The sequence below is a fragment of the Alteromonas sp. K632G genome (assembly GCF_017653625.1).
GTDB lineage: Bacteria > Pseudomonadota > Gammaproteobacteria > Enterobacterales > Alteromonadaceae > Alteromonas > Alteromonas naphthalenivorans.
The window spans coordinates 1-115,343 of sequence record NZ_JAGGDM010000003.1 but is presented as its reverse complement, the minus strand read 5'-3'; the positions used below and the strand labels follow the sequence as shown (position 1 = coordinate 115,343).

Genomic DNA, 115,343 nt, shown 5'->3' with positions numbered 1-115,343 from the left:
GAGTGCGTGGGCTTCACTTAAATCGGCGGTATCGCGCAAGCATTCCATAGCTTTCGATTTAGCAAAGGCTTTGAGTTCTTTGATGTCAGAAGTTAGGTTTAGATCTGCTAAGTGAAGGTGTTTATTTAGGCTGGAAAGGAAGCGGTTGGCTTGTACATAGTCATGTTGTTTAGAAAGCTTGAGGTACTTATGCGCAGCGTCATAAGCAAGAGGGGATATGAAATCGAATATTTTTTTGCGAAAAAGGTGACATTCACGTGTACCAATACCACTTGTCAATTCATTAGGGCAGGTGACAGTCTCGCGACAGTCGAGTACAGATTCACGACACTTTTGAGCCCTATTTAGACCCTGAGAGACCGAATTAGTAGAAAGTGATGATTCGCTGGAAGCAGCGTTATTAGAGGGATAGAGCGGTCTAGAAGGTTCTAGACCGCATCTGGAATTGGTGGAGCTGGCGGGATTTGAACCCGCGTCCAGAAAATGTCTACCTTTGGTACTACATGCTTAGTTTGTCTTTTCTTTAACTACTTTAGACCCCGACAAACAGGGTTCTTGGTAGCTGTCCCGATACTATTTCGCGGTTCAACCTCAGGAGAGTTTCCCTCGCTAGTTTGCTTGGATGACCTTCCGAATCCACGCTAGCAAACAAAGCTGTGGTGGAAGGGCCTATACCGGTTATTAAGCGGCTAGTGCGTAGTTTTCGTCGTTTGCGACTATTTGTATGCGGCTTTTTTAAGAGGCCAGCCGCACCTCTGCATGCACCTCCGGCTTCCAAGATCCTGTCGAATCCTAATCAGCCCCGAGTGTGAAAGCGCAGTATAACATAACTTGCTTGCGGTTAAATGATTTCTTTATATTTTGCTTTCAAAAGATGCATTTATCGGCGATAACCATTAAAGTGTACCGGCTTAAAATTACAATTGATGTGCCAATGCCTTCAGACTCAATAATATATACCCCTTATACCTTACCTTGCGGGGTAGTGGTACGTAATCGTCTCGTAAAAGCGGCGATGGAAGAGAACATGTCGAGTGCGGGCAGTCTTCCTGGTAGTGCGCTGTATACCCTTTATCGGTACTGGGCGCATGGGAACTTGGGCATGGTTATTACGGGCAACGTGATGGTCGATCGCGAGTCGATGACAGGCCCAGGTGGTGTTGTACTAGATAAAAACTCTCCCTTAGAGCCGTTCGAGCGCTGGGCTAAAATTATCAAATCCAATGGCGCGTTAGCGGTGATGCAAATTAATCACCCTGGTCGTCAGGTATTTAAAGCCATGCAGGGTAAAGCCATTGCGCCCTCGGCTGTACCTCTTAAGATGGGTAAACACTCAAAACTGTTTGCCGTTCCAAAAGAAATGACTTGCCAAGACATTCACGATGTGTGCAAACGCTTTGTTGAAACGGCAGTGCAAGCGCAAAAAGCGGGTTTTGATGGCGTTGAAATTCACGCGGCCCATGGTTATCTACTCACCCAATTTTTATCGCCACTAACCAATCAGCGACAAGACGAGTGGGGCGGTTCTATTATTAATCGTGCACGTTTACTGATTAATATTGTTAGCCAAATTCGCGCGGTATGCCCAAGTGGCTTTATTGTTATGGTTAAACTTAATTCTGCTGATTTTCAGCGCAATGGGTTTAGTTTTGATGATGCCTGTGAAGTGGTACGCCGTTTAGAGGCGCTAGGTGTTGATGTGGTGGAATTGTCAGGCGGTAGTTATGAAGCGCCAGCCATGCAAGGGCAAACTCGAGACGATACTACCCTTGCTCGTGAAGCATATTTTCTTGAATTTGCGCACACCCTTGAAACCAAAACCGATATTCCGTTAATGACAACGGGCGGTATAAAGCGGGCTGAAGTTGCTGAAAAAGTGATTCAGCAAGGTTGTTCTTTGGTGGGGTTAGCCAGTGCGTTGGCCATTACGCCTGATTTAGCCAAGAAGTGGCAGCAAGAATGGCGTTATTCGGGTGTTATTCCGCACTGTACGTGGAAAGATAAGTCATTAGCAAGTTTAGCAAACATGGCTATGGTTCGCCGTCAGTTAAGGCGTTTAGGTAATAACTTAACAACTCTGCGTTCGCCTTCGCCATTGTGGAGCTTGGTACTTGATATGATGCATCGCAAGTCGATGACTAAGCGTGATGTTAATGCTAAAAATGGTAGTGTTCAGCTTACTAGTCAAGAAAGCAGTAATGACAAAAATGTTACCGCTAGTTCAGCTAGTGCAAGTAATGTTAGTGCAGACCAGTCCAGTAAATAGCCCAATAACTAATCCAATAGATAGAGGGGCAGCTAAAAGAAAAACACAGCGTTAAACGCTGTGTTTCATCATTCTTTCTTTCTGACGTTGCCAGTCTTGATCTTTCAATGAGTCTCGTTTGTCTCGCTCATGCTTACCTTTGGCAAGATTGATTTCTAACTTAACCCAGCATTTCTTCCAATACATGGCCGTGGCTACAATAGAGTAACCTTGTCTGTCTCTTGCACCCATTAGTCGGTCTAGTTCGCGCTTTTTCAATAACAATTTACGCGCACGTTCGGGTTCACACACAACGTGAGTAGATGCTTGGTTTAACGGGCTTATGCGACAACCTACCAAATAAGCTTCGGCATTTTGAATAATCACATAGCAATCGGAAATGTTAACTTTACCTGAGCGGATACTTTTTATTTCCCAGCCTTGAAGCTGAATACCTGCTTCAAATTTGTCCTCTAGGAAATAGTCGTGGCGCGCTTTTTTATTTTGCGCGATGGTACCGGTGGTGTTTTTGTTGGCTTTATTCTTTTTCATGCTCGCTATTATACTGATTGTCGTAAGAATGTCTGTATACCTATAGCAATATTTATTAGTTCATTTACTAATATTAATTAGTGCAAAAAGGTATTGTGACCTTACATAACGATGTGGGGGCGAAACGGGAAAAGCGAAGACGAGAGAAGGGTTTTTTCTGTGGTATTTTTTCTATGGTATAATGCGCCTTTCGGTATTTATATAGTGAAGTACATGGCGAGTATACAACGCAGTGCATTGGTAGCACACAGCGCCCAGGCTATGTTCGACTTGGTAAATGATGTTGCGGCTTACCCGCAGTTCTTACCAGGTTGTCGAGACAGCAAGGTTTTAGAAGCATCTGGTGAAAACATGAAAGCCTCATTGTTAGTGGCAAAAGCAGGCATTAAGCAGTGGTTCACTACCCATAACGAACTTGAACCAGGTAAGCGTATTGATATGCAGCTTGTCGATGGGCCGTTTCGCTATTTAACCGGCGGTTGGACGTTTTCAGCGTTATCTGACGAAGCCTGTAAAATAGAGTTAAACCTTGAATTTGAATTTACCAATAAGTTAGTAGAAATGGCGTTTGGCAAAATCTTCAATAACTTGGCAGCGAATATGGTTGTTGCGTTCACTGAACGTGCTAGGAGTGTTTACGCGTGAGTGAAGGCTTAATGCATATTGAAGTGGCTTATGCACTTCCTACTAAGCAGTCTTTGGTTGATGTGTCGATAGAAGAGGGGGCAACCGTAGAAGAGGTGATTCAAGCTTCAAATCTGTTAAATGAATACCCAGATATCGATTTATCGAGCACCAAAGTAGGCATTTGGAGCCGCGTGGTTAAATTGCGCGACACGGTCAAAGATGGCGACAGAATAGAAATTTACCGCCCACTTATTGCCGACCCGAAAGAAATTAGAAAACGCCGCGCTGAAAAAGCCAAAGAAGAAGGCCGCGCCGATAAAGTGACTGGCGGCAGGGTTAATCCTCTGAAAGCTGCGGATAAAAATACTGACTAAAGCGTTAGTCACAACCCTTGGTTGGAAACTGAGGGTATGGGCACTAAAGGTTTTAAATGTTTCCGTGAGTACAAATAAAAACAGCCGGCATATGCCGGCTGTTTTGTTTTTGTTTATCGCAAATGTGCTTAAGCGAAATAACCTATTAACGATTTTAGTTAGGTTTTTCCGAAATACTACCAAGCTCAAGAAATGGTGATGCGTCAATATCTTCTGCATCCATCATGCTCGCAATTCGCTGAACAGTAGCAACCATTTGGCTTTGCTCCCATTCTTTAAGCTGCGAAAAACGTTCCACAAAGTGTTCTTGAAGTGGGCGAGGAGCATTCACAACTGCTACCTTTCCTTTCTCAGTAAGGAATACGCCAACTTTGCGCTTATCCTGTGTACTTCGAATACGGGTTGCTAAATCTCTGCCTTCTAGGCGATCAAGAATATTGGTAATGGTCGCAGGGCTCAGGTTTATGTTTTCAGCGATTTCTCGCACCATAATACCCGGCTTCTCTTGAATATTTTGCATTACCAATAATTGTGGGCCTGTTAGCCCAACATGCTTGCTCAATTGCTTGCTGCGTAGGTCTACGGCGCGGATCACGCGCCGTAGAGCAACTAACAATTCTTCTTCTTTTCGCATTTTATTCCTAATAAATCTGCAACCCTCACCCAAACTAGTTAAGCAAATGGATAAAGTGTTGATGCTTTTGAAATTGATCAATAACGTCATTAATAACTGAGATCTTCGACCATCCCATAATGTCGTAGTTTTGACCACCTTCACTTAAATGAACTTCTGCGCGATAGTACGTGGGCTTTTCGCCTTCGTCTACCTCTGGCATGTCACTCGGGCCAAATTCTGGCTGATGAGTAACCGAAGGGTACACTGCGTATACAAAATCAGGATCGCTTCCCATAGTGACGGTTAACATTAACGCCTCTTCGGTTTCATCAATCACGATTTCAAATTGCTGTGTTTCGAACTCTTTCCCAACTTCAGTCATTGCGGGTTTCACAATTTTCTGTAAATAGCGCCTAACTGCCGCTTCATCGGGAAAGGTCACTATGTTTTCTAATCGGTCTTTCCAGTTTTTATCACCGTCATTATGCTGCGGCGTTCCGGCAAGCACTTGTAAACTTTCACGCTTATAGGCTTCAACCCGTAGCGCTTTCAATAGCCCCGCTATCGCTATGAGTAACACGATTGCAAAGGGCAACGCCGAGGCAATTGTCATGGTTTGAAGTGCCCCCAAACCACCCGCATAAAGTAAAACCGCACTTATCACACCTACACCAACAGCCCAGTAAATTCGCTGCCACAACGGTGTGTCGTTTCGACCATGCGAACATAGCATGTCTACTACCATTGCCCCAGAATCGCACGATGTTACAAAGAACACGATTACCATTATTACGGCAATAAAGCTTAATATCGATGAGAACGGGAACTGCTCTAAGAATACAAATAGCGCGACAGCACTATCCTCGTTGACCATGGTGGCTAATATGTCCTTACCATGCACTAGTACTTGGTCGATAGCACCATTACCAAATACAGTCATCCAGAAAAGCGTGAAGGCAGATGGGATGAGTAACACACCCAAGATAAATTCTCGAATAGTACGGCCGTATGATATACGCGCAATAAACAAGCCTACGAAAGGTGCCCAGGCTAACCACCAGCCCCAGTAGAAGATGGTCCAGCCACCAATCCAATCGGTTTTATCATAGGCAAATAAGTTGAACGTATTTCTAACTAAATCAGATAAGTACGCCCCCGTATTTTGCATATAGGCTTGCAGTAAAAATACGGTTGGGCCCAATACTAGAACAATAAGAAGCAGTAAAATGGCTAAAACCATATTGGTTTCAGACAGAATACGAATACCTTTATCTAGTCCTGTTGCTACAGAGATGACGGCTAAGCCGATAACCGCTGCCATAATTATTATTTGAACAGTGGTATTTGAAGGTAAGCCGAATAAGTAATTAAAGCCTGCATTAACTTGTGATGCGCCTAACCCTAGTGATGTTGAAACACCAAACACGGTAGAGGTAACGGCAAAAATATCGACAACATGGCCTGGCCATCCGTAAATTCTGTCACCAATTAACGGGTACAGGGCAGAACGTAAGGTTAGCGGTAAGTTCTGTCGATACGCAAAATAGGCCAATATTAAAGCCACCACAGCATAAATTGCCCAAGCATGCACACCCCAATGGAAAAAGGTCGTTTTCATTGCTTCGCGCACAGCATCAATACTCTCAGCTTGCGCCGTCGGTGGGGCTAAAAAGTGCATTAGGGGCTCGGCGACGCCAAAAAACATAAGTCCAATACCCATACCCGCAGCAAAAAGCATAGATAGCCAAGTAGTGAACTTAAATTCTGGTAAGGCGTGGTCGGGGCCTAGTTTTATATCGCCATAGCGAGACATGCCCAGATAAACCACAAATAACAATACAATGGCTACTGTAAGTACATAAAACCAGCTGCCATTAGTCACAATGACTGATTGTATAGTTTTGAAAAGTGAATCTGCAGTTTCAGGCAAAGCTGCTGCAAAAATGAGCAGGCAAGCTATGATTATAGAAGACGTGTAAAATACGGGTTTATTTAAAGGTGATGTGTTCTCAGTTTCGCTCACGCTAGTACTAGTCCTTTCTCTTATCTGTCGACTTAGAGTTAATACGCAGAAATATACAGCATGGAACAACTTTTATAAACTTTGATTGTAATTATTAGAGCTGATTCTTTAACTGATTGGCGCTTTTATAATTACACGTTATAGAACGGGGGATAACTAAAGTATAAGTGAATAAATAATAGTTAGAGTAGAAATTAATCTTGGATTGTGGGTTAATAGATAAGTTATTTTTGATAAGTGTTTTAAGTAAACACAGCTCAAAGAATAAAAAATCACCTAATAGGGAAAACACACATTATGCGTAAAACTCAGCTTAGCTGTGCAATTGTCGCTGCATTGGCATCTACACCGTTGCTCGCTCAAGAATCTGAAGCGCCAGCGAAACTCGAAACCATAGAAGTTACTGCCACTAAACGCGCCGAATCTATCCAAAATGTACCTGTCGCCGTTACTGCACTTAGTGGAAAAGCACTCGAAAATTTAGGCATTGATAATTTTCAAGACTACGTTGAATTCCTTCCGAACGTAGTGTTTCAGGGCACAGGCCCGGGCCAAAACGAAATTTATATTCGTGGCGCGGCAACTACCCAATCAAACATCATGTTATCTTCAGTTCAAGCATTACAGCCGTCTGTTGCTTTCTATGTAGATGAACAACCGGTATCCATGGCTGGCCGTAACCTAGACGTTTACGCCACTGATGTTGCGCGTGTTGAAGTGTTACCTGGGCCACAAGGTACTTTGTTCGGTGCAAGCTCTCAGGCAGGTACAATTCGTTTGATCACGAATAAACCCGATTTAAACAGTTTTGGTGCTGGTTTTGATACCAACATTGGTTTCACCAAAGGCGGTGAAATGAGTAACTCGGTAACGGCTTACTTCAATATGCCACTTACCGATAAGCTTGGTTTCCGCGTTGCGGCGTATAACGATAAGCAGGGCGGCTGGATTGATAACGTAATGAACGTGCCAGGTGAAGGTGGATACATTGGCAGTGCGGTAGTTATCGACCGTATTTCTGGTGGCCCACTTGCCGATCCTGTTGCTATGGACGCTAATCGTGTAACTAGCCCTGGCGTTAACTCGAATGAAGAAGCCTCTGTAGTATCGCCTCAGAATGATGCATTAGTAGAAGATGACTTCAACGATGCGTTGTACACAGGTGCTCGTTTTGGTTTGTTGTATGAATTTAACGATGATTGGGATTTGCTAGTTCAGCACACCCAACAAACGTTAGATACAGAAGGTGTATTTGCTTACGACCCAACTCTAGAAGGCGAAAGTTCAGCTATTCGTTTTGCTCAAGAAGAAAACAAAGATGAGTTCGGCTTAACGACGTGGACACTAGAAGGTCGTTTAGAAAAACTAGACCTTGTGTACACAGGTGGTTATTTAGATCGTGAAATCGATACATTAGCTGATTACACAGGCTACACCAATGGTGGTGCTTTCGCCGCGTATTACGTGTGTAACCACTATGAGTCGGGTGTTGAAGCTGAAGATCAGCGCTGTCTAGATCCTACTAAGTATTTTAGAGAAGACACAACGACAACGCGTTCAACTCACGAGCTTCGTTTTGTAACTACCATGGATACGCCTTGGCGTGTAACAGCTGGTTTGTTCTATGATGACCAAGAAGTAGCAACAGTAGGGCAGTTCAAAATTGCCAATACCGATGGTGAGCTAACACAATACGGCTTCAATAACCTACAAAAAACCCTAGTAGGTACTGATGGCATTAATAGCGATGGCGGACCGTTCCCATCTGAAATCAGCTTTGTTAACGATATTACTCATACCGTTGAACAAATTGCCGTATTTGGTCAGTTTGAATACGACATTACTGATTCACTAACCGCGAGTGTTGGTGCCCGTTGGTATCAAATTGATGATAAGTACACAGGTTCTACTACAACAGTAGATGTAACCCGTCGTGTACAAGCCTTTGGTTCACTTGACCCAGATGAGTTAGCCGCAGTTGGTTTAGATCCAGATGCAGTAAATGCTGCTATTGCCAGTGGCCAGCTAGAAACTGATTTGTTAGGTAGCGATGGTGTACTTACCGTTGACGATACTATCTTCAAGTTCTCATTAGATTGGAAGGTAAACGATGATGTTCTATTGTTTGCTAACTATTCAGAAGGTTTCCGTCCGCCAGTAACTAACCGTGTTGGTGGTGGTTTGGCGAAAAACCAAAGTGGCGCATTTGAAAACTTCCGTATTCCAGTGTATTCAACCACAGATACCCTCGATAACTACGAGCTAGGTGTGAAGGGTGACTTCTTAGACGGTATTCTGCGTGTAAACGCTACAGCGTATTACTCTGAAATTACTGATTTACAAACGTCACGTTTCGACCCAACTAACATCTCTTTCTTAGTCTTTACCGACAACGTTGGTGATGCAGAGATTCAAGGTATAGATGCTGATATTACGTGGTTAGCCACAGACGATTTAGTCATTAACGCTGCATTCAGTTTGCTAAGTACTGAATTAACTAGCGTAAATTCTGAGCTTGAAGGTATTGCCGCGGGTGTAGGTTCTGAACTGCCTTACTCTGCAGGCTTCTCGGGTAACATTAACGCGCGTTATTTCTTCGAGCTAGAAGGTGACAAGCGTGGTTATGTTAACGGCTCTGTAAGCTACACGGGTGACCGTTATGCTGGCATGGTAATGGACGCTTACGTAATGGAAGATGCAACGCAACTTATTTACGGCACAGGTTCTGGCCTTAAAATTGAAAAGCATGCTGATGTTTACGAAGGGGTAACCTATGCCGACTCTAACGGTGACGTATTTGAAGGTGGCCGTTACGTACAAGAGTCTTACATGCTAGCTAACCTAGCCGTTGGTGTGACTAACGATGTTTGGAAAGCCGAGCTTTATGTTGATAACGTGTTTGATGAAAGCGCGATATTAAATATTGATACTCAGCAGTTTACACCTAAGGTAGTAACGAATCGTCCACGCACTATTGGTGTTCGTTTCTCTTACGATTACTACTAAGCCCATTGGGTGTAATCTGACTTTGGTGTAATTTGAGTTTGATGTAACATGTTACACCTACCTAAAACGGCATTCCTTAGGGTATGCCGTTTTTTTATGTTTTTAGGCATGCTGTATTTATGAATTCACAAGAACAACAAACCCTTTCTGCGTTAAAACAAAGTTTGATGCAGTCTAATCATCAGCATGTTATTGCGCAGAGTAAGCAGTTTCTTGATGCTAAACCCAGCGAAGATGCAACCCGCGAAGCCATGTATGTCATGGCAGTGGCGTACCGACTATCCGGAAATATCAAAAATGCTATTACTACGCTTTCACAGTTAGTCGGTTTGTTCCCTGATTATGGTAGAGGCTTTCAAGAGTTGGGCTACTGCTATGCTCGTGACAATGCCCACAGCGAAGCCGCCAATGCTTTTTATCAAGCAACCCGTTTTAATCCAGCGTTATTAGCTGCATGGCAGCAACTTGAAGCGATATACAAGCGTGACAATCAACCCCAAGCCCTTCTATTAGCGCAGCAGCACATCAGTTTCCTGCAAAGCTTGCCCAAACCCTTGCTTGGCGCACACGACCTTATGCACGAAGGTCAATTGCATAAAGCAGAGCAGGTCTGTCGTCAGTTTTTAGCCAAAAACAAACATCACCCTGAAGCCATGATGCTACTGGCAGAGTTAGGCGTGCAGCTAAAGGTGTATCACGACGCTGAATTTTTACTAGAAAGCTGTGTTGCACTTTACCCTGAAAACGATAAAGCCCAAGCGGCTTATCAAGGGCTACTGGCAAAACTAGGTAAATTTCCGCAAGCCGCTAAAGTTGCACAAGCACGCTTAGCGCAACAGCCAGAAAGCTTTTCCATAAAAGTTAGCTTGGCCCACGCGTTAGTTGGGGTTGGTGAGTTGGAAGAAGCGATTGGTATTTACCATAGCTTACTGGCCGATAAACAAGATCGCCCCGCACTGTGGGTAGCCCTGGGTCATGCGTTAAAAGCGAAGGGAGACGTGAAAGAGGCCATTGCTTCTTATGAAAAAGCCGCCGCGTTCGCACCTGATTTCGGCGATGCGTATTGGAGCCTAGCCAACACAAAAACTTATCGATTTGATGATAACGCCTTGGCGGTTATGCAACTTCAAGAAGCGTTAGAAACGACAAAGCTAGACGACAGAATTCACCTTTGCTTTGCACTAGGGAAAGGCTTTGAAGATGCCAAGCAGGCCGACAAAGCGTTTGACTATTATGCCAAAGGTAACAGCCTTAAAAAGCGCACGCATCGATTCGACATTACCCGCACAGAAGCGGCACTTGAAGCGCAAGCATTGGCCTGCGATGCCGAATTAATGAGTGAATTTAGTGGTTGTGATGCACCAGATCCTATTTTTATTGTTGGCTTGCCAAGGGCGGGCTCTACGTTGCTAGAGCAAATTTTGGCGTCTCACTCTATGATAGATGGCACCATGGAGCTACATGATATTTTAGGCATTGCCTCTAGTTTAAGTAATCAAAAGAAAACGTACCCGTATAATCTTGCCGATTTATCTGATGAAGCGTGCATTGCCCTTGGCGAAAAATACATGGCGCAAACCCAGGCTTATCGTCAATCAGCTCCTTTCTTTATTGATAAAATGCCGAATAACTTTGTGCATATTGGGCTTATTAAACGCATTTTGCCCAACACAAAGATTATTGATGCTAGACGTGACCCCATGGATTGTTGTTTTAGTGGCTTTAAGCAGCTATTCGGGGAAGGGCAGGAGTTTAGCTATTCATTAGATGATATTGGCCGTTATTATTGCGCTTATGAGAAGCTAATGAACCACTGGCATACCGTATTGCCCGACCACATCCTTACCGTGCAGCACGAAGATGTGCTTGAAGATTTAGAAGGTCAGGTACATCGTATTCTTGATTATTGTGGCTTGCCATTTGAACCTGCTTGTTTGTCTTTCTATGAAACCAAAAGGGTAATTAAAACCCCCAGTTCAGAACAAGTACGCCAGCCTATATATAAAACGGGTATGCAGCAGTGGAAGCCTTTTGAAGGCTACTTAGATGAACTTAAAGTGGCATTAACAAAGCGACCGGACGTGTCTTAGGGAATTTTATGGCCGGGCTTTCACACTTGGCTTAAACGACAGGGCTTCAAATCCGCTTACTAAATCGGAAAGCTCTTCATCAATGCCTTGCTGCCGTTGGCGGTGAAATTGTCGGGAAAGTTCGGTTTGAAGTTCTTCTATGTTTTTTTCGGCTCGTTGCATGGCCGTTAATCTACTTGCGTTTTCACTGGCCAATGATTCAGTGCATGCTTTATACAAGGTAGTAAATAAATACTCGCCAATTAACGCACTAAACGTTCTCTTTGTATCAGTAAGCAACTGAGGTAAACAGCGGGAAGGCCAACGCGTTACTGTTAGCTTTTGTTGCCATTCGCTATCAAGCGGCAATACCTTCTGAGTACATGTCTCGTATTTTGCGTTGGGTAAACTACGATTAAATACAATGTGTAGTGCACATAGTTCATTTGTTTGCTGTAGTGCTTCTATTTCTTGCAGCAATGAAGTGACCAACCCTGTTACTGCATTAATTGAATTAGGGAGCGCAAATGGCTGCTCTAGAGGTATCTTCAAACTACTTAAGTGAGTTTGAATACGTTCACCAATAGCCCACACCCGCTTTTCGCCTGGCAGCGACTTCATAGTGTTTAGCAGATGAGAAACCAAGGCATCGTTGAATTTACCGACTAGTCCCTGATCAGAACCAATGGCGATGAACCCTACCTTGCCTAAAGACGTTGTTTTGTTCACTGTTGAATAGTTTACTGCTTTGCTATTTATCTGATTACTATGAAAATAAGCTACTAATCCGAGCTGTACAGTTTTGTAATAATCATCAAGTGCTGACACCGCCGTTTCATACTGGCTAATATTCGCTGCTGCCATGGCCTTCATGGTTCTCACCACCGATTTCAAGTCGGTGGCGCTATTAATTTTGCGTTGTAAACCGCTGCTTAGCTCTCCCATGTTAGCTCTTCCATGTTAGCTCGCCCATATTAACTCGCCCATTCTAGCGCTGTACTTTGGTTTACTCATTGGCTCTGCCATAGTAGCTCCCACGTCAGCGCTCCGTGCCAGTTGTCGTTTTAGTATCTGCTGTTGATGCCACACTTGCCAGTTTTGTCTTTATCATCGTCATTACAGTGTCGCTTTCTTCATCGGATAATGGCTGTGCTGACGCTAATTTTTCATACAATGCTGGGGCTAGCGTACCAAGCCCATCAATGATTGAATCTTGCGCGCTATCAATTACGTTAAGTGGAATGGTGTCAAGTAACCCCTTTGTTAGGGCGAGTAAAATGGCAATTTGTGCGGCTACTGAAAAGGGATGAGATTCCGCTTGTTTCATACAAGCTCGAATGCGTAGCCCGTGTTCAATAGCCAAAAGACTATCGGAGTCTAGTCGTGCACCAAAGCGTGCAAAGGTTTCTAGTTCTTCGAATTGGGCATACGCTAACTTTAGGGCACCTGAAACCTTTCTAAACGCTGGTTTCTGTGCTTTGCCGCCAACACGAGATACCGATTTCCCTACATCTATTGCGGGTAGCACACCAAGAGAAAACAACGTAGGCGATAAGTATATTTGCCCATCAGTAATAGAGATTAAATTAGTCGGTATGTAAGCCGACATATTTTGCTCTTCAGTTTCAATGATAGGCAGGGCGGTGAGTGAGCCGCCACCTAGTGCTTCGTTTAAGTGTGTGGATCGCTCTAGAAGCCGTGAATGCAGATAAAAAATATCTCCAGGAAAGGCTTCTCGTCCAGGTGGTCTGCGAAGTAGTAATGATAGTTCACGATAAGAGCGAGCATGCTGCGTTAAGTCATCGTAAACAATAAGAACATCTTTACCTTGTTGCGTGAAATACTCAGCAATACTGGTTGCCGCATAAGGTGCAATGTAATCGAGCCCGGGGGGATCATTTCCTTCTGTGACCATAACCACCGTGTATTCCATGGCACTGTTGCGTTGTAATGTAGTGATGGTTTTGGCTACAGACGCCGACTTTTGACCTATGGCGCAATAAACGCAAAGTACGTTTTTGTCTTTTTGATTTAAAATAGTGTCGATAGCTATTGCTGTTTTGCCCGTTTGACGGTCGCCCAAAATTAATTCACGTTGGCCACGACCAATGGGTAATAAAGCATCCAATGCTTTTACCCCGGTTTGTAAAGGCTCTGTAACAGGGGAACGTGACATAATGTCTGGCGCAGGTCGTTCAATAGGAAACCGCTCCCGAGTAACAATATTACCTTTAGCGTCTAGCGCATTGCCTAATGGATCGATAACTCTGCCTATCAGCCCGTTGCCCACGGCTATATCCATTACGCGGCCGGTGCGTTTAACTTCATCACCCGCATGCAGCGCAGTGTAGTCACCTAGCATAATGACGCCAATCTCATGCTCATCAATATTAAATGCTATACCGTAAATATCGTTTGGAAAAAGCAGTAATTCTTCAAAGCCAGCCCCGAATAAGCCTGACACAATAGCAATGCCAGCGGATACGCTTTCAACGGTGCCCATCTCTTGTAAGCTGACATCCGGAATATGCGATTCTCGAATATACTCAAGTTGATTGAACACATATTGATAGCGTTTTTTTAAGGCATTGTTGTTAGCGTCGTTCATGTTATGACCTTAACGGTTAGCGCTTAACGAATGGTGTTCGTTGTCGGCGGGCATATTTGCGCGATTTTCTTCATACTGAGCATCAATAGACAGCGCTACCTCGTACTGCAATGCACTCAACATTTCATTAGCGCTCCAACTGAGTTTCCAACCGCCAAAGCTAAGTGCTAAACCCGCAATTAACTGAGGGTCTACCTCTAAGTTGAGGGTTATAGTCAGGCTATCGCCGCCAGTCTGTTCCGTAGCCCGTTGGGAGGGTTGGTCAGTTAGTATGTCTTCTAAACATGCTTTTAGGTGCTCACATTGTGGTTGTGATAAAGGGGCGATACTACGTACTGTGGCTTGCCCTTGGTTTTTTTTGATAGCTAGGCATAACTCATGGTGTTGCGCTTCGTTAAGGGCCTTAAGGTGCGATAAAAGCTTGTCGAACATTTTATCTTGAAGTTGTAGGTCTGCGAGTTCACTTATTACCTTACGACTAAGGGCAAACACTTCTTTCACGCTTTTCTCAATCACTTCGTTTTGTAACATTTGAATTTCAGTATTCAGCGCATTGGTGCGTTTTATTGATAATGCATCTGCTTGTGCTTTTGCATCTTGTAAGGCGGCTAAGGTTGCTTTGTGTGCTTCTGCTTTGGCTAATTCAATAATGGTTGAACGTTCAGCATCTATATTGGTTAGTTTTTCTTTATATTGAGCTTCAAGGTTCTCTGCGTGTTTCTTTTGGGTCTCGGCATTAGATAGAACACTAGCAATTTTATGTTCACGGGCATCAATGCCATCAAGAATAGGCCGGTATAAAAAGCGCTTAAGCAGCCACACTAATATCAAAAAATTGATAATTTGTGCAATAACAGTAAACCAATCGATAGGCATGGTTTAGCCTCCATTTTGGGCAATAAAATAATTCCAAAACGGGTTACTGAATAACACAATCATTGAGACTACAAAGCAATAGATAGCAGTTGACTCAATCATGGCGAGCCCTACAAATAAAGTACGGGTAATGGTGGGGGACGCATCGGGCTGTTGGGCAAGCGCGTTTAGCGCACTGGCAACTGCTTTTCCTTCTGCAAGCGATGGCCCCAGCACACCAATACCTATGGTAAGACCTGCGGTGATAATTGAGCAAATTGCTATTAACGTAAGACTGTCCATTATTCTGCCTTTTGTTGTGGTGGCGTTAGGGTAAGGGAGGCTTTCGCACTAACCGTGCTGGCAGCGGCAATGTAAACCGATGCCAATACAAAAAAGATATAGGCTTGAACCATACCGGTTAGCAGGCCAAGCAGTGACATAACAACAGGAAAAATTAGCGGCGAAATAACCAGTAGAATGGCTAAGATCATGGCGCCACTCATCATGTTTCCAAACAAGCGTACGGCAAGGGCTAGGGTGCGTGACAACTCGCCTACAATATTGAAGGGCAACATGAAATACGTGGGTTCCGTGTAAGAAAGTAGATATTGTTTCACCCCTTTGTTTTTTATTCCGTAAAAAGGCACAGATACAAATACACAAAAAGCCAGCGCAAGGGTGGTGGATAAGGAGCTACTAGGCGGCTCAAATCCAGGGAAAATAGTCAGTAGATTTGCCATCGCAATGAACAAAAACAATGTGCCTAGAAACCCCATGTAGCGTCGCGGTTTATCTAAGCCTGCATCTGAAATTTGGTCATTAATGGTGATGACTATTATCTCTAAGGCGTTTTGCCAGCGTGAACGATGACTTTTTTTATTGAGGTTACGAGTGATTAAATAGGCACCAATTATCAGTAGCGCCATAATGACCCAAGTAAAAACAAGCGTAGCGCTGATTTTGATAACACCATACTGCCAATAAATAATTTCATCAGGGCTAAGGTGCATGATGCAGGGCTCCTTTCTCTGCGCCGTTAGGGTTAGCGTTATTAATGATTTTAGTCATTAATATTCTACCTATCACAAAACCTGCCAGGCAGGCTGATAGACGCCAAATATCATTATCACCCACCCAGTAAAAAACAGTGATTGCCGTCCCCATACGAAGCAATAAGCTACTTAAAAACCATAGCGCTGGGTGCGTGGCATTAATGCCTTTTTTTACGGTAAACCACAGGGCATAGAAAAAACAGCAACCTAGCATTGTGCCTATAACAAAAGGCAAAATAAGTGAGGTTAAACTTAAATTTTCGATGGGTATCATTGCTAGGTGGCTCCTTATTTTTTATTCGCTTTCTTTACTTGTTTTTGTTTTGGATTCAGTGTTTGCCTTCTTGGTGACGATAGGGTTATGCATCGCTGCATACTCTTTGCTTACCCAATTCCACGCAATAAAGCAGCCTAACGTTAACCCTGCCAGCAAAAATATAAGCGTATAAACGCGAGAATCACTAATTCTGGCGTCAAGCCAAATGCCTAAGGCAATACCCAACAGCGTGGGAAGTGCAACAGACCAACCCACAACCCCCATTAAACCTAACCCAAACCATACACCTGGATGTTTATGGCGCTTAGCATGTAACTTCAATGCCACCTTCTTATTTACATGATGAGACATGCTGTGTGAGCGCCGCGGTGTAGTGTTTTTAGCCTTAACAGTTGGTTTATCCATTAAGTTACTGCTTAGACAGTGACGAAAATTGTTTAAGAAACCCGGTTTCCAACTTAGCTAACACAGCCCGCAGGGCTTGTTGCTCTTCATCCAGATTAATAAATTCTTCGGTAACCGCCTGCTGCAAAGTTTCAAGGGATTGCCCACTTATTGCTCTTCTAACGGAAATAGAGACTTGCTTTCCCGTTTTCACTAACACCCCTTGATCAATAGCAACAAATTGAGGCGCTTGGTTATTACATTGATAAGTTAAAATTCCAGGTACCAAGGGGGTGATACAATCTAAACGGTGAGGCAGAATGCCAAAACTTCCTGAAGGGGTTTCAACAATAAGATTGCTGATGCCTGATAGCTGGGCAAATATTTGATTGGGTAAAAGAATATTAACCTGCATGATGTGCCTCATCTGATGCTGTTTTAGGTGCTTTCTGACCGCTAATCGCGTCATTAATATCACCAATCATGTACAACGCGCTTTCTGGATACTCGTCAAACTCGCCACTTAAAATGCGCTCGCAACCTTCCAATGCTTGCTCGATAGTCACGAACTTTCCTTGCATGCCAGTAAATTGCTCGGTAGTGAAAAATGGTTGAGTAAAAAAGCGCTCTAATCGACGGGCTCTTGCCACAACATTTCGGTCTTTTTTAGATAACTGTTCTAACCCCAACATGGCAATGATGTCTTTTAATTCGTTGTACTGGGCAAGAATATGGCGAACCTGTTGTGCTACTTGGTAATGTCTGTCGCCAACCACATTAGGGGTGGCCAGTTTTGAACTAGACTGCAACGGATCTACGGCTGGATAAAAGCCTTCACTAGCGCGTTTGCGTGATAACACTAAGGTTGCTGATAGGTGAGAAAAAGTATGCACCGCTGCTGGATCGGTAAAGTCATCAGCAGGCACATAAACTGCTTGAATAGACGTAATGGCACCGTTTTGTGTATTGGCGATACGTTCTTCTAAACTTGATAATTCAGTGCCGAGGGTGGGCTGATAACCCATTCGTGATGGCATTTGTCCCATTAGGCCAGACACTTCAGATCCTGCTTGAATGAAGCGAAATATGTTGTCGATGAGTAATAGCACATCTTTCTTTTCGTCATCACGAAAGTACTCAGCCATGGTTAGCGCACTATGACCTATTCTAAAGCGACTTCCAGGAGGTTCATTCATTTGCCCGAATAGCATAACCATGTTGTCTAACACACCAGCCTGTTTCATCTCGCGATAAAGTTCTTCACCTTCTCTGCAGCGTTCGCCTATACCGCAAAATATACTTACGCCTTGTTGGTGGCTTACCATGTTGTGGATCATTTCGGTAAGTAACACGGTTTTGCCCACGCCAGCGCCACCAAACAAGCCCGCTTTTCCACCTCGCTCAAGTGGGCATAACACATCAACGATTTTTATGCCGGTTTCAAATATCTGTAGCTGGCTGGAAATACTAACAAGGGGAGGAGGGGATTGATGAACGCTGCGCCGCTCTGTGTTATTAATAAAGGGCTTGCCATCAATTGCTTCGCCAAACACATTGAACATTCTGGTGAGTATTGAAGGACCAACGGGCACTTTCAACGGGCCTTGCGAACTTTTCACTAGCATACCGCGAGCTAAACCCTGGGTAGGCGTTAGCGCAATAGTGCGTACCTCTTCTGCCGAGAGTTGAGAAACCACTTCTAACGTTATTTTACCGTCATTAGCGTAAATGATGGTGTGGATGTCTGGCAGTTGATTAGTAAAACGGATATCAACAATACTCCCTCTTACCGCCACAATAACGCCATTATGCATCGCATCTATTTGTTCTTTGGTTGAATGTGTCACTTGGTGCTCGCTCAATAAAAGATGCTATCACACCAACAGAATACGCCGTTTATTTATTGAACAATTTGACCTTTATCAAACATTTTGAATGTTTGATTTAAATTCACACCCATTCAAATATAAATCTACATTGAATTTGAGTATGAACTTCAGGCGGTGGTAACATGAGAAGATAAGTATGGCTCATGCCTTCGTCGGGCATTTTAGCCGGGTATCTTAGGCGGGTATTTTAGTCGAGTATTGGGGGCGGGTAATGATACTCCTCATTACCGTTCGCTACTGAGATCGGTGATTAATGGTATCGGTGAACAATGGAACCGTTGATGGATGGAACCGTTGATGGATGAAACCGTTGTTCAATGAAACTCTTGATGAAATCAGCATTAGTTTGATAATGCTCACTTAATAAATGGAATTAGTAGTATATGAAAGTTTTGCCTCTCGCCCTCTTATCTTTAGCGTGTTGCTCTTGTGCCACTGTGAAAACTATTTCTCCTGACAACAACCATGTTCAAATTGAACATCAAGGTAAGAAAAGTTACTGCGAAGAAATACCTCGTGTATATAGTGGTTTTTCATACAATATATGTTTGTTAAACGGTGAACCAAGCCGACGTGAAAATATCGGTTCTACGTTTGGGAATGTCCCTTTCTTTGTTATTGATGCAGCGTTTTCTATTGTGGCTGACACTATTGTTATTCCATACACCGCAGTACAACAGATAGATAAAGGCAGCATTAACGTTAACTAAACTACACTTTCACTCGCTTCTTTATCGTTTAGCTCCTCGTGTAAAAATATTCAACTTTACGTAAAGGCGATGGTAAGACGTCCATCGCCTCCGCTAAGGTTGATTTTACCAAGATGATAAAATGGAACGCTTGTTATGAATATTAATGCGACATTGTTTGGGCAAGTTATTGTTGTATTTGCTTTACTCATGGCTGCGCTTGGCTATTACTTAGGGAAGCGAAAAACCCGATCGCCTAATCTTACCGCAGTCGTAGCGTTCTTTTCTGCACTCGTGCCGCCGTTAGCAATTATATTGCTAATCGTACTGGTACTAAAAAACGATGTGAAAACGTCAAAAACATAACCTTGGATTAACGAAGCATGCCCGCTAAAGCTTTCGTTTAGCGCAATTTAGTAGCACCAACTTATACGCCCATTTCTGAGCTTCTAGATTACGCCTAGAAAGACTACGCCTAGAAAGACTACACCTAGAAAGGCACGCAACATATCTCGTTACACCTCACTCTTTGTCAGCAAAGCAGTTATTGTCTATTCTGCTTTTAAGCTAATTGCACCGGGCGTGTCGCTTTCAATTCACCTAGAAGCATCTATAAGCGGCTCAAACTGCGTCACATACACGTGGGAATGATGATGGAAGAAGTTATTGTAGGGGAAGTAGCCAAAGGTCTCTTCAGGGCAGCTGGTTACCTAATTATTGAATTGTTTTTTTGGACAGTTTGCTATTGGGTAGGTTGGCCTATTTGCAAAGCGGTCACGTTTGGCGGATACCCAAAACAAAATAATCTACGGCGCTCAGAAAGTGAGAACGGACGGGAAAGTGAAGGCCGAAATTTTGGTGGCCGTAGTAGTAATCAGCACAGTAATGCATGGTGTGCATTGGTGGGTCTTGCCGTCGTTGTATCAGCTTTCTTGTTCATAATAACCCACTTTTAATAGCCAACAGTTATGCCAGTTACCGTGAATTAGGTATTTATAAGTAAATAACCTGCGACATTGAACAGGTTACATGTAATGCTTTGAACATTAGAACAATGACCTACCAGAGCTATTATGAATTTAGATAAATCGACAAAACGCATTGCTAAAAGGGTAAAGAAAGGATTTCAAGGCTACCCACAAATTACTTTAACGTATTATGGCGAAACGCCTGATTGCGCAAACGAAGTAGTGATGGGATTTATTGCCGAAGAAGGCGTTGCTCCACAAAAGCAGAAGTTTGCCAGCAAGACTGATGCAAGAACCGATGAAACTATTCAAACTACATTACTTAAAGTTATTGAACGGGCCGACGCAAAAACGGTAACAGAAGCCGAAGAGATTGTGGTCAGAAAATAGCGCCTGTTTAGCAACGCTGCAGTTTATTGAGAGCCTTACATAGACGTTAGTAAAACGATTTAAGTAGAAAGTCACCAATATAATTCACCATGATAATTCACAAATAGCAGCAAGCAGCGAGCCCACTTAATGGCATTCACTATTTTTTAATGGCGTGTTTTAAATTTTAGCGTAAAGAAAAACACCAATAAATAACAGCTGAACGAAAACCAGTAGGGCAGTGAGGCATCTATAGCATAAAGATATGAGCCTAAAAGCGGGCCTACTGCGAACCCCAAAGGCGGGCAGGCGCCAGCGATGCCTGCTACCGCACCTTGTTCATCTGATGATACCGCTACCGATACCCCAGCCATAAACCCTGGCCCCGCTATGCCTAACCCCAAACCCAATACGCACATGGCTGACATAAATTGAAGTTTAGTTTCACCAGAAGCTAAGATAGCAAACGCTATCATCATGATGGGCATTGAGAGCCGTAATAAGGTGAAAGGGCGAAGCTTTAATCGAGGAATAACCAGCATTTGAACCAACAACGCAGATGCGGCAGAAATCATTAAACTGAAGCCTACAATTTTGGCGGTATCGGTGCTGTTTAGTCCGAAGGTGTCTTGAAACCGAAAGGCTATAGTTTGCTGAACGATGGCAAAGCCCATAAACAACAATACGCCTGCTACTATTAATGGGAATATTCTAGGATCAGTGTATTTAAGCTTCTTGGGTGCTGAAGTATGTGTAGGCTTAGGCAATACGGGCAAAGAGTACATGGCTAATACCGCGACGGCAACGGTTACACCCACAGAAAAATAAAGCGGCGTAAGTAAACTTATACTGGCCAACAACCCACCAATGGCAGGCCCCAAAATTGAGCCAATATTGGTTGCAGCGCCTAGCGCGCCCATCCCCTTTACTCGCTCTTCTACCGTAGTGATATCTGCCATGTAGGCACTTGCTGAAGGCGATACAGCAGCCATTACCGTGGCATTGCCCACTCGCGTAATGATAAGTAAGACAAGCGCTGCTAAAGGAGCTAGCAGGCCTAATAGTGCAGCTTGGAATACACCCGCGAAAACCAAAGTACCCGCAGAATAACCAAACAATCCTATTAAGAGTACTATTCGTCTACCCCAGCGATCGCTAGCACGCCCCCACAAAGGGCTGATTAAAAATAATGTGAGAGACGAGCAAGAAATAATGGCGCCAATTTGCACTTCTATTAGGCCAATTTCTCTACCTAGCGGTGCTAAAATTGCGAACAGAACGGTTTGCGCAAATCCAATGGCAGCTGCGGCTAATAGCAGTGTATTTTTAGCTAACTTATTAGACGGCATGGGTTGTGTCATAGTGAAGATTACTGCTTGGTTGTACGGTCAATGATGAGCGTAGTGTTGTCAGCCATTCTGGATGTTGCCACTCAAATAATCCCATGTGCGTTTGCAAACATTTTAGTAAGCAAGTTAGCCAGATCATTAGCGAATTTATTGAGTGAACGTGCAAAGGTTCCACAAGCATTAATATAAATGCCTATGGAACTGCCTATGCACGAGCTTGTATAACTGCTTATGTAAGCGACGCGAGGGCTTTCCCTGAGAATTCCTCTAATTCATCAAGCTGGTTGTTTTTGATTTTATTTGCCCAATTGGCATCTTGGAGTAGGGCGCGGCCTACGGCTACCAAATCAAACTCGCCTTTTTCTAAACGTTCAATCAAATCATCGATAGCACGCGTGTTCGAACCTTTCCCGGTGAAGGCACCAAAGAAATCATCGTTAAGACCTACTGAGCCTACGGTAATTGTTGGCTTGCCAGTAAGCTTTTTCGTCCATCCTGCTAGGTTTAAATCGCTACCTTCGAATTCATTTTCCCAGTAACGGCGCTGTGAACAATGGAATATGTCTACACCTGCATCACTAAGCGGGGCTAAAAATTCTTCAAGTAATTGCGGTGTTTCCGCGAGGCGCGCTGTGTAATCTTGTTGTTTCCATTGTGAATAACGCAGCACAATGGGGAAGTCAGGCGACGTAGCGGCGCGGATCGCTTTAATAATTTCTACCGCAAAGCGACCACGGTTCGCCATGCTGCCACCCCAATCATCGGTGCGCTCGTTAGTGCCGCTCCAGAAAAACTGGTCAATCAAATAGCCGTGTGCCCCGTGAATTTCAATACCATCAAAACCAATGCGTTTAGCATCTGCCGCAGCGGTTGCGAAAGCACCGATTACAGACTCAATATGTTGTTGAGTCATTGGCTCTGCGCCTTGCTTACCAGGCTTAAATAAGCCTGAAGGCCCTGCACTAGGCAGTTCCGGGAAAGGGGCTTTTTCAGCAACACGAGCCATTCCTACGTGCCAAAGCTGAGGCATAATTTTACCACCAACACTGTGCACGGCCTTTACCGTTTCTTCCCAACCGGCAAGTGCCTTGTCACCGTGAAAAACAGGAATGCGATGGCTCATATTAGCTACCGGATCGTTTACCGTAGTGCCTTCTGTGATAATTAATCCTGTTCCACCTTCAGCGCGGCGGCGATAGTAATCAGCAACCTCTGTGGTAGGAATACCTTCAGGAGAAAATTCACGCGTCATCGGTGCCATTACAATTCTGTTGTCTACCGAAAGCCCTTTATGTTCGAAAGGGGTAAATAAGGCTTGAGTTTTAGTGGTCATGGGTAGTTATATTCCATATATAGTGCGCAAAATGTGCTTAAAAACGCGTTAGGCTTTTAAACGAACATTCAACGCAACAAAATTCATTTGGGAAACGTTAGTAGGCCGCTTTATCGTTTTCGTATCTTTTTATTCGAGCTTATCGATACTGGCTCATCGATACAGGCTCATTAATACGTGCTTATTTAAACGAGCTCTATGATAAGCGTACGCTGCTTAGGTTTCACCGGTCTACGAGACTGAATATAGTATTAGCAGATGACGAAGAGTCAATTTATCAATTTGAATGGTCATACCAGTGGTTGCCCGCATGCAGTTTTAATCCAGCCGTAAAAATAAATCACCCCTATTGCCATTTTGTTTCGTTATGTAAGAAAACAGGAGAGCAATATGAACGCATTTACAGAACATGATGTACTTCGCCCCTTCAGCGTTAAGCCACTTATTTACATAGCAATGAGTGTAGTTATCACCTTTGCTTTGTTTGCCGTTATGGCTAAATTGATAGAGAACGATCAGGTTGCGGGTAAAGTGACGGAGTATCAAACTGTTGGGCCGATTGTATTGACGTTGGACGATCCTAAAGTGATTGTACGTACGCCTATAAAACCCATGGAGAAGCCTGTAGCGCAGCCGCCTATGGAAATACCCAAAGCAGATCCTACGCCCAATGACACCGATACAACGTTTAAGTTTACCCCTCAATTTACCAACAATACGGTGAATATAAATCCTAATTTTCAAAGTGGACAAAAGGATATGCAAGCTTCTCCGCAATTTCGAGTAGATCCCTCTTTTCCCCAAGAGGCGTTGCGAGATGGTATAGAAGGGTGGGTGAAGTTAGGTTTTACGGTAGCGTCAAATGGTACGGTACAAGATATTTATATTATTAGCGCCGAGCCCAAGCGTGTGTTTGACCGTGCAGCCCGTAGAGCCTTGTCAAAATGGAAATATAAACCAAAAATAGAAAATGGTGTGCCAGTGGCTCAACATGATATGTTTGTTGTATTAGATTTTCGTTTTGAATCCGCTCGTCAATAGCATGTTTTGATTGGTTTTTACTTAGTTCTTCAAGGTGAATAAGGGAGCGCGTATGAGTTATGCCAGAGCAGGGCTGCTGATATCGGTAAAAGATTGGTTCAGTGCACCCTTAAGCGATGAAAGCTTAATGGAACGATATGCGCGTACGGGGGAACCTAAAGCGTTATCTCGTTTATACGATCGACATAGCAATGCATTGTATTACTATTTGCTGGTGTTGAGTAACGCAGATATGGCGGCAGATATAACTCAAAAAACGTGGCTAAAGGTAATAGAAAAAAAGCACTTGTATCGCCAGGAAGGAAAATTTCTGGGCTGGCTTTTCACCCTTGGCCGCAACACCCTGCTAGATGAACTTAGAAAGCAATATCAACAAAGCAACCATTGTAATCAGGTTGAAAGCTTGGTGTCTGATAGTAATCCGTTAGATGAGGTACCTGACTTTCACCAACTATTAAAGCGGTTACCCTTCGAGCAGAAAGAAGCATTTTCCTTACAGCAAGAAGGGTTCAGCGTACACGAGATAAGTACAATTTGTTGTGTCCCTCACGAGACAGTCAAAACACGTCTTCGTTATGCAAGGGAAAAGCTTAAAAAAGCATTGGAGTCACAATCATGAAAGACGAAAATGAACACTTCCGTCAGGCATATCAGCACAGCAAAAACCAACGCAAAGTGCCAAGTCGCATTAAACGTAAGGTGATAAATAATGCAAAGCACCATGAATACTCAGGTTTTGGGCAAGGTTCACGCTTTTGGCAACTTGTAGGGAGTTGGCATAAGGACTGGTTTGCATTTGGTGCGGCTGCTTTTGTATTGGTTATATTGGTAGGTATTTATGATTTTAAAAGCCAGGTAAGCAATACTGTAGATATTGCCACTATAGATGTTGAACTTGAAGTACACGGTTTTAGCGATGAAATAGCCGATGTAGATAGTAACGATTACAGCAAACAATATAAGGCTTATAGTAGAGCTTACGAACATCAGTTGGCCACGTTGAATGCAGTAAGAACAAGCGTAGCGACACTGACGAACATCAATAATCAATGGACGTTAGTAGATTGCTCGTCAAAGCAAATAACCCTATCTGATAATCTTGTCGCGAGTATGAGAGCGCATCAGCGTATTGCCACAGGCATTGAAATTGGTGACCAAGTAGCATTAGCGTTCAATCAAAATGGATTGATCTTAAATATTACTCCTTCTGCTGCGCCGAAGATGTGCTGACAAGATCTAGTCATTAAAAAAGCACTTGGGTTGAGCGTGAATTAAGCAATGCATAAAAATAAAAAGGGGGAAAGAAACATAGAATATCGCGGGTGAAAAGCGTAAGCCTTACGCGGGTTTATAAAATGTAAAATAACCGCGTAAGATCTTATACTTAAATATCAAGCCTAAACCTACCTACTTGCCTAAATCGTGCGCTCTAAACGCATTAGGCAGCAATTCACCAATGGTGGTTTCGTGGGTTTTACCCGATTTAGTGACCATCACCACAGGGGTATCGTCTGGCGCAAATTCTGCAATTTTTTGTCGACAGCCTCCGCAAGGAAAGCAAAATTCGTCATTTTGACTCGCCACCACAATAGAATGAATGCGTTTATGGCCGTGGCTAACCATATTTCCAATGGCGCTGGCTTCAGCACATTGGCTAAGGGGGTAAGCGGCACTTTCGACATTACAGCCTGCAAAAATATCACCTGACTCGGTAAGTACAGCTGCACCCACTTTAAAATCAGAATAAGGTGAGTGCGAGTGTTGTTGAACTTCTTGTGCTTGTTCTATTAGCTTTTTTATCTTTTTATTATCCATAACTACCTACATTCTCCCGACTTATAACTTTACTTTTTACACTAAATGCGAGAAGGTTGGCGGCATATAAAGCCGCTTACGCATCTGTAACGCGGGATGTTTTTCTTACTTAAGAATGCTTTTTTACCATGCGTCGAAACGTTAGTCTCATCTTTTTTTTCATATTTGTTGGTATTTTAGGCGGTTGTGCACAAACTCCAGAAGTTTCTCGCCAGCCACAAATGGGTAATTTACTGTTAGCAGAGCCAGCGCCAGTTAATCCTCGCTCTGAAATGGCTATTGCCCGTTACAATCAAATTTTGGGTAGCAGCGCCTTGTCTGATGAAGACAAAGCAGAACTTCACCTACAACGCGGAATGCTATACGACAGCGTTGGGTTAGGTGGGTTAGCACAGTTTGATTACAGTCAGGCTATCAACCTTAAGCCCGATTTTGCAGAAGCCTATAACTCTATGGGCATTCACTACATTCAGCAAAGTGACTTTATACAAGCCTACGATTCTTTCGATTCTACGCTAGAAATTAACCCTGAATATGATTTCGCTTTTTTGAACCGTGGCATTGCCTTGTATTACGGCGGTAGATCGGAATTGGCTATAGAAGACCTAGGCCGGTTTTTACAAAAGGATAATTCTGACCCGTTTCGTGCCTTGTGGGCGTATTTTGCCCATTACGATTTATCGCCAGAAGAAGGTCAGGCTTATCTAGCGGCTATTCGGCCAGAATTAAATAATGAACATTGGGCCACCACACTAACCGATTTGTTTTTAGGCGTGGTGGATGAAAACGCAGTGCTTAATTCGCTACTTGACGGTGTAAAGAGTCAAAAAGCATTAACTGATAGGCTGTGTGAAGCGTACTTTTATTTAGGTAAGTACCATAGCCAAGATGGCAACAATGGTATCGCTTCTAACTATTTTAAGTTGGCGCTGAGCACCAACGTCTTTGATTATGTTGAACATCGTTACGCTCGAATGGAGCTTAACCGTCTTCGTCAACGTTCGTCAGACGCTGAAGAGTAACAGCGTCTAGACAATGCGTGGATTAACATTAGCGATAATAGCGCTGTTGCTGATAGCGGGCGACAGTGGCCGTTACACGCAGCAGTTAGTGCGTAATGCTACCTCGGCAATACATGCTTACGATAAGCAATTCCTCTTAGCCGAGCCTCTTTCAACCGAGCCTGATTTATCTGATGCATTGGCACCCGAACAAGCCGGTTCTGATCCACTTAGCTCTAATTCAGCCAGCGCTGATTCAACTGCTAGCGCTCCCGCGAGTAACCCACTTTCGTCAAATAAAGCTCGGCCGTTAAAGCAAAGCGTTTACGCGCTGCTATGGCTTGCGGCGCAAAATCATGAACAATCTGGTACAAGTCAGGGCAACGACAATGCCAGCGAAGAAGCACAACACCTTCTTATCAATGTAGCAACTAAAAATAATGCCCAATATTGGCTTGAGCAGTTAGCCTCAATTAATAATGCTGACGCAGCATGGGCGTTATACCAATTACTAGGTGAGGAGGCCGCTTCAGATCGGCTGGTTCGTTTAGCTGCCCTTGGTAATGTCGCCGAAGCGCAACTCGCCTTTGCCATGGCGACTGAGAACCCAGAAAAACGAGAGAAATGGTTAATTAGAGCGGCTGAACAAGGCTATATGCCTGCTCAAGCTGCACTCGCTGATTGGTATCTGTTACACGCTCAACCAGAATTAGCAAAACCTTGGCTTCAGAAAACGGCCATGGATGATATGCAAAGTGCTTTTAAGTACGGCAGATTATTGTGGGATGAAAATAATCGTGACGACGCCAAGGTATTTATTCAGCGCGCCGCTAAGGAAGGTCATAAATTAGCGCAGCAGATAGCATCTGTTATTAAACGGTATAGGCCAACAACACCTACTGCTGTGTCTCAATATTCATGGCAATCAAATACAATGTGCCATCAGCGAATACAACTTGTCGCTACCTCATTGGCCACGATTGCTCGTGCTGATAAGTTATATAAAGACTATGTGAGCGATGAGCGGTTGAGTGAACTTCCACTATGTATTGCGCCGCCGTTATGGCTTGAAAATAATGTGCTCGATTGTAACGCTAATTTTCAAGGGCAAGGTAATCTTGCCTGCAACGTGAAGCCACTGGCGCCAATTGTTAAGGCTCGAGATGTTACCCATGCCATCGTGGTATCGGAGCAGGGCAAAGCTAATGTTCAAAATGGGGTGATGTACTTAGATATAAGCGATGCTTACTCGGTGATGGTACACGAACTGGCGCACTTCGCTGGTTTTATTGACGAATATGCGTTGTCACGCAACGCCGCAAGGCGATACTGCTCTAACGAAGGGTTAAATACATTTGCTCCGCCTAATCTTACTATGGACGGTGCTATTGCTTATCATCCTCAAAACACCGTAAATCACTGGGAAACCAAAGCCAAAGAAGCGTTTTTACCTTTACGGGTAGGGACTGCCAAAACCTGTGGTGCAATAAACGTCACCAGCTACAAACCTAGCCGTGTTATCACGTTTATGGAACACCATGATAGTGGAGTCATACCCGATTTATACTTGTCTTTGTGGCAAGACCAGTTAGCAAATCCCGCGGCGCAGCGACCTATTTCAATGAACCTGTTTCAGGCTTTTCATAAAAGCGGACAACCCCAAGAGGCCGGGCAATGGCTTGCGGCCTACGAAAGCCACAAGGCGAGTGGTGAAATAAATGCGGGGGAGGCAGCAGATGCTGCTACCACTACCGATACTAATACAGACGCTAAAACCAATACTGAAGAATAGAGTATTAAACCCGGTTCGTTAATGCTTCGTCACGTAGTTCACTAACCCACATTGATGTAGCGCCACAGATGGCGACTGGCATAACGATAAAGTTCACCACGGGAATAAGTGAAAAGATATTCACCATAATGCCAAAGGACATCGATTTGCCTTTATGCTGCGACAGGTGATTTTGCATGCGTTTGAAGTCAATTTTGTGGTTATCGTAAGGGTAATCGCAATATTGGATTGCCATCATCCAAGCTGAAAATAAGAACCACAGAATTTGCCCGAACACAGGCACAAATATAAACAGTATTAAAAAGCCTATGGCACGAGGGATATACCAGAAGAGTTTTGTGAATTCTCGACCTAAGGTACGAGGAATGTCTTTTACAAGGTCGAGTAATCCATCGTCACCCATCGCTTGCCCAGTTAAGTGCCGCTCAACTTTTTCTGATAATACACCATTAAAAGGCGCAGCAATCCAGTTTGCAAGTGTGCCAAATATCAGGGCAAATATAAGCAGTACACTTAACACCGCTAACGGCCATAAAAAGAAATTTACTGCCGTTTTAATCCAACCCAGCCATTCAGGTACTAGGTTTATCACATAGCTTATGCCGTATTCAATTTGGCCAAATAGAAAATAGAAAGCGGCGGAAAAAAGCAGAATGTTGATAGCCAAAGGAACAAAAACAAAGCGTTTTAAGCCTTTAGTTTTGATTAATGAAAACCCTTCAAAAAAATAATGTATACCACTTCGCGAACTCATCATTACTCCACTGCTCGGTTTTACTACGATGGTTTTACTAAAACTGCTACAAAAACTTTTACTAAAACAAAATTATTTACTCATTATACGTAACACCCTAACGCAAACGAAATGGTAATTGTTACAAGCTGTTAGATTTGGTAAAGTCCAAGCATAATAAAAACCAAAAAAATGTGCTTCCTAATGCACTTAGCCAATACGCTAAATATTTCTTTTATAACATTTAACCCATATCAACGGGGCGCATCTTGTTACGTAGCGTTAGTGCGTAAGGTATTGTTGTGCGTTTAAAAAAGATCAAACTAGCGGGCTTCAAGTCCTTTGTAGACCCAACCACAATTCCTTTTCCTAGTGAAATGACTGCTGTTGTCGGCCCAAATGGGTGCGGAAAGTCGAATGTAATCGATGCCGTACGATGGGTACTAGGGGAAAGTTCTGCTAAGAACTTACGAGGCGATGCCATGACCGACGTTATCTTCAACGGCTCTAGCGCACGTAAACCTGTGGGGCAGTGCAGTGTTGAGTTGTTTTTTGATAACAGTGCAGGGCGAATTGGTGGCGAATATGCCACCTACAGCGAATTATCAGTAAGACGATTAGTCACCCGCGATGCCCAATCTACCTATTTTTTAAACGGCACTAAGTGTCGTCGTCGTGATGTAACCGATCTGTTTTTGGGTACAGGGTTGGGGCCTCGCTCTTACGCCATTATTGAACAAGGTATGATTTCTCGGCTAATAGAATCTAAGCCGCAAGAGCTGCGAGTTTTCATCGAAGAAGCGGCCGGTATTTCCAAGTACAAAGAAAGAAGGCGGGAAACTGAAAATCGTATTCGCCACACGCAAGATAACCTAGCGCGGTTAAATGATGTGCGTGATGAACTTGGTCAACAACTTGAAAAGCTTCAGCGCCAAGCCGCGGCTGCAACCCGTTATAAAATGTTGCGTGAGAAAGTGCGTGAACTCAAGGGGCAATTAGCGGGTATTCGTTTTTTAAAAAATAGCGAACAAACTGAAAACTTAAAGCAGACGCTGCAAGGTCACCAGCAAGCACTTGATGCATTAGTGTTACGGCAACATGGCGATGAAGCGGGCATGCTCACCTACAAAGAGCAACTGGCGCAAAACAAACAAGCTGCAGACGATGTACAGCAGCAGCTATTTACCACCAGTAATGCGATTACTCGCATTGAACAAAACGAATTACATAGTCAGCAGCGCAAACAACAGATTGAGGCCGAACTCGTCACCTTGAACGAGCAAACGAACTTGTTGGTCGCTGGGTTAGAAGAAGCTAATCAAGCGTTAGCCACGTCTAAATCGGGTTTAGACACCTTGTTACCCCAGCAAGCATTGAATGATGAAGCTTTGGCACAAGCCAAAGACATGTTTAATGATGCCGAGCAAGAACGCCGTGACTTCAGTGCACAAAGCCGCGAGCACGAACAAATCTATCATCGCTTAAAGCAAGAAGTGCAAACCTGTCATAGTCAAATTCAGTCAACGATGAACATGCAGCTTCGTACTTCGCAGCGTATCAGTGAACTGAACGATGAGCTTAGCCAGCTCGACACCGATGATATTACCGATCGTATATCGATGTTGAACGCGCAAATTGATGAAGCCGAAGTCCAGGTAAGCGAGGCATTGGAACAATACAATGACACCAAAGAAGCCCTTAAAGGCAGTCAGCAAGCCCTAGCACAAGTAGAAACAATGCATAGAGAGCTAGATGGCGAACGACAATCTTTGCAATCTACCATTGCAGCACTATCAGCACTGCAAGATGATGCTGCTACTGGCTATGCCGAGGTGCATAGCGACTTACAATTGTTGTGGCAGCAGTTGAATGTGCCAGAAAATTTGAATGACTGTGTGGAAACCGTATTGCGCTATTGGCATCAACCTTATATTGCCAGTTCTCTTGAAATAAACGACTTAGTTAATCATATACCGCTTTTACCCATGGGGGAGCGGGTGTTTGCCCAATCAGCTTTCACCGATGTAAAACAACCCAACACCTTGGCTGCCGCTTTACCAAGCGAACGGGTACCAGAAGCGTTCAATCATATTCTATTGTGTGAAACCAACGCTGATGCAGTGAATATGGTCAGCACCATTGAAAACACAATGTCCGTACTTTCAGAAGAAGGTCTGTGGTGTGCTAAAGATTGGGTAGTGCGGGGCGGGGAAGTTGAAAACAGCGTGTTACATAGAGCATCAAAGCTGGCTGAATTAAGTGAAACGCTTAACCACATTGAAGACAATATAGCATTAGCCCAGGCAAAAGTAGAAGAAGCTAACGTGCTGGTTAGTCGTAATGCCGAGCAAAGTGACCATGCCAAACTCACTTATGAGAACCTTAAAAATACCCTAGTTCAGCATACCAATGCTATGTCTGTGTTGGTGATGCAAAACGAACAATTAGCGGCGCGAAGCGCAAAACTTAAAGACGAATTAAGCAAGCAAAACGTCATGTTAAGTAAAGAAGAAGCGCAGCTCGTTACTTTATCCGGACAGCTTGAAATTCATGAAGCGCAGTTATCGGAATACGAAGCGCGCGTTAGCGAAGCGCAAAATAACCGAGAACAATTTGATAATAAGGTGGCGCAACTTCGCAGCAAGGTAGAGTCGTTAACACATCAGGCTCATGAGATGGCATTAAAAGTACAGCAATTGGAAAGTCATCAAAATTTATATGCACAACAGGTAACGCGTAACCAACAGCAGCTCACCAATTATCAATCGAGACGGGATACGCTAAGCAAAGAGCTTACAGACTTGTCAGCGCCACAGGCGGTTCAAAAAGTTCAATTACAAGAACTGCTTACACAAAAAAGTGAACTTGAAAGCAAGCGTTCCGAGTACCAATCTAAGCATGATGAAATAGAGCAAATGCTGCGTGAGTCTGAAAAAGGTCAACAGGCGTTGGCGAAAGATATTCAAGAGCGCACGAGCAACATCGAAAAGCTAAATATCGAGATTGAAGGGTTTAAAGTGCGTGCTACTGCCATTTTGGAGCAATTAGAAGATAGCAAGTTGTCGCTAAAATCTATTCTCGAAACATTGCCAGACGAGGCAGATGAAACAAAATGGCAGAAAGAACTTGAAAGCACGCAAGGAAGTTTGTCTCGCTTGGGGGCGGTGAATTTGGCAGCGGTAGAAGAATTCGAAACCCAATCGGAACGAAAGTTACACCTTGATACTCAATACCATGATTTGACCGATGCATTGGAAACATTGCAAAGCGCGATACGTAAAATAGATAAAGAAACCCGTACCCGTTTTTCTACTACGTTTGAGCAAGTGAACCAAGATTTGAAAACCCTGTTTCCAAAAGTGTTTGGAGGAGGCTCTGCTTATTTAGCCTTAACCGACGATGACTTGCTAGAAACTGGGGTGACTATCATGGCGCGCCCTCCTGGTAAGAAAAATAGCACAATTCACCTTTTAAGCGGTGGAGAAAAAGCGTTAACCGCTTTATCATTGGTATTTGCGATATTTAGGCTTAATCCAGCACCATTTTGTTTGCTGGATGAAGTTGATGCACCATTGGATGATGCTAACGTTGGGCGTTTTTGTAACTTGGTTTCAGAAATGTCGCAAACGGTACAGTTTATTTATATCACCCACAATAAGATTGCGATGGAAATGGCAAGTCATTTAACTGGTGTTACCATGGCAGAACCTGGTGTGTCTAGGATGGTAGCGGTTGATGTTGAACAAGCAATGGCTTTCGCAGAAGCATAACAAAGGGCGACGAAGCTAAATGGAAGATGAATTACGTCTATCACTATTGTTTGCAGGTACCTGCTTTATAATTGCAGTACTTGCGCACGGTATTTGGAAAATTCGCAAAAACGGTAAGCCGAGCAGTAAACCTCGGGTTGAACCCCGTCAGTGGGCAGATACTGGCGAGGAAGAAGGGTCGCAATCAGAAGGATTTGATGAATTAGGTATTGGCCAGGTTCGCGTGGTGAGTTCTGGCAATGCTCAAGAAAATTCGCAAGACAGTTTCGATGCAAGCGATGAACAAGACCTAGGTGATGCATCTAGCCATGACAATCACACTGCGGCGAGTACCTCTAAAGCAAAAAGTTTTTATGGTAGCGATAGCACCGATGATAGCGATGTTAGCGATGTAGGTGTTAAGCATGATGTTAATAATACATCGGATAAAACATCGCCTTACAATGAAACGAGTGATCCTTTAGCCGATTCTACGCAGAAAGAAGCTAATGCCGCGAGTAGTGGAGCGAGCGCTGAAGATTCCGCTTCCGACACTAATACACCCAAAGAAAAGGTAGCCGATAAACCTAAGCTTTATGGTTCGGTGGTGTCTAATCCAAAGCCACACCTTCAAAGCAGTTCCGCCCCTGCCAGTGAAGATGATGGATTTAGTTCAGATGCATTCCCAGAACCGCCAGGGTTTCTATTACGAGAAGGCGATGATGAACCTGCTAGCGAAGTTGAAACTGCCGCTATCAACAAGCCTTCTGTAAGTTATAGTGCGGTAGACAGTACACCAGTGTCTCCTGATGCGGGCAATAGCCAACCAACGCCTGAACACAACTCACCAGAAATCGATGATTTCAGTTTGGACTCACCGGCAACACAATCTGTGTCGGGTAATACTGCGCAAACAGGCCACAAAGAGACCCAAAATCAGGCAAGCGAAGGTGCTGAAGTCGTTAGTGCCAGCGGCCTAGGTGAACAAGCTAAGCGCTTTATGAAAGGAAAGCGCAGCAAACCTATTTCTCGCAAGCGCCAAGAGCCTAAATTTGGCGATGATCAAATGCGTATCGATTTTGACGATAGTGCAGCCAATGCAGGAAGCGCAGAAAGTGCCAGTACAGACAGCCAAGATAACAGTATGCAAACTGCTTCTGGCAGCCGCACCCAAAATGGCGGCGCTTCTGAGCAAGTTGAGCAAGAAGTACTCGTACTCAACGTGAAAGCCCCCGAGGAAGACCCAATAGCTGGCGCGGCCTTGTTGCCAATGCTATTAACGCTTGGCTTTAAGTTTGGTGACCAAGATATTTTTCATCGTCATGTCAATTCAAATGGTAAAGGGCCGGTATTATTTAGCTTGGCTAATATGTTTAAGCCTGGAATTTTCGATATTGATAGTCTTGAAACGTTCAACACGCAGGGTGTTTCTTTGTTTATGATCCTGCCCATTGAGGGCGACCCTCATCAAGTGTTCAATATGATGCACAACGCCGCACGTAAGTTGGCGGATGAGTTCGGTGCTCAAGTGCTTGATGGACGTCGTAGTGTGCTAACTAAACAAGGTTTACAGCAATACATGGAAAAAATACGTGAGTTTGAACGCAAACGTATGATTACCCGCCAGTAGTCAATTCCTATAAATTAGCATAAAGGGCCTGTCTTTTTAGCGGCCCTTTTTTGTTTTCTCATGCTACCATTAGGGCAATTATTTGGCGTTAAGTACAGTCACTCAATTAGCATTGAGTGAGCGTGCTGCTTTTTGTTTTAGTTAGCAGAGTGAAACCGCCATTTCTTTTTAAAAAATTACACGCAAGTATCATCATGTCAGACACGTTAGAACAAGCAAAAGCCCGCGCCGAATCACTTCGTGGGCAGATAAATGAATACAACTATCAATACTATGTGCTCGATGCCCCTACAGTGCCCGATGCGCAATATGATAGAGATATGCAGGAACTCATTAGCATCGAAAAGCAATTCCCTGAATTGCAGAGTGTAAGTTCGCCAAGTCAAAAAGTGGGGGGCTCTGCGCTTTCTGCTTTCGAGCAAGTTACCCATGAAGTGCCTATGTTATCACTTGATAACGCGTTTGATGATGTGTCGCTATTGGCGTTTGAAAAACGTATTTACGATCGCCTGAAAGACAATAAAGAACTCGGTTTTAGTTGCGAACCAAAGCTTGATGGATTGGCGGTTAGTATTCTTTATGAAAATGGCGAAATGGTACGTGCAGCGACTCGGGGTGATGGCCAAGTTGGCGAGAACATTACTACCAATGTTCGCACCATTGCTAACGTTCCTCTTAAATTACGCGGCGAAAACTACCCATCTCGATTAGAAGTTCGCGGCGAAGTATTTATGCCTAAAAAGGGCTTTGAAGCGCTTAATGATTATCAGCGTGCTAACGACGGTAAAGTTTTCGCTAACCCTCGTAATGCTGCCGCTGGAAGCCTTAGACAGCTTGATTCAAAAGTTACAGCGAAACGCCCGTTAATGTTTTACGCCTATTCTTTGGGTGTGGTTACGCCTGAGGATTTTGAGCTGCCACATCATCATAGTGCGCGATTAGCGCAATTAGGTGAGTGGGGCATACCCTTATGCCCTGATATCGACACCGCAGAGGGAGGCAAAGGCTGCTTAGCGTATTATCAGCGAATATTGACCCTTCGTGACGACTTACCTTACGATATTGATGGCGTAGTGTTTAAAGTTGATGATATTAGCGTACAACAAACATTAGGCTTTGTGGCACGCGCGCCGCGCTGGGCCATTGCACAGAAGTTCCCTGCTCAAGAAGAAATAACCAAACTGTTAGATGTTGAGTTTCAAGTAGGACGTACCGGTGCAGTAACGCCAGTGGCAAGATTAGAGCCCGTATTTGTAGGCGGTGTTACTGTGTCAAACGCCACGCTACATAATCAAGATGAAATTGACCGACTAGGGGTGAAAGTAGGCGACTACGTTATTATTCGACGCGCGGGTGACGTTATTCCCCAAGTGGTTTCTGTGGTACAAGCCAAAAGAGATGACAACGTTAAAGACATCGTTTTTCCTACAGACTGCCCAGTTTGTGGTTCTAATGTAGAAAAACTGGAAGACGAAGCGGTTGCTCGTTGTACCGGTGGCCTTATTTGTGCGGCGCAGCGCAAGCAAGCGTTAAAGCATTTTGCCTCACGAAAAGCATTTGATATCGACGGTTTAGGCGATAAGTTGGTCGATCAACTCGTTGATGCCGATTTAGTGCATAGCCCTGCAGATTTCTTTAATCTTAAATTGGGCGATGTGGTTGGCCTTGAACGTATGGCCGAAAAGTCTGCAGCCAAATTGTTACTCTCACTTGAGGCGTCGAAAGCCACCACATTGGCGAAGTTTTTATATGCGTTAGGTATTCGAGAAGTCGGTGAGGCCACGGCAGCGAACCTCGCTTTGCACTTTGAAACCCTTGAGGCAATTCGTAACGCCAGCGAAGATGAACTCATTGAAGTGCAAGATGTAGGCGGTATTGTTGCGGCGCATTTGCATAACTTTTTCAACGAACCTCACAATACCGATGTTATCGACGCCTTACTAGAGGCGGGTATTAATTGGCCTGCAATTGAGAAAAAACCACAAAGTGCGTTACCGCTTGATGGAAAAACCTGTGTAGTCACAGGAACATTAAGTGAAATGGGCCGCTCCGATGTTAAAGCGAAACTGCAATTATTAGGGGCTAAAGTGGCAGGCTCGGTATCGAAAAATACCTCGTTCTTGGTCGCTGGTGAAAAAGCGGGATCTAAGCTTACCAAAGCACAAGAGCTAGATGTTGAAGTGTGGGATGAAGCTAAGTTACTCGCCTTTTTAGCAGAGCATGACTAGCCTTTATAATTAGCACAGTTTGAGCAGTCAGTATTAATAGAACGCAAACCATACAAATGAAAAAAGGCGCCTTAAGAGCGCCTTTTTCATGTCTGCGTGTGTATGATTTGATGTACTTAGGCACGTACTAAGAACTCGTAGCCTAAGCGTCCGCCTGCCTATGGTAGGGGGAGCTGGCTACTGTGCTTGTACTTTGGCTTTCGCACGAGCCAATCTTCTGCGTTCCCAAGCCTTTTTAACCTGAAAACGCCAAATCCAGTTTAGGGTGAAATACCCCACGGCACTGGCGATGATGGAACAAATTGCGCAGCCAACCAAAAATGCGGGGCCAATAGTGCTGATGCTTTCCACCACCCATTGCCAACTGAATTGGAATTCAAAGTGTTCAGGCTTGGTCCCAAGTACAGTAGAACCAATCTTATAAGCAGCATAAAATATGGGCGGTATGGTGAAAGGATTGGTAACCCATACCGTGGCTACCGATAGCGGTAAATTCGCACGAAAAGGAATGGCGACGCCCGCAGAAAGCCACATTTGGAAGGGCACAGGCCAAAACGCAAAAAACAGCCCGATACAAAATCCGCCTGCCGCTGAACGTCTGTTTAAATGCCATAAATTAGGTTCGTGCAAAACGCTGCCAAACACGCGCAGAATTTTGTTGTTCTTTACAGCCTGCGGTTCAGGCAGGAAACGTCTAATAAATTTCTTAGGCATAACACTCGTTCGTTAACTATCAACATATGGGCTACATTCAGCCATCTATATTTATTGCTACGTAAAACAATGGTAAATCGTATCACAATTTGGTGTGGCAGTTTTTGTGTTAGCGCAACAACCGCTGTTTTATGGCCCGAGTTGCCATCGCTAAACCTAGTGATGACGCTTGCCATAGGTGGTGGTGTACTGCTGTTCCTATCAAAGTGCAATTTTTACCTTTATTCAATAAGCGGCGGTAAACAAACGTCTTGGATGAAGTTTGTACTTATTGCAGTAAGTGGCGCATTAATAGGTGCTACATGGATGGCGAGTTTAGGGTATTGGCACCTATCTTGGCAACTACCACAGAGCAAAATTCAACAAGATGTCACAATTAATGCGACGGTTGACCGGGGAGGCTGTCTAAGTGGTCAAAAAAGCGTCGTGAGTAGTCAAGAAAATAGAGTAAATACACAAAATTTGGAAAATATCGACAGTGTAGCAAACGCAGGGTATGAAAAAGATGAACCGCGATTTATGTCGTATGTCGTCAACGTCAACGGCATAGACGATATAGCATTGAAGTTCACTCGAAAAATGACATTGAGCCATCGCCTGACGAGTACCTGTTTACACAACGGGGACAAATTCACTGCCACGGTGAAATTAAAACCGGCCTACGGCACGCTGAACCCAGTAGGCTTCAATCGACAACAATACCTTGCCAGCCAAGAAATTGTGGCTACGGGTTATATCAAACATTTACACAGTGAAGCCGTGGTTCACAACCATAGTGTTCGTCATAACATATCCGTTTTTATAACTACGCTGCCACTTGATCAAATGCGTTGGTTTCAGGCGTTATTGATTGGTGAACGTAGTCTGTTAACCAAAGACGACTGGCACACGATTGGGCAAACCGGTACCGCGCACATTTTCAGTATATCGGGAATGCATTTATCCATTATCGCCCTGACGGTATTTTATGCGTGTAGCGCGTTTATTTTTGTTGCCAGTAGCATGATAAAAAGGAAGAACGCTTTCATAAACCTAAGGCGCTACGTATTAATGACTTTGGTTTGTAGTACTGCGCTGTATGTGATGTTAAGCGGGATGGCATTGCCAGTAGTCAGAGCTTTCGTTTTATTGGTGGTGGGTATTGGCTTTGCGGTATTTAATAGTGTGTTACGGCCATTTCACATGGGCGTTTTCATGTTGTTTACTTGTATTGTGTTGTTTCCCTTGTCGTTGCTGCAGGCCAGTTTTTATTTAAGCATAGGCGCGGTGATAAGTATTTGGCTGCTTAATTGGCGATTTCGATTCCAAGCAATGCCGTGGTACAAAGCTTTATTTTGCATTCAATTAGGGGTAAGCGTTGTGATGGCGCCTATCACGCTATTGTGGTTTGGTACGGCTAGCACTATCGGCATTATCGCTAACCTTTTTGTATTGCCTGTTATTACGCTTGTTCTTCCTGTGGCACTGCTTGCGGTAATGGCGGGGTACTATATTCCTACAAGCTTAGACTTTGCTATTTGGGTGCTACTTAAAATAGATAAGGTATTAGGCTGGCTTTTAACCTGTTTAAGCGACGCGGCATCTTGGCCAATAAGTGCAATTCACTTCTATCCCACCACGGGTTCAATACTGTGCCTGCTTTTCGCCATGTTATTAGCCATTTTACCCAGGTGGCGATATAAATGGGCCTGTGTATCATTGCTAATACTGCCAGTTACCCTCACTTTTATTCATTCTTCTCCAACTCGATGGTTTGTTAATGTGTTTGATGCTGGCCAAGGAACTGCTATCGCGTTAACCAAAGGGGAACATGCCATCATTGTTGATACAGGGCCTATGTATAACGCTGAAGCGCCATTAGCGAGTCAGGTTATACCTGCATTCCTGAAGCAAAATAACAGCGAACACGTAGATATGGTCATTCACAGTCATGGTGATACTGATCATGCAGGAGGAAAAGCCGCGTTGAGTGCCTGGTTAGACACCAAAGGTATTAAACCCGCATGGATAAGCCCGATAGACGGATGTGAGCGAGGAAAGGTAATTAACTGGCAAGGGTTAACGCTTACCTTTCTATGGCCTGAAAAAGGGAATCTAGAAGACAGTAATGCTATGTCTTGCGTGATTAAAATTGATGATGGATTCCACAGTGTTCTGATTCCTGGTGATATTGAACGAGCCAGTGAGTACGCCATACTACATGCAGAAAAAAAGCGAATGGCAGCGGGAATTGAAGGGAGAACAAACGGTACTCAAGAAAATAAAAGCAACGTTGAACAAACAGCTGTGCGTGCTGATGTGTTAATTGCACCTCATCATGGCAGTAAAACTTCATCTACCGACATATGGATTCAACGCGTCTCTCCTGATGTGGTTCTTTATACCCAAGGATATGAAAATAGGTGGAAATTTCCAAGCCAATCCGTCTTTTCTCGCTATCAGAAATATGGCGTTCGCCAATTTACCACCAGCGAATTTGGTTTCATTCGACTTGAGTTCACAGAAGGTGGCTATATAGTTAGGTCAGAACGAAAAGACGCCCAAAACCGTTGGTATTTGCCAAGTTACACGCCTAGGCACCTTGTTTCTTCAGAATCTGAAGTGAAGAAAGAGGAAAATTTTTAATCAAAGCATGGGGTTGATTAGGGAAATGACTCAAGTACTAGTACAATAGCGAGGGTGAAAGTAATGAATAACGAACAGGTTAAAACACTTTGATGCAACAAACCGATCCGTCGGCCTTCCAGGTTAAACGCTTTTTACGCTATCTGCGTGAATTTAAACTCCCTTTCTTCGTTGCCGTTATTGGCATGGTGGGCTACTCCGCGGTAGATACTTTCGTATTTGCACAATTGCAGCCCATGATTGACGAGTCACTAGGGAAAAATGATCAGGCGTACTTACGATTAGCTGCGTATGCGATAGTCCCGTTGTTTTTATTAAGGGGTCTATTTAACTTTCTTGGTACCTACACACTAACGTGGATTGGGGCGCAGGTCGTCATGCGCATGCGACAACAGTTGTTCGATAAATATATCCATTTGCCGGTGTCTTTCCACGATACCCAAGCGGTGGGCGCGTTAATTAGTAAAGTGACCTATGACACAGAACAAGTTGCCAATGCTTCTGGTAAAGCCTTGTTAACCTTGGTACGGGAAGGGGCGCTTGTTATTGGATTACTCGCGGTCATGTTTTATTACTCATGGCAGTTATCTCTTATTTTCTTGTTAATTGGTCCCTTGGTTGCCGTTATTGTCTCATTCGTGAGTAAGCGCTTTAGAGTGGTCAGTCGAAACATTCAACAAGCGATGGGCAATTTAACCTCTGCGGTAGAGCAGGCGGTAAAAGGCCATAAAGTGGTCATTATGTTTGGTGGGCAAACCATCGAACAAAAACGCTTCGAGCAGAAAAATAATAATAACCGCCAACAAACCATGAAGCTTGCGGTTACCCAAATTTTAAGTGTGTCGTCTATTCAGGTTATTGCGTCTGTGGCGTTAGCTGTAGTGCTCTATATTGCCAGTACGCCTGGCATGGTTGAAAAGCTCTCTGCGGGAGTGTTTATTAACGTGGTGTTTTGTATGGTGATGCTACTAAAACCTTTAAAACAACTGACGACGATCAATAATGAATTTCAAAAAGGCATGACTGCCTGCGTAAGCGTGTTTGAAATTCTAGATAGAGAAAACGAAGCTGATTCAGGCGACATAAAACTAGAGCGTGCAGTCGGTAAAATTGAATTCGATGATGTGACCTTTACTTACCCTGGAAAGCATTCGCCTGCGTTAACGAACGTGTCGTTTACCGCAGAACCTGGCCACTCTGTTGCTTTGGTAGGGCGTTCTGGAAGCGGAAAGTCGACCATTTCGTCGCTGCTTACCCGATTCTATTCACCACAAAGAGGGCAAGTCAGGTTGGATGACAATCCTTTAGACAGTATCGATTTAAAATCACTACGGGCGCAGTTTGCGGTAGTGTCGCAAAACGTAACATTATTTAACGATTCTATTGCCAATAACATTGCTTATGGTGCAAAAGAAACCGTGTCGCAGGCCAAAATTGAGCAAGCCTGCAAAATGGCTCACGTCGATGAGTTTTTGGGTAATTTACCTGAAGGTATCGATACTGTTATTGGTGAAAATGGCCTTATGTTGTCTGGCGGACAGCGTCAGCGTATCGCTATTGCTCGCGCTATTTTAGCCGATGCGCCGATTCTGATTTTAGACGAAGCGACCTCGGCGCTAGATACGGAATCGGAAAGACTTATTCAAGATGCACTAGAAACATTACAAAAACGATGCACCAGTATTGTGGTAGCCCACAGGTTATCGACGATTGAAAATGCCGACACTATCATGGTGGTTGAGCAAGGTCGCATTATTGAAAGTGGTAAGCATCAGGAGTTACTAGAAAAAGGCGGGCATTATGCTCAGCTTCACGCGTTGCAGTTTGGTGATAACTAAGTGAGTCGTATGGTGAAGCGCTGGTACGCTGGTCACCCGCTAGTGTGGCTGTTATCGCCACTTGCGATACTTTTCTGGTTGATATCAGCTTTTCGAAGGTTTTTATTCTCTACCGGTCTGAAAAAGGTGTATCGAGGCCGTGCTAAAGTTATTGTCGTAGGCAATATTTCGGTTGGCGGTAACGGTAAAACACCTGTGGTACTTGCACTTGCGCAGTATTATCGCGAAAAAGGTGTTCGAGTTGGTATTTTAAGTAGAGGGTATGGGGGGAAGTCTAGCTATTATCCTCGTCAAGTCACCGCTAATGATGATGCCAGTGAAGTAGGGGATGAACCTCGACTACTGGCCATTCGAAGTCAAGTACCCGTGGTGATTGACCCTATACGTAGGCGGGGCGCAGATTATCTTTCAAGTGATCTTAATTGCGACCTTATTATCTGTGATGATGGCCTTCAACATTATGCGTTAGCAAGAGATGTTGAAGTGGTGGTAATGGACGAACGTTTAACCGGCAGTGGCTTTTTAATACCAATGGGGCCGCTTAGGGAAGGTCACTGGCGGCTGGCAACAGTAGATGCCATTGTGCATAACCGTGCTGACAATACGTTACCAGACCTTACAGCAGGCCAGACACCTCAGTATCTTATGAAGTTGGTAGCCGGTGAATTGTGCTCTGTTACAAACCCCACCGAGCAGGCTGAACTGACTAGCTTGCGCAGTAAAAATATTACTGCCATGGCAGGTATTGGTGCGCCTGAACGTTTTTTCTCGCAGTTAAAGAGTATGGGGTTAAACTTGTCCAGCACATTACCGTTTCCCGATCATCATCAATTTACTGCAGATGATATCCCATCGGGCGTTGTGCTAATGACCGAAAAAGATGCAGTGAAGTTAAGTGATATCGCTCACAGCGATTGTTGGTATCTGCCCGTTTCAGCAAGTATCGATAAGAAGTTTTTCACACAAATAGATAACAAGCTGGTTAATGCTGGCTTAACAATGACGCCTTAGCAAGCAAGGAAATACAATGGCATTTGATAACAAATTATTAGAAGTACTGGCATGCCCAGTGTGCAAAGGCAAGTTGGTGCTTAATGATGAAAAAGACAAGCTAATTTGCCGCTTTGACCGTTTAGCTTACGATATTAAAGACGGTATTCCGGTGCTTATCGAAAGTAAAGCAACGGTAATGACACTCGATGAAGTAGACGCAACGCGATAGGTGTGTGATGGCATTTACAGTAGTTATTCCCGCACGATATGGCTCTAGCCGCTTTCCAGGTAAACCTCTGGCTGATATTAACGGCAAGCCCATGATTCAGCATGTGGTAGAACGTGCCACTGAAGCGGGTGCTGAGCGAATCATTGTCGCCACTGACGACATGCGCATTGCCGATGTTGCTAATGAATTTTCTCATGTATGTATGACCGCCGATACACATCAGTCTGGCACCGAACGTATTGCCGAGGTAATTGAGAAAGAAAATATTGCCGCTGATAGCATTGTGGTTAATGTACAAGGTGATGAACCTTTCATTCCGGCGGCAAATATTAAGCAAGTGGCGAGTAATTTATCGAATGCACCTCAATGTGTGATGGCTACCTTGTCTACGCCTATTTTAGAAAGCGACGATGTATTTAACCCTAATATGGTTAAAGTACAGGTAAATGCACATAAAGAAGCGATGTATTTTTCTCGTTCCGCTATCCCGTTTGAACGTGATCGTATGATGGAAAACCGTCAAAGTGCTGATCCTAAATTGTATTTTCGACATATAGGCATTTATGCGTACCGTGCACAATACGTGCAGCAGTATGTTAGTTATCAGCCCAGTGCCCTTGAGCAAATTGAATCTCTCGAGCAGCTTAGGGCATTGTGGTATGGCGACAAAATCCATTGCGACGTAGCAGATGCTAAACCACCCGTTGGCATAGACACGCCTGAGGATCTTGCGCGTTTGCTGGCATCGTTAGGGTAAGCCGCGCTTTTTATTCGCTTTTTTAGCGGCTCAAAAAAACGAGTAATCATCAAAAAAAGCCAAAAGATATTCCGGTATTCAAATGCAAAAATGATTAGCCTGCTGAAAGGCTAATTAAGCGTTGCCAATAAATGGTTAACGCAGGGTTTTCATTGTGAATGCATGCCATCGACTTTTTTCGGCATAGCACTGGTATTTGTATTTGTATTTATATTTGTAGCGTGCAGCATATAAATAGGGAGCGTTAAAATGAACGTAGTCATTACAGGGGGTAACCGCGGTATTGGTCTAGCCCTGGTTAAGCAATATAAAGCGAAAGGCGCGACGGTGTACGCCACCTGTCGCAATAGTTGTGATGAGCTTAATTCATCTGGCGTTAAAGTGATCACGGGTGTTGATGTATCGCAGCCAGATACGCTGGCTGATAGTTTAGCGGAGCTAGCAGACGTTAAGATTGATTTGCTCATTAATAACGCAGGTGTGTTAGGCAAAGAAACCTTAGACGACTGGGAACCTCATACCATAGATTATCAGTTTAGAGTGAATGCGATGGGGCCTCTGCTTGTCACACAAACTCTTCTTCCATCAATGGCCGACAACAGTAAGATAGCCATGATCACCAGCAGAATGGGCTCTATGACCGATAACACCTCTGGCGGATATTATGGCTATAGAATGTCGAAAGCGGCGTTAAATGCTGCTGGTGTGTCACTAGCGAACGATCTCAAGCCACAAGGAATAGCGGTAGGTTTATTTCACCCAGGGTTTGTGCAAACTGAAATGGTGAATGGAAGCGGTGATATTGATGCAGATACCTCTGCTGAAAGATTGGTCGCTCGCATCGACGAAATGACCCTTGATAGCGCAGGGCGTTTTATACATTCAAATGCTGATGAACTGCCTTGGTAAGTGCGCTATAACTTCTGTCTGATGTGCATTCGGCATACTATTAACTAAAAAAAACCGGTAGCTCCTTAGGAACTACCGGTTTTTTGTTTATTATATTGTCATTATTTTGAACGACTTGTTGAAAACCTAATGGCCATTTCTATGATTAATCTTGGCTTTCGTCTTCGTCTTGATCTTCAGACAGCACAGCCCACACATCGTGTTCGTTAGCATGAATGACTTCGGCCCACACCCGTTGACCAGGTTTCACGTCATAAACGCCATTAAGGTGAACTAACCCATCAACTTCAGGTGCATCGGCATAAGTTCGCCCTACAGCGCCTTCGCTGTCTACGCTGTCGATAACTACTTGGTATTCATTACCAATGCGCGCTTGTAAACGCTGTGCACTAATTTCACCCTGAACTTCCATAAAGCGCGCCAAACGTTCTTGTTTAACGTCTTCAGGTACAGGATCAGGTAAGTCATTGGCACGAGCTCCTTCAACCGGTGAGTAAGCAAATGCGCCCACACGATCTAGCTGTGCTTCACGAATAAAGTCGAGTAACTCTTCAAACTCTTCTTCAGTTTCACCCGGAAAACCTACGATAAAGGTTGAGCGGATAACCAATGAAGGGCAGGCTTCACGCCATTTCTTTACGCGCTCAAGCGTACGATCTGCACTACCTGGGCGTTTCATTAAGCGTAAAATACGTTTGTTGGCATGCTGAAACGGGATATCAAGGTAAGGTAGAATTTTACCTTCATTCATCAGTGGAATAAGGTCGTCAACATGCGGGTAGGGGTACACGTAATGTAGACGCACCCAAATGCCCATCTCACCCAGTTTTTCACACAATTGCTGCATGTGTGTTTTAACGGGCATACCATCCCAGAAGCCTGTTCTGTGCTTCACATCAACACCGTATGCACTGGTGTCTTGTGAAATAACCAATAGCTCTTTAACACCCGCCGCTTTCAAGCGCTTCGCTTCATCAAGCACACTGCCCACCGGACGGCTTACAAGGTCGCCACGCATGGAAGGAATGATGCAGAAGGTACATCTATGGTTACAACCTTCTGATATTTTTAAATACGCGTAATGACGAGGCGTAAGTTTAACACCGTGATCGGGCACTAAATGTTCAAACGGATTATGTTGAGGCTTAGGTAAATGTTCGTGAACTTGCTCAACTACCGACTCATAAGCGTGAGGACCGGTAATAGCCAGTACATTAGGGTGAACTTCACGGATTTCATCTTCTTTAATGCCCAAACAGCCAGTTACAATGACTTTGCCGTTTTCTTTAAGCGCTTCACCAATGGTATCAAGTGACTCTTCTACCGCCGCATCAATAAAGCCGCAGGTATTAACAATAACCAAATCAGCATCGTTGTATGTAGGCACAACATCGTAGCCCTCGGTACGCAATTGCGTAAGAATGCGCTCGGAGTCTACCAAGTTTTTTGGGCAGCCTAAGCTGACAAACCCAATGCGGGCGCCGTTGCTTGCACCTGTACTACGATTTTCAGTCAGTGTTTTGACTGGTGTTTCTAAAGTAGTGGTTTTGTTTGCTGCTTTACTTGGATTGAAGGTTTCTACAGTCATCTAAAATATCACCCGGTAAACGACGCTACTTGTGCCTAAAATGGCCGCGGATTATACAGTAAGTATGGCGGGTTCGCAGCTCTTTGAGGTAAAACTTTTTCAACTAAGAACAATACTGCCTATTAGTGGAATACTGAACAAAAATTCATCATACTCTTTTGCTCTTCTCACATAAGTTTCACGGCAGGGCTTCATGGGCAGTTTTAAGTGCAGAAAAACGTTACCCATTCTATTTAGCTTGGTTATGTTTGGCTTAGCATCGTGTTCTTCAGACTATTATAAATCTGAGCCCCCATCACTCACATTGCGCTTGTCTAATGCGCCAGAATTCACCCTTGATTATATTGAGCACACCACCCGTGAGCTTTATTGGAGCTGCGTGACCATATGGCCGCGTTCGACAGAAGGCTTAATTAACAGCTTGTTGTGTACACAAGCGCTACTTGGGCGGGATGATGTCAGTGCTGACGAGCGCCAATTTGCGCTAAAACGTCATCGAGATGCGCTAATGAGTTTGCTGACATTGCGGATGTCGGGAAAAGAAGATGAAGCACATTTTCACACCCATTTAAATTTAGACCAGCCAATCATTTTTGCATCTAGAATGCTGACTTCAGAAGATGCTCTGCAACCCAACATTCTAGGAGAATACGGCGTTGCCGTGGTAGTAAGAGAACAAGCAGCCACAGAAACTGAACAGACCTATTACCCTCAAGAAGGGACTTACAGCAGTTACACATTGATGTTTCAGGGCATTAAGCTAGATGGTAACGAGGTGCACATAACGTTAGATGCTCAGAAAATTCATAGCCGAACCACGGTACGTGTGGGTAATAACGCCTATATGGCTAGGTACTCTCCAAGTGCCAGCTATTTAGCCTTACTAAATGATTCGATAGTCGGAGGGCTTCGCTGGAAAGGCTTTGTGGGTACTAAGCAAGCAAAAGCCCTTAGAGGAATTTACGTTATTGGGGAAATGTCTGACACCAAAATTCCCCTTATTATGATCCATGGACTTAATTCCGACCCCTTGATTTGGCGTTATTTGACTATGGCAGTAATGAATGACGAATGGTTGAACGAACGCTATCAAGTTTGGCATGTGCTTTACCCCTCAGGTCAGCCGCCACTGTATAGCGCCATGAAAATTCGAAGAGAGCTTGATGCGCTACTGGCCACTATTGATAACCCACTAATCACTCGCGAAGCGGTATTTATTGGGCACAGTTTAGGAGGGCTTATAACCAAGTTACTTACAGTATCGCCTGGCGACGCCTTTTGGAATACCACCTTCGCTGTACCTCCTGAGAAGCTTGAAGAGTCGATGTCCGAAGATATTCGGGACACCTTTTTCTTTGAACCTAGGTTTACAACGAACACCGTTTTTTATTTAGATACGCCTCACAAGGGGTCGGCGTTAGCAGCGTCGGCAATCGGGTATATTGGTTCATCGTTGGTGCAAATACCCTATGAACTCAAAAGTATGTTTGTTGAGTTACTCGATGAAAATGGGCTCGACATTGTTCAGTCAGACATGCAAAGCTATTTAACCGACACTAAATTTAAAAGTCTCGACTCATTAAAGCCAGGTCACCCATTAATGAACACCTTGTATTCTATGCCTATTCGAGGAAAAGCCTATTCCATTATTGGGTCGAAAAAAGAAACCGAATGTGAAAGAAGGGAAGTGTGTTTATTACTCACTGATGGCGTGGTGACCTACGAAAGTGCCGATATACCGGAAGCCTTAGAAAGACTCATTGTTGTGTCTAAGCATAATTCGTTTAAATCACCTGAAGCCGTTTCGTTTATATTAAAACATTTATAACTATGTCAAATTGCCTGATATTTTCTTTTAGCGCTTTAAGTTTGCATTATTAGCCCAATAATAACTGGGTTATTAATTATTCTTTGAAGCAAGGCTATTTGTTTTACATGCTTAAACTGCCATTAAAATATTACGATGAATCTGGCCGAATTTTACCGCCAAAATGGCTGTACGTCATACTGGCGCTATTTAGTTTGGACTGGATTGCGTTTATTTTTTCGCTGGCCTCGCGCTCGCAAACTGAAGCGTTACTTAAGCTGTTTTATCCTCAAAGTGAAAGTTTAGGCTTGGCATTACTAAGCAGTGTACCGATAGTGTTAGGGCTTGTGCTTATATCGCAACGTGAAAGGCTATGGAAAAAGGGGATCACAGGGTGGTCTCGCGCATTGTTGCCACTTATTTTAGTGGGCGTGATAGCGTCGTTGAGTGTGCAGTTTTATCATATTGTGTCGGTACATTGGGGGTTTGAGATGATAACTGCCATTAAGGTGGTGGTGTCTATTATCAGCTTATATTGTATTAGCCGAAGTCGGCATTTGCGCTGGATGATACAAGATTGGAAAAAGCCTCATTGCGAGTAAGTTGCAAGTAAATTGGCAACAAATTACGAGTAAAACCCGAATAAATCAGAAAATAGCATTTGTTTGAGGTGTTATTTTTCTGGGAATTAAGAATTAATTTTTAGGTGAAGAGACCCAAAAAAGCGTCTGGCGTGTGAGGCAAAAAGTTATAAGCCTCACACGAAAAAAGTGCAAAAAAGACCGATTACTGGCGGTGATTACTTACAGATTGATCAAAATAAGCTTTAACGCTGACCTGGCTGTCGTTTACTAGTCGCTCGTAGCAAATACCTGCAAAGGCATAAGAGTTCTCACCGACCACTAATAAAACGTAGGGTGCACTAGGGTTCGATTGGTCATAAAGCCATGTTCCACCCACAAAACGCTGGAACGTTTCTCCCAAATAGGCGCCAAAGATATTACATATGGTGAAAACTGCTTCATCTTCTAACGCGCTGTCATGATATTTGTCTAAAAAACTAAGTAAAATATCATCTACAAGCGAAACACTTTCAGCAGAGTAATCTAAGGTTAAACTGAACTCTTCTTGGGCTGTAGCAACCGCATCTTCTGCGCAGTCCTTCATTAATTGTTCGAGCTCTATAGGTGACATTTTATTATCCTTCTTACTTAACCTTTACGCGATAGAGTGATGTTCGCTATCGTCATTTTTAAACCTGCTAACAACATTGTGCGGTAGTTATTCCCGTTTGTCTATTTATGACCGGTTAAGCGATTGATTACACTGGCTGATGCGAACATACCAAAGGTGGCCGTTACCGTTACAACAGCGCCAAAACCGCCTGCACAATCAAGTCGCGTTCCGCCTTCCATTGCCGATTTGTTATAACACACGCTGCCATCAGGTTGGGGATAACGCAACTGCTCGGTTGAATAGATGCATTCAACCCCGAAGCGGCGTTTAGGGTTCTTACTGAAATTGTAATTGCGTCGCAGTTCACTGCGCAATTTGGCCGCAAGAGGATCTTGGGTGGTTTTTGATAAATCACCCCGGGTCACTTCGGTAGGGTCAATTTGTCCGCCGGCACCACCAACAGTCACAATAGGTATTTTTGCGCGTTTACAATGGGCTACCATGGCAGCTTTCGCTCTTATGCTGTCAGTTGCGTCAATAACGGCATCCATAGCTTGGGTTAACAGTTCTGTTGTGTTTTCTGGCGTGACGAAGTCTTCAATGCATACCACTTCGCAATTTGGGTTTATGCGTTTAATACGCTGTGCAATAGCGTCAACCTTTGCTTCGCCTATGGTATCGGCCATCGCATGAATTTGTCGATTGGTGTTGGTTACGCATACGTCATCTAAATCAATCAGGGTGATTTTACCAATACCAGAGCGCGCCAGCGCTTCTGCACTCCAACTTCCAACCCCACCAATACCCACAACGCACACATGGCTCATTGCAAGTTTTTCTGCGGCTTCTGCGCCATATAGGCGCACGATACCGCCAAATCGTTGATCTTCCAATATACTCACTTTGTATTCCAGTTCTTGCTAGGCCAATAGCCGCATTGTTTAAGCGCTGCGTTAAAATTGTTCAGCCATCACTCGTTAAACGGCGAAAAAACAGAACAGCTTAAACATAAAACAAAGGCTTTTACTCAAGGGGCGCATGATCGCAAAAAAGCGTAATATTGCAAGGGATCTTCTTTAAACAGTCAGTAAGACATGTCAAAAAGCTATGATACTGCCATTATTAAGGCACACGTAGAGAATGGTGACATGCCTATGAAACATGACTGGACATCGACGATAAGATGGATGCTAGGTAAACTTGTTATACCCATTCGTTCTATAAACTAGGAAGTTAAATCCAAAAATACAGGCATTACGTTCAAAGCTATACATGGTTGAATAACGCGTTTTAAAATGAATGCTTGGAGAAATAAATGGGATTGCTTGTAGACGGAATATGGCAAGATAAATGGTATGACACGAGTGAGAATGGCGGTAAATTTGAACGTCAAGCGTCGAAGTTTAGAGGTACGATAGGCGGTGAAGCAGGAGCTGAACACCCACCAGAGTCTGGTCGTTATCATCTTTATGTTGCTTATGCCTGTCCGTGGGCGCATCGTGCGTTAATTTTAAGGCAACTGAAAGGGCTGACTCAGCACATTGATGTTTCTGTGGTGAACCCCGATATGCTTGGAGATGGTTGGAGTTTTTCTGATTACCCAGGTAGTACCGGCGATAAGCTATACCATAATGATTATCTCCATCAGCTATACACCAAAGCAAAGCATGATGTTACCACGCGGGTAACGGTTCCGGTGCTGTGGGACAAACAAACCCAGTCTATAGTGAATAATGAATCTGCAGATATCATTCGCATTTTCAACAGTGACTTCAATGCGCTTACAGGTGGCAGCCAAGACTTTTACCCCGCGCCATTACGAGAAGAAATAGACAATATTAATAATACGGTTTATCACGCGATTAATAACGGCGTGTATAAGGCTGGCTTTGCTACCACGCAAAGTGCTTATGAAGAGGCGGTTGAGGTCTTGTTTGAAGCATTGGATGCGCTAGAAACAAGGTTGTCGACACAACGTTATTTAGTGGGCAATCAAATTACCGAAGCGGATTGGCGCTTGTTCACCACCTTGATTCGCTTTGATGCGGTGTACCATGGTCACTTCAAGTGCAATATTCGCCAAATTGCAGACTACCCAAACTTGTACGGGTACATGAAAGAGTTATATCAATATCCAGGTGTGGCAAGCACAGTAAATTTTGACCATATCAAACGTCACTATTATTACAGCCACACCATGATAAACCCTACCCAAGTTATTCCCGTTGGCCCAAAACAAGATTTAATGACTCCCCACAACAGAGAAAAAATAAATTAAGTTTAATTACTTAGTAATTTGAAAAGCGCATTGCGCGAAGGTGAGGGGTTTTATACCATCTACTTTACAATCATTGCGTCACTTTTGTTGTAACACATTTTCTTGTCACAAAAGTGACCAATAATAGCTTTAACAGGGAACAGAGACTCTAATACATGACTAAACCAATTACATGCTTTAAAGCATATGACATACGCGGTGAGCTTAATAGCCAACTTGATGAAGCAACGGCTTATCGCATTGGTTACGCCTTTGCTGAAGAGTTGAAAGCGAAAACAGTAGTGGTGGGCAGCGATGTTCGTTTAACCTCTACCCCCTTAAAACTTGCCTTGAGCGCAGGACTAATTGATGCTGGCGCGAACGTTACCGATATTGGTATGGCAGGCACCGAAGAGATATATTTCGCGACTAAACACTTAGGTGTTGATGGCGGAATAGAAGTAACTGCTAGTCATAACCCCATTAACTACAATGGCATGAAGTTGGTAAAAGCTGATTCAGTGCCCATTAGTGGCGATACTGGCTTAAATGCCATCAAAGAGCGCGCTGAGCAGTTGAGCGATGAAGCGGTATCACAGCGCCTTGCCTATTACACGCAAGGTGAGGCCATTGACGCTGACGCCTTTTACAACGGTCATGCACACATCAAGGTTTCACATTTAACTGATACAGGCAGCTATGTAGAAGATAGCTGTATGTCAGCCTATGTAGACCACATGTTGTCTTATGTGAATCTTGATTCGTTCACACCACTTAAAATAGTGGTTAATGCAGGCAACGGTGCTGCAGGTCCAGCGCTTGATGCTATTGAAGCTGAGTTAGCGAGCAGACAAGTTCCAATTAGCTTTATTAAGGTGCATCACGAAGCAGATGGCACCTTCCCTCATGGTATTCCAAATCCGCTATTACCTGAAAACAGAGCAGATACTGCCGATGCTGTTATTAAACATAACGCGGACTTTGGTGTGGCGTGGGATGGCGACTTCGATCGTTGCTTCTTGTTCGATGCTAGCGGCAACTTCATTGAAGGTTATTACATTGTTGGTTTGCTTGCAGCAGCGTTCATTGAGAAAAACCAAGACAGTAAAATTATTTATGACCCACGGGTATTTTGGAATACCGAAGACATTGTGGCGAATGCTGGCGGTACACCTATTAAATCGAAAACAGGTCATGCGTTTATTAAAGAGCGTATGCGCAAGGAAGACGCGGTGTATGGCGGTGAGATGAGTGCGCACCATTATTTTAGAGATTTCGCTTACTGCGATTCAGGTATGATCCCTTGGTTGCTAATTGCCGAACTTGTGTGTGTTAAAAAGCAATCGTTGGCGAGCATGGTTAAAGCGCGCATTGAAGCATTTCCATCATCGGGTGAGATCAACAGCAAGCTTAAAGATGCAGATGCTGCACTTGAGCGCGCAACATCTAAATATAAGCCACTTGCAACGTCGATCGATACTACCGACGGCCTAGGATTGGAATTCGACACATGGCGTTTTAATTTGCGTAAATCGAACACCGAACCGGTTATTCGCTTAAACGTAGAAAGTCGAGGCGATATAGCCTTGATGGAAGAAAAAACGGCTGAGTTGCTTTCGGTTATACGTGACGAGTAACATCCCGCGTTTTTACTTTTTTTACGGCTGACTTGTTAAATAAAATGAACAAGGATTAGTTTAAAAGAAAAGCGTAACGCATAAACCGGAGTGTATCGTCGGTGTACTAAAAAAGCGCAGTCATGATAATTATATGACTGCGCTTTTTTGTGTCTTGCTGGCACGTGCCGTTTCAACAATTAGCAAACACTTGTAGCATCAGCCAATTTTGATAACGTAATGATGTTTCCTGACTACATGCGCGCTATGTACTATGAAAATTAGGTAATGAGATAAATCATCCAAGCATGGCTAATTACCACGACCGAGGTAAGTGCTATACGTAAACTGATATAACTTACAATTTGGCCTTTTGGTAGGCTAAGCGTGAATTTGTCATACACTAAGATGGCAACGTAACTAAGCGAAAGCACCCCTAACGTTTTCGGGTCGTGGCTAAATACCAAACAAAGCCAACCGACAATGCTGGGTAACATGGCGATATACATTTGTTTACCATAACGCGCATTACTGATTGAGTCCCACCAATGAATGCCACCAAAAAAAGACAATAAAACCGCTGAGTACTGCATAAAGTAAACAGCGCTTTGGGTTAGTGATAAAAGATTAAAAGAATAAGCTATTGGCATAGCCAAAAAAGGGATGAGCCCAGCAACGCCAAGCAACACAACAGAGTAGGGCATATAACATAATCCTTCTGCGGTTATTCTAATAAACTGTTGTACGAAAGTTTATTAAAAAAAAGCCAAAAAAATAGCGCCAGAAGGCGCTATTTTATGAACAAATAATTATCTGTTCACGCTTATTTTAATGGCGTGTACTTACGCTGGTTGTGACCAGTGTAAAGCTGACGAGGACGACCAATTTTTTGTTTTGGATCGCTCATCATTTCATGCCAGTGTGAAATCCAACCCACTGTACGAGACAATGCGAAGATACACGTAAACATATTGGTTGGAATACCAATAGCTTTAAGTACGATACCTGAGTAGAAATCTACGTTAGGGAACAATTTCTTCTCTGCGAAGTACGGGTCGCTTAATGCAATTTTTTCAAGTTCCATTGCTACTTCAAGTAGTGGATCTTTAACATTAAGTTCACTAAGTACTTCGTGACAGCTTTCGCGCATTACTGTTGCACGTGGGTCGTGATTTTTATATACACGGTGACCAAAGCCCATAAGACGGAACGGGTCAGCCTTATCTTTAGCGCGTGCAATAAACTCAGGAATGCGGTCAACAGTACCAATTTCCTCAAGCATATTCAGACATGCTTCGTTCGCACCACCGTGGGCAGGGCCCCAAAGTGAAGCAACACCAGCGGCAATACATGCGTAAGGGTTAGCACCAGATGAACCAGCTAGTCGAACAGTAGATGTAGATGCGTTTTGCTCGTGGTCAGCATGAAGCGTAAAGATACGATCCATTGCACGTTCAACCGCAGGGCTAATCTCAAATTCTTCAGCAGGAACTGAGAACATCATGTTCAGGAAGTTAGCTGCATAGCTCAAATCGTTACGTGGATAAACGAATGGTTGACCAATGTTGTACTTGTAACACATGGCTACCAAAGTAGGCATTTTCGCAATTAAGCGATGTGCACTACGTTTACGCTCTTCATCGTTAGAAACGTCTAAGTCGCTGTGATAGAAAGATGACATACCACCAACCGTACCGCATAACATTGCCATAGGGTGGGCATCGTTGCGGAAGCCATGGAAGAACATGTTAATTTGCTCATGTACCATGGTGTGGCGTGTAATCGTTGATTTGAATTCTTCATATTCTTCTTTAGACGGTGCATCACCGTGTAGAAGCATATGACAAACTTCAAGGTAGTCTGCATCGCGCGCTAATTCTTCAATCGGGAAACCACGGTGTAGTAATACACCAGCAGCACCGTCAATGTAAGTAATAGCTGACTCGCAAGATCCTGTCGCCATAAAACCAGGGTCGTAGGTGAAGTAACCGTGTTGACCAAGGGTACGAACGTCGATTACGTCTTGTCCTTCGGTGCCAGACAAGATAGGAAGCTCGATTTCCTTACCGCCGGCTTTAAGAATGGCTTTCTGATCTGCCATAAAATGCTCTCCTCAGAATGGTTCTGTTTGCAGCGAAAACGGGCGAAAATGCTCGTTTCGTTGGGGAAAAGTGGCGTATTTGTACTTTATTATGTACCAATAAGTCAATTTAATTGCATTTATGCACAATAAATATTCCGAATTACTGAGATTTATAATGCTCAGCCGGAATCTCTATCGTTAACATTTTGGTAATCGCACTAAACCCGTTTCAGGGTAATTATCAATGTCTTTTGGCAAAAGGTAAACCACCGTTTACCAAATTTATTAACACCTTAGCTGAAAAAATAACCTTTTGTCGATTGAGAATTACCCGTTTTCATTAAAAGACCTTAATTTTGCTAGTGAAAATAGTGTTATTCTAGTTTAGTGCTGATACACTTTACAGCCTTGTTTATTAAGCATTCCATGCTTGTTGTTAGTATTTGTGGCTACTTTTCTTTGTGTTTATCAGGAAGATTTGTCAAAAAAGACTAAAGTCTTACTACAGCACAAAAAATTGTAATTATATACTGTGCTGGATATACTCAGCAGTGCATTAAAACAGAATAATTATTCTGTTAATTGCATTAAAGAATAATTCACAAATTGTTAACAACTCATTGGATGAGGTAATTAACAGGTAATAAACGAATTAACTCACACAGGACATAATAACGGTGAGTAATTCATTATCCCTACGGATTAAACAGGCATACATTGTGAAAAAGCAAAGACCAGTAAATTTAGAACTCAATACTATTAAATTTCCGCCTGCCGCTATTTCGTCAATTCTCCACCGTGTTACCGGTGTCGCAATGTTCTTCGCATTACTCTTTGTTATTTGGGCATGGGCAGTATCTGTTTCCTCGCCTGAAGGGTTTGCGAACGTACAAGCGATGATGGACGGTATCATTGGAAAAGTGATCGCAATAGGCACTTTATCAGCGCTGACTTACCACATTTTAGGCGGCCTAAGACATGTAGTTATGGATTTAGGTCACTGGGAAGAGTTGGAGTCAGGAAACCTCAGCGCCAAAATAGCTATCGCTCTTTGGATTGTGCTGACAGTAGTATTGGGAGTAGCACTATGCTAGGCAACCAAGCAAGCTTAAAGCGTAATGGTATTCAAGATTACGTTTCACTACGTACTACCGCTGCAATTATTTTTGCTTATACGGTATTCATGGCGTGGTTTTTTATATCCACTGATAATATTACTTTCATTGAGTGGCGCGGATTATTTTCTGGGCTAGCGATGAAGGTGTTCACATTGGCAGCACTTATCGCCATCATGATCCACGTTCGTATTGGCCTTTGGCAAGTACTTACCGATTATGTGAAGGCGTCTGGTTTGCGTGCAATCATTCAGTATGTTCTAAACATCATTGCTTTTGGTTACGTCGCTGTTGGTCTGTTTGTATTGTGGGGAGTGTAAGATGAGTTTACCCGTTCACGAGTTTGACGCAGTAGTTATTGGCGCTGGCGGCGCTGGTATGCGTGCAGCATTGCAGATTTCAGAATCTGGCAAATCATGTGCACTACTGTCTAAAGTATTTCCTACCCGTTCACATACGGTATCAGCGCAAGGTGGTATTACTGTTGCGCTAGGTAATTCCCATGAAGATAACTGGGAATGGCACATGTACGACACTGTAAAAGGGTCGGACTACATTGGTGACCAAGACGCTATTGAATATATGTGTAAAACCGGCCCAGAAGCCATCATTGAGATGGAGAACATGGGTTTACCTTTCTCACGTTTTGAGAATGGTAAGGTTTACCAACGTCCTTTCGGTGGTCAATCAAGAAATTTTGGTGGCGAGCAAGCAGCTCGTACCGCAGCGGCTGCTGACCGTACCGGTCACGCCTTGCTGCATTTGCTTTATCAGCAAAACGTAAAAAATAAAACAAAGGTCTTTTCTGAGTGGTACGCACTCGACCTAGTTAAAAACCAAGACGGTGACGTTGTTGGTTGTACTGCTATCGATATCGAGACTGGCGAAGTGGTTTACTTCAAGTCTAAAGCAGTCGTATTAGCAACGGGTGGAGCAGGGCGTATCTTCGCTTCTACTACCAATGCACACATTAATACCGGTGACGGTGTTGGTATGGCAATCCGTGCTGGCGTTGCATTACAAGATATGGAAATGTGGCAGTTCCACCCTACGGGTATCGCCGGTGCTGGTACGCTAGTAACGGAAGGTTGTCGTGGTGAAGGTGGTTACCTACTTAATAAAGACGGTGAACGCTTCATGGAACGTTATGCGCCTAACGCGAAAGACCTTGCTGGTCGTGACGTTGTAGCACGTTCAATGATGACTGAAATTCGCGAAGGTCGTGGATTTGATGGCCCTTGGGGACCTCACTGTAAACTTAAACTTGATCACCTTGGTAAAGACGTACTTGAATCGCGTTTACCAGGTATCCTTGAGCTATCTCGTACGTTTGCTCACGTTGATCCAGTGAAAGAACCAATCCCTGTAATACCAACTTGTCACTATATGATGGGTGGTATTCCAACTACCGTTGACGGTCAATGTTTAACTGTTGATGCAGACGGTAACGATAAAGTAGTCAACGGCTTATTCGCTTGTGGTGAAATTGCATGTGTATCTGTACACGGTGCTAACCGCCTTGGCGGTAACTCACTACTTGACCTTGTAGTATTCGGTCGTGCGACTGGTCTACACTTAGGTAAAACCCTTTCTGACGTATCGCCATTCCGCGAAGCATCAGAGTCTGACCTTGAAGTGGCAATGTCTCGCTTCAATCGCTGGGAAAACTCAGAGAAAGGTAAGGGCGAAGATCCGGTTCAAATCAAAAAAGATATGCAAGAATGCATGCAGCTTAACTTCTCAGTATTCCGTGAAGGTGAAGCCATGGCAGACGGCCTTAAGCAACTTGGTGAAATTCGTGAACGTCTTCAGAATGCTCGCCTTGATGATAAGAGTGCCGATTTCAATACTCAGCGTATTGAATGTCTTGAGCTTGATAACCTTATGGAAACCGCGTACAGCACAGCAGTAGCAGCGAACTTCAGAACGGAAAGCCGTGGCGCACACAGCCGCTTCGATTTCCCGGACCGTGACGATGAGAACTGGTTATGCCACAGCGTTTACGATCCGAATACTGAAAAAATGCTTAAACGTGATGTCAATATGGCGCCTAAGCTTCGGGAAGCTTTCCCGCCTAAAGTGCGTTCATATTAAGAGAGGCAACGATCATGCAATTACAATTTTCGATATATCGTTACAACCCTGATGTTGATAACAAGCCACGCATGCAAGACTACACTCTAGAAGTAGAGGAAGGTCGTGACATGATGGTGTTGGATGCACTAATTGCTCTTAAAGAGCAAGATCCAACGTTATCATTCCGCCGCTCGTGCCGTGAAGGTGTGTGTGGTTCAGACGGTGTGAATATGAATGGTAAGAATGGTCTTGCCTGTATTACGCCATTGTCTGCATTGGGTAAAAGTAAAGTTGTTGTTCGTCCACTTCCAGGTTTGCCCGTAGTACGCGACCTTGTGGTTGATATGACACAGTTTTACACCCAATATGAAAAGATTAAGCCATTCTTAATCAACGATGACAAACAGCCTCCTGCAAGAGAACACCTTCAGTCTCCTGAAGAACGTGCTAAGCTTGATGGACTGTATGAATGTATTCTATGTGCATGTTGTTCTACGTCGTGCCCATCGTTCTGGTGGAACCCGGATAAATTTATCGGGCCTGCTGGTTTGCTTCACGCTTATCGTTTCCTTATCGATAGCCGTGATACTGCAACTGATGAACGTTTGAACGATCTAGATGATGCATTTAGCGTATTCCGCTGTCACGGTATTATGAACTGTGTAAGTGTATGTCCGAAAGGATTAAACCCGACAAAGGCAATTGGACACATTAAGTCTATGCTTTTACAACGGGCTGTTTAGTACTATATTCTGGTTACTCCTGAGTGACAGAAAGCAATGCTCTAAATAGCCATCCGGATGTGATGGCTATTTTTTTTTGTATTCATCGGTATAACGCTTGGTTATGTCACGAATAACCTTATAATACAAACCGATGGTTAATAGAATTTACAAAACGTAGCAAGGCAAATTAAATGCAAGAAAGCGTGATGAAAGCGTGGTGGGATTCCTCGCATATGGCAGGTGCCAACGCTGCCTATGTCGAAGAATTGTACGAATCGTATATGGAAGACCCGCAGAGCGTTTCCGATACTTGGCGTCAAATCTTTGATAGCCTCCCCAAGGTCGAAGGCGTTGAACTTGAAACCAACCATACTAGTGTTAAAGATCAGTTTAGGAAGCTAGCTGCTCTAGGCCCGACAGCACGAATGTCGAGCGCACCAGTTGAAGGCACTCCGGTATCGGATGACAGGCAAGTTAAAGTGTTACAGCTTATTAACGCCTTTCGTTTCCGTGGTCACCAGCATGCCAACCTCGATCCGCTAGGATTATGGAAACAAGAGCGTGTTCGTGATTTAGAACTATCTCACCATAACCTTTCTGATAAAGATTTTGACAGTGTGTTCAACGTAGGATCTTTTGCCATTGGTAAAGATTCGATGTCATTAGGTGAATTGTTTAAATCACTTAATAGAACATATTGTGGCTCTATCGGTGCTGAGTACATGCACATTACCGATACAGACCAAAAACGCTGGTTACAGCAAAAAATTGAGTCAGTACAAGCAAAGCCAGAGTTTTCTAAAGAAGAGAAACTTACTCTTCTTAAGGGCTTAACCGCTGCTGACGGCATGGAAAAGTATCTTGGGTCTAAATTCCCAGGTGCCAAGCGCTTCTCACTGGAAGGTGGCGATGCACTAGTTCCAATGCTTAAAAACTTAATCACTAACGCAGGTGCTGCCGGCACTAAAGAAGTGGTTATTGGTATGGCTCACCGCGGTCGATTGAACGTACTTGTTAACGTATTGGGTAAAAACCCATCAGTGTTATTCGATGAATTCGCTGGTAAGCATGATGACTCACTAGGTGCAGGTGATGTTAAATACCACGCCGGTTTCTCATCAGATTTTGCTACGCCAGGTGGCAATGTTCACTTAGCACTTGCGTTTAACCCGTCTCACCTTGAAATTGTGAACCCAGTAGTGATGGGCTCAGTTCGTGCTCGTCTTGAACGTCGTAACGACGATACTAACACCGTACTTCCTATTACCATTCACGGTGACTCAGCGATTGCTGGGCAGGGCGTAGTTCAAGAAACCTTCAATATGTCACAAACTCGCGGTTTCGCCGTGGGCGGAACAGTACGTATTGTGGTGAACAACCAAGTTGGTTTCACAACGTCAAAAACTGAAGATACTCGTTCTACGCAATACTGTACTGATATTGCGAAAATGGTTCAGGCACCTATCTTCCACGTTAACTCTGACGACCCAGAAGCGGTTGCTTTTGTGACTCAGCTCGCCCTTGAATACCGTAATAAATTCAAGCGTGACGTTGTTATCGATTTAGTGTGTTATCGCCGTCATGGACATAACGAAGCTGATGAGCCAAATGCAACTCAGCCGCTTATGTACCAAAAAGTGAAGAAGCATCCTGTACCTCGCGCTATTTATGCCGACCAGCTTATTGCTGAAGGGGTTATTGAGCAGCGTGATGCCGACCGCTATTTAGAAGAATACCGCGCAGCATTAGATCATGGTGCATGTGTAGTTGAAGAATGGCGTCCGATGACAGAGCACAGTGTAGACTGGTCTCCGTACTTAGGTCACGATTGGGATACGCCATATGATGGTGCTATCAGTGTTGAAAAACTTCAAGCACTTGGCGAAGCGTTAACCAGTTTTCCTGATGGTCATAAACTTCAATCTCGTGTAAACAAGTTATATCAAGACCGCAAGGCCATGGTAAGCGGTGAAAAGAAACTTGATTGGGGAATGGCAGAAAATCTAGCCTACGCATCATTGGTTGATGCTGGTGAAGACATTCGTATGACAGGTCAGGATTCTGGCCGTGGTACTTTCTTCCACCGTCACGCGGTATTGCATAATCAAGCTGATGGCTCGACATACATGCCACTGCAAAATATTCGTGAAGGTCAAGGCGAGATCGAAATATACGACTCTGTGCTTTCAGAAGAAGCGGTTATGGCGTTTGAATATGGTTACGCAACGGCAGAACCTGAGTGTTTAACTATTTGGGAAGCCCAGTTTGGTGACTTCGCGAACGGTGCACAGGTTGTATTTGACCAATTCTTGAGTTCAGGTGAAGCGAAGTGGGGCCGTTTATGTGGTCTAACCATGCTGCTTCCACACGGCTACGAAGGTCAAGGTCCTGAGCATAGCTCTGCTCGTCTTGAGCGATTCTTGCAAATGTGTGCTGATCACAACTGGCAAGTATGTGTACCTTCAACACCAGCGCAAGTGTTTAACATGCTTCGCCGTCAAGTGGTTCGCCCTATGCGTAAACCGCTTATCGTTATGTCGCCTAAATCCTTGTTGCGTCACCCGCTTGCAACCTCTTCTCTTGAAGAGTTAGCAGAAGGCAAATTCCACAACGTGATCAGCGAAATTGACGATATTAATCCGAAAGACGTTAAGCGTGTGGTGATGTGTTCAGGCAAGGTTTACTACGATTTGCTTGACCAGCGCCGTAAAAATGAACAAACAGACGTTGCAATCGTAAGATTGGAACAACTTTATCCATTCCCACAAGAAGAATGCGCTAAAGTTGTGGCACAATACAGCCACGTTACAGATTGGGTTTGGTGTCAGGAAGAACCGCAAAACCAAGGAGCTTGGTATTGCAGTCAACACCATTTCTGGCAAGCAATTCCAGATGGCGCCAAATTAACATATGCAGGTCGTGAAGCATCTTCTTCACCTGCTGTAGGTTATGTTTCCGTTCACAATCAGCAACAAAAAGCGCTGGTTGAAGACGCACTCACTATTAAATAAGGAACAATGATGACAATTGAGATAAAAGTTCCGGTCCTACCAGAGTCAGTTGCCGATGCCACCATTGCAACTTGGCACGTAAAGGCCGGCGACGCGGTAAAGCGTGACCAGAACCTGGTTGACATTGAAACTGATAAAGTTGTGCTGGAAGTTGTAGCACCAGCCGACGGAACTATCGGTGAGCTTCTTAATGAAGAGGGTGCAACGGTACTAGGCGAGCAAGTTATTGCTAAATTAGAAGAGGGTGGCGCTGCGCCAGCTAAATCTGAAGCTAAAGCTGAATCTAAAAAGGAAGCAGCACCTGCAGCTAGCGGTAAAACGTCAGAAGTTAAAGTACCTGTATTACCAGAGTCGGTAGCTGATGCAACCATCGCCACATGGCATGTTGCAGTAGGCGAAGTGGTAAGCCGTGACCAAAACTTGGTTGATATTGAAACTGATAAAGTTGTTCTAGAAGTGGTAGCGCCTGCTGATGGCTCACTATCAGAAATTGTTGCCGAAGAAGGCGCAACAGTGACAGCTGAAGAAGTGATTGCTAAATTTGTTGAAGGCGCAACGTCAGGTGCAGCAGCATCTGAGTCGTCTGAAGCTGCATCTGATGATTCAGATGACAGCAGTGATGCACTTAGTCCTTCAGTACGCCGTTTATTGGCAGAAAAAGGCGTAGACGCAGCAAAAGTTAAAGGTACGGGTAAAAATGGCCGTATCACTAAAGAAGACGTAGAAAAACACCTTAAAGGTGGCAGTGCACCAGCGGCTTCAGCGCCATCTGCTGCAGCTGATTTACCTACTGGTAATCGCACAGAAAAACGTGTTCCTATGACACGTCTTCGTAAAACGATTGCAACTCGTTTACTTGAAGCTAAAAACTCTACTGCTATGCTAACTACGTTTAACGAAGTTAACATGAAGCCAATTATGGAACTTCGTAAGCAGTATCAAGAGAGCTTTGAGAAACGTCACGGTATTCGTTTAGGTTTCATGTCTTTCTACGTGAAAGCGGTAACTGAAGCACTTAAACGTTTCCCAGATGTTAATGCATCGATTGACGGTGATGACATTGTTTATCACAACTACTTCGATATCTCTATCGCGGTATCAACACCTCGCGGTCTAGTTACGCCTATCTTAAAAGATACGGATACACTAGGTATGGCTGGTGTTGAGAAAGGAATTAAAGAATTGGCAATTAAAGGCCGTGATGGCAAATTGTCGATGGCAGACCTTCAAGGCGGTAACTTTACTATCACTAACGGTGGTGTGTTTGGTTCATTGATGTCTACGCCTATCATTAACCCGCCACAGAGCGCTATTTTGGGTATGCATAAAATCCAAGATCGTCCAATGGCTGTTAACGGTAAGGTGGAAATTCTGCCAATGATGTACCTAGCCCTGTCTTATGACCATCGTATTGTTGATGGTAAAGAGTCAGTAGGCTTCTTGGTAACAATTAAAGAGATGCTTGAAGATCCAACACGCCTTCTATTAGACGTGTAAGGCTTTCCTCTCTTGTTATTGTGTGCAGCAGCGCTGCTTATTTATATAAGTCGCGTTACTGCCACAACGCTGATATTCGCCCTATAATATCAGTCTAATTAATCAAGTCGCGAAAGCGGCTTTTGTCTTACTAAAAATCGGATAGAAACACCATGAATTTGCATGAATACCAAGGTAAGCAGCTATTCAAAGAATACGGTCTACCTGTTTCTGAAGGATACGCAGCAGACACTCCTGAAAGTGCTGTAGAGGCCGCTAACCGCATTGGCGGTAGTGAGTGGGTAGTAAAATGTCAGGTCCACGCAGGTGGTCGCGGTAAAGCAGGTGGCGTTAAGTTAGTAAAAGATACTGACGCAATTAAAGCTTTCGCAGAAAACTGGCTTGGCAAAAATTTGGTGACTTTCCAGACTGACGAAAATGGTCAGCCTGTGAGCAAAATCCTTGTTGAAACTTGCACAGATATCGCTAACGAATTGTACCTTGGTGCAGTAGTTGACCGCACAACCCGTCGTGTTGTGTTTATGGCTTCTACTGAAGGTGGCGTTGAGATTGAAACTGTTGCTGAAGAAACACCAGAGAAAATTCTTAAAGCTGAAATCGACCCAATTGTTGGTGCTCAGCCTTACCAAGCACGCGAAATGGCGTTTAAACTTGGTCTTTCTGGCGTTCAAATCAAACAATTCACTAAGATTTTCCTTGGCCTAGCTAAGATGTTTGAAGATCTTGATGTTGCATTGATTGAAATTAACCCGCTTGTCATTAAAGAAGATGGTGACCTTCACTGTCTTGACGCTAAGCTAGCAATCGACGGCAACGCGTTATATCGCCAGCCTAAAGTTAAAGCTATGCAAGATCCTACTCAAGAAGATGCACGTGAAGCGCATGCTGCTGAGTTCGAACTTAACTATGTTGCGCTAGACGGTAACGTAGGTTGTATGGTTAACGGTGCCGGCCTAGCAATGGGTACAATGGACATCGTAAACCTACACGGTGGCAAGCCAGCTAACTTCCTTGATGTTGGTGGCGGCGCGACTAAAGAACGTGTTGCAGAAGCATTCAAAATCATCTTATCTGACGACAACGTTAAAGCTGTTTTAGTTAACATCTTCGGCGGTATCGTTCGTTGTGACATGATTGCTGAAGGTATCATTGGCGCCGTTAAAGAAGTTGGCGTTAGTGTTCCTGTTGTTGTACGTCTTGAAGGTACAAACGCAGAGCTTGGCCGTGAAGTTCTAGCGAACTCAGGTCTTGATATCATTGCTGCTGAGTCGCTAACTGATGCAGCAGAGAAAGTTGTTGCTGCTGCGGAGGGCAAATAATGTCTGTATTAATTAACAAAGATACCAAAGTAATCTGTCAAGGTTTCACTGGTGGTCAAGGTACTTTCCACTCTGAGCAAGCTATTGCTTACGGTACGCAAATGGTTGGTGGTGTTACACCAGGCAAAGGCGGCACTGAGCACCTAGGTCTTCCAGTATTCAATACAGTACGTGAAGCGGTAGAAGCAACAGGCGCAACTGCGACTGTTATCTATGTACCTGCTGCATTCTGTAAAGATTCAATCGTTGAAGCTGCTGATGCTGGTATCGAGCTTATCGTTTGTATTACTGAAGGTATTCCTACGCTAGATATGCTTTACGTTAAAGAATACGTAAATGCTAAAGGCGTTCGCATGATTGGTCCTAACTGCCCAGGTGTTATTACTCCTGGAGAGTGTAAGATTGGTATCATGCCTGGTCACATCCATAAGCCTGGTAAAGTAGGTATTGTTTCTCGCTCTGGTACACTTACGTACGAAGCCGTTAAGCAAACTACTGACGAAGGTTTCGGCCAGTCTAGCTGTGTTGGTATCGGTGGAGACCCAATTCCTGGTTCTAACTTCATCGACATCCTACAGTTGTTCCAAGACGATCCTCAAACAGAAGCTATCGTTATGATTGGTGAAATTGGTGGTACAGCAGAAGAAGAAGCTGCTGAATTCATCAAAGCTAACGTCACTAAGCCTGTTGTTTCTTACATTGCGGGTGTTACTGCACCTGAAGGTAAGCGTATGGGTCACGCTGGTGCAATCATTGCTGGCGGTAAAGGTACAGCTGATGAGAAATTTAAAGCACTAGAAGACGCGGGCGTTAAAACAGTTCGCTCTCTTGCTGAAATCGGCAAGGCACTTCGCGAAACTACGGGTTGGTAGTTGGCAAAGTGCACGTAAGTGTTTAAGTGAAGCCCGCTAATTAGCGGGCTTTTTTGTGTCTTTCTATTGGTGTTTTATAAAAAAGTCTAAGCAGAAAAATTCTGCTTTTTAAACTTTCGTCCTCACTGTTTGCGCCCTCGCATAACCCTTCAAAAAATACCTTTATGACGTAACAAAATTACAACATAAAACAAGTTTGGTGGCGAATTTACGTAATTTTGTTGTTAAATTTCAATAATTTCATAACGGTTAATGTTAATGGGGTGTTGAATATTTTCTATGAATACGTATGCAAGCAATTGTGCAAAGCCCGTGTGCTCTATAGGATTGTCAGCGACTGGATACATTGTCATTCGATTGTCATAAAAATAACAAAAAGACAACAAATATAACTGAATGGGACACCTGTTTTATGAAACAATTTAAACCAAATCTCATCAAGGTTGCGCTGATCACTGGTGGCGTAGCTTTTGGTTGTTCGCCTACATTTGCACAAGAAACAAATTCAGAAGCAGCTGATGAAGCTAATGTTGAAGTTATTCAAGTTAGCGGTATACGTGGCAGCTTGCAACGCGCTCAAGCGATTAAAATGGATAGCACCTCCATTGTTGAAGCGTTATCCGCAGAAGACATCGGTAAATTACCAGACACAAGTATTGCAGAATCTATTTCACGTTTGCCTGGCTTAGCTGGTGAGCGTAGAAACGGACGTACAAGTGGTATTTCAGTACGTGGTTTCAACGAAAACTACGTAGGTACATCACTTAACGGCCGTGAATTATTAGGTATGGGCGACAACCGCGGCGTTGAATTCGACCTTTACCCAACTGAGATCATTTCTAGTATCGTTGTTTATAAAACAGCAGAAGCTGGCATGACCACCCAAAATATTGGTGGTTCAATTGACCTTCAAACCATTAGTCCGCTTGCAGCAAAAAGTACATTCGCTATTAATGGCTCGTATGAAAAGAATGCTGAAGATTCTCCTAACCCAGATTTTGACAACAACGGACATCGTATTTCAGTAAACTACGTTGACCAATTTGCTGACGATACTATCGGTCTTGCACTGACTGTTGCTAGCATGGAGTCACCACGTCAAGAACAACATTTCCGTGGTTGGGGCTATGCAGGCGCGAATGCTGATAATGCAGCAGCCGGTGTAGATGTGGCAGAAGGAACTACTATTTTAGGTGGTCACGACTCTTTTGCACGTTCAGCAATGTTAGAGCGTGATTCTATCGCCGCTGTAGTTGAATGGGCGCCTACTGATAAACTAAATGTTCAAGTAGATGCGCTTTATATCGACTTCGTAGAAGATGACGTTCGTCGGGGTCTTGAAGAAGGTGGTGCTGAATGGGGAACTGGCGAATATACCATTACTGGTGTTGAAAACGGTTTAGTAACATCAGGTTACTACGATGGCTTCTATTCAGTTATTCGTAATGATGCTCGTACTCAAGAAGCTGATTTAACGACGGTAGGCGTGAACGCAGAATACATCTTAAATGATAACTGGACCTTAGAGTTCGACTACTCTACCGGTAAAGTTGAAAAAGACATTATCGATGTAGAAAGTTATTCAGGCGTAGGCCGTGCAGGAATTGATGGACGTCCTATTACTGCTCGTAGCTGGGAAATGACGACTACCGGCGCGGTATATTCTGATCACCCAAGCATTGCACCTGTTGACCTTACTGATGAAAGCTTAATTCGTCTTGCAGGTCCACAAGCATGGGGCGCACCTATTATTGGCGCAGACGCACAAGATGGTTTTGTTAACCAACCAAACTATGAAGAAGACCTAGATACTTACCGCTTTGATGCAAAAGGGTACGTTGAATGGGGCGTAGTGACTGGCATGTCTGCGGGCGTTATCTACTCAGATCGTAGCAAAACCAAAGAAAACAACGGTGCATATTTAACTGCCCCTAGCTATCCTGGTGATGCGGCTATTCCAGATGTACTAGGCGTAGTACCTCTAGATTTCATCGGTATAGACGGCATTCTAGCGTATGATTCACTTGGTCTGTTCCAAAGTGGTTATTACACAGCGACTGATGCCAAGCTGGTACAAAACGATCGCTTAGGTGATAGCTATACAGTTGATGAAGAGTTGCTGACTTTCTACACTAAATTTGATTTAGAAATGGAAGTAGGTGATATCTATATTCGCGGTAACGTGGGTGTACAAGTGGTTAATGCTGACCAGCAATCTACGGGTTTCTCAACCACGTCCGATGCTGATGGCATGACAGTAGCGGTACCTGTTTCTGGCGGCGCTGATTACACAGATGTACTTCCAACACTTAACCTTTCAGCAGAAGTTGCCGAAGGTCAGTTTGTACGTTTCGCATTGGGTAAAGTCATTTCAAGACCACGTATGGACGATATGCGTCCAAATACGCAGGCGTCTTTCGCATTTAATGATAACCAAATTACCAGTACCGATCCTGAAAATGGTCCTTGGAGCGGTAGCTCAGGTAACCCTGAACTTAAGCCTCTTGAAGCTAACCAGTTAGATATCGCTTATGAGAATTACTTCTCGGATACGGGTTATGTAGCGGCATCATTCTTCTATAAAGATATTAAAAACTGGCATCGCGATACGAGCGTACTAACGGATTTCTCTGATGTGTACATTCCTGATTTACACCAAGGTTCAGAAGGGCAGACGCCTGCTACTTTCTTAGGTTCAGTCGGCAGTGTACTAGATGGTTTTGAAGGTTATGTGCGCGGTTATGAACTGCAAGGTTCATTACCAGGTGAATTGCTTCATGACTCACTTGAAGGCTTTGGCTTGTTCGCAAGTGCCACCTTCATGGAAGGTGAAGTAGACGCAGCACCAACGCAAACTGAAACCCGAATTCCAGGCTTGTCTGAAGAGTCATACAGTATGACGTTCTTTTACGAAAGCGATGGTTTCGAGTTCCGTGTTGCGGCAACTAAGCGTGATGATTACTTAACGGAAGAACGTGGTACTAGCTTGGCATTGGTAGATGCTACTAAGCAAGGCGGTACCTTGGTTGATGCCCAAATCGGTTACGACTTTAGTGAGTCTGGTATTGAGTCTTTGGAAGGCCTACGTGTTACTTTCCAAGCTCAAAACCTAACTGATGAAGATGATATTCAAGCGTCTCAGGCGGATTCTCGTCAGATTACGCAATATCAATCATACGGTACTAACTACTTGTTAGGCTTTAACTATACCTTCTAATTGTTAAGCGAAAGCAAACAGTAGAATAGATACAAGCCACCTTGTTGTTTCAGCGCTCGAAGATGTATTCAGGCGAGGAAGCAAAAGGTGGTTTTTTATTGTAAAAGTACAAGTAAACCATCTACAGTGTGGTGAAGTAAGTAGTAAGGGCTGAGTATGGCAATAGCAAATAAAACACCAGCGAGTCAACAAGCAACTGATCAACAGACAACAGATCACCATGAAGCTAAGCAAGCGCCGGTAAAACGTGTTGTTGTTGCAGGCGGCGGCACAGCAGGGTGGCTAACCGCGGCGTTGCTCAAAAAAGTCATTGGCGACGCTGTGAATATTACCTTGGTCGAATCTGAGGCTATTGGCACAGTAGGTGTAGGCGAGGCCACCATTCCGCCCATTAGACTCGTCAACCAAGTGCTGGGGATTGACGAGGCTACCTTTCTTCGCGATACCAAGGCCACCATTAAGCTGGCAATTCGCTTTGAAAACTGGAAGCAACAAGGACAACAGTACTACCATACGTTTGGTGCACCAGGCAAAAGCATGGCCTTTTGTCACTTTCATCACTTTTGGCTAAAAGCACGCCAGCAGGGTTTGAAACACGATTTATGGGAGTATGACCTTAACTACTTAGCAGCCGAGGCAGGTAAATTTGCACGTATTAACGCAAAAGACCCGGTTTTAGAGCTCCCTTTTGCTTATCATTTTGACGCTTCATTGTATGCCAAATACCTACGTAAACTCAGCGAGGGACTGGGCGTTAAACGTGTTGAAGGTAAAATCAGCTACGTATCAAGACACAAACACAGTGGGAATGTAAAAGCATTACATCTCGAAAATGGCCATGCCATTGAAGGGGACTTGTTTATTGACTGTACAGGTTTTCGAGGGCTGTTAATTAATGAAACATTGGGGGCAGGCTATGATGACTGGTCTCATTTATTGCCTTGTGACTCCGCCATTGCTGTACCTTCTGAACGCCATGAAAATACCGCACCCTTCACCCGTTCTATCGCGCACAGTGCTGGCTGGCAATGGCGAATTCCTTTACAACATCGTAATGGTAATGGTCACGTTTATAGTTCACGTTATATTAGTGATAGCCAAGCTCACGACACCTTGATGGCTAACCTTGACACCAAACCACTGGGCGATCCTAAACTCATTAAATTTACTACTGGCCGTCGTAGACAACAATGGTGTAAAAATGTGGTCGCGGTAGGGCTATCTTCTGGATTCTTAGAGCCTTTAGAGTCTACCAGTATTCACCTTATTCAATCAGCTATCGTGAGGCTAATTAAGCTTTTCCCGCATCAAGGTATCTCAGATAGTGCGGTTGAAGAATACAACGCACAATCAAAAGTAGAATTTGAACAAATACGAGATTTTCTAGTATTACATTATTGTTTAAATGAACGTGAAGACAGTGATTTTTGGCGAGATATGCGCCATTTAACCTTGCCAGATTCGTTGACTCACAAAATGGCGCTGTTCAAACAAAATGGCAATTTGGTGCGTGAGCAAAATGACCTGTTCTTAGAAAGCTCTTGGCTGCAAGTTATGTATGGACAAGGGCTAGTACCAGAAGATTATCATGGGTTAGCAAATAGCCTTTCAGATGAGAAAACGCAAGCCATGCTATCGTCGTTGTATAACATTAAGCGTGAACCAATAGCATCGCTACCCACTCATGACGCATACATTCAATCAATGATCGATAGTGCAAATAAAACGTCTGTAAGCTTTTAATCTAATTGGCCTGTGTGCTGTGATGCAAGTTACTGCGTCTTGCTGTAAATCACGATAAATCGCGCCTCGTCACTTAACATTCTTAAGCCGTCAAGTACTCAAGTCCTCCCTTAAGTTACCCTTGAGGGGGCTTTTCTCTATTTAATTTCAATATCTTACTTATCCCGTTTAAGTTAGCCCTTGCTAATATTTAATGCATTGTAAATTTAATGTAAATGAATACGTATGCATAGTGTTGCTCTCTTTTTATACAACCCGATACTATTTGTGGCAGAACCATAAGTGACGTGTTTGGGTGTGGTATTCCCGAACCGTTGATAAAAAAACAAGGAACGGGGCACCAATGAGAACATTCAAACTTAAGCCCATCATGGTGGCGTTGGTCAGCAGCGGGTTGGCATTTACTTTGCCAACATACGCTCAACAAACGCAAGAAGACACCATTGATGAAGTCAGTGAATCTGCCATAAATAGTAACAATCAATCGAGTAGCCAATTATCAGGTGAAGATATACCGGTCGACGATATATCCGAGGAAACGCTCGAACGCATAGAGGTGAGGGGGTTTAGTACTAGCCTCATACAATCACTCAACCAAAAGCGTTTTTCTGACACGGTGTCAGAACAAATTTCTGCTGATGATTTGGGCGGTTTGCCTGATGTATCTATGGCAGATGCGCTTACCCGATTGCCAGGTATATCTGCAGTTCGTACAGGGGGCCAAGCGGCCGAGATTAACATTCGTGGTTTAGCGGGTGACTTTGTGTTCTCTACATTAAATGGACGTGAGCAAGTGTCTACCAGTGGAAGCAGAGCCATTGAGTTCGACCAGTACCCCTCAGAGTTAATCACCGAAGCGAGTGTATATAAATCGCCTAAAGCATCACTCATTGAAGGGGGAATTGCTGGAACGGTAGAACTCAAGACAGCAAGCCCGTTAGTCATGGAGGAGCAGCATAAGTTCAGTGCCAATATGCGTGGCATGTATAACGACCGAGCCAGTGAGATATCGGACGCGAGTGAATTTGGTCATCGATTGAGCTTTTCCTATCAAGGAAAGTTTATGGACGACACCGTCGGTTTATCCCTAGGTTATGCACGCTTATTCCAACCCAGTGTTTCTACTCAGTTTGTGGGTTTAGCGTATAACGGGGCTGTTGATGTAGATGGTATTGAAGGTGATAACGACAGAGCTGGCACCGACTGCCCAGAATGTGAGCTTATTTCTGAAGGCTTTGAGATTCAACATAAAGGTGGCGAGCAAACTCGCGACGGTTACGTTGCAGCCATAGAGTGGGCACCATTAGAAAATTTCACCTTAAAAGCCGATGCGTTTATCTCTAAGTTCGATTCAGAAGAATTTGCCCGTGGGTATCGAGTCAAGCTAGGGGGGATAACGGCAGGCATCACGAACCCTGTTATTGTAAACAATAGTGTGATTGGTGGCACTTTCTCACGAACAGACAGTAGCTTTACTCGAGTTGAGTTAGTTAACGACGACAACCAAGATTTCGATAGCGTTGAAAACGTTGGTATTAACGCAGATTGGGAAATTAGTGCTGACTTATCGGTGCAATTTGATGTGTCTCGTTCCACCGCGAAAAGTGATTTCCGTAATGGCTTGTTGTGGTCATTAGTCAGCGAAGATGCCAACGCTGTCAGTCCAGTGTTTGATGAGAACGTTCAAATCTCGTATTTATTGAATGGCAACAACCTTCCTGATTTAGCCTTCAATCAAGCGGATGCTTTTTCCGATATCGATAGGGTGATGGTCAGTAAATACGGCATTTATCCGTTTGTTAACAAAGACGAACTCGATGCTTATAAAGTCGATTTTCAATACTTTGTGGATATGCCCATTGTAACTGGGTTTGAGTTTGGTTATCGCTATTCCGATAGAGAGTACAGTAACGATCGTTCTGTATTTGAATACGGAAACGACAGTGCTTTCTCTGCCAGTGAGCCACCGCTGCGTTTAACGGATGACATGGTAGAGCAAGTTGATTGGGCTGGCGATTTTAGCTATTTCCCAAGCTATTTGTCGGTAGACTTAAACAGTGCGCTTAATGCATGGTTTCCGAGCGGCTATCCTCAACCAGTACAAACCTGGGGGGCTGGAGCAGCAGGTGTGATTAATGGCCCAGGTACAGGGCCATCTACTTCTTGGACTATGCAGGAAAGTGGGCAGGTATTTGAAACCGTAAACTCCGCTTATTTGATGGCAGGACTCAATACTGAAATTGGGGGTATGCCTGTAACCGGTAATGTGGGGGTTCGTTACGTAAAAACAAAACAAAGCTCTACCACTTACCAGCGTGCCACATCATTAATTACCGATCCAGAAACCGGTGTCACAGTTGAAGTCAGTGATCCCACCGCTGGCGCGCAAAACATTACCGACGATGCTGGCCTCATTAACAACTTTTATCGCTTCACAACGCTTACTCACGAATACGACGATGTGTTGCCGTCTATCAACCTAAATTTTGCGCTGACAGATAATACGCAACTAAGAGTAGCCGCAGCAAAAGTGATGGGCCGTGCGCCTATTAATAGATTTGCGGCAAATGCTTCTACCACCGTTGAAACGGTAACCGCTGTACAGGATAGAGACTCCGGGGAAGTGACCTTGTCGCAACCTACCGCCAAGGTAAACGGTAACGCAACAAATAGCCCTTACCTAGAACCTTTTTATGCCACTCAATACGATATTTCATGGGAATACTATTTTGAGGATACCGAAGGGGCGTTAATACTGGCGGCATTTTACAAAGACATAGAATCTTTTATTGAAGAAATTAACATAGAACCTTATGACTTTAGTGGCAACGGCATTGTGGTTCCAGCGTCGGTTCAGGTTCCTGTGTATCTTGAACCTGAATTTGTAGGGCAAGAGGCTGAGTTGTCACGGGATGCTGATGGCAACCCTATTTTTGTTACCGTGCCTACAGAAAATGGCAGCTATAGCACGGCGGTGAATAACGCTGAAGGTGGCTATATTCGGGGTGTTGAAATTGCCTACACTGAAATTTATAGCATGTTGCCAAGTTTCTGGTCTGGTTTAGGGGTAACCGCGAGTTACTCATACACGGAAAGTGAAATTCAACGTACGCTGAGTAGTTCGGTGTATTCGGATAGCTTGCCTGGCTTATCTGAAAATGTGGCCACGGTAACGCTATTTTGGGAATACGATGGGTTTGAAACCCGCTTATCTGGGCGTTATCGCGATTTCTTTGTGTCTGAGCAAGTAGCTGTAAACGATCAAACCGTAAATTTTGATTCTGAACTGGTTGTCGATTACCAAGCGTCCTATGAAATTAACGACAATTGGAGCGTATTGTTTCAAGTTAACAACGTTACTGACGAACCTACCAAAAGCTATTTCACCTCTTCTGAACAAACCGGCACCATTCAGTTTTTCGGAACGCAGTATTACTTGGGGATGACATATCAATTATGAGCATTTTACCTATCTGCCAGAAACTGAAACCAAAGGCTATCGCTGCCAATACTGCGTTTATGAAAAAGAAAAATTTGGAGTTATCCATGTTAACAAAACCCTTATCAGCGCCAATGTCAACGCCAATGCTGAAGGCCTGGCGCATTGCGGCGCTTATCCTAACGGCGCTCTTTATAGTAGGTTGTGGGGGCTCAGGTGTTGAGTCTGGCTCGAACAATTTACTGACTTGTAATGTACCAAACGTACCTAATGCAGACGGCACAGCGTGCGTAGCACCACCGCCTATTCAATGTGATGCACCCACGGTGCCTAATGAAACTAATGATGCGTGTGTAGTTGGCGCCGATCCGAGTTTGCCTCTACCGGTATTTTTCCCTGCCGATAATCAAGCAGTTTTATACTACAACCGCGCGGCAGTTGATGCTGATAATTCCACAAACGACCCCGCGTACGAGGGCTGGCGTTTGCATACATGGAACAATGATGAATGCGACGCTTATGCCGATGCAGATACTGACTGGGCCAATGGACGTCAACATACGGGTATCGACCCTAATTATGGTGCGTATTGGATATTAGATTTAAAAGACAATTTTGATAACTGCCACAATTTTATCATTCACTTAGGCACTGACGATGCCGGTAAAGAGCTGGGCGGTTCAGACTTTCAAGCTTCGCTAGTTCAAGATGACGAAACGTACGTGCGTATGAACTTTACGTTGTCAGGGGAGCCCACGTTGTTTGAATACCCCATTATGTCTCTTGGGCCACAGCCTGTAGATATAGAAGGTTTTAGTGCACATTGGTTAGATGCTAATACGATATTGTGGGATGTGGCTGATACCGTATCTACCGTGAAGCTTCACTATTCGGCGAATGCTGACTTAGAGAGTTCACTGGAAGATGGTATCAACGGCACCTCAATAACGTTAATGCCTGCCACGTTAGATGAAAACCAAACAGCTGAAGCAGAAAACTTGGCGGCACTTCAGGCTTGGGAAGGAGACTGGAGCCTAGAGGATGCTAAGACTGTCTTAACCACTCAAGCGGTAGTGGGTGGGTATGACAGTGACGGGGTGCTAATAGCAGCAACAGGCTTACAAAACGCAAAGGTTATTGATGCTATCTTCACCGCAGGTGATGAAGATGCAAACGAAGCAAGTTTAGGTGCCGTGTATTCTGACACGGGTATTGCTGTATCGGTATGGGCCCCCACAGCGCAAAATGTAGATTTACTAACTTACAATGACAATAAAACCCTGACGAGTCGCTATACGATGACCCACGACACTAATACAGGTATCTGGCAATTTGAAGGCGATATGTCGTTAGATAGACAACTTTATCGCTATGAAGTCACGGTTTTTCATCCGCAAACGGGGGCGGTAGAAGTACTTGAAGTTACTGACCCTTATTCGGTAAGCCTTAGCACCAATGGCCGCTTCTCTCGCTTTGTAAACTTATCAGATGACGATTTAAAACCAGAGGGGTGGGATACTCAGAATATTCCTACGTTAGAAAACCCTGAAGATGCGATTATTTATGAGGGCCATGTTCGTGATTTCAGTATTCGCGATATGTCTACAAGCGAAGCAAATCGTGGTAAGTACTTAGCCTTTACCGAGCAAAACACGGCGCCTGTTTTACATCTACAAAAATTGGTTGAGGCAGGCTTAACCTACTTCCATGTGCTGCCCGCGAACGATATTGCCACCATTGATGAAGACCCGACTAAGACTATTGGTTTATTCGACACGGTTGCAGACTTATGTCGCCTTAACGCGGAAGCCGTGGTTTGTGAAGAAGAGAACAGTGCCACATTACTTATTGATGTATATAACAGCTACGACCCTCTCGCTGAAGCAGCGAAAGCACAGCAGCTCACAAGTGACATGCGTGCTATTGATGGTTTCAACTGGGGTTACGATCCACATCATTTCAACGCACCAGAAGGTAGCTATGCATCAAATGCAGAAGGTGTAGAACGAATTGTCGAAATGCGGGCAATGATTCAAGCTCTTCATGAAATGGGGCTTCGTGTTGCGTTAGATGTGGTATACAACCATACCAATGCTTCTGGCGTTTTTGCGAAATCTGTACTGGATAAGGTTGTACCTGGCTATTTCCATCGCTATGAAATCGACACCGGCGATATTGTTCGCGAAACCTGCTGTGATGATACGGAACCGCGTAACGTAATGATGGAAAAATTAATGCTGGATTCACTACTTATGTGGACCGAGCATTACAAATACGATGCCTTTCGTTTTGACATCATGAGCCAGGCCTCTAAAGAGACGATGTTGCAATTGCGCAACAGCGTGCAAGCATTAGATGAAGATAATTACTTCTACGGTGAGGGCTGGACACGCATCGACAGAGGTTACGAACAAGCGAACCAGCTGAATATGGCCGGTACGCAAATAGGCACGTACAACGATAGAATTCGTGAAGCTATTCGCCAAGGTAATATCTTTTCACCTGAGTCTGACGCGCTGTTAAGCGACCAAGACAAAGTGAAAATGAGCATGATAGGCACACTGCAAGACTATGTGCTTGAAACCTCGGCAGGCGTAGCTAGCAATACCAGTAACCTAGGTGGTTACGCATTAGACCCAGCCGACATTATTAATTATGTATCTAAACATGATAATGAAACCTTATGGGATCAGCTGAACTATACATTACCAATGGACATTTCGTTGAGTGAGCGCGTACGTGCACAAAACGTAGCTATCGGTATTCCGCTTGTGTCGCAAGGTATTCCATTCTTACAGATGGGCGGTGATTTACTGCGATCTAAGTCTATGGACAGAAACACCTATGACGCAGGCGATTGGTTCAATTTCGTTGATTTTACCTATGAAACCAATAACTGGAACGTGGGTTTACCGTTAGCTGAAGACAATGAAGTTCGTTGGGAAGAAATGGGTGAGTTTATTTATAGCCCAGAACGTGATGCATCTATGGCCGACATCATATTTGCGTCAGATGCATTTAACGAGTTGCTGGCCATTCGTACGGAAAGTCCGTTATTTCGTTTAACCACCGCTGACGACATCATCGACCGTATCGGCTTTCATAATATTGGTTCAAACCAGCAAAAAGGTTTGATAGCCATGAGCATTGATGACGGTGTTGCTTCTGACGCTGACACTGACGGAGAAGCCCGCGCCGATCTTGATATGCAAAATGATGCCATTGTTGTGCTAGTAAATACGGGGTACGAAACGAAATCCATTAGTATTAATACCGCAACCGGGTTTTCATTACATGCACTGCAAATGAACTCAAGTGATGAAGCGGTTCGAGGGGCAACGTTTAACGAAGCAGAAGACGGGAATGGTATTTTCACCGTTCCAGCACTGACTATTGCTGTATTTGTGAAGCCGCAATCAGGGGTACAAGGTTATGGGTTATCGGCCTACGCAACTTCTGGTGCGCCGGATGTTGTGCCTTATGGCGATACTACGCCTTACCTTCGCGGTGATATGAATGGTTGGACAACTGATAACCCATTCATCTACAAAGGTGATGGTGTATATGAAGTGGCCGTTACCCTAGAAGGTTCAACCACTTACGGCTTTAAATTTGCTTCAGAGGATTGGGAAACGGTTAACTTTGGTGCTGCAGAAGGTGATGATGCTGCGCTTGTGGAAACTGAGCCTAAAGTGTTGGCTAGGACCAACAATAACTTAGCATTCACGCCGGCAATAAGCGCTACTTATCTGTTTACCATTGATGCCTCGGATGCAGAGTCTCCAGTACTCAGTATTGTAAACGAGGAGCCCTATGTTGGAACGCCAGTGTATATTCGAGGTGCACTGAACGATTGGGGCACTAACGACGAACTTGAGTATCAAGGGGGGCGTATCTATAAAGTGACAATGGATATAGAACCAGGTAGTTATGAATTCAAAGTCGCTTCTGAAGATTGGGATACGGTTAACTTTGGCGCATTAAGTGCTGATGATGCAGATAGAAATGTGAACGTTGGCCAAACAACGGCCTTAGCAAGAACAAACGATAACCTGCTTCTGACCATTGAAGAAGCTGACCGCTATGTATTTGTTTTTGATGTGAATGACGAAAACAATTCAACCATAGGTGTTTACAAAGAAGCCTATTTTGGTGACACTGAAGTGTACGTTCGTGGCGGGATGAATGGGTGGGGAACCACTGACCTATTTACCTATCAGGGTGAAGGCGAATATACGGTAGACATTGAGCTCAGCATAGGAAGTGCAGAATTCAAAGTGGCATCAGAAGATTGGAATACCGTTAACCTGGGTAACCCAAATGATGCGGTATCTAACCTTGTGACCCCTGATCAACCAAAAGTGTTGGCATTTAGCAACAATAATCTTGTTATTGAAGTATCTGAAGCGGGGCTATACGAATTTAAAGTATCTGGCCCCAATGGTCAGTCTCCTACGCTTACTGTTAGCCCTAAATAACCGTTAGCGTTAAATGAGAAACTAAGGCCGTGGATTTTCACGGCTTTTTTCATTTCTTTGAACAGTTTTTCCCATTAAACCAATCAATTTTTTCCGCAATTTTTTTTTCGAAATTCCGTCAGAATAAAAAACTCACACTATTGGAACATACTTTGCTTTATTCAACCTATGTAGTAGATAATCGCCTTACACCATTTCAACATAATAAAAGTGCATGATTATGCACAATGACATGTTAGCAATAGGTGTGGATGATGATAGGTATCATTGAGTGACATTGTTTTCCTGAGCTTTCTAAAGGGCTAGGGGAGCTCCAATAGAAGGATTTAATTAAGCAGTAATTCATATATTGCTTTAACGGAGATTGAGACAATGAAATCAGCTTTAGTGGTAGAAGGTGGTGCGATGCGCGGCGTTTTTGCAGCCGGCGTATTGGATAAGTTCATGGAACAAAATTACTATCCTTTCGATTTCGCGATAGGGGTATCGGCCGGGGCAACCAACCTTTCAACCTATGTTGCTAGAATGCCAGGTCTTAGCAAGACTATCATCACGCAGTACGCCACTAAATGTGAGTTTTTTAGCCCAATGCGGTTTATAAAGGGTGGGCATATGACTGATGTACATTGGTTATGGCACCATTCTAAGAAGTCTCTGGGTATACCAGCGCCTGGTGAAGAAGCAGCAATGCCATTGTATGTAGGGATCACCAGTGTTGAGTCAGGTGAATGTGAATACATACAAGCAACGGAAGAAAATGTTGATGCGTTGATGGTAGCATCTTGTGCAATTCCAACTGCGTTTAGAGAACAACCCGTAATAAATGGCAAGCGCTATGTTGATGGTGGTGTAGCTGATGCTATACCGGTGAGAAAAGCTTATGAGATGGGGGCTCGTGATATTACTGTGGTGCTCTCTCAACCTAAGGGCTTTACAAAACCCACAGTTAAGACAGCGTGGCTATTAGAAAAAATGTATGGCGCTCAACCGGCTTTACTAGATAAGATGACAAAAAGATCAAATATTTATAATGAAACATTGAATTTTTTGTTAGATCCGCCGTCTGACTGCACGATTACTGTCATAGCGCCTGATGAAGCGTTTTGCGTTAAGCGTTTAACAATGGATAAAAAGAAATTACTGCGTGGCTACGGGCAGGGAAGACGAATGGCAAGACGAGTGATATCGAAGTCGAAAGTAGAAGCGCAAAGTACGCAAGGTAATAAAACCGTCGCGTAATTAAACTAAAGTATAACAATAATGCGCAATACCGAACTAATGAATAAACTAGAATGGCGAGTCATAGCAATAGCTAAGTGGCAGTATTAAAAGGCTATTGCGAAGCAAAATAGCAAAATAGCAAAATAATAAAATAACAGAATAATAAAAAGAGGTCGTGTGAGTTCCCTTTCGCTATCAAAGCAAACCGTAAGTATCGGATTAGTGAATCCGAAAAACCCCGTAAATGTCGCCTCTATCTTACGAGCTGCAGGCTGCTACGGAGTATCAAGTGTGTTTTACACTGGGTACAGATACCGTATTGCAAAGAACTTTAATGCTGATACGAAGGCTTTTCATAAAAAGATCCCAACTATCGGCGTTGATGACTTAAAAGAGGTCGTGCCCGAAAATGCAAGTGTAGTAGCCATAGAGCTAGTAGAAGGCGCGTTACCTTTACCAGAATTCAAACATCCTGAAAATGCAATGTACATTTTCGGACCAGAAGATGGCAGTTTAGATAAAAGCGTACTTGAGTGGTGTGACCATGTTGTTTACATACCTACGTACTCGTGTATGAATCTAGCTGCTACCGCAAACGTCGTACTTTACGATCGTTTAGCAAAATCAGAGTATATCTCAGGTAATAGCCTCATACGTGAGAGCCGGGATAATAATAATCAATCAAAACTATAAATCGGTTTGAATCGTTGTATTCGAGAGTGAAATTGTGTGTGAGCACAAGGTGAACTTTTGTCATTCTTTTCAAACTGGGCCTGCTAAATCTATAGAGGACCAAAAATTGAAAAAACGTGTCGCTACTTCGCTAAATAAGTTAAAAACAATTCATAGCCATATTTCTTCTAATTTGAAGAAATTGAGAAACAAAAGAAAGAAAAAACAGATGGATGAACTATCGAGTTTTTTCTTTAGTCGTTACTCACTTGTGGTAGCACAAAACAATGAAGACCGAGAGACATGTTTCAGCACAAGACACGAAGTTTATTGTGAAGAAATGAACTTCGAAAAAGAGCGCTCTACGGGATTAGAAGTCGACAGATATGACGATTACTCTGTTAACTGTTATATCAAACATTTACCAACAGGTGATTGTGCAGGAACGATTCGTATCATTATGCCTGCTATTCGCCACCAAGCCTTACCGCTAGAAGAAAAGTGTATTCACGCTATTGAAGACAAAGCGTTAGTGCCCGCTCAGCTTGGCAGAACTTCAATATGTGAAATTTCTCGTTTAGCTATTCCGAAGTCATTTAGAGTTAGACAGCTTAAAGCTAAAGCGCCATTCAAACCTTCTGGTAAACAGAAAATGAGTAAAGCGGAAAGCGTTCTGCTGGAACACATACCTTATCTGTCTTTGGCGCTCTACTTCATCGCTCTGAGCATTTGCGTTGAACAGGAAATGGAATATGCCTACGTATTGATGGAGCCTAAATTGGCACGCCGATTAAAAATGTTTGGGTTTAACTTTGAACGTTTGGGTGACCCAATTGACTATAACGGTTTACGTGCGGTGTATCGTATCAAACCAAAATCTATCGAGAGTGAATTAACACCGGCGCTACGCAGCTTTTTAATGCGTATTAAAAGTGATCTTGCCGGCAGCTTAACTGAAAACATGTTTGGTTCCACCATGAAAGCTGAGGAAGAGTTTACTGCCAGTAAAGCGGCATAGTATCAGTATTATATTACGTACGGCCGTTCTTTAAAGACGACTAAAATACTACAGATTGAGGGACAAATCGAAGAACAAGGGAAACGGAACAAAGCAATCACATCGTATTAATTTAGTATTGAATACGTATGGAATTGTTTTAACATTCCCTTAACGAGTATGCTATTGGCAATTCAATGCAAAGGTATGCTTGTAGTGTTAGATATTACAAAAACAAATCACCTCCACGTGAACAAAAGTGTGGCGAAAAACGCGGCACAAACTCCTTCCCAAAGCGTTTATAAAAACGTAAATATAAGCTCGGCGGTTAAGAAATTAACGGTAGCAGTTTTATCTCTAGGCCTATTATCCTGTATCGCTTACCCACAGTCAGGTGCCAATTTCATGGAAAGTGAGAACACGAATAACTCAGTGACAGAAATTCTCCCCAATTCTGGCAAGCCTGTGGTATATCAAGTATTTACTCGATTGTTCGGGAATACGAATACCACCAATAAACCGTGGGGGACACTTAAAGAAAATGGTGTGGGAAAATTTAGTGACTTCACGCCACAGGCCCTTCAAAGTATTAAAGCGTTAGGTACCACTCATATTTGGTATACCGGTGTTCCGCATCATGCCTTAGCTACCAGCTACCTCAACATTGGAATTACTGACGATGATCCCGATGTGATTAAAGGGCGTGCTGGCTCGCCTTATGCGGTTAAAGATTATTATAACGTTAATCCTGATTTAGCAGATAACCCCGCTAACCGACTACAAGAATTCGAAGCGCTTATCCAGCGTACTCATCAACACGATATGAAAGTGGTTATCGATATAGTGCCTAACCATGTAGCGCGCCGTTATCATTCGTTTTCATCACGCCATGATAACTTTGGCGCTAACGACGATACGTCAAAAACGTATTCTCGAGATAATAATTTCTATTACATACCTAATACACCATTTGTATTGCCCGAGGTCGTTGCAGAAACTGTTTTAGGGGGCGCAGTTACTGGAAAGGATCAGCATCATTTGGTTGACGGACAGTTTGATGAATTTCCGGCTAAATGGACGGGCAACGGCAGTCGAGCACCACAGCCCGATATTAACGACTGGTATGAAACCGTTAAGATTAATTACGGCGTAAAACCCGACGGTAGCTACGACTTTCCAAAGCTACCAGAAGCCTATCGAAATATGCCTGTAGAAGAACATGCGGCTTTTTGGGCTAACAAATCATTACCTGATTCGTGGTACAAATTCAGAGACATCGCCATTTACTGGCTAGATAAAGGCGTTGATGGTTTTAGGTTCGACATGGCTGAAATGGTGCCAGTCGAATTCTGGTCATTTTTAAACAGTGCCATTAAGCAAAGAAACCCTGAGGCATTTCTACTAGCGGAAGTCTATCAACCTGATAAATATCGAGATTACATTCAGCTAGGAAAGATGGATTATCTTTACGATAAGGTTGGCTTTTATGACACCTTGAAGTCAATTGTTCGAGGTGAAGGTAAAGTGAGTGAATTGGTCAGCACGCGCAAAGACGTTGCAGACATATCTTCACACATGCTCAATTTTCTAGAAAATCATGATGAACAACGCATTCCAAGCGCTGATTTTGCGGGCAGTGCGAAGCAGGGCAAACCAGCGTTAACCGTAAGTGCGTTAATAAACACCGCCCCTTTCTTACTCTATTTCGGTCAAGATGTAGGAGAGGATGGCAGTGAAGACATGGGATTTGGTAGTCCTACCCGTACCACTATATTCGATTATGCTGGCGTACCCGCCCATCAACGCTGGATGAATCTGGGGAAATTTGATGGTGGCCAGTCAACAGCTGAAGAAATATCCTTACGTCGCTTCTATGAAAATGTGATGCAAATTGCATCTAACAATACAGCCATCCGTGGTGATTTTGTGAGTTTGCATCAAGCTAATCTTAACCAAGCTGTGCTCGAAGGTAACAGTTATGAAGAACTGCAACGTGCGCGCCCTCGTGCTTATACTGAGCAACAGTTTGCCTTTATCAGGCATGCTGAAAATAACGCGATATTAGTCATAGCCAATTTTTCAAAAGAAGCAACAGGGGAGTTTACACTTACGATCCCCTCTGGCGATATGACGGAAATAAACGCACTAGGCAGGCGCTTCAATAGCACGAAGCCCATCATCGTAAAGGCGCTGCTGCCTCATGATGATGCCACTATGACAGCCACTGACAATGGGCTTGAAATTACAATTAGCTTAGCGGGCTTAGAAAGTAAGGTATTTGATTTGGTTCCTGATTAATTCAAATATGGTTTTCTATTGTTATTCCAATGCCTAATGGAATTGAAAGAAGTTATCGAGTGGGCACTTTTTCGATGCATGCCCCGTTATGAAATTCGCTGGCCGAAAAATACACAGAGAATGTGCTTAAAACATGCTTATCCAAGCCTTCGCTCGCTATTTCATACTCATCCTCAAGGTGAATACGTATGCATAGGATTGGCGTGAGTAGCTTGTGGGGGTAGTATGCCATAGTGGTTTAACGTCTTATTAACATGGAGGGGGTGTGTTGCATTTCCGTTTTAACATTTCTCGCATCTGGCTAATAGTAAAGGCGCCCTCATTCACTTCTCCTTTAGTGCTTCGCTTTTTGGTTTCAGCAGCTTCATTAGTCACTACCCGTTTTGTAAACAGCGTTGCGACACTTGCATTGCTCACGTTCTCATATGCTGCAATAGCTGACATAGACGTGTACCCTCCAAATTGGTGGGTGGGTATGGAAAAGCCTACTGTTGAACTTATGTTGCATGGCGACGGTGTTGCCAACTATTCCGCTTCAATCAATGCTACTGATGTCACCGTTGTGGACTCGAAACGATTAGACAGTGAAAACTATTTATTTGTCACGTTGAATACAGATAGTGCAGAAGCGGGAAGGGTTGTTATATCGCTCATCGCACCAGATGGTTCATCCCACGACATTGACTATGCACTTAATGCACGACGACAACATTCTCAATCGCGGGTGGGCTTTGGCCCTAAAGATGCCATTTACCTTATTGCGCCTGATAGGTTTGCCAATGGTGATGAAAGCAATGACAGCGTTGATGGATATAAAGACAGGTTAAATCGCGACAACAAAGGCGGGCGCCACGGCGGTGATATTCAAGGGATCATCGACAATCTAGATTATATTGCTGATATGGGATTTACCCAAATATGGTCGATGCCGTTACTTGAAAATGCCATGGATTCGTATTCATACCATGGGTATTCCACCACAGATTATTATAAAATAGACCCACGTTACGGTTCAAATTCACAATATCAAAAGCTCAGTGAAAAGGCATCTGAGCATGGTGTTGGGCTTATTATGGATATGGTGTTAAACCACATCGGCAGCGGTCACGCTTGGGTTCAAGACAAGCCGTCTAAAGATTGGCTTAACAATCAGGGCGTGTTTGTTGGCACTACTCATAAACGAGAATCACTTCATGACCCACATGCAATTCAAAGCGATATCAAAGCATTTAGTGATGGCTGGTTTGTTCCCAGCATGCCAGACTTGAATCAGAGGAACCCGCACCTAGCGACATACCTTATTCAGAATGCGATTTGGTGGGTAGAGTTTGCAAATTTAAGCGGCATTCGCGTAGATACCTATTCATATTCTGACAAAGGCTTTTTGTCAGAGTGGACCACGCGACTGATGCAAGAATACCCGAATCTAAACATAGTGGGTGAAGAGTGGTCGGTAAACCCTGCTATTACCGCTTATTGGCAAGCTGGAAGCCATAGGCATGATGATTATGTCAGTGCATTACCGAGTGTGATGGATTTTTCGTTGCAACATGCGGTAGCTGACGGGCTTACTTCAAAAGAAGGCTGGGACACAGGGCTAACGTCTATTTATGAAACGTTAGCGACTGACTTTCTTTACGGCGAGCCAAATAATCTAGTGATTTTTGCTGACAATCACGACATGAGCCGCGTCTATTCTCAGGTTGATGAAGACATTAATCGCTGGGATATGGCGATGACGTTTTATCTCACTGCGCGGGGCATTCCTCAAGTTTTCTACGGCACCGAAATATTGATGAGCAACCCTAACACGGAAGATCACGGTATTATTCGAAGTGATTTCCTTGGCGGGTGGAAAAGCGATACTAAGAACGCATTTACTGGCAAAGGGCTATCGGATGATGAGCGTTGGGCACAGTCACGAATTAAACAATTGCTCTCTCTAAGACAAAACTACCCCGCGGTTTTTGAGGGCAGCTTTAAGCACTATGCACCTGTTGATGGCGTGTATGCCTACGCAAGGCAGGCCAATGCTAAAAATCCCCCAAGTATACAGGGCGATAAAGATACTAACGATACCGATGAAAAGAAAGTGAACAGTAAGTCACCCGTGATATTGGTAATCTTGAACAAAAATGAAAAAGCATCAACGGTAGATATGAATAAATATAACATGGTTACTAACGGTAAAAAGAATATGACTCGTCTTAAAGACGATAAGGAATTCGCCTCCAGTGAAACCGTAACGTTAGCGCCAATGTCGGCGAATGTTTTCATCGTTAAATAATAGAACAACAATAAAGTAGAGTGGTCTTATGCAAGTACAACAACCTCGTTTATCATTCTGGCAAATTTGGAATGTTAGCTTTGGCTTCTTAGGCGTTCAGTTTGGCTTTGCCCTACAGAATGCCAATGTGAGCCGAATTCTTTCCGACCTAGGGGCAGACCTTCATTCTTTGTCTCTTTTTTGGCTAGTGGCACCGATTATGGGGTTGATTGTGCAACCTATTGTTGGCTCGGCGTCTGACAGAACATGGAATCGTTTAGGACGAAGAAGACCCTTTATTCTTGCGGGTGCGGTAGCTGCCGTGCTAGGTATGATCTTATTACCCAACGCACCTTTATTTGTTGCCTTTCTTGCACCAATGCTAATGGGGGCGCTGATGGTCGCGCTAATGGATGCTTCATTTAACGTGTGCTTCCAGCCTTTCCGCTCTTTAGTGTCGGATATGGTGCCGCCGTCGCAACGTAACATTGGTTATTCCATACAATCGTTGCTAATCAATATTGGTGCAGTAATAGGTTCAATTTTGCCCTTCGTGTTAACTAACGTGGTAGGTCTTGAAAATACTGCGCAAATGGGAGAAGTCGCTCCGTCTGTTATTTGGGCTTTCTATATTGGGGCTACGGTATTGCTTGGTACGGTCATCTGGACCGTTTTTCGCACCAAAGAATACTCGCCCGAAGAGTACAATAGATACAAAGGCCTAAGCACTGAGAATGACGTTAAGCCAGAAAATACGCCAAAAGCACCATTTATCGAGCGTATGAAAGCGTTTTTTTCCTTGGTTGTTCACATGCCTAAAACCATGAAACAACTTGCCGTTGTACAATTTTTTTCATGGTTTGCCCTGTTTATTATGTGGGTATACACCACGCCAGCAATTACCCAACATATCTGGGGTGTTGACAAAATATGGTGGGATCCAGCGCACATTGCCTCAGTTGCTCAAGTACCCGACGCTATTGTAGCCGCTAAAGGCGCAGCCGGTGATTGGGTGGGTATATTGTTTGCTGCTTATTCGGTATTCGCCGCCGTCTTCTCAGTATTTCTCGCTCGACTCGCCGACAAGTTTGGCAGAAAAACTATTTACGCTGGGGCGTTAATTTTAGGTGGCTTAAGCTACGTTAGTTTTCTGTTCTTCCAAGACCTCACCATGGTGAATGTAAACTTATTGATTACTGAAGTTACCGTGCCCCTTGGGGCAGTGAAGCTTCTTATCCCAATGATTGGGGTAGGGATTGCATGGGCCGCTATTTTAGCGATGCCTTATGCCATGCTAGCGGGCGCGTTACCGGCCAACAAAACCGGCGTTTATATGGGCATATTTAACTTCACGGTAGCCGCACCACAGATAGTGTCTGGCTTAACCGCAGGCTGGATTTTAAGTAGTGTGTTCGATAACGAAGCTAAATACATTATTGTTGTCGCCGGAGCGTCCATGTTATTGGGGGCTATCGCTGTATTTTTCGTAAAAGAACACGACGTAGTAGAAGCAGACGTAGCTGATAAGGAACTAGCACAATGACCCCTAAACTAAAAAACCTTACCCTTGCTATCACACTTGCATTGGGTGTAGGCACAATAACAGCTTGTGCTAATACATCGTCGTCAATGTCTGCTGATTCGGCAAAGGCCGAGGCAGAATCTTCAGCTGCCTCGAATGGTAAAGCGGATAACAAAGTCACTATTTCAGGTACCACCACACCGTTTGCGAGCGAAGCGATTTACTTTGTAATGACCGACCGGTTCGTGGATGGCGACCCCAGTAATAACCATGAAGACCAAGGTGGGGAATTTCCAACCTGGCAGCTACCCATGGAAGGTCCTGACGGGAAAAAAGCCTATGTGGGCTATATGGGCGGAGACCTGAAAGGGGTGCTTAACAATGGCGACTATATTCGCGATATGGGTTTCACCGCCGTTTGGATGACGCCAGTACTACAAAATCCTAACCAATCATTTAGTGGCGATGAGCAAATTACTTTTGGTGGCGCATTTAAAGACGGTGGCAAAACCGGTTATCACGGGTACTGGGCAACTAACTTTTATAAAGCTGATGAGCATCTAATAAGCCATGATTTAAGTGTGAAACAGTACACCACACAAATGCGTGAAAGCTTCGGTTTAAAATCGGTATTTGATATTGTAGCCAACCACGGTACGCCAAGCTTTACCATGCCCTCTGACCAACCTGGATATGGTGAAATTTATAATGCTGAAGGCGAGTTAGTCGCTGATCACCAGAACTTGGCCCCGGAAGATTTAGACCCGAAAAACAATCCGTTGCATGAATTTTTTCATGATTATCCAGACTTGGTAAAGCTGTCTAACCTTAATGATCAAAATCCCAAGGTAAGAGATTATCTTATCAATAGTTACCTTTACTGGATTTCACAAGGCGCGGATGCATTTCGTATAGATACTATTCGCCATGTCCCTCATGATTTTTGGCGAGAAATGTCTGACCGGGTGAGGGCAGAGCATCCCGACTTCTTTATGTTCGGCGAAAGCTTCCAATATGATGCGAACTTTATCGCGCAGCACACACTTCCAAAAAATGGTGCGGTAAGTGTGCTCGACTTCCCGATGCAAGAAGCCATGGTAAAGGTGTTCGAAAAGCCACTTGAAAGTGACTTCGCAACGTTAGCCGACACCTTGTATTTAACCCATGGGCCTTACAATAACCCTTATGATTTAACGACTTTCTACGACAACCATGATATGGCACGCATTAACGCCACCGACAATGGTTTCATTAATGCGCACAACTGGTTGTTTACGGTGAGAGGTATTCCGGTGGTGTACCAAGGCTCAGAAATTGGCTTTATGCGTGGTACGTCTGAGCACGAAGGTAACCGCAATTACTTTGGCCAAGACAATATAGACAACGCCAAATCGCATGCTATTGCACAAGCACTAACTAAAATAGCGCACGTGCGTAAAAACACACCAGCACTTCAACGAGGTTTGCAGTTCAATCTTGAATTAGCCGGGCACAAAGCCGCGTTTTACCGTGTTTTACAAAGTGATAGTGCACAACAAACCGCATTGGTCATGCTGAATAAAGCCGAAGAACCTGCAAGTTTTAGTATCGATGAATACATGCAAGCTGGCACATGGACTGAGCAGTTGTCTGGCGAAACACGTGAATTGGTTTCCGGTGACGCGTTAACAACCTCAGTGCCCGCCAACGGCGTTCAAGTATGGGTTAGGGAAGGGGCGTTAGATTCAGATGCCCTAGAAGCGGCGCTTATTAAGCAAATGTCGGCGCAGTAAATTTTACCTCACAATAAAAAAGCGCTTGTTGCTCGTTTACTACTAATAACATCAAGCGCTTTTTCACTATTTATAAATCATGTTTTAGCGGGGCATTTTCTATAACTAAACAACTCAAGATAGCTAACCTGAGGTAGCTAACGTAAGATAGTTAGCCTAGCGAGTTAGCCAGGCTTATTAAATTAGGCAACCAAGGCTCGTAGGCTGCCTAGGTTTTTGCCCCACATGAATGCCTAATTATGACTTCCGCTGGCATGAGATAATCTTCTACCTTTTCATTTGAAATGGCTTTAATTAACGTACTGACCAATAATTCACCGGCTAGCTTCGTGTTTTGCTGAACGGTAGTTAACGCTGGGGTCGTGAAGGCCGACACAGCAATATTATCGTAACCTACCACTGCAATATCGTCAGGCACTTTAAGCGCTGTTTGCCTTAACGCTCTCAAAACGCCCATAGCAATAAGGTCAGATGCGCAAACAATAGCGTCAGGTAACCCTGCTTCGTTAGTTTTAGCATCGTTCAACATACCTTGAATGGCATCAAAGCCAGCTTCTTCGGTAGAAACCGCATCACTTTGCAACGAACTTTCGTATAAATTATGGCTTGTTAGCGCCTCTGTATAACCTTGAAAACGAGCCATAAACTCAGGGGCTTTATTGCCTGAATCGCCGATAAACGCAAACCGAGTTCTACCTAGGGCGATTAAGTGTTCGGTAATGCTGTAACCACCTTGAAAATTATCACAGCCAACACTCACACCTGGATGAGCGGCATCGGGTGCGCCCCAACGAACGAAATGTGTGCCTTGTGACTCAAGTTGTGCCACTTTACTGCGATAATCGGTGTAATCACCGTAACCCAATAAAATTATGCCATCTGCTTTATTTGAGTCTTCATATTCTGCATGCCAGTCATCTTCCAAGTTTTGGAACGACACCAGCAAGTCGTAACCCGCAGCCGCACAGGCACGGGTAATACTTCCTAACATGGCGAGGAAGAAGGGGTTAATCATTGAATCATCTGAGGTGGGATCTTCAAACAACAAAAGTGCAATGGTGCTACTTTTTTGCTTGCGTAGATTACTGGCATTCTTATCAACTTTATAATTAAGTTCGCGAGCAATGCGCTGAACCCGATCACGGGTTTCTTGATTTACCAAGGGGCTGTTATTTAGTGCTCTTGATACTGTTGATTGAGAAACGCCTGCCAAATGTGCAATATCAAAAGAGGTTGCTTTTTCTTTCATGGGCACCATGTTTGTCTGCTACGACCGAGTTGTCGACAAGTAGAAAGATACCATACTTTCTTCTAACCACGCTTTATTTGCTAGTCACACGCCTTTTTTAATACAAGAAACAGCAAAAAAACGTTTCATCGCGTTAAAACTAATCACTTGTAAGGCTAGTTGTAATAAAACGTGGTTGTCAGTTTTAGGTCAGTGTTATACTAATCCACAATATTAATTAATTTTAAACGTTAAGATTATTTTTAAACGTTAATTCAAACGCTAAGGGGAACACGCGAATGGCCGAGACTGAGCACCGTCCGACCAACTTTATCCGTCAGATCATCGACAAAGACCTTGCCAATGGTGTGCACGAGAGTATTAAAACTCGGTTCCCGCCGGAGCCAAATGGCTTTTTGCATATTGGTCATGCAAAGTCTATTTGCCTAAATTTTGGTGTTGCGCAAGATTACTCAGGTTCTTGTAATCTGCGCTTCGACGACACAAACCCAGCAAAAGAAGACATTACCTTCGTTAACTCTATTAAAGAAGACGTTAAATGGTTGGGTTTTGAGTGGGATGGTGAAGAGCGTTACTCTTCAAATTATTTCGACCAGCTTCATGGTTTTGCGAATGAATTAATCGACAAAGGCCTAGCTTACGTCGACTTTTCTACTCAAGACGTGATGCGCGAACTACGTGGCACATTAACTGCGCCAGGTAAGAATAGCCCATACCGTGATACCGACGTTGAAACCAACCAGCGTGAATTCGCTAAGATGACAGCGGGCGATTATAAAGAAGGTGAGTGTAGTCTTCGCGCTAAAATCGATATGGCTTCACCGTTTATGTGCATGCGTGACCCGGTAATTTATCGTGTTAAACACGCTCACCATCACCAAACGGGTGATAAATGGTGTGTGTACCCCATGTACGATTTTACGCACTGTATTTCGGACGCCATTGAAGGTATTACCCATTCATTGTGTACCTTGGAGTTCCAAGACAACCGCCGTTTGTATGATTGGGTGATTGAAAATATCACTATTGATAGCACACCACGTCAGTATGAGTTTTCACGTCTTAACCTTGAATACACCGTATTGAGCAAACGTCGATTAATTCAGCTGGTTGAAGAAAATCACGTTAGCGGATGGGACGACCCTCGCATGCCGACTGTGGCAGGCTTGCGTCGTCGTGGTTATACCGCGGGTTCAGTACGTGAATTTTGCAAGCGTATTGGCGTGACTAAAATGGACAACATGGTAGAAATGTCCATGCTAGAAGCGTGTGTTCGTGAAGACTTAAACGTGAACGCACCTCGTGCGATGGCAGTTCTCGATCCTATTAAATTAGTGATTGAAAATTATCCAGAAAACGACAGCGAAATATTAGTAGCGCCAAATCATCCTAGTGATGAGGCTATGGGCACACGCGAAATTAGTTTCGGTCGTGAAATTTGGATTGAAGCGGAAGATTTTCGCGAGTCAGCAAATAAAAAGTTCAAGCGTTTAGTGCTAGACAAAGAAGTGCGTTTACGTAATGCGTATGTAGTTAAAGCTAATCGTGTTGAAAAAGACGCAGAAGGTAACGTAACCACGGTTTACTGTACCTATGATGCTGACACGCTAGGTAAAGATCCGGCTGATGGCCGCAAGGTTAAAGGCGTTATCCATTGGGTTGACGCAGGAACAGCGCAGCAAGCTGAGTTTAGGTTGTACGATCGCTTGTTCAACGTGCCTAACCCAGCCGCTGAAGAGAACTTTACTGATGTGATAAACCCAGAGTCATTAACGGTTCTGACTGGCTGGGCTGAAGCTGGGCTTGCTAAGCGAGCGCCTGAAGCAGGTGCATGGCAGTTTGAGCGTACCGGTTATTTTTGTTTAGATGCAGACAGTACAGATGACAAGCCTGTATTTAACCGCACGGTAGGGTTACGTGATACGTGGGCTAAAATGGGCGACTAAGCCACGCCATCAAGAAAACATAAAGTATCACTATTATAAAGCCGCGTTTACGCGGCTTTTTCTATTGCTATGTGTTGGTAGTCACTTTTAGCGCTTAGGTTGGCAATCAAGAGATTGACCATTCACATCAATACTGTCGTTACCCATGAGGTAAAGATACATAGGCATGATGTCGGCAGGTGTTTTCAATGTATCAGGATTTTCAGCAGGAAAAGCCTGCGCGCGCATATTAGTGCGTGTGCCACCTGGGTTAATACAGTTAAAGCGCAGCGACTTATTTTGATACTCGTCAGCTAACGTCTGCATGACACCTTCTGTAGCGAACTTCGATACCGCATAAGTCCCCCAAAACGCGCGACCTTTTCGCCCAACGCTAGAGGTAGTAAAAATAACCGATGCATTATCAGCTTTTTCTAGGGCAGGGATTAGCGCCTGTGTTAAGAAAACCGTACCATTTACGTTGGTTTGCATCACATCAAGCCATTCTTGTTGCTCAATATCTTTAAAAGAACTTAAATGCCCAAGCACAGAAGCGTTGTGTAACACACCATCTAACTTACCGAATTGGTCTATAATGGTTTGCGTCATTTGTTGATAGTGTGACGGTGTTGCGCCTTTTATATCTAGCGGTACTATTGCAGGCTCTGGTGCAGGTTCAGCACTTCCAGCATTTACGATTTCGTCGTAAACGGCTTCTAGCTTAGAGACGGTTCTGCCTAATAAAATACAGGTGGCACCATGTTTTGCGTAAGTCCGCGCTGCTTGAGCACCGATGCCATCGCCAGCACCTGTGATAAGAATGACTTTACCCTTTAATAAATCGGCAGGGGCTTGATAATCGTTCATCAGTATCCTTAATAAATTCGCATATAGTTATCTGCGCAATAGGTTCATATTATATAGGTGCAGATGATACTCACACTACGCAATAAGTAAAACTTTCGAAGTATAAAAACACCAAACGTAAAAAAAAATAACGTTTAGCGTTAACAAAACTTTGCAAAGTTGCAACAAAGTTAATAAGATTGAGGGAGATACAACTGGTCTAACATGTTTGAAACTCGGTGAGTTTGCAGTAAGAACAAGGCGTTAAAGGTGCCAGCTTACAAGCAATGCGAGTTTTAGATACACAGAATAACAACAATGCTTGTAGGGAGTAAGAATGAGAAAACTCATATTAAGTTCCAGTGTGGCCCTTGCGCTGGGTCTAACAGGCTGTGGCGGCTCCGATGATACCCTGTCCGATATTCAGGCCGAGACAGAGGTCCAAACACCATTTTCACGTATCGTGTTTGATCCCGCTAGTGGCGATTTAAATATACCTAATGATCTTCTAATGCTACCAGGGGATGACGGCTTTTTCGATTATACCCTTAACATTCCGGTAGACGATCCAACTAACTTTGCTGACCCACAAAACGCACTTAATGTACTAGACGGATGGTCAACACAGCATCCATTTGCTATATCGGTAGAGACGCCGGCAGGTGTTTCACTTGACGCGTCTACCTTGGCGGCTGGCGTGTTGATGTTTGAAGCAACCCTAGGGTTGGATTTAAATGATCCAGATTGCGCGCAAATCACGACGCCTTCTGCGGGTTGTAAGCTTGGCGATCAGTTGGTTTACGGCGAAGATTATGTGCTTTCTCTTGCTGATGAATCAACAATTACCTTTGTGCCATTAAAGCCACTGAAGCCGGCTCAAGGTCACATGTTGGTAATGACCACCGCGTTGAAAGATTCGTCTGGTAAGTCTGTACAAGGCTCTACATCGTGGGATTCAACACGACAAGACATCAATACACTGCCATTATCAAGTGATGATCAATTATTGCTTCAAGGCATTGTGAACTCACTGGTAAACCCAGTGATTGGTGCTGGTTATGAGCGTGAAGATATCACCTATGTTTCCGCATTCACCACGCAATCAATTGCGAATTCACTCGATACCATCAAAAAAGTAATGGTAGGTGAGTTTGCAGAACGCGCTGCTGCTGGAGACCCAACCGCGGGTGAAGCACTTCCTGTTATTGTAGTAGGAGACGTTGATAGTGCACCTACGGCTATGGAAGCATTAAATTTAGTTACCGAAGAAGTAGTCGCTGGTGCGGTCTCAGTCGGTATCGACAGTTTACCTGCTGAGGCAGCAGCCCTAGTACCTGTTATTGAAGCCACCGACTTCAGTGCCCTTGAAACGTGCGCTGGGTTAGCAGGTACCGTGTCTGGTCAGTTATCTGCCCAATGGGGTGCGGTTAACGATTTCGCTGTGGCTGTGTCGACTGGCATACTTGCTGAAGCGGGTCCATTTTGTGCCGCACAACGTTATGAGGGTAGCGTGTCGCTTCCTTATTTCCTAGGTGTTCCCAGTGCAGAAAACCCAACTGCACCAGTTAATGAATTTTGGCAAGCAGCTTGCGACAGCGGTATTGTGTTGGCAACGGCTTCTGATGAAGTACTCGCCAGTGCCACACCAGGTCCAAACTTTGAAACGTGTTCAAGCCTTGGCTTATCTGATTTACGTGTTGATGGCGAAATGCTAGATAACGCGCGTAACATCACTAAGTTTAACCCATTCCCTCAGATGACGGGCGGAAACATGGGTGAAGAAACGCTAGATGTGCAGGTGACAATTCCAGACCCAGCAATTGCTGGTGCACTCGGCTTCTCTGTCAGCATGCCTGATGCGGGTTGGCCAGTAGTGATTTTAGCCCATGGTATTACGAGTAAAAAAGAAGATATGCTAGCCATTACGGGTACGTTGTCGTTGGCAGGTATTGCTTCAGTGGCTATCGACCAACCACTTCACGGTACTCGTGGTTACGACTTGGACGGCGACGGCACTGATGACATCAATGCTACAACGGTAAGCGCGACGCATTACATGAATTTGGCAAGCTTACCAACTGCTCGTGATAACCTGCGTCAAAGCGTGTCTGATTTATTGGGCTTACGTTTAGGTTTGAACGCAGTAGTTGATGCTACAGCAAGCCAGAACGTGTCATTTGATATGTCTCGTGTGTCTATCATGGGTGTATCACTAGGCGCTATTACTGGCGGTAACTTTGCCGCAGTAGCGAATACCAGCATGGGCGAGACTTTAGGTGCGCTAGACGGTATGTATGCTGTTAAACAAGCCTCGTTAGAGTCTCCAGGAGGCGGTGCGGCTCAGTTCTTACTTGAGTCTCCTACTTTTGGTCCGCTTATCAAAGGGTTATTGTTATCACAGTCATCTGAAGATTTTGTTGCCTTGTTAACTCAGCTTTATGGCACAACGGATGTTTCAGAAGCACAATTAGTGGGTGCGGTAAGCGCATTTATGGATGCCTTAAGTGATGAGCAAGCAGCAGAAGTAAATGCGGTACTTGCTGAGTTTGCATTTGCAGCACAAACTGTGATGGATGCTGGAGACCCAACTAACTATGCCACTACGCTTGGTGAAACGACACCAGTACACATGATGACGGTAGTAGGTGATGGCGGCGAAGAAAACCTGCCTGACCAAGTGATACCAGTAACCACATCATTACCATTGTCTGGCCAGTTAGCGCTTGCCAATACCATTGGTTTAGAGCAGGTCACGACTACCCAATCTGGTACCGATGCACTAAGTGGCTTGGTCTTATTTAACAGTGGTGCGCATGCATCAAGTTTAAGCCCAGCCTCCAGCGCTGAAGTTACGGCTGAAATGCAAAGAGAAGTAGCCGGGTATATTTCTACTGACGCTACAGTATTACCCATTACTGATGAAACGGTTGTATCTAACTAACGATATGTAACTAGTTGATTTGTAATTATGAAAAGGCCGACTTATGTCGGTCTTTTTTTTTGCTTATTTAAGCTAAAGATCAAAATGTTGTTTGAATGTTTCTTATTGTTAATGTAGTGTTAATTGGTCGGATCTGTTGAAGAAAAAAAGATACAGGATCTTGATTTCGAGTATTACAACAATAAGGGACAGTTTGTGAAAATACCAAAAAATCGTATTTTGCCATATCGTACACTTCTCGCAGCCTCTATTGCTGCCACGCTAGTAGGTTGTGGAGGGAACGATAATAATTTTGATAACGTTCAAACGCCTACCACCCCTGAGCCATCTCCCGTTGAACCTACACCTACACCGGTACCAGCTTTCGATACAGATGGTGTATTAACGGCTGACATAACGTGGACGACTTACGGTGTACCTCATATTAAAGCGGATAATCTAGAAAGTATGGCCTACGGGGTGGGTTATGCGTTTGCTAAAGATAATTTGTGTGTTTTAGCCGATCAAATTATTAAATATAATTCTGAGCGCTCGAAATACTTTGGACCCGACAACCAAGCGGGCAGTGGTGATTCAGAGCATCTTATTAACGATTTCGGCTTTTTAACACTAGGGATTCGTGCGCTGGCTGAAGAAAATTTAGCACGCATGTCAGCAAACTCAAGAGCCATGTTTCAAGGTTATACAGCAGGTTATAACCGCTACTTGGCCGACACCCCTGTGGCTGACCAAGATCAATCGTGTGCTGGACAGCCTTGGGTAACAGAAATTGACAGTACTGATTTATTAACGTATTCACTGGGTGTTGCTTTACTCCCCGGTGCTGCTAACTTTTTAGGCCCAATGTTTTTAGCGGCGCCTGAAGGGGAAAGTTACTTACCTACACCTGCGGCAAACACGAACATCGCTTCACAAGAGACAGATGCATCAGCCACTGCCATGGCGGCGAATAGGCGAGTAAATGCCATGCCATTTAACATTAACCCTACCATAGTACTGCCGGAAAAAAATCCGCAAGACATGGGTTCAAACGGCTGGGGATTAGGGAGCGACAAAACCACTAACGGTATGGGAATGGTTCTAGGAAACCCCCATTTTCCTCACACAGGGAATTTACGTTTTTGGCAGTTCCATACGCAAATACCAGGTTATTTAAACGTAACAGGTGGCTCTTTAACGGGGTTACCAGGTGCGGTGAATATAGGCTTCAACGAAAACGTTGCATGGACACACACCTTTTCTACCGCTGAGCACTTTGTCGTTTATCAATTAACGTTAGATGAAGATGATGATACGGGTCTTACCCACAGGGTTGATGGTAGTAAACGAACCATTTACGAGAAGCCAATGCAGATTGAGGTGGCGGTGGCACCAGGTCAAACCATCATGCTCAATAAAACAGCCTATTACACAAATTACGGGCCTATGATTGAAGTGCCGGGTAATTTTGAGTGGACGGACACAAATGCGTTTGCCATTAAAGATGCAAATTTGCCGAATTTGGATGTTGTTGATCACTGGCTAGCGATGAATATGGCGGGCTCTATGGATGAGTTTAAACAAGCCTTCAAAGACTATGATGGTGTTATTTTTAACAACACCATGTCTGCTTCAGCGGACGGTCAGGTATTTTATATTGACGATTCTACTGTGCCCAACTTAACTGAAACCGCCATTTCAGAATTAACCACTAATCCTGTTTTAATACAAACCAAGATAGCGGCAGGTTTTACTGTTTTACCCGGTTTTGCCTCAGCGTTTGATTTTGATGGACCTGTACCTTACGAGGAAGCACCAAAATATGAAGGAACAGATTCAGTTCAAAACTCCAACAACAGCTTCTGGTTAACAAATTTATCATCACCTATCACGGGTGTTTCGCCACTTTATGGCAATGTGGAAAATCAACAAAGTCTGCGATCACGGTTAGCTCAGCAATTTATTGAATCTGAAGCAGGTAGTGACAACACATTCACGCCTGACGAAGTGGAAACCTTGCTACTTAACAACCGAAGCATGCTGGCCGATATGGTGTTGCCTAGCTTACTTCAAGCTTGTACTGCCCAAGGTAGTGATCCTGTTACGGTAAATGGTGAAGACGTGGATATCTCCGCTGGCTGTGCAGCATTGGCCTCGTGGGATGGCACCATGAACAAAGACAGTGTTGGGGCGCATGTATTTAGAGAGTTTGCGTTTCAATTCGACAGGGATCCCCAGTGGGAAACACCGTTTTCTGTTGATAACCCTGTTACCACGCCAAGTGGTTTATTGCAGAATGACACCACAATTAATCAATTTGCTGCTGCAGTTCATGTTGTTAACCAAGCCGGTGTAGCGCTTGATGCAACCTTAGGCGAAGTACAATTTGTAGAACGGAGCCTTCCAGACGGGTCTGCATCGGGAATTAAACTTCCATGGGCTGGGGCACATAACATTGAAGGTGGCTTTAATGTGTTTAATATTGTGCCGGGGAACAATGGCACTTTACTGCCAAGACATACCTATGCACCGCTTAACAGTAATACCATTATGAGCGCAGAAGCAGAGGGTTATCATATTAATTATGGTAGCAGTTGGATGATGGTCATTAACTTTACTGAAGAGGGGCCACAAGGCAGAGGTCTTCTTTCATACTCTCAATCTAGGGGGTATGGCAGTGAACATTCGACTGATCAAACCGAGCTTTACTCGGCTCAACCCACGTTACGTGATTTGTATTTTACCGACGAAGAAATATCTGCAAATACAATCAGTACATTAACCCTATCGTCAGAGGAAAATTAGACTGCTATTATAGGCGCCATTATATAAAGTCGCCTTAATGTAAGTTCTATTTAGGACAATAAGGTCGTTAAGAAGGGTCTGATAACAGACCCTTTTATTTTGTACTAGGAGATAGGTTTGGAGTTTTTGTACGAATACGGTTTATTTGTGGCTAAGGCCGTTACCTTGGTTATCACGTTTATTATTGTGGTATCGACCATCGTTGGCGTTGCTAGTAAGCAGAAACAGGGTAAAGGTCAGTTAGAAATAATCTCTCTTTCAGAGCAACTAAAAGACATTACTCATTACGCGAAGCAAGTGTTGCTCGACAAAGCAGCATTGAAGCAATTGGCTAAAAAGCAGAAGAAAGAAGATAAGGCCAAAAGCAAAAGTAAAAAAGCGAACGATGAAGAAGAAAAGTCTCGGTTATTTGTGATTGATTTTAAAGGCTCTATGGATGCCAACGAGGTTGAACACTTACGTGAAGAGATAACCGCTATTTTATGTGTGGCTAACAAAGAAGATGAAGTACTTGTGCGCTTGGAAAGTGGTGGTGGTGTGGTACATGGTTACGGACTAGCGGCTTCGCAGTTACAGCGCATCAAAGAAAAAGGCCTAACATTAACCATCGCGGTAGACAAAGTAGCTGCCAGTGGCGGCTACATGATGGCTTGTGTGGCAGATAAATTGTTAGCATCACAATTTGCTTATATCGGTTCAATTGGTGTGTTAGCGCAATTGCCGAACTTCAACAAATTATTGAAGAAGAACGATGTGGAATTTGAGCAACATACGGCAGGTGAATACAAACGTACGCTTACCGTGTTTGGCGAAAATAATGACGAAGGGCGTGCAAAATTTAAAGAAGAAATTGAAGAAATTCACACGTTATTTAAAGACTTCGTTCATAGTCAGCGCCCTGATATGAACATTGAGAAAGTGGCAACGGGTGAATATTGGCCTGGTGTTAAAGCAAAAGAACTAGGTTTGGTAGATGCGCTTTCAACCTCAGACGATTACATTTTATCGCACTTCCCAGAGCGCGAAATATTTAAGGTTAAGTACTCGTTGAAAAAGAATGTGGCAGAAAAACTAGGGCTGTCGGTTGCAGCTGTTGCAGAACGGGTAGTCATGCAGACTTGGAACAAAGCAAGGCACTGGTTTTAATAATAATTAATATAAAATAATAGGTTACAGCATTCTTTTGTGGTTATGCGTAACCTTTTCGCCCCGTTCCGAGTCGTTTTTACATGATTGAACGGGCGTGATGAGACTTAGGTTAAAGAAAAATAAAAAATGGCGAAGCAAACTAAAGCTGATATTTTAGATGCTGCTGAACTGCTCTTTTCAGAGCAAGGGTTCACGCAGACATCGATGCGCGAGATTACGACTCGGGCCGAGGTTAATCTAGCGTCAGTCAATTATCACTTTGGTAGTAAGAAGAACCTTATTCAGGCAGTGCTAAAAAGGTATTTCGATGTTTTGATGCCTGAAGTGAATACCTGCCTTGCCAACAATAAGGTATCTTCCGGTAGCGAAGGTGTTGCTACCTTGTTGTATGCACTTATTCCTCCTATGTTGAAACTCAATGTGCTAAGACCGTCGGGCACAGCCATTTTTGTCCAGCTATTGGGCCGAGGGTATAACGAAACCCAAGGTCATTTGCGCCGTTTCATTATGAACGATTATGGCGAGACAATTAGAGCCTTGGTTGACGCTATTCAACAGTGCTTACCCGACCTACCTGAAGAAGCGCTTTTCTGGCGCTTGCACTTTGCAATGGGTAGTTTTGTCTTCTCAATGGCTTCAAGTCGAGCGTTGACAGAAATCGCTGAGTCAGATTTTCACAAGCATGTGAATATTGAAGAGGTGATCAGTCACCTAGTACCGTTTGTAGCACAAGGTGTTGCTGGTAACATTTCACAAAATAACTAAAAAATGGGGTCAGAGTGTCAAGTTACCGAGGGTGGATAACATGCATTCTAGATAGGGATTAAGTAAAAGGAAGTATATATGTATTACGGAACCTGTCTGTGCGGCGAAATAAGCGTGGAGATTTTAGGCTCGATAGATGACATCATTCATTGTCATTGCTCACTTTGTAGAAAGAATAGTGGTACTGCCTATGCCACCAATGGCTTTATCAATGCTAACGAATTCCGCCTAATAGACCCACAAAAGAAACTGGCTACTTACGAATTTAAACCGGGTAAAAATAGACATTTTTGCTCGACCTGTGCATCACCCATTTATAGTTCAAATGCAGCTAATCCTGAAAAACTGAGAATTCGGCTTGGTATTGTAGATTCAGATATTTCAGAAAGACCCATCTCTCACAACTTTGTTACGTCAAAAGCAAACTGGGACAACTTAGATGCTGCGCTGCCAAGATATGATACGTTTGAGCCTACTAGACAAAGTCGGTAAATTGAACGCAACTAATGAAATGCTGTTGGTTCATCTCCTGTAAGAAAATTGCAAAAGTATTATTAGCCTCATCAATGAGAGTAGATCTACATTAAAATTGGATGTTTATAATGGATTCATTGGAATTAGAAGAAAAACCGGAACTAGATTCAGCCCAACAGAATAAAATCAAAAATGAGACCCTAACCACAGAATTACATTTTGAATTACTAAAACAATATGCGTGGTTATCTTCCGCTGCTATTGGTGCAATCGTCGTTCTTGTTCAATTGAAAGCCATAGAAGCAGATAAAGATCTTTATGTCTCCCTCGGCTTTTTTGTGGCTTCCATTATTTTGTCGATTACGGGGCAGGATCATATAATTGATTCATTGCTCAAAGGTAAGCAAATATACGATGCTTCAAAGGTTTTGAAGTTCATTAGAACAATTTCTATGATGTGCTTCGGTATAGGTGTAGGTTATCTGGCAGCAAACGTATTAAAATTCTGGTAACTACGTCCTCTACCTTCATCGTGAACCAACCGCTACTTTCATTTTAAAACGGCATAGCCGAAGTTATTTTTAATTTTGGCTATGAGTAGGGAAACCCTTTGTGAATACTGAATACGCGTTTGGGTATATATGCCGTAACTTTACTATTTCAACACTATTCATTTTTTCAGTAAATGCTATTTCCGCCGAACCGGGCAGTCATAAGGAGCTGACTCAGTATTTGGATGAAGTTCGAGGTGAGTCTGCTATTCCCGCAATGGCAGTCGCGGTCATTACTGCCGGCAAAGTCAGTTATATTGAAGGTTTCGGCTACCTAGATGAGAAGTTAACCAAGCCCACAACGGATAAAACGCTATTCAGGGCTGCGTCAATTTCTAAACTTTTCACCGCGCAAGCCATAATGAAATTAGTAGAGCGAAGAAAATTAAGCCTCGATGACGAAGTGGGTTTATACATCCCCCAGCTTGAAAAATCTCAAATTACTATAAAGCAATTACTCACCCATTCTTCAGGCTTAACGGACGTTATTAGGCCTGTGAGTGTTAAACAAGGTAGATCGCTGAAGCGTTATTTAGAATTGGTGAGAGGCGCTGTCCCCGAAGAGTCTGAAAGTCACAGCTTTGTGTATAGTGACACTAATTATAATCTGTTGGGTGAGATCATTCTCTCAGTTAGTGGTCAGCGCTATGACGCTTTCATCTATGACAATATTTTTAAGCCAGCAAAAATCAGAAAAAGTCATTTTTATGATGGCTCAAATGAAAATTTCGCTGAAACGCACCCAACCTACAGGGGAAAGTTAATAGACAAGCTTGAGCAGCGACCCTATGACTTAGCTTTTAACCCCAGTGAAGGCCTCATTGCTAATGTATACGATTTAAGCCAATGGCTTACGCTCACGCTTAACCACGCTCCTGTCATTTTAGATAAGCAATCCTTCGATGCGATGTTAGTGCCACAAGTAAAAACCACGTGGGGTGAAATATACATGGCACTAGGTTGGCAGGTTTATGAGAATGAATATGGGAAAGTCGCTAGGCATCCAGGTAGTATTCGTGGGTACAAATCGCTAGTGCTTACATATCCAGACAGTAAAAACGCAATAATTATACTGAGTAACTCAAGTGATACACCGCGCTGGGAAATTGCAAAGTCCATTACGGATATTTTAAATAAGAGCGGGGAGTGGTAGCTCGAGCGGCGTTTATTACAAAAGCCTAACCTGAGTTACGTCGTGATCGTGCGCAAGCCACAATGTGTCATTAAACTTATCGACGTTTTCAAGCCACTTCTTATCAATGTTCCCTAGTACCCGTTTGGGTGTCAGATTTAAAACATAAGCTTTAGCTCCGTCCAGTGTATAAAAATGAATGCTGTAAGGACTAAAGATTGATTTAACCATCAAGTATTGTTTATCTGAAGAAAAACTTCCGCGGCCGTGTATCGTAGGAGTCACTTGAAAGTTTCCGTCATCGTTTAGTTTCATTAAGTGCGCTGAGTTTGATGGGCATGGCTCAATTTTACGCCACATGAATGGACAATTAATGATGTGTACAAGTGGCCCTTCATTAAAACAGATATCGGCACATTCGTAATACCAAGCCGTATTGAAAGGAAAAGTATATAATGGTGAATAGTAAGCAATGTTGTTATTTAAACTTATTGTCGAAATAAATCGTCCACGCCTTTTATAAAAATAATCTTCTAAAATTACGTGGATTGTTCCGGTAAGTTCATCCATGTATGCTTTTACCGGCGCAGTGGAGTGCTTAGCTGCATCTAACGGTAAGGGTGTTGAAAAAGGGTATGTTTTGAATTCTTTGTCTGTGAATGTATATATGACAACACTATCGTGAAAAACACAGCCGAACCCCGTTTTTGTAATAAATAACGCTGCACACGAAAGCACTCCTAGTTCATAAGGTATAACGAAGGGAAGCGTATCAACGCTGCCGTCTTGCAGTAGGATAAATTGATATCCAGCATCCTTTCTCCAACTCAAAGCTGCGCAGCGACCATCACTTAATGCCACCATCTCTTCGATGCTCATCGGTAAGTGATATTGATGAGTAATTACTGTTTTAATTGACATAACTAGTCCTTAGTTGCGTCGTCACATAAATTGATGTGTTTTGAAGGCAAGACAAATTAACACTCTACATAGGTTATATTACAGTTAACATTGAGCGTGGACTAGTGAGTTTAACGCTATAAATTATTGTGTGGTCTTGGCTTAATATACTATTCAACAAGTCCCCACATGAGCATGGCATGTGTAAAAAGAAAGGACGGCAGTAGCCGTTTAAAATTAGTATAATGCTTAACAATTCTATAGGTTCAACATGATTGTTGAAGTGATTGTATAACAGTTAACCGGAGTGTTTGTGTCAGTAAGTAACCTTGAACTTAAACGCTATCTAGATGGCACACTTAGAGCCCATGAGATTAGCGACTATTGCCCTAATGGTCTGCAAGTTGAAGGCAAGCCAGAAATTCAACGTGTGGTAACAGGGGTAACGGCCTCACAAGCCTTGATTGATGCCGCCATTGCAGAAAATGCCGATGCCATCGTGGTGCATCATGGCTATTTTTGGAAAGGCGAGTCGCAAGCGATTAGCGGCATGAAGAAAAAGCGCATCAAGGCATTACTTGCACACGATATTAATTTATACGCATACCATCTACCATTGGATGTTCACCCCGAGTTTGGGAATAACCGACAGCTTGCGGCACTGCTTAATATTGACAATGTACAAGCCCTAAGCGGCGTAAAACCTACGGGTGTGGTTATGAAAGGGGAGTTCGAAAGCCCAATATCTCAGCATGACCTACAGCAGTTTTTAGCTGATAAGTTAGGACACGCTGTATTAGCGGAAGGTGATGATACTAAAGCTATTAAAACCGTTGCGTGGTGTACAGGTGGCGGTCAAGGCTTTATAGAGCAAGCTGTTGCGGCAGGGGTAGATGCGTTTATTACCGGTGAAGTGTCTGAACAAACTATTCATACGGCGCGTGAAATGGGCATTAGCTTTTTTGCGGCGGGTCATCATGCCACTGAGCGCTACGGCGTGAAGGCATTAGGTGAGCACATTCAAATCGAGTTTAACCTCGACGTCTCTTTTATCGATATTCCAAATCCAGCATGACACAAAAATCAGATCATATTTTTGACGGTATAGCCGCAAAGTTTGCCGATAACATCTATGGCACTACAAAAGGTAAGCTTAGACAAATTATGCTTTGTGAAGCCTTAGCCCCTTTTGTTGAATTAACAGAAAGTACACTGCCTAAAAAGGTACTAGAAGTGGGGGGCGGCACAGGTGTGATGGCCGCTCACTTGGCATCGTTAGGGCATAGTGTGTTGCTAACTGATGGGTCAGAAGATGTATTGGTTCATGCTAAAGAAAATTTAAAAACGTTTTCAAACGTGAATATTCAACATCAATATTTGTTAGATATTCAAAATATGGAAGACTTTGATTTTATAGTGTGCCACGCTGTTTTGGAATGGTTGAATGAGCCCTACCAAGCTATTCAGTTTCTCTATGACAACATGCGTAAAGGGGCAATATTAAGCCTGAGTTTTTTTAACCGTGATGCAAACTTAATGACTAACGCAATTTACGGTAATTTTGATTACATTGCGCAAGGTATGAAAGTCAGGAACCAAGTTCGCCTTAACCCTAAAAATCCGTTACCGGCTAAACAAGCCAGCGATTTTTGTGAGTCTATTGGTTTTACGGTAAAAGCGAAAACTGGCATACGATGTTTTCATGATTACTTGAAGAACCCAGAGCATCAAACTACCCAGTTTGAAGGGTTGGTAAACCTAGAACGAACCTATAACCAAACAGAGCCATTTATGTGGTTAGGTAAGTACTTCCATCTTGTGTTGGAAAAGTAGCAAATATTGCTACTTTTCTACTATTTTCTTTAAACTTTGTGCTTGAAGCTATGCTCATTAGCTTAAGCCCGTTAAGCCAAGCCTTTAAAATAAGCCCCTTAAGTTGTGTGCTGAACCATATTGTTGTTAACGTTCAAGCTAGAGTCACCGGCAAAGAACCGTAAGTTATCTAGGGTTATGGCGGCAATCTCACTCAAAGCTTCTTTGGTGAAAAAGCCTTGATGCCCGGTTACCAATACATTGGGAAACGTGAGTAAACGCTGAAATACGTCGTCTTGAATAATATCTTGTGAATGGTCACTGAAAAACAACTCTGATTCTCGCTCATAAACGTCCAAACCCACATACCCTAAATGCCCACTTTTTAGCGCATTGATTACCGACTTATCATCAATCAATCCGCCACGTGATGTGTTTATCAGCATGGCGCCTTTGGGCATGAGGGCAATACTCGACTCATTGATAAGGTGATAGCTTTGCTCGGTAAGCGGGCAGTGAAGAGTAACAATATGGCTTTGGCTAAAAAGCGATTCAAGTGACGTGTAAACAACGCCTTCCTGTTTAAGTTGCTCATTAGGGTAGGGGTCGTAGCATAAGACATTGCAACCAAAGCCTTTCAAAATTCGGATCACCGATTGGCCAATACGCCCTGTACCTATCACGCCTACTGTTTTGTTGTGTAAAGTGAAACCCAGTAAACCGCTTAATTCAAAGTTACCTTCTTTCACCCTGTTATAGGCTTTATGTGTCTTGCGATTTAGCGTAAGAATGAGTGCTAACGTGTGTTCAGCCACGGTTTCCGGGCTGTAGGCAGGTACTCTCGATACACTGATATTGAGTTCATGAGCTGTTGCGATATCAACATTATTGAAACCGGCGCAGCGTAGGGCAATATGCTTGATGCCAGCCTCATGCAAAATATACAAAGTTTTCGCGTTAAGTTCATCATTGACGAAAACACAGACAGCATCGAAACCTTGGCAAAGCAAGGCAGTCTCAGCGGTGAGTTGATGAGGGAAATAAGTAAAGGAAATAGGGGGGAGGCTCTCAGTTTTTTCTACGCTCAAGGCTTTTTCTAAGCTCAAGGCTGCTGCCTTAAAAACAGTTTCTTCATAAGGCTTAGCGCTAAAAAAGGCGACTTTCATTATATTGCACTCCCTCTTCATTAATAGTTAATAATTTAGGCTTTTAAGAGTCCATCAATATCATTGCTTATTTCATTCGGCTTCGTGGTTGGGGCGTAACGCTTTACCACGTTTCCATTGGCATCGACGAGAAACTTAGTGAAATTCCACTTTATGCGTTTAGAGCCAAGTAAACCAGGTGCTTGTGATTTTAATTCAACGTAAAGAGGATGGGTTTGCGTTCCATTAACGTCAGTTTTTTTAAATAATGGGAAAGAAACTCCAAAGTTCATACTACAAAATTGAGCAATATCATCATCTGAACCCGGTTCCTGGTGACCAAATTGATCGCAAGGAAATGCCAATATTTCGAAGCCCTTCGGACTATATGCTTTATAGAGTTTTTCTAAACCTTCATATTGATTAGTAAAGCCACATTTACTGGCGGTATTAACGATAAGTAATACTTTGCCTTTAAAGTCTGACATAGCAATAGCTTCGCCGTTATTTTTAACCACTTGGTGACTATATATGCTCATAGCGCTTCTCTTTATTTTAGTTATTGTTTTGTTTTAGTTATCAGAAAGTTTGTTACACTTCGCTTCAGTATAATCAGTTATGACGAGAGTTACACTATGTCAAATAATACAACTACAACGTCTTCATCTGTAGGTTCACCTATCGATAATGCATCGATAAAAGTCAGTTTTCTAGGGCTTGGCGTGATGGGCTACCCCATGGCAGGGCATCTAGCAAAATCAGGCTTCGATGTTACTGTTTATAATCGCACAAAAGCGAAGTCAGATAAGTGGGTTAAAGAGTTTCAGGGCGCCCTTGCCCTATCCCCAGCAGAAGCCGCAAAAGATGCTGATATAGTGTTGATGTGCGTAGGTAACGACAACGATGTTAAAGACGTTGCCAGCCAAGCCTTAGGTACGATGGGGCCGGGTACACTACTGATAGATCACACTACCGCGTCGGCAGAAGTAGCGCGTGAAATGTTTTCACTATGTCAAAAGCAGTCTATCGCCTTTTTAGATGCACCAGTGTCAGGCGGCCAGGCCGGTGCTGAAAATGGTTTGCTTACCGTTATGGTGGGAGGCGAACAACAGGCTTTTGACCGTGCTGAAGCTGTTTTTTCTGCTTATGCTAGACACAGTCAATTGCTAGGTGAAAGTGGTAGTGGCCAGTTAGCAAAAATGATGAACCAAATTTGCATTGCCGGTATTGTTCAAGGGCTAGCGGAGGCACTTCATTTTGGTCAAAAAGCAGGATTAGATTGTAAAGCGGTGATTGATGTCATTAGTAAAGGCGCTGCACAATCTTGGCAAATGGAAAATCGTGCGTCTACCATGCTCGAAAACCATTATGATTATGGCTTTGCGGTAGATTGGATGCGAAAAGATTTATCTATTGCCCTTGATGAAGCGCGTCGAAATGGTTCAACATTAGCGCTAACGGCCTTGGTCGACCAATATTATGGCGACGTTCAGAAAATGGGTGGCCATCGCTGGGATACATCAAGCCTACTAATGCGTTTGAAATAACATACCATCGGTATGAGCACACTTGGTCAGTTTATACCTAACGTTTAATGGTGCTTGTTGTCTTCGTTGATAGCAGGGGCTATTAGCTTTTCTGCATTAGCTTGGGCCGTTAGGTTTAATTGGGTGAGCCTATGATGATTACTATCTGAAAGTGCCATATCAGCAATAACACGAAGCAGTTTGCGAATTCCGTATTTGCGATAAACGGCGGTGTCTGATTCAATCATGCACTGCAATAAATTAAGCCCGAATGCTGCCGTTTCTGGCGATAAATTCAATGCATCATAGAAATGTTTCATTGCCGGCAAGTATTGTTTGTTCATAAACAACTGTGTACCGGTTTCATTTAGCATAACTGCCTGGTCATGATTAAGGCCCAGGCGCTCACCACCACTAAAAATAAGATCGTCGTTAGCAACCTGCTCTGAGATGATCTGCAGCTCGGCATTCTTCTGCTTTGCAAGGGCAAGTAATTGGCTAGCTTTACCTTCCTCGCCCAAACCATGATGTACTTTTGCGGCAATCACTAGCATCGAAGGCTCGGTACGCAAGTAATCATCCATGTAGTCACTTTCAAGTAAGTGAGCGGCTTTTTGATCTTCGCTTTCTAAAATGGCTGAAAAGGCCAGTAGGTAGTCTCTTTTTTGCAATACTTGGCGATCACTTTGACTGCGACCTGCCAAGCCAACTAACTTACGAGCTTGGCTTAAGCTTTCTTCTCGATTGGTACTAGGCGCTTCTTCTGCTAGCAATAAGTAAAACTCCGCCAATTCGAAGGTGAAATCGTTAAATCTGTCTCTGGCACTTCGATGCATAGCGCGCTTTTTTTGGAGCAGATCTATAGCCTCTACCACCTTGTCCTGTTTTTGATACGCGAGAGATTTTAACCTAGCAGCGGGTAAACTAAGATCGCTGAACTTTATCTGGCTTAAATAGGTCTCTACTTGCTCATACGACTTTTGCTCAAAAGATAGAGAGGCAAGCCATTCAAACGCGCTGTCTCGCGCTAGGGTTGAAGTTACCATACCACTAAGTTCGTCTTGGCAATCGGGCCATAGTCCCGCCGCATATTGGCACCTAATTTTGCCCCACTGTGCCCAAAGTACTTTATCTGAACGCGTGAGTACATCATCATATACACGCATCGCATGTAAAATATCTTCGTTTTCAAACAAGAGTTTGGCGTAAAGTTTACCTACATCAGACGCTAGCCTTGGTGGTACGCCTTCTCGCAATTTTTTACGTAACAGTGTGATAGCAGAAGGGCGTTGTTTGTTATCCATTTCCCGTAACACGGGCTCAATATACTTACGATAGCTCAAATAGTGCTTAATTTGACGAGACAACGAGGCAATCGTGTAAGGTTTTATAAGCAACGCATCAGGTTGCAAATCCATTATGCGGCCGATGGTTTGCGGAGAACGATCGGAGGTAAGAAAAATAAGGCCGGTGCTAGGGCGAATAAAACCTGATTCTTTAAGGCTTTGCACCCATTCCACTCCTGTTCTTCCTTGGCCTAAGTGGTAGTCCATAATGATGAGTTCGAAATGCTGCTTACGTAACGCCGATTTAAGTTCTACACCTGAACCAAAACTGCTCACGTTTAATTTTGCAATGGGCAGGAGGTGCCCCCGCAACGTGGTGCGCGCAGTTGCGTTATCTTCAACAATAGCAATCCGATAATCCAAGAGGTGTCAGTATAGTAGTGTTTTAATAAACATAGCTTATCAGCGCTGGGTGTAAAGTGCATTAGCCGTAAGTTTAACTTTCTAACTATATGTCTTTATTTATTATTTTAAGGCAAGGGGAGTTGAAAATTAGATTAATGTATAACTGTATTTTTCACAATTATTTCACATTAACTTTATTTATTTTTGATGTTTACGTTTACGTGAAGGTAAGTTGTTATATACTGTATTTACGACTGACTACTCAATGCTTGTGTTCTAGTTGATACAGGCATAATACATCACCAATTTATTACCCAGAAGGGCAAGTAATATGAATTTCGACCTTTCAGATGATCAACTCGCCTTTGAAGAAACCGCCCGTCAATTTGCGATGCAGGAATTTGCCCCCCATGCAGCTCAATGGGACAGAGACCATCACTTTCCCGTTGAGGCCATTAAAAAAGCGGGTGAACTAGGTTTTTGTGGTTTATATACCCCCGAATCAGAAGGCGGGCTGGGATTATCGCGCCTTGATGCATCTATTATTTTTGAGCAGCTTTCCATGGGGTGCACTACCACCACTGCCATGTTGACCATTCACAACATGGCCACGTGGATGATTGCTACTTGGGGCCAAGAAGCGACTAAAAAGCAATGGTGTGAAGTACTTGTATCAGGGGAAAAACTGGCTTCTTATTGCTTAACCGAGCCCGGTGCTGGCTCAGATGCTGCTTCATTGAAAACTAAAGCTACGCCGGTAGATAATGGCTATGTGCTCAACGGCGCAAAAGTGTTTATTTCAGGCGCAGGAAGTACCGACGTGCTTGTGGTAATGGCTAGAACCGGTGGAGACGGCCCAAAAGGGATCAGTGCGTTTGCTGTTCCCGCTGATGCCGACGGTATTATTTACGGCAAAGCGGAAGAGAAAATGGGCTGGAATGCCCAGCCAACCAGAATGATCACTTTCGACAACGTAAAGATTGATGCGTCGTGTCGTTTAGGTGATGAAGGCCAAGGCTTTAAAATGGCTATGCAAGGGTTAGACGGTGGGAGAATTAATATAGCAACATGCTCCATAGGAACGGCGCAACAAGCGCTTAATGTGGCTAGGCAGTATCTCACTGAGCGTGAGCAATTTGGAAAACCCATTGCTACTTTCCAAGCGTTGCAATTCAAATTAGCAGATATGGCAACTGAATTGGTTGCTGCCCGACAAATGGTGAGAATGGCAGCCAGTAAGCTTGATAGTAAACATGCCGATAGCAGTACCTATTGCGCAATGGCGAAACGATTTGCCACAGATGTGGGTTTTAAGGTGTGTAACGACGCGTTACAGTTGCATGGTGGATACGGCTATATCAAAGAATATCCGTTAGAACGTCACGTAAGAGATGTGCGGGTACATCAAATATTGGAAGGCACAAACGAAATTATGCGAGTTATCATCGGAAGGCGCTTGCTAAGCGATGAAAATAGCGTTCTGTGATAACAGGCTTGATGAAAAAGAAGAGCTGATGCTACAAGGAGTAAAAAGTGGAACATACAAAATCTGTAGTGATTGTTGAAGAAATCGCAACACAGTCAGGGCATACGATTGGCGTGCTTACCCTAAATAAGCCGAAAGCCCTAAATGCGTTAGATTTAGAAATGGCGAGTTTGTTATTAGACGCACTGCAAGCATGGGCAAATAGAAGCGATCTCGTTTGTGTCGTATTAAAAGCGGCAGGGGAAAAAGCATTTTGTGCCGGTGGCGATATTGTCTCTATGTACAACGCAATGCTTGAATCGAATGGCGAAATTCCTGATTTTCTAGCTTCCTTTTTCCGTACCGAATATACCCTCGATTATACAATTCATCATTACACCAAACCCATTATTGTGTGGGGCTCTGGTATCGTTATGGGCGGTGGAATGGGGTTAATCTGTGGTGCAAGCCATCGCGTGGTCACCGAAACGTCACGTCTTGCTATGCCTGAAATAACCATTGGGTTATATCCTGATGTAGGAGGCAGCTATTTTCTGCCACGCTTACCAGGCAAAACTGGCCTTTTCTTAGGACTAACCGGTGTACAAATGAATGGGGCAGACGCCTGTTACGTAGAATTAGCTGATGTATTAGTGGCGTCTGATCAACAGCCCGCCATGTTTGATGCACTGCAAAGCTTCTCGTGGAAACTTGATGATAAATCTGAGTCACTTAACGGGCAAGTTACCACTATTTTAAACGGCCTTAACACGCCAGAAAATGAGCTTGTAACAAATGTAAAATCTCACCGAGCCGTTATCGAGAAATGGTGTGAACCCGATAATGTAACTGATGTGGTGAATAATTTATTATCAGCAGATGTAAGCGAAGATAAGTGGTTAAGCCGGGCACAATCTACATTGGCTAAAGGGTCACCTATAACAGCGCATTTAGTATTTGAAGAGTGCAAACGTGGGGCCGAGTTGTCTTTAGCTGATTGCTTTCGTATGGAAGCTATTATGTCTTGTCGCTGTGGTCAACATGGAGAGTTTCAGGAAGGCGTACGTGCATTGCTAATAGAAAAAGATTTATCGCCTAAATGGAAGTACAAGAGAGTGGAAGATGTGCCAGAAGAGGTGGTTGCATCCTTCTTTGACTCACCCTGGACCAATGAAACCCATCCATTGGCTGATTTATAGCCACACTTTATTGTGTGAGCCATACTTTACCTTAAACACTTTCACAACCTAGTATCAAGGCTGAAGCAGCCACGACACCGGCAGCGAAGTTTGATAAACTCGCTGCCAGTATTAGACAGTTTTACAGTGGACTCTTTTTTATGTGGCAATGCCCACTTTGCCGAAGCCCAATCGATATTAGCGCCTCGGTCATCCAATGCAGCAATAACCATAGTTTTGACAAAGCGAAAGCAGGCTACGTTAACCTTCTTCCCGTCCAATTTAAAAACTCTAAGTCACCTGGTGACGACAAAAGTATGGTTCGCGCTCGAAGAGAGTTCCACGACCTCAATGGTTATGGGCCGTTAAAGCAACGCATGACCGATATAGTGGCACAGTATTACACCGATACACGCAAGCGTGAAAATGCCAGTATCAATGGGAAAGAAGAGCTTGCAATCTACGATGCAGGGTGCGGGGAAGGGAGTTATTTAAACGCCCTAGTAACCGGTTTAGAAGCCCACGGTATTAATACTTCTGGCAGTGGTAGTGATATTGCGAAAATTGCGGTGGAATTAGCAGCGAAAGCGTATAAATCGCAGCAGTTTGTTGTGGCCAGTAGCTTTGATTTGCCCATTGAATCAAATACGCAAGATGTTGTAATTCAAGTTTTTGCCCCCGGTAGCAGTGAAGAGTATGCACGGGTGTTAAAAGCGGGTGGGCTCTTGCTTACCGTGGACCCTGCACCCATGCATTTGTTCGAGTTAAAGTCGCTGGTATACGACAACCCCGCAAAACATGCTGTAGAAAAAGAACAGCGGGTGGGTTTTGAACAAACTTTGGATGAAACCGTCAATTACCCTTTGCATTTCGATAACGATGAACAAAAAATCGCGTTGATAAAAATGACGCCTTATTACTGGCGTTTACCTCCGGATAGATTGGCTGTCATTGTTGAAAAGCTAAACCACGTCACCGTTGATTTTCGTGTTCAAGCTTGGCTAAAAATGCCAGAAACCGCTTGAATGCAGTTGAAGAGATAGCACAACATGGGTTCACACACTGTTAAAGCCTTATTTTTAGACCGTGATGGCATTGTAAATGTCGACCATGGTTATGTGGGCCGGTACGAAGATTTTGAATATGTAGACGGCATATTCTCGCTAATAACGCGTTTTGAAAATGCGGGCTATAAAATTATCATCGTTACCAATCAGTCGGGCATTGCACGAGGCTTGTATTCTGAAGATGATTTTAAGGCATTGATGAGCGCGGTTCAGCAAGACTTTTACCAAGCCGGAATTGGTGAAGTGTCTGTGTATTTTTGTCCTCATCATCCAGAACACGGCATTGGGACATACAAAAAGCAGTGTGTGTGCCGCAAACCTAATCCAGGCATGTTAATACAGGCCGCAGAAGACCATTCTATTTCACTACCTTTAAGTATCATGATTGGTGACAGTTGGCGAGATATACAAGCAGGGCAAGAAGTCAATTTGTCTCACTGTTATTATGTTTCCAGCAAAGCCCCACCGCCCAATGCTGAATTAGAAAATGTCACACAAGTCACCTCTTTGAACGATATAGGGGTTCTAGGGATTTTCCCCTCTAAAAAGACATAATCCTCTGTAGACCACACCAATAAATGGCTGCGGAGGTGGGTTACTACTTATAAGTGTGGCAAATTAGGTAAATATCGTA

91 protein-coding genes and 1 other RNA gene (1 of these 92 running past the window's edge) are annotated in these 115,343 nt (G+C 43.7%); 61 read left to right on the top strand and 31 right to left on the bottom strand.

From position 1 onward, the window contains the following. Both J5X92_RS04700 and ssrA read right to left on the bottom strand, forming a co-directional pair. Positions 1 to 279 carry the 5' portion of a replication endonuclease gene (locus tag J5X92_RS04700; protein ID WP_126872361.1) on the bottom strand. The gene continues 1,359 nt to the left of window position 1, outside the view, so 279 of the gene's 1,638 nt are visible here — the first part of the coding sequence; it begins with the start codon at positions 277 to 279; its stop codon lies beyond the left edge, outside the window. 167 nt (positions 280 to 446) lie between these two features. Next, positions 447 to 804, bottom strand: a transfer-messenger RNA (tmRNA) gene (gene ssrA, locus J5X92_RS04695). A 130-nt stretch (positions 805 to 934) separates the two neighbouring features. On the opposite strand from ssrA, the gene J5X92_RS04690 reads away from it, so the two are divergent. Continuing rightward, complete coding sequence (locus J5X92_RS04690; RefSeq protein ID WP_244360232.1) at positions 935 to 2,266, top strand: NADH:flavin oxidoreductase/NADH oxidase family protein; 1,332 nt, start codon at positions 935 to 937, stop codon at positions 2,264 to 2,266. Positions 2,267 to 2,317: 51 nt separating this feature from the next. Here the strand turns inward: J5X92_RS04690 and smpB are convergent, their stop codons facing one another. Next, positions 2,318 to 2,797, bottom strand: a complete 480-nt coding sequence (gene smpB, locus J5X92_RS04685) for an SsrA-binding protein SmpB (protein WP_013783878.1) — start codon at positions 2,795 to 2,797, stop codon at positions 2,318 to 2,320. 213 nt (positions 2,798 to 3,010) lie between these two features. On the opposite strand from smpB, the gene J5X92_RS04680 reads away from it, so the two are divergent. Then, a complete protein-coding gene (locus J5X92_RS04680) occupies positions 3,011 to 3,442 on the top strand; it encodes a type II toxin-antitoxin system RatA family toxin (RefSeq protein WP_013783879.1) in 432 nt (143 codons plus the stop codon). Then, positions 3,439 to 3,798, top strand: coding sequence for an RnfH family protein (locus J5X92_RS04675; RefSeq protein WP_126872359.1), 360 nt, complete (start codon positions 3,439 to 3,441; stop codon positions 3,796 to 3,798). The genes J5X92_RS04680 and J5X92_RS04675 overlap by 4 nt, the downstream gene beginning before the upstream one ends. A 154-nt stretch (positions 3,799 to 3,952) precedes the next feature. Here the strand turns inward: J5X92_RS04675 and J5X92_RS04670 are convergent, their stop codons facing one another. Next, positions 3,953 to 4,432: a MarR family transcriptional regulator gene (locus tag J5X92_RS04670; protein WP_057791558.1), complete on the bottom strand. Its 480-nt coding sequence runs from the start codon at positions 4,430 to 4,432 to the stop codon at positions 3,953 to 3,955. A gap of 34 nt (positions 4,433 to 4,466) precedes the next feature. Further along, complete coding sequence (gene betT, locus J5X92_RS04665; protein WP_208804829.1) at positions 4,467 to 6,437, bottom strand: choline BCCT transporter BetT; 1,971 nt, start codon at positions 6,435 to 6,437, stop codon at positions 4,467 to 4,469. 297 nt (positions 6,438 to 6,734) lie between these two features. On the opposite strand from betT, the gene J5X92_RS04660 reads away from it, so the two are divergent. Both J5X92_RS04660 and J5X92_RS04655 read left to right on the top strand, forming a co-directional pair. Continuing rightward, the gene (locus tag J5X92_RS04660) at positions 6,735 to 9,443 is read left to right on the top strand and encodes a TonB-dependent receptor (protein WP_013783883.1); all 2,709 of its coding nucleotides are present in this window, start codon (positions 6,735 to 6,737) and stop codon (positions 9,441 to 9,443) included. A 119-nt stretch (positions 9,444 to 9,562) separates the two neighbouring features. Next, positions 9,563 to 11,533 (top strand): tetratricopeptide repeat-containing sulfotransferase family protein, encoded by a 1,971-nt coding sequence (locus J5X92_RS04655; RefSeq protein ID WP_208804827.1) that lies wholly within the window; start codon positions 9,563 to 9,565, stop codon positions 11,531 to 11,533. A 6-nt stretch (positions 11,534 to 11,539) separates the two neighbouring features. Here the strand turns inward: J5X92_RS04655 and J5X92_RS04650 are convergent, their stop codons facing one another. From J5X92_RS04650 to atpD, 9 genes are all read right to left on the bottom strand, one after another. After that, a complete protein-coding gene (locus tag J5X92_RS04650) occupies positions 11,540 to 12,457 on the bottom strand; it encodes a F0F1 ATP synthase subunit gamma (RefSeq protein WP_013783885.1) in 918 nt (305 codons plus the stop codon). Between the two features lie 94 nt (positions 12,458 to 12,551). Next, a complete protein-coding gene (locus J5X92_RS04645; RefSeq protein ID WP_013783886.1) occupies positions 12,552 to 14,120 on the bottom strand; it encodes an alternate F1F0 ATPase, F1 subunit alpha in 1,569 nt (522 codons plus the stop codon). Between the two features lie 9 nt (positions 14,121 to 14,129). Beyond that, a complete protein-coding gene (locus tag J5X92_RS04640; RefSeq protein ID WP_208804825.1) occupies positions 14,130 to 14,996 on the bottom strand; it encodes a F0F1 ATP synthase subunit B in 867 nt (288 codons plus the stop codon). A 3-nt stretch (positions 14,997 to 14,999) separates the two neighbouring features. Continuing rightward, complete coding sequence (locus tag J5X92_RS04635; RefSeq protein WP_013783888.1) at positions 15,000 to 15,278, bottom strand: F0F1 ATP synthase subunit C; 279 nt, start codon at positions 15,276 to 15,278, stop codon at positions 15,000 to 15,002. After that, the gene (locus J5X92_RS04630) at positions 15,278 to 15,988 is read right to left on the bottom strand and encodes a F0F1 ATP synthase subunit A (RefSeq protein ID WP_208804823.1); all 711 of its coding nucleotides are present in this window, start codon (positions 15,986 to 15,988) and stop codon (positions 15,278 to 15,280) included. The genes J5X92_RS04635 and J5X92_RS04630 overlap by 1 nt, the downstream gene beginning before the upstream one ends. Next, entirely contained in the window at positions 15,978 to 16,304 is a 327-nt protein-coding gene (locus J5X92_RS04625) for an ATP synthase subunit I (protein WP_208804821.1), read from the bottom strand. The genes J5X92_RS04630 and J5X92_RS04625 overlap by 11 nt, the downstream gene beginning before the upstream one ends. A 21-nt stretch (positions 16,305 to 16,325) precedes the next feature. Continuing rightward, complete coding sequence (locus J5X92_RS04620; protein WP_208804819.1) at positions 16,326 to 16,712, bottom strand: AtpZ/AtpI family protein; 387 nt, start codon at positions 16,710 to 16,712, stop codon at positions 16,326 to 16,328. Between the two features lie 4 nt (positions 16,713 to 16,716). After that, entirely contained in the window at positions 16,717 to 17,106 is a 390-nt protein-coding gene (locus tag J5X92_RS04615; RefSeq protein WP_208804817.1) for a F0F1 ATP synthase subunit epsilon, read from the bottom strand. Then, positions 17,096 to 18,505 carry a F0F1 ATP synthase subunit beta gene (atpD, locus tag J5X92_RS04610; RefSeq protein WP_208804909.1) on the bottom strand — a complete coding sequence of 470 codons (1,410 nt, stop codon included), beginning with the start codon at positions 18,503 to 18,505 and terminating at the stop codon, positions 17,096 to 17,098. The genes J5X92_RS04615 and atpD overlap by 11 nt, the downstream gene beginning before the upstream one ends. A gap of 458 nt (positions 18,506 to 18,963) precedes the next feature. Here atpD and J5X92_RS04605 point away from each other — a divergent pair, with 458 nt between their 5' ends. The 4 genes from J5X92_RS04605 to J5X92_RS04590 all read left to right on the top strand — a co-directional run bounded on the left by J5X92_RS04605 (position 18,964) and on the right by J5X92_RS04590 (position 20,627). Then, a complete protein-coding gene (locus J5X92_RS04605) occupies positions 18,964 to 19,290 on the top strand; it encodes a YceK/YidQ family lipoprotein (RefSeq protein WP_129738638.1) in 327 nt (108 codons plus the stop codon). A 135-nt stretch (positions 19,291 to 19,425) separates the two neighbouring features. Continuing rightward, complete coding sequence (locus tag J5X92_RS04600; RefSeq protein ID WP_126872353.1) at positions 19,426 to 19,635, top strand: hypothetical protein; 210 nt, start codon at positions 19,426 to 19,428, stop codon at positions 19,633 to 19,635. Positions 19,636 to 19,922: 287 nt separating this feature from the next. After that, on the top strand, positions 19,923 to 20,225 hold the full coding sequence (locus J5X92_RS04595; protein ID WP_013783896.1) for a hypothetical protein: 303 nt from the start codon (positions 19,923 to 19,925) through the stop codon (positions 20,223 to 20,225). Between the two features lie 117 nt (positions 20,226 to 20,342). Then, positions 20,343 to 20,627 (top strand): hypothetical protein, encoded by a 285-nt coding sequence (locus J5X92_RS04590; RefSeq protein ID WP_126872352.1) that lies wholly within the window; start codon positions 20,343 to 20,345, stop codon positions 20,625 to 20,627. 146 nt (positions 20,628 to 20,773) lie between these two features. On the opposite strand, the gene J5X92_RS04585 is transcribed toward J5X92_RS04590, so the two are convergent. Further along, entirely contained in the window at positions 20,774 to 21,967 is a 1,194-nt protein-coding gene (locus tag J5X92_RS04585) for an MFS transporter (RefSeq protein WP_013783898.1), read from the bottom strand. Positions 21,968 to 22,184: 217 nt separating this feature from the next. Beyond that, positions 22,185 to 23,288: an NADH:flavin oxidoreductase gene (locus tag J5X92_RS04580; RefSeq protein ID WP_013783899.1), complete on the bottom strand. Its 1,104-nt coding sequence runs from the start codon at positions 23,286 to 23,288 to the stop codon at positions 22,185 to 22,187. 390 nt (positions 23,289 to 23,678) lie between these two features. Between J5X92_RS04580 and J5X92_RS04575 the strand changes: the two genes are divergently transcribed. Genes J5X92_RS04575 through J5X92_RS04565 form a run of 3 tightly spaced genes read left to right on the top strand, consistent with a single transcriptional unit; the run spans position 23,679 to position 25,559 of the window. Next, positions 23,679 to 24,329 carry an energy transducer TonB gene (locus J5X92_RS04575; RefSeq protein WP_013783900.1) on the top strand — a complete coding sequence of 217 codons (651 nt, stop codon included), beginning with the start codon at positions 23,679 to 23,681 and terminating at the stop codon, positions 24,327 to 24,329. 52 nt (positions 24,330 to 24,381) lie between these two features. Further along, a complete protein-coding gene (locus J5X92_RS04570) occupies positions 24,382 to 24,948 on the top strand; it encodes a sigma-70 family RNA polymerase sigma factor (protein WP_013783901.1) in 567 nt (188 codons plus the stop codon). Next, on the top strand, positions 24,945 to 25,559 hold the full coding sequence (locus tag J5X92_RS04565) for a hypothetical protein (RefSeq protein ID WP_013783902.1): 615 nt from the start codon (positions 24,945 to 24,947) through the stop codon (positions 25,557 to 25,559). The genes J5X92_RS04570 and J5X92_RS04565 overlap by 4 nt, the downstream gene beginning before the upstream one ends. 177 nt (positions 25,560 to 25,736) lie before the next feature. Here J5X92_RS04565 and cdd read toward each other — a convergent pair whose 3' ends face one another. Further along, positions 25,737 to 26,144 (bottom strand): cytidine deaminase, encoded by a 408-nt coding sequence (gene cdd / locus J5X92_RS04560; RefSeq protein WP_013783903.1) that lies wholly within the window; start codon positions 26,142 to 26,144, stop codon positions 25,737 to 25,739. Positions 26,145 to 26,272: 128 nt separating this feature from the next. Here cdd and nlpI point away from each other — a divergent pair, with 128 nt between their 5' ends. Both nlpI and J5X92_RS04550 read left to right on the top strand, forming a co-directional pair. Further along, a complete protein-coding gene (gene nlpI, locus J5X92_RS04555) occupies positions 26,273 to 27,166 on the top strand; it encodes a lipoprotein NlpI (protein WP_013783904.1) in 894 nt (297 codons plus the stop codon). A 13-nt stretch (positions 27,167 to 27,179) separates the two neighbouring features. Next, the gene (locus J5X92_RS04550) at positions 27,180 to 28,937 is read left to right on the top strand and encodes a sel1 repeat family protein (protein WP_244360228.1); all 1,758 of its coding nucleotides are present in this window, start codon (positions 27,180 to 27,182) and stop codon (positions 28,935 to 28,937) included. Between the two features lie 4 nt (positions 28,938 to 28,941). Here the strand turns inward: J5X92_RS04550 and cysZ are convergent, their stop codons facing one another. Next, positions 28,942 to 29,691, bottom strand: a complete 750-nt coding sequence (gene cysZ / locus J5X92_RS04545; protein WP_208804908.1) for a sulfate transporter CysZ — start codon at positions 29,689 to 29,691, stop codon at positions 28,942 to 28,944. 281 nt (positions 29,692 to 29,972) lie between these two features. Here cysZ and smc point away from each other — a divergent pair, with 281 nt between their 5' ends. From smc to ligA, 3 genes are all read left to right on the top strand, one after another. Then, positions 29,973 to 33,440, top strand: a complete 3,468-nt coding sequence (gene smc / locus J5X92_RS04540) for a chromosome segregation protein SMC (RefSeq protein ID WP_208804815.1) — start codon at positions 29,973 to 29,975, stop codon at positions 33,438 to 33,440. A gap of 19 nt (positions 33,441 to 33,459) precedes the next feature. Further along, complete coding sequence (zipA, locus tag J5X92_RS04535) at positions 33,460 to 35,049, top strand: cell division protein ZipA (RefSeq protein WP_208804813.1); 1,590 nt, start codon at positions 33,460 to 33,462, stop codon at positions 35,047 to 35,049. Between the two features lie 194 nt (positions 35,050 to 35,243). After that, positions 35,244 to 37,277 carry an NAD-dependent DNA ligase LigA gene (gene ligA, locus J5X92_RS04530; protein WP_208804811.1) on the top strand — a complete coding sequence of 678 codons (2,034 nt, stop codon included), beginning with the start codon at positions 35,244 to 35,246 and terminating at the stop codon, positions 37,275 to 37,277. A gap of 177 nt (positions 37,278 to 37,454) precedes the next feature. Here the strand turns inward: ligA and J5X92_RS04525 are convergent, their stop codons facing one another. Next, the gene (locus J5X92_RS04525; RefSeq protein WP_057791593.1) at positions 37,455 to 37,991 is read right to left on the bottom strand and encodes a DUF2062 domain-containing protein; all 537 of its coding nucleotides are present in this window, start codon (positions 37,989 to 37,991) and stop codon (positions 37,455 to 37,457) included. Between the two features lie 69 nt (positions 37,992 to 38,060). Here J5X92_RS04525 and J5X92_RS04520 point away from each other — a divergent pair, with 69 nt between their 5' ends. From J5X92_RS04520 to J5X92_RS04495, 6 genes are all read left to right on the top strand, one after another. Continuing rightward, a complete protein-coding gene (locus J5X92_RS04520) occupies positions 38,061 to 40,616 on the top strand; it encodes a DNA internalization-related competence protein ComEC/Rec2 (protein ID WP_126872344.1) in 2,556 nt (851 codons plus the stop codon). A 92-nt stretch (positions 40,617 to 40,708) separates the two neighbouring features. Next, complete coding sequence (gene msbA, locus J5X92_RS04515) at positions 40,709 to 42,454, top strand: lipid A export permease/ATP-binding protein MsbA (protein WP_013783964.1); 1,746 nt, start codon at positions 40,709 to 40,711, stop codon at positions 42,452 to 42,454. 9 nt (positions 42,455 to 42,463) lie between these two features. Continuing rightward, positions 42,464 to 43,465: a tetraacyldisaccharide 4'-kinase gene (lpxK, locus tag J5X92_RS04510; protein WP_208804906.1), complete on the top strand. Its 1,002-nt coding sequence runs from the start codon at positions 42,464 to 42,466 to the stop codon at positions 43,463 to 43,465. Positions 43,466 to 43,481: 16 nt separating this feature from the next. Further along, positions 43,482 to 43,676, top strand: a complete 195-nt coding sequence (locus J5X92_RS04505; RefSeq protein ID WP_013783967.1) for a Trm112 family protein — start codon at positions 43,482 to 43,484, stop codon at positions 43,674 to 43,676. 7 nt (positions 43,677 to 43,683) lie between these two features. Beyond that, positions 43,684 to 44,433, top strand: a complete 750-nt coding sequence (gene kdsB, locus J5X92_RS04500; protein ID WP_208804809.1) for a 3-deoxy-manno-octulosonate cytidylyltransferase — start codon at positions 43,684 to 43,686, stop codon at positions 44,431 to 44,433. 249 nt (positions 44,434 to 44,682) lie between these two features. Then, a complete protein-coding gene (locus J5X92_RS04495) occupies positions 44,683 to 45,342 on the top strand; it encodes an SDR family oxidoreductase (RefSeq protein WP_208804807.1) in 660 nt (219 codons plus the stop codon). A gap of 145 nt (positions 45,343 to 45,487) precedes the next feature. On the opposite strand, the gene rimO is transcribed toward J5X92_RS04495, so the two are convergent. Next, positions 45,488 to 46,930, bottom strand: coding sequence for a 30S ribosomal protein S12 methylthiotransferase RimO (gene rimO, locus J5X92_RS04490; RefSeq protein WP_126872340.1), 1,443 nt, complete (start codon positions 46,928 to 46,930; stop codon positions 45,488 to 45,490). A gap of 193 nt (positions 46,931 to 47,123) precedes the next feature. On the opposite strand from rimO, the gene J5X92_RS04485 reads away from it, so the two are divergent. Both J5X92_RS04485 and J5X92_RS04480 read left to right on the top strand, forming a co-directional pair. Further along, positions 47,124 to 48,758: an alpha/beta hydrolase gene (locus J5X92_RS04485; RefSeq protein WP_208804805.1), complete on the top strand. Its 1,635-nt coding sequence runs from the start codon at positions 47,124 to 47,126 to the stop codon at positions 48,756 to 48,758. Between the two features lie 107 nt (positions 48,759 to 48,865). Then, positions 48,866 to 49,339: a DUF2919 family protein gene (locus tag J5X92_RS04480; RefSeq protein WP_013783972.1), complete on the top strand. Its 474-nt coding sequence runs from the start codon at positions 48,866 to 48,868 to the stop codon at positions 49,337 to 49,339. Positions 49,340 to 49,523: 184 nt separating this feature from the next. Here J5X92_RS04480 and J5X92_RS04475 read toward each other — a convergent pair whose 3' ends face one another. Then, positions 49,524 to 49,931 carry a hypothetical protein gene (locus J5X92_RS04475; RefSeq protein WP_126872338.1) on the bottom strand — a complete coding sequence of 136 codons (408 nt, stop codon included), beginning with the start codon at positions 49,929 to 49,931 and terminating at the stop codon, positions 49,524 to 49,526. Positions 49,932 to 50,032: 101 nt separating this feature from the next. Beyond that, complete coding sequence (tcdA, locus tag J5X92_RS04470; RefSeq protein ID WP_208804904.1) at positions 50,033 to 50,809, bottom strand: tRNA cyclic N6-threonylcarbamoyladenosine(37) synthase TcdA; 777 nt, start codon at positions 50,807 to 50,809, stop codon at positions 50,033 to 50,035. Between the two features lie 419 nt (positions 50,810 to 51,228). Between tcdA and J5X92_RS04465 the strand changes: the two genes are divergently transcribed. Next, entirely contained in the window at positions 51,229 to 52,191 is a 963-nt protein-coding gene (locus J5X92_RS04465) for a glutathione S-transferase family protein (RefSeq protein ID WP_208804803.1), read from the top strand. Positions 52,192 to 52,346: 155 nt separating this feature from the next. Continuing rightward, positions 52,347 to 53,807: a phosphomannomutase CpsG gene (locus J5X92_RS04460; RefSeq protein WP_208804801.1), complete on the top strand. Its 1,461-nt coding sequence runs from the start codon at positions 52,347 to 52,349 to the stop codon at positions 53,805 to 53,807. Positions 53,808 to 54,067: 260 nt separating this feature from the next. Here J5X92_RS04460 and J5X92_RS04455 read toward each other — a convergent pair whose 3' ends face one another. Together J5X92_RS04455 and J5X92_RS04450 are read right to left on the bottom strand one after the other, a co-directional pair. After that, complete coding sequence (locus tag J5X92_RS04455) at positions 54,068 to 54,490, bottom strand: DUF3429 domain-containing protein (RefSeq protein WP_126872335.1); 423 nt, start codon at positions 54,488 to 54,490, stop codon at positions 54,068 to 54,070. Between the two features lie 119 nt (positions 54,491 to 54,609). Then, the gene (locus J5X92_RS04450; protein WP_013783978.1) at positions 54,610 to 55,887 is read right to left on the bottom strand and encodes a citrate synthase; all 1,278 of its coding nucleotides are present in this window, start codon (positions 55,885 to 55,887) and stop codon (positions 54,610 to 54,612) included. A 701-nt stretch (positions 55,888 to 56,588) separates the two neighbouring features. On the opposite strand from J5X92_RS04450, the gene sdhC reads away from it, so the two are divergent. The 8 genes from sdhC to sucD all read left to right on the top strand — a co-directional run bounded on the left by sdhC (position 56,589) and on the right by sucD (position 66,484). Continuing rightward, positions 56,589 to 56,963, top strand: coding sequence for a succinate dehydrogenase, cytochrome b556 subunit (gene sdhC / locus J5X92_RS04445; RefSeq protein ID WP_013783979.1), 375 nt, complete (start codon positions 56,589 to 56,591; stop codon positions 56,961 to 56,963). Then, on the top strand, positions 56,957 to 57,304 hold the full coding sequence (gene sdhD / locus J5X92_RS04440; protein WP_126872334.1) for a succinate dehydrogenase, hydrophobic membrane anchor protein: 348 nt from the start codon (positions 56,957 to 56,959) through the stop codon (positions 57,302 to 57,304). Before sdhC ends, sdhD begins: the two co-directional genes overlap by 7 nt. Before the next feature lies 1 nt (position 57,305). Next, a complete protein-coding gene (gene sdhA / locus J5X92_RS04435; protein WP_013783981.1) occupies positions 57,306 to 59,078 on the top strand; it encodes a succinate dehydrogenase flavoprotein subunit in 1,773 nt (590 codons plus the stop codon). Positions 59,079 to 59,092: 14 nt separating this feature from the next. After that, complete coding sequence (locus tag J5X92_RS04430; protein ID WP_013783982.1) at positions 59,093 to 59,803, top strand: succinate dehydrogenase iron-sulfur subunit; 711 nt, start codon at positions 59,093 to 59,095, stop codon at positions 59,801 to 59,803. A 173-nt stretch (positions 59,804 to 59,976) separates the two neighbouring features. Then, positions 59,977 to 62,796, top strand: a complete 2,820-nt coding sequence (locus J5X92_RS04425) for a 2-oxoglutarate dehydrogenase E1 component (RefSeq protein ID WP_208804799.1) — start codon at positions 59,977 to 59,979, stop codon at positions 62,794 to 62,796. A gap of 9 nt (positions 62,797 to 62,805) precedes the next feature. Then, complete coding sequence (gene odhB / locus J5X92_RS04420) at positions 62,806 to 64,293, top strand: 2-oxoglutarate dehydrogenase complex dihydrolipoyllysine-residue succinyltransferase (protein ID WP_013783984.1); 1,488 nt, start codon at positions 62,806 to 62,808, stop codon at positions 64,291 to 64,293. A 152-nt stretch (positions 64,294 to 64,445) separates the two neighbouring features. Next, positions 64,446 to 65,612 (top strand): ADP-forming succinate--CoA ligase subunit beta, encoded by a 1,167-nt coding sequence (gene sucC, locus J5X92_RS04415; protein WP_057791629.1) that lies wholly within the window; start codon positions 64,446 to 64,448, stop codon positions 65,610 to 65,612. Beyond that, positions 65,612 to 66,484 carry a succinate--CoA ligase subunit alpha gene (sucD, locus tag J5X92_RS04410; RefSeq protein ID WP_013783986.1) on the top strand — a complete coding sequence of 291 codons (873 nt, stop codon included), beginning with the start codon at positions 65,612 to 65,614 and terminating at the stop codon, positions 66,482 to 66,484. The genes sucC and sucD overlap by 1 nt, the downstream gene beginning before the upstream one ends. A gap of 224 nt (positions 66,485 to 66,708) precedes the next feature. Here sucD and J5X92_RS21220 read toward each other — a convergent pair whose 3' ends face one another. Beyond that, the gene (locus tag J5X92_RS21220; RefSeq protein WP_257720343.1) at positions 66,709 to 66,837 is read right to left on the bottom strand and encodes a hypothetical protein; all 129 of its coding nucleotides are present in this window, start codon (positions 66,835 to 66,837) and stop codon (positions 66,709 to 66,711) included. Positions 66,838 to 66,896: 59 nt separating this feature from the next. Here J5X92_RS21220 and J5X92_RS04405 point away from each other — a divergent pair, with 59 nt between their 5' ends. The 11 genes from J5X92_RS04405 (at position 66,897) to J5X92_RS04355 (ending at position 90,109) form a co-directional block, all read left to right on the top strand. Further along, the gene (locus J5X92_RS04405) at positions 66,897 to 69,701 is read left to right on the top strand and encodes a TonB-dependent receptor (RefSeq protein WP_208804797.1); all 2,805 of its coding nucleotides are present in this window, start codon (positions 66,897 to 66,899) and stop codon (positions 69,699 to 69,701) included. 156 nt (positions 69,702 to 69,857) lie between these two features. Beyond that, positions 69,858 to 71,444, top strand: coding sequence for a tryptophan halogenase family protein (locus J5X92_RS04400; RefSeq protein WP_126872330.1), 1,587 nt, complete (start codon positions 69,858 to 69,860; stop codon positions 71,442 to 71,444). A 343-nt stretch (positions 71,445 to 71,787) separates the two neighbouring features. Then, positions 71,788 to 74,904, top strand: a complete 3,117-nt coding sequence (locus J5X92_RS04395; RefSeq protein ID WP_208804795.1) for a TonB-dependent receptor — start codon at positions 71,788 to 71,790, stop codon at positions 74,902 to 74,904. Between the two features lie 86 nt (positions 74,905 to 74,990). Beyond that, positions 74,991 to 79,361, top strand: a complete 4,371-nt coding sequence (locus J5X92_RS04390; RefSeq protein WP_244360225.1) for an alpha-1,6-glucosidase domain-containing protein — start codon at positions 74,991 to 74,993, stop codon at positions 79,359 to 79,361. Between the two features lie 372 nt (positions 79,362 to 79,733). Next, positions 79,734 to 80,600, top strand: a complete 867-nt coding sequence (locus J5X92_RS04385; RefSeq protein WP_126872328.1) for a patatin family protein — start codon at positions 79,734 to 79,736, stop codon at positions 80,598 to 80,600. A 159-nt stretch (positions 80,601 to 80,759) separates the two neighbouring features. Continuing rightward, positions 80,760 to 81,275 carry an RNA methyltransferase gene (locus tag J5X92_RS04380; RefSeq protein ID WP_057791637.1) on the top strand — a complete coding sequence of 172 codons (516 nt, stop codon included), beginning with the start codon at positions 80,760 to 80,762 and terminating at the stop codon, positions 81,273 to 81,275. Between the two features lie 208 nt (positions 81,276 to 81,483). Then, the gene (locus J5X92_RS04375) at positions 81,484 to 82,272 is read left to right on the top strand and encodes a PEP-CTERM/exosortase system-associated acyltransferase (RefSeq protein ID WP_208804793.1); all 789 of its coding nucleotides are present in this window, start codon (positions 81,484 to 81,486) and stop codon (positions 82,270 to 82,272) included. A 186-nt stretch (positions 82,273 to 82,458) separates the two neighbouring features. After that, a complete protein-coding gene (locus tag J5X92_RS04370; protein WP_244360270.1) occupies positions 82,459 to 84,549 on the top strand; it encodes an alpha-amylase family protein in 2,091 nt (696 codons plus the stop codon). A 265-nt stretch (positions 84,550 to 84,814) separates the two neighbouring features. Further along, positions 84,815 to 86,836, top strand: coding sequence for a glycoside hydrolase family 13 protein (locus J5X92_RS04365; protein ID WP_208804789.1), 2,022 nt, complete (start codon positions 84,815 to 84,817; stop codon positions 86,834 to 86,836). A 28-nt stretch (positions 86,837 to 86,864) separates the two neighbouring features. Beyond that, on the top strand, positions 86,865 to 88,358 hold the full coding sequence (locus J5X92_RS04360) for an MFS transporter (RefSeq protein WP_126872325.1): 1,494 nt from the start codon (positions 86,865 to 86,867) through the stop codon (positions 88,356 to 88,358). Further along, positions 88,355 to 90,109, top strand: a complete 1,755-nt coding sequence (locus tag J5X92_RS04355; protein WP_208804787.1) for an alpha-amylase family glycosyl hydrolase — start codon at positions 88,355 to 88,357, stop codon at positions 90,107 to 90,109. Before J5X92_RS04360 ends, J5X92_RS04355 begins: the two co-directional genes overlap by 4 nt. 208 nt (positions 90,110 to 90,317) lie before the next feature. On the opposite strand, the gene J5X92_RS04350 is transcribed toward J5X92_RS04355, so the two are convergent. After that, a complete protein-coding gene (locus tag J5X92_RS04350) occupies positions 90,318 to 91,358 on the bottom strand; it encodes a LacI family DNA-binding transcriptional regulator (RefSeq protein WP_126872323.1) in 1,041 nt (346 codons plus the stop codon). A gap of 278 nt (positions 91,359 to 91,636) precedes the next feature. Between J5X92_RS04350 and glnS the strand changes: the two genes are divergently transcribed. After that, complete coding sequence (gene glnS, locus J5X92_RS04345; RefSeq protein WP_208804785.1) at positions 91,637 to 93,304, top strand: glutamine--tRNA ligase; 1,668 nt, start codon at positions 91,637 to 91,639, stop codon at positions 93,302 to 93,304. Positions 93,305 to 93,391: 87 nt separating this feature from the next. Here glnS and J5X92_RS04340 read toward each other — a convergent pair whose 3' ends face one another. Further along, positions 93,392 to 94,150: a YciK family oxidoreductase gene (locus J5X92_RS04340; RefSeq protein WP_208804783.1), complete on the bottom strand. Its 759-nt coding sequence runs from the start codon at positions 94,148 to 94,150 to the stop codon at positions 93,392 to 93,394. Between the two features lie 316 nt (positions 94,151 to 94,466). On the opposite strand from J5X92_RS04340, the gene J5X92_RS04335 reads away from it, so the two are divergent. The 7 genes from J5X92_RS04335 (at position 94,467) to J5X92_RS04305 (ending at position 103,946) form a co-directional block, all read left to right on the top strand. After that, the gene (locus J5X92_RS04335; RefSeq protein ID WP_208804782.1) at positions 94,467 to 97,070 is read left to right on the top strand and encodes a VolA/Pla-1 family phospholipase; all 2,604 of its coding nucleotides are present in this window, start codon (positions 94,467 to 94,469) and stop codon (positions 97,068 to 97,070) included. Positions 97,071 to 97,265: 195 nt separating this feature from the next. Further along, positions 97,266 to 99,854 carry an acylase gene (locus J5X92_RS04330; RefSeq protein WP_208804780.1) on the top strand — a complete coding sequence of 863 codons (2,589 nt, stop codon included), beginning with the start codon at positions 97,266 to 97,268 and terminating at the stop codon, positions 99,852 to 99,854. Between the two features lie 117 nt (positions 99,855 to 99,971). Next, a complete protein-coding gene (gene sohB, locus J5X92_RS04325) occupies positions 99,972 to 101,000 on the top strand; it encodes a protease SohB (RefSeq protein WP_208804778.1) in 1,029 nt (342 codons plus the stop codon). A 129-nt stretch (positions 101,001 to 101,129) separates the two neighbouring features. Then, positions 101,130 to 101,768 (top strand): TetR/AcrR family transcriptional regulator, encoded by a 639-nt coding sequence (locus tag J5X92_RS04320; protein WP_208804776.1) that lies wholly within the window; start codon positions 101,130 to 101,132, stop codon positions 101,766 to 101,768. Positions 101,769 to 101,846: 78 nt separating this feature from the next. Next, the gene (locus J5X92_RS04315; protein ID WP_013784007.1) at positions 101,847 to 102,260 is read left to right on the top strand and encodes a GFA family protein; all 414 of its coding nucleotides are present in this window, start codon (positions 101,847 to 101,849) and stop codon (positions 102,258 to 102,260) included. Between the two features lie 110 nt (positions 102,261 to 102,370). Next, positions 102,371 to 102,754, top strand: a complete 384-nt coding sequence (locus J5X92_RS04310) for a hypothetical protein (protein ID WP_013784008.1) — start codon at positions 102,371 to 102,373, stop codon at positions 102,752 to 102,754. Between the two features lie 100 nt (positions 102,755 to 102,854). Beyond that, positions 102,855 to 103,946, top strand: a complete 1,092-nt coding sequence (locus J5X92_RS04305) for a serine hydrolase domain-containing protein (RefSeq protein WP_208804774.1) — start codon at positions 102,855 to 102,857, stop codon at positions 103,944 to 103,946. A gap of 15 nt (positions 103,947 to 103,961) precedes the next feature. On the opposite strand, the gene J5X92_RS04300 is transcribed toward J5X92_RS04305, so the two are convergent. After that, on the bottom strand, positions 103,962 to 104,846 hold the full coding sequence (locus J5X92_RS04300) for a hypothetical protein (RefSeq protein WP_208804772.1): 885 nt from the start codon (positions 104,844 to 104,846) through the stop codon (positions 103,962 to 103,964). Positions 104,847 to 105,138: 292 nt separating this feature from the next. Here J5X92_RS04300 and J5X92_RS04295 point away from each other — a divergent pair, with 292 nt between their 5' ends. Beyond that, positions 105,139 to 105,900 (top strand): Nif3-like dinuclear metal center hexameric protein, encoded by a 762-nt coding sequence (locus tag J5X92_RS04295; RefSeq protein WP_208804770.1) that lies wholly within the window; start codon positions 105,139 to 105,141, stop codon positions 105,898 to 105,900. Beyond that, positions 105,897 to 106,658: a methyltransferase gene (locus J5X92_RS04290; protein ID WP_208804768.1), complete on the top strand. Its 762-nt coding sequence runs from the start codon at positions 105,897 to 105,899 to the stop codon at positions 106,656 to 106,658. The genes J5X92_RS04295 and J5X92_RS04290 overlap by 4 nt, the downstream gene beginning before the upstream one ends. 98 nt (positions 106,659 to 106,756) lie before the next feature. Here the strand turns inward: J5X92_RS04290 and J5X92_RS04285 are convergent, their stop codons facing one another. Then, a complete protein-coding gene (locus tag J5X92_RS04285) occupies positions 106,757 to 107,803 on the bottom strand; it encodes a 2-hydroxyacid dehydrogenase (RefSeq protein ID WP_208804766.1) in 1,047 nt (348 codons plus the stop codon). Between the two features lie 35 nt (positions 107,804 to 107,838). Further along, on the bottom strand, positions 107,839 to 108,321 hold the full coding sequence (locus J5X92_RS04280; protein WP_208804764.1) for a glutathione peroxidase: 483 nt from the start codon (positions 108,319 to 108,321) through the stop codon (positions 107,839 to 107,841). Between the two features lie 96 nt (positions 108,322 to 108,417). Between J5X92_RS04280 and J5X92_RS04275 the strand changes: the two genes are divergently transcribed. Next, the gene (locus tag J5X92_RS04275; protein WP_208804762.1) at positions 108,418 to 109,329 is read left to right on the top strand and encodes an NAD(P)-dependent oxidoreductase; all 912 of its coding nucleotides are present in this window, start codon (positions 108,418 to 108,420) and stop codon (positions 109,327 to 109,329) included. 44 nt (positions 109,330 to 109,373) lie between these two features. Here J5X92_RS04275 and J5X92_RS04270 read toward each other — a convergent pair whose 3' ends face one another. Then, positions 109,374 to 111,017 (bottom strand): response regulator, encoded by a 1,644-nt coding sequence (locus J5X92_RS04270; protein ID WP_013784015.1) that lies wholly within the window; start codon positions 111,015 to 111,017, stop codon positions 109,374 to 109,376. Between the two features lie 313 nt (positions 111,018 to 111,330). On the opposite strand from J5X92_RS04270, the gene J5X92_RS04265 reads away from it, so the two are divergent. The 4 genes from J5X92_RS04265 (at position 111,331) to J5X92_RS04250 (ending at position 115,264) form a co-directional block, all read left to right on the top strand. After that, entirely contained in the window at positions 111,331 to 112,485 is a 1,155-nt protein-coding gene (locus tag J5X92_RS04265) for an acyl-CoA dehydrogenase family protein (RefSeq protein ID WP_208804760.1), read from the top strand. A 47-nt stretch (positions 112,486 to 112,532) separates the two neighbouring features. Next, positions 112,533 to 113,663, top strand: coding sequence for an enoyl-CoA hydratase/isomerase family protein (locus J5X92_RS04260; protein WP_208804759.1), 1,131 nt, complete (start codon positions 112,533 to 112,535; stop codon positions 113,661 to 113,663). 140 nt (positions 113,664 to 113,803) lie between these two features. Further along, positions 113,804 to 114,667 carry a putative RNA methyltransferase gene (locus J5X92_RS04255; RefSeq protein ID WP_208804758.1) on the top strand — a complete coding sequence of 288 codons (864 nt, stop codon included), beginning with the start codon at positions 113,804 to 113,806 and terminating at the stop codon, positions 114,665 to 114,667. Between the two features lie 24 nt (positions 114,668 to 114,691). Beyond that, entirely contained in the window at positions 114,692 to 115,264 is a 573-nt protein-coding gene (locus J5X92_RS04250) for an HAD family hydrolase (protein WP_208804757.1), read from the top strand. The last annotated feature ends 79 nt before the right edge of the window (positions 115,265 to 115,343 follow it).

What these genes read in the sequence shown, in the direction of transcription:
- J5X92_RS04650 (WP_013783885.1), bottom strand. Translation starts at nt 12,457, where the DNA reads ATGGGAGAGCTAAGCAGCGGTTTACAACGCAAAATTAATAGCGCCACC.
- J5X92_RS04430 (WP_013783982.1), top strand. Translation starts at nt 59,093, where the DNA reads ATGCAATTACAATTTTCGATATATCGTTACAACCCTGATGTTGATAAC.
- J5X92_RS04400 (WP_126872330.1), top strand. Translation starts at nt 69,858, where the DNA reads ATGGCAATAGCAAATAAAACACCAGCGAGTCAACAAGCAACTGATCAA.
- J5X92_RS04385 (WP_126872328.1), top strand. Translation starts at nt 79,734, where the DNA reads ATGAAATCAGCTTTAGTGGTAGAAGGTGGTGCGATGCGCGGCGTTTTT.
- J5X92_RS04600 (WP_126872353.1), top strand. Translation starts at nt 19,426, where the DNA reads ATGAATATTAATGCGACATTGTTTGGGCAAGTTATTGTTGTATTTGCT.
- J5X92_RS04475 (WP_126872338.1), bottom strand. Translation starts at nt 49,931, where the DNA reads ATGTCACCTATAGAGCTCGAACAATTAATGAAGGACTGCGCAGAAGAT.
- odhB (WP_013783984.1), top strand. Translation starts at nt 62,806, where the DNA reads ATGACAATTGAGATAAAAGTTCCGGTCCTACCAGAGTCAGTTGCCGAT.
- lpxK (WP_208804906.1), top strand. Translation starts at nt 42,464, where the DNA reads ATGGTGAAGCGCTGGTACGCTGGTCACCCGCTAGTGTGGCTGTTATCG.
- glnS (WP_208804785.1), top strand. Translation starts at nt 91,637, where the DNA reads ATGGCCGAGACTGAGCACCGTCCGACCAACTTTATCCGTCAGATCATC.
- J5X92_RS04455 (WP_126872335.1), bottom strand. Translation starts at nt 54,490, where the DNA reads ATGCCCTACTCTGTTGTGTTGCTTGGCGTTGCTGGGCTCATCCCTTTT.
- J5X92_RS04250 (WP_208804757.1), top strand. Translation starts at nt 114,692, where the DNA reads ATGGGTTCACACACTGTTAAAGCCTTATTTTTAGACCGTGATGGCATT.
- J5X92_RS04625 (WP_208804821.1), bottom strand. Translation starts at nt 16,304, where the DNA reads ATGATACCCATCGAAAATTTAAGTTTAACCTCACTTATTTTGCCTTTT.
- J5X92_RS04670 (WP_057791558.1), bottom strand. Translation starts at nt 4,432, where the DNA reads ATGCGAAAAGAAGAAGAATTGTTAGTTGCTCTACGGCGCGTGATCCGC.
- J5X92_RS04395 (WP_208804795.1), top strand. Translation starts at nt 71,788, where the DNA reads ATGAGAACATTCAAACTTAAGCCCATCATGGTGGCGTTGGTCAGCAGC.
- sdhA (WP_013783981.1), top strand. Translation starts at nt 57,306, where the DNA reads ATGAGTTTACCCGTTCACGAGTTTGACGCAGTAGTTATTGGCGCTGGC.
- J5X92_RS21220 (WP_257720343.1), bottom strand. Translation starts at nt 66,837, where the DNA reads ATGACAATGTATCCAGTCGCTGACAATCCTATAGAGCACACGGGCTTT.
- J5X92_RS04405 (WP_208804797.1), top strand. Translation starts at nt 66,897, where the DNA reads ATGAAACAATTTAAACCAAATCTCATCAAGGTTGCGCTGATCACTGGT.
- J5X92_RS04660 (WP_013783883.1), top strand. Translation starts at nt 6,735, where the DNA reads ATGCGTAAAACTCAGCTTAGCTGTGCAATTGTCGCTGCATTGGCATCT.
- smpB (WP_013783878.1), bottom strand. Translation starts at nt 2,797, where the DNA reads ATGAAAAAGAATAAAGCCAACAAAAACACCACCGGTACCATCGCGCAA.
- kdsB (WP_208804809.1), top strand. Translation starts at nt 43,684, where the DNA reads ATGGCATTTACAGTAGTTATTCCCGCACGATATGGCTCTAGCCGCTTT.
- J5X92_RS04265 (WP_208804760.1), top strand. Translation starts at nt 111,331, where the DNA reads ATGAATTTCGACCTTTCAGATGATCAACTCGCCTTTGAAGAAACCGCC.
- J5X92_RS04615 (WP_208804817.1), bottom strand. Translation starts at nt 17,106, where the DNA reads ATGCAGGTTAATATTCTTTTACCCAATCAAATATTTGCCCAGCTATCA.
- J5X92_RS04300 (WP_208804772.1), bottom strand. Translation starts at nt 104,846, where the DNA reads ATGTCAATTAAAACAGTAATTACTCATCAATATCACTTACCGATGAGC.
- J5X92_RS04340 (WP_208804783.1), bottom strand. Translation starts at nt 94,150, where the DNA reads ATGAACGATTATCAAGCCCCTGCCGATTTATTAAAGGGTAAAGTCATT.
- nlpI (WP_013783904.1), top strand. Translation starts at nt 26,273, where the DNA reads ATGCGTCGAAACGTTAGTCTCATCTTTTTTTTCATATTTGTTGGTATT.
- J5X92_RS04570 (WP_013783901.1), top strand. Translation starts at nt 24,382, where the DNA reads ATGAGTTATGCCAGAGCAGGGCTGCTGATATCGGTAAAAGATTGGTTC.
- J5X92_RS04635 (WP_013783888.1), bottom strand. Translation starts at nt 15,278, where the DNA reads ATGGACAGTCTTACGTTAATAGCAATTTGCTCAATTATCACCGCAGGT.
- J5X92_RS04310 (WP_013784008.1), top strand. Translation starts at nt 102,371, where the DNA reads ATGGATTCATTGGAATTAGAAGAAAAACCGGAACTAGATTCAGCCCAA.
- J5X92_RS04580 (WP_013783899.1), bottom strand. Translation starts at nt 23,288, where the DNA reads ATGACCACTAAAACTCAAGCCTTATTTACCCCTTTCGAACATAAAGGG.
- J5X92_RS04480 (WP_013783972.1), top strand. Translation starts at nt 48,866, where the DNA reads ATGCTTAAACTGCCATTAAAATATTACGATGAATCTGGCCGAATTTTA.
- J5X92_RS04320 (WP_208804776.1), top strand. Translation starts at nt 101,130, where the DNA reads ATGGCGAAGCAAACTAAAGCTGATATTTTAGATGCTGCTGAACTGCTC.
- J5X92_RS04590 (WP_126872352.1), top strand. Translation starts at nt 20,343, where the DNA reads ATGAATTTAGATAAATCGACAAAACGCATTGCTAAAAGGGTAAAGAAA.
- J5X92_RS04630 (WP_208804823.1), bottom strand. Translation starts at nt 15,988, where the DNA reads ATGCACCTTAGCCCTGATGAAATTATTTATTGGCAGTATGGTGTTATC.
- J5X92_RS04680 (WP_013783879.1), top strand. Translation starts at nt 3,011, where the DNA reads ATGGCGAGTATACAACGCAGTGCATTGGTAGCACACAGCGCCCAGGCT.
- J5X92_RS04605 (WP_129738638.1), top strand. Translation starts at nt 18,964, where the DNA reads ATGAAAGTTTTGCCTCTCGCCCTCTTATCTTTAGCGTGTTGCTCTTGT.
- J5X92_RS04585 (WP_013783898.1), bottom strand. Translation starts at nt 21,967, where the DNA reads ATGACACAACCCATGCCGTCTAATAAGTTAGCTAAAAATACACTGCTA.
- J5X92_RS04360 (WP_126872325.1), top strand. Translation starts at nt 86,865, where the DNA reads ATGCAAGTACAACAACCTCGTTTATCATTCTGGCAAATTTGGAATGTT.
- J5X92_RS04520 (WP_126872344.1), top strand. Translation starts at nt 38,061, where the DNA reads ATGGTAAATCGTATCACAATTTGGTGTGGCAGTTTTTGTGTTAGCGCA.
- J5X92_RS04525 (WP_057791593.1), bottom strand. Translation starts at nt 37,991, where the DNA reads ATGCCTAAGAAATTTATTAGACGTTTCCTGCCTGAACCGCAGGCTGTA.
- J5X92_RS04460 (WP_208804801.1), top strand. Translation starts at nt 52,347, where the DNA reads ATGACTAAACCAATTACATGCTTTAAAGCATATGACATACGCGGTGAG.
- J5X92_RS04425 (WP_208804799.1), top strand. Translation starts at nt 59,977, where the DNA reads ATGCAAGAAAGCGTGATGAAAGCGTGGTGGGATTCCTCGCATATGGCA.
- msbA (WP_013783964.1), top strand. Translation starts at nt 40,709, where the DNA reads ATGCAACAAACCGATCCGTCGGCCTTCCAGGTTAAACGCTTTTTACGC.
- cysZ (WP_208804908.1), bottom strand. Translation starts at nt 29,691, where the DNA reads ATGAGTTCGCGAAGTGGTATACATTATTTTTTTGAAGGGTTTTCATTA.
- J5X92_RS04350 (WP_126872323.1), bottom strand. Translation starts at nt 91,358, where the DNA reads ATGAAAGAAAAAGCAACCTCTTTTGATATTGCACATTTGGCAGGCGTT.
- J5X92_RS04595 (WP_013783896.1), top strand. Translation starts at nt 19,923, where the DNA reads ATGGAAGAAGTTATTGTAGGGGAAGTAGCCAAAGGTCTCTTCAGGGCA.
- J5X92_RS04655 (WP_208804827.1), top strand. Translation starts at nt 9,563, where the DNA reads ATGAATTCACAAGAACAACAAACCCTTTCTGCGTTAAAACAAAGTTTG.
- J5X92_RS04575 (WP_013783900.1), top strand. Translation starts at nt 23,679, where the DNA reads ATGAACGCATTTACAGAACATGATGTACTTCGCCCCTTCAGCGTTAAG.
- ligA (WP_208804811.1), top strand. Translation starts at nt 35,244, where the DNA reads ATGTCAGACACGTTAGAACAAGCAAAAGCCCGCGCCGAATCACTTCGT.
- J5X92_RS04620 (WP_208804819.1), bottom strand. Translation starts at nt 16,712, where the DNA reads ATGGATAAACCAACTGTTAAGGCTAAAAACACTACACCGCGGCGCTCA.
- J5X92_RS04450 (WP_013783978.1), bottom strand. Translation starts at nt 55,887, where the DNA reads ATGGCAGATCAGAAAGCCATTCTTAAAGCCGGCGGTAAGGAAATCGAG.
- J5X92_RS04640 (WP_208804825.1), bottom strand. Translation starts at nt 14,996, where the DNA reads ATGCCTATCGATTGGTTTACTGTTATTGCACAAATTATCAATTTTTTG.
- J5X92_RS04645 (WP_013783886.1), bottom strand. Translation starts at nt 14,120, where the DNA reads ATGAACGACGCTAACAACAATGCCTTAAAAAAACGCTATCAATATGTG.
- J5X92_RS04465 (WP_208804803.1), top strand. Translation starts at nt 51,229, where the DNA reads ATGGGATTGCTTGTAGACGGAATATGGCAAGATAAATGGTATGACACG.
- J5X92_RS04390 (WP_244360225.1), top strand. Translation starts at nt 74,991, where the DNA reads ATGTTAACAAAACCCTTATCAGCGCCAATGTCAACGCCAATGCTGAAG.
- zipA (WP_208804813.1), top strand. Translation starts at nt 33,460, where the DNA reads ATGGAAGATGAATTACGTCTATCACTATTGTTTGCAGGTACCTGCTTT.
- J5X92_RS04485 (WP_208804805.1), top strand. Translation starts at nt 47,124, where the DNA reads ATGGGCAGTTTTAAGTGCAGAAAAACGTTACCCATTCTATTTAGCTTG.
- J5X92_RS04690 (WP_244360232.1), top strand. Translation starts at nt 935, where the DNA reads ATGCCTTCAGACTCAATAATATATACCCCTTATACCTTACCTTGCGGG.
- J5X92_RS04370 (WP_244360270.1), top strand. Translation starts at nt 82,459, where the DNA reads ATGCTTGTAGTGTTAGATATTACAAAAACAAATCACCTCCACGTGAAC.
- J5X92_RS04315 (WP_013784007.1), top strand. Translation starts at nt 101,847, where the DNA reads ATGTATTACGGAACCTGTCTGTGCGGCGAAATAAGCGTGGAGATTTTA.
- J5X92_RS04275 (WP_208804762.1), top strand. Translation starts at nt 108,418, where the DNA reads ATGTCAAATAATACAACTACAACGTCTTCATCTGTAGGTTCACCTATC.
- J5X92_RS04335 (WP_208804782.1), top strand. Translation starts at nt 94,467, where the DNA reads ATGAGAAAACTCATATTAAGTTCCAGTGTGGCCCTTGCGCTGGGTCTA.
- rimO (WP_126872340.1), bottom strand. Translation starts at nt 46,930, where the DNA reads ATGACTGTAGAAACCTTCAATCCAAGTAAAGCAGCAAACAAAACCACT.
- J5X92_RS04495 (WP_208804807.1), top strand. Translation starts at nt 44,683, where the DNA reads ATGAACGTAGTCATTACAGGGGGTAACCGCGGTATTGGTCTAGCCCTG.
- J5X92_RS04565 (WP_013783902.1), top strand. Translation starts at nt 24,945, where the DNA reads ATGAAAGACGAAAATGAACACTTCCGTCAGGCATATCAGCACAGCAAA.
- atpD (WP_208804909.1), bottom strand. Translation starts at nt 18,505, where the DNA reads ATGCATAATGGCGTTATTGTGGCGGTAAGAGGGAGTATTGTTGATATC.
- J5X92_RS04355 (WP_208804787.1), top strand. Translation starts at nt 88,355, where the DNA reads ATGACCCCTAAACTAAAAAACCTTACCCTTGCTATCACACTTGCATTG.
- J5X92_RS04505 (WP_013783967.1), top strand. Translation starts at nt 43,482, where the DNA reads ATGGCATTTGATAACAAATTATTAGAAGTACTGGCATGCCCAGTGTGC.
- J5X92_RS04285 (WP_208804766.1), bottom strand. Translation starts at nt 107,803, where the DNA reads ATGAAAGTCGCCTTTTTTAGCGCTAAGCCTTATGAAGAAACTGTTTTT.
- cdd (WP_013783903.1), bottom strand. Translation starts at nt 26,144, where the DNA reads ATGGATAATAAAAAGATAAAAAAGCTAATAGAACAAGCACAAGAAGTT.
- J5X92_RS04375 (WP_208804793.1), top strand. Translation starts at nt 81,484, where the DNA reads ATGGATGAACTATCGAGTTTTTTCTTTAGTCGTTACTCACTTGTGGTA.
- J5X92_RS04280 (WP_208804764.1), bottom strand. Translation starts at nt 108,321, where the DNA reads ATGAGCATATATAGTCACCAAGTGGTTAAAAATAACGGCGAAGCTATT.
- J5X92_RS04550 (WP_244360228.1), top strand. Translation starts at nt 27,180, where the DNA reads ATGCGTGGATTAACATTAGCGATAATAGCGCTGTTGCTGATAGCGGGC.
- sucC (WP_057791629.1), top strand. Translation starts at nt 64,446, where the DNA reads ATGAATTTGCATGAATACCAAGGTAAGCAGCTATTCAAAGAATACGGT.
- J5X92_RS04255 (WP_208804758.1), top strand. Translation starts at nt 113,804, where the DNA reads ATGTGGCAATGCCCACTTTGCCGAAGCCCAATCGATATTAGCGCCTCG.
- sdhD (WP_126872334.1), top strand. Translation starts at nt 56,957, where the DNA reads ATGCTAGGCAACCAAGCAAGCTTAAAGCGTAATGGTATTCAAGATTAC.
- J5X92_RS04290 (WP_208804768.1), top strand. Translation starts at nt 105,897, where the DNA reads ATGACACAAAAATCAGATCATATTTTTGACGGTATAGCCGCAAAGTTT.
- sucD (WP_013783986.1), top strand. Translation starts at nt 65,612, where the DNA reads ATGTCTGTATTAATTAACAAAGATACCAAAGTAATCTGTCAAGGTTTC.